The organism is Mucilaginibacter aurantiaciroseus (genome assembly GCF_024055595.1).
In the GTDB taxonomy this organism is placed as follows: Bacteria; Bacteroidota; Bacteroidia; order Sphingobacteriales; family Sphingobacteriaceae; genus Mucilaginibacter; species Mucilaginibacter aurantiaciroseus.
Genome location: NZ_JAMXOF010000001.1, coordinates 1209150 through 1324492, shown reverse-complemented (window position 1 = coordinate 1324492; position 115343 = coordinate 1209150). Strand labels below are relative to the sequence as shown.

Genomic DNA, 115343 nt, shown 5'->3' with positions numbered 1-115343 from the left:
GGCCTTTTAAACCTGTTAAACCAATTATACCGCGGGCAACTCCCCAGGCAGTGCCGTAACCCCAGTGCAGTTCCTGCGATAACTTTTGCTCGTCTTCCTTAGTTGCCGGTTTAATGCCTGCTGTGTCTTCAGCTACCTTAACAGTTGCATTGCTGGGTTTGCGTTTAGTGATTTTCATTTCTATCATCTGTGACAGCGTCATGGCGGCGGTAGCGGCAATACCGGCCAGCAGGCCTTTACCTATGGCGGCACCTAATGCGCCTAATGAATTATCTTCGTTTAGTTTCATGTTTAGTTAGTTTGTTAAGAGTATTAACAACTTTCTTTAATTATTGATTTATATTTTTTAACTTAAACTACACTTAATGGGTGATTTATATTTAGGAATGGTTATTGCACATCTATCATAAAAATAAATAAACTATGAACCTTAAACCAACGAGGGCCTTTGGCCAGGCAGCAGCACTTGGTGTACTTGCAGGCATGCGTACTTTTGCGGCACCTGTTGTGCTCAGTCATGTATACAGCCGGCATCCCTCAAAATATTTAAAAAAAACGCCCTATGCTTTTATGCAGAATATTACTACTTCAAAAGTTTTTAAGGTTTTGGGGGCAGGGGAGTTGGTAGGCGATAAAATGCAATTTGCGCCTAAACGCACAGCAGCGGGTGGCTTAATCGGCCGTTTTGCGTCAGGGGCATTATGTGGAGCAATTATTTTTAAAGCTAATCACAGGCAGCCTTTTATTGGTGCAATAATAGGCGGGGCAGCAGCAATTGGCTCGGCATTTGGCTGTATGTTTTTACGCTTAAGCCTTGGCAAACGCACAGGGATACCAGATATGGCAATTGGTGCTTTAGAGGATGCAATTGTAATAAGTGCGGGTACAGCATTGGCAAAACAACTATAACAATTTCATGTAAATTTCATCTTTTTTAATTATTGTGCTGTTTTGGCTGGCAATTTGATATTTTTGTTAAAAAAGTCAGGACAACTTTAAACAAATGAGCGCAGCTAACGATCAGCAAGATATAAAACGCGAAAAAATATTAGAGGCATCGCACCAGCGTTTTCTTCATTATGGCTATTCAAAAACCACTATGAACGAAATTGCAGGTGATCTTTCCATGTCTAAAGCATTGCTTTATTATTACTTCCCCGATAAGAGTGAATTGTACATGGCTGTTATGCGTAAATTGGCCTCAGACTACCTGAAACACCTGCAAGATAAGTTTGGCCATTTTGATGACCTGCGTGATGCGTTTCTTTTTCAGGTGAACACCCATCACGATTTTATCGTGAATAACTATAACTTCTTCGACTATTTCCGCCTGAACGAACAAAACCTTCCCGATACCATCTGGGAAACCGTAGGCCACATCAGGAATGCCGAAATAAAGCTTTTAGCTAACGCCATACAATCTGAAACCGAAAAAGGTAATATTGCACCTATAACTAACCCAATAGAAGTGGTGGAGGTGTTTTTAGATGCCTTACACGGCATTAAAGTAGGTGGTGCGCTTCCACAAAAAAAATTAAACTTTCCCCATCGCGAAGATTTAGAAGAGATCCACAACAAGCGCCTGTTGCTGATAGATATATTTGTTAAAGGCTTACGTTAGGCTTCCTTTAAACTTGTGTTTATTGCAATATTGCCAGCCAGTATTTTATGGATGGGGCAGGCATCTGCAATTCTTATTAAGCGCTTTTGCTGTTCATCGTTTAGTTCACCTTTAAAAGTTAGCTTACTTTCTACCATTATCCCGCTTTGACTTTTAAACAGATCAAGATCAACTGTTATCTCATCCACTACCCACATTTTACGGTTGATGTACATCCGCAAAGTTATTGCGGTACAACTGGCCAGGCTGGCAAGCAATAAATTATATGGCGACATACCAGTGTTTGTGCCCCCAATATCCACTGGCTCATCAGCAATTATCGTATGGTTATCGCTTGTAACAATAGTTTGGTATTGCGTATGAGCAATGCGGGCCTGCCCGCTAAGTACAAATTCGTTTTCGGCTTCCATACCAATAAACTTTATAATGATTTTACCTACTATCCTGGTTCAAATTAATTAATGACCAGTTGTCCTTTCTTGCACCTGCACCACCATTGTATTTAAGTTCGATAGTAAAATCGGTTCGTAAACTTTCACCGTCGTTGTCTTTAATTGTGTAAAAGGACTTTATCACGTAAACCGAGTCGGATTTTTTGGCAAATTTATAATCGGAATCTGAAAATTTAACATTTCTTGAAAGCGTTGTAGGTAGTATATATTGCTTGGCAACGTTATAAGCCAGGTCGCTGTCAGGTAAACCGCTAAAATTGTTTACAGTACCAGACAATGCGAATTTAGCCAGCAAAGCGGCAAAAATCAGTACAAAAACCAAAATTAACCATCCTGCCTTGGTAGCCGAGTTTTTCTTAACTACTTTGTCATTTAGGTAATTTTTAGCCATGAGATATTATATCGTATAAAAATATAAAAAATAATGAATCAATAAAAATCATAACAACGGCTTGCGCCAAAAAACTTATGTTCGCCGCCAGACCGTGAGGGCAGGGTAGTTTCATACCCAATGCTGCCTTCTGTTGTGCCACTGGTATTGCTGTAATTTAAACCTCCGGCAGGTACATCATGGCTTACGCCGAAGCGTACTTTTTCGCCACCTTCTTTATTAATAAACAGGTCAAAAATTAGCGATACCACAAATGCGCTTGGCCCGCCTGAGCCGCCGCTGCGGTACCACGCGCCTACATTTATACTGCGGCGTTTGTATTGCATACCCGCGCTGATAGATTGCGCCTGCGCCTGTTTATAAATTACTACTGATGGGATGATGTACGATTTATCATCATCGTCTATATTATCATCGCGTGTGAGGTTATATCTAAAACTGGCATGTAACGTTTCTCTCATTGGTAATTTTGATGGCGTACCGGTAAATGACTCGTTAGGGCGGTTAATGTGCTGTACTGCACCCCCTATGTTAAAGTTTTTTAATGTTAAATTGATGCCTGCGCCCGAATCAAAAAAGAACTTGTTATTAAACTCGGGCCTGTCTGCGCCGGTAGGTACACTTGGGTCGTAACCTAAGCGTGGGTCTATCTGGTCGCCAAAGGCAAGCTTGCTAAAATCCACCGAACGGTTGGTTATTCCCGCCTGTAAACCAAACGACAGTACAAAGTCTTCGGATCCTACACTGTATGAATATATCCCGGCGATATTGTTCTTATTCAGATAAGCCGAGCCTTCGCTGTTGCGGGTAAATATTAAACCCAGGCCCCCGCCAAACTCGGGTACTTTATAATCAATAGATGCCGACAAATAAGAGAGGCTGCCCGGTATGGATGTATATTGGTTACGGTAAATCAGGTTCATGCGCAGATCGCCCTGGAACTGGCCGTTCAAAGCCGGGTTAAGATAAATGGGCGAATTAAAAAATTGCGAGTACATATGATCTTGTGCCGATGCCGTAAAGCACAAAAGCAACGCCACTATTAAAAGTAAAAGGTAATATTTAGCCGTTCCCATCATGCTCACTTATCTAATTAAATGTATATAGCCGCTCCGTTTAGGCAGCGAACCGTTGTACGACATTCCTTTCCACTCGGTGCCGTTAATAAATGTGGCTGAAGCCTGCCATATATAAACACCCTGCTGCACAGGCGCACCTTTAAATGCGCCGTCCCAGCCTTCTACAGGTTGCCCGTTACCGCCCAGGGTAGTGGTTTGCCATATTAGCTGGCCCCAATTGTTAAATATTTGCAGCTGCCATTTGGCAATGCCCGATCCTTTAGCCGTAAACTTTTGCAGATCTGTTGCCCCATTACTTGGCTGGAATGCATTTGGGAGGTATAAGAAGCCGGGTATACCGGTAATTTCTACTTGATGTTTAATAGTGCTGGTACAACCTTTTTCATCAGTAATATTTAATGTTACATCAAATTTGCCTACGTCGCCATAAGTATGATTAACGTTGCGGCCGGTAGCTGTTTGTCCATCGCCGAAGGTCCAGTTCCATTGTACAGATTTGCTAAATTTAGTTGCATCCGTAAACGTAAAGCGGTAGTTAGGTATTGCAGTAGTAAAGCCCGGGCTTGCAGTAAAGTCTGCCTCGGGTTTAGGAAATACGGTAACCACATTTGTTTTGGTGATCACGTCAGAGCATCCTGTCGTAGTATTAATGGCGGTTAACGTAACTGTATAAGTGCCTGCCGCTACGTATTGATGTATGAATCCAGTAAAATCATGTCCTATAATACTTCCATCGCCAAAATCCCAATTGTAGGCTAAAGATATTGAAGGACTCGCAGCATCAGAAATTGTGGTGTTAGTGAAAGTAACATCTAAATTGCCACAACCACCACTCGGGGTATTCACCGTAAAATTAGGATGTGGTCTTTCGAAGACCTCTATTCTCCAATCGTTTGGATTTGTTGCCGGTGCGGGGCCGCAATTATTCTCTGCAAGCATTGATATGTAATATATGCCCGGCTTAGGGAATTTATAAGGGATAACACCATCTAAACCAACATCTATCGGAGGGAAAATATCGCCGTTCGTATTAGTTATTGTGAACCTGAATTTATCTCCGCCTGTTGAATTGTTATGCAGATTTACGTTTACCGGGAAACATTTGTTATTGTAATCGGTAACAAACATACCCGACTTAATATTTATTGGTGATGCCTTGATATCGATAGCGGGAGATTCGCCGGTATTACCACAAAAATCTATTACAATCAGCTTAACTTTATACGTTTTAGGGTTTATTGGTGCGGAAATGTTAAACTGTGCATGATAGGCCGAATCTGTCGTTAATCTTTCCTGCATTACATTTCCATTTTCGTCAAGCAATACGTATCTGAATTTTACATAGTTGGCCCTTGATGTATTTTCTAAGGTAAGTATAAAGTTACCACAGCCGGATGTGTTGTCAGGGAAAATACGTGGTGTTGGGGTGGCAGGATGTATGATTATTTTTTGTGTATGAGGTGGCTGGGCTGTACAGTTTATTGTAGTAGTTAATTTAACAATGTAAGTAATGTCTTTGCCGGATGGTTCTGGTGAAAATAGATGAGAGGGGCTCACGTCGTTACTAACCGGTGAACCGTCGCCAAAATCCCATGCGTAAACAACTCCGGGAAAATTTGGAGATGTATTGGTAAATTGTATAGTTGTTGGCCCGCAGTCTGTAACTTTAGTTTGTGTAAAGCTTGGCGGTACATCCGGCAGATCGGTAATAGTAACTAATGCAAATGGGCTATTACAAGGCAGCGCGCCGTTTATCGTCCAGCGGAAGATGTAATTAGTACCACCTATCAATCCGGTAACCCTTGTTTGTGGGTTTGATGGGTCGGCAATTACTACGCCCGGTATAGGTGGGCCTTCTAATGTCCAGGTACCGGTAAACGGCAACGGGCTATTAGCATGTAAATTTACAAAGGTTACATTACACGGTGTTTGAGGCGGGCCGGCATCGGGCATTACAGGCGGTTGGTTTACTGTAATAGTAGTTGCAGTTGATGCAAGCGGGGGCACACATAAACCGCTTTGCACTATAGCCCTGTATTGTGTGGTTCGCGTTAAATTTGAATAAGTTTGGGTAGACGCTGTGTTATTAGGATTAGTTGTTGTCCAGTTTACACCCCCATCTATCGACTGTTCCCATCTTAAAATATTACCCACATATCCCTGTAAAAGAACAGTACCACTGTTACTTCCTGCACATACAGCCGTTGCACCGGTAGTTATACCCGGCACGGTTTGCAAATCATCTGTTATCGTTACAAAAGCTTCATTTGACGGGCAGGTAGCGGCAGCTGTGATAGCCCAGCCGAAGGTATAGGTTTGGCCCGGTACTAACCCCCGCGCAGTTGTATTTGGTTTTGTATCATCATCAAATGTAACCCCTGTTTGAGGCGAGGTTAACCGCCATTTACCCATCCCGGGTGATGGGTCGTTAGCATTGAATTTGTAAAAAATTTGCGCACAAATACGGTCATCGGGGCCGGGCAATGATGGTTTTGGTAATGGTTTTACAGTTATAACCACTTGCTTGGATACACCCGGGCAAGTTCCGTTGTAGGGTGTAATTGTATAAGTAACCGTGCCAGGTAATGCAGAATTGTTAACCAATACATCTTGTATACTTGTCGCCGCAAAAGGTATTGTCTGGTCAATGTTCCCGGTAATGCTCGTATCAGCAGTACTTGTCCAGGTGTAAGTTGTACCCGGGATGCTACCGGAAAGTGAAATATTTGCAGGCTGGTTGCTGCAGATCTCGGTGCTAACTGCAGTTGCGGTAACTATTGACAGTGGCCCAACCGTAAGTGTTAACTGGAATGGCGTACCCGGGCAACCATTAAGCGTTGGCGTAATGGTGTACGTTACAACCGCGTTGGCATTGGTATTATTGGTAATAATGTCATTTATGGTAGCACCGCTGCCTGTTGCGTTAAAGCCGCTTGCTGTACCAGATGTTAAGGATGCCGCCCAGCTGAAAGTTGTTGCCGGGTTAGCCGACGTAATATTATAAGTGAATTGCGACCCGCTACAAACTGATTGTGTATTTACACTGGTTACTGTGGCTTTTTTAACAATGGTAATTAATACAGTACTTGTTATTTGATTACAAGGATTTGCAAGCGATGTAGTTGCAGTATAAGTTAATAGAACCTGCCCGGCATTTATATCGGCGATGGTTGGGGTGTAAGTTGTATTTGGTGAATTTGGTGCTGAGAAAACTCCCCCGGTCGGGCTTGTCCATTTAACAGCCGTTACCAGTCCGCCAACTCCAGGCGTGCCGTTTAAAATTACAGGGGTGCCCTCACAGATATTACTTTGAGGAGGCCCGGCCGATACAGTTGGCGCGGCAACAAAAGTTAGCTTTTGCGAATTGCTCGCCGGGGAGCCGCAACCATTGGTATGTGTTGCAGTAACCGTATATATATCGTAATCGTTAAAGGTGATGCTTGGATATTGGCTATTTGCTGTAGAGCCGTTTGCAAAAGCAAAAGTACCACCGGCTGCACTTGTAACTGTCCATACATAAGTTGTAGCTAAAGGCTGGGCAGTGCCGGTTAAAGTTGCTTTGGTAGAACCGGCTGTGGGGTCAAAACTTAAGGTTACGCCTTTACCGCATTGGTTGGCATCAGGTGATAAAACTGCCGTGGGGACATCGTTAACTACAACGGTTTGCGTAGGGCCGGTAACCGTGCCACAGCTAAGGGTAGTTATATCAAGCCTAAACTGGTAAACACCAATCTGGGTGAAATTAAAATTGGGTGTTTTAGCATTAGCAGCAAAGGTAACCCCGGTAGCGGGGCCACCAACCAGGTTCCAGGTGTATGTTGTGTTTGTATTACAAACTTCATCAACAACAGATGTATTAACAGGCGCTAACGGGCCTGTGGAAATGCAATAGGTTGCTGGTATGGTAAAATTTGGGATTGGCGATTTTTGGATACAAACCCGTTGAGTAAGGTCGCCGGCATCACAAAGGCCATTAGTGTTTTCAAAACGCAGGGTAACATCGTGGTTACCGCTTGTGGTAAACGTGTGTATGAATGGTTGGGCAAGCGGCCTGCCTGTAGCAATTACCACACCATCAACCAGCCAGGTATAAGTAGCAGCAATGTTCCTGCAATCGGTGGTGGTGCTGTTAGGGTCATCACCCGGGATAGAGCTATTTATAAATACCACCTGGCTTCCCAAACAACCTGCAACGGGCGCGGTAAACCTGTTTTGTGGCTGTGCCAAAACTTTAGCGTAAGTAGTTACCGGCTGAGTAATATTTTTACAAAACGGACTGGTAGGCTGAATATCTATCTGAAAAACGTTTTTTTGATTATTTGCCACGTTACCACATGACGATAACGTGTAAGCATGGCTAACTTTACCGTTAGCCGCAACAATATCACAAAGGGTGTAAGTACTGATAGTTTTATCACCCCATTTAATACTGTAGGTTAAACCCGGATAGTTTTTTTGAAGGCCATTGTTACCATTTATATCAACATTGTATTCAAGTGTACTACCGGCACCTAAACAAACACTGCCGTTCCCGGTAATGGTAAAGCTGTTATTGGCTACATTATTTATTAGTTGATACGATTTGGTACCAGCCAATCCTCCTAAAGAGATGGTTTTTATAGTGACCGTGTAATTAGCCAATTTAGCCGGAAAAGCTCCGTTAATTGGAATTGTACCTTCATTGGCCTGTGTTAACTCATTAAAAAATGTAGCGGTTGCAGGGTTACCGTTATCAGATGTATTTGTAAATGTGTATAATCTGTTATTTGTACCTACACAAGACCCGAAAACCTCTGGGTCTACAGCCGGATTTATCTGATTTGAGGAAGCACCTGCTTTTATACCTGTTGAAGCTGAAACATTGAACGGAGACGATGTGCCGACAACCGGCGACGGTAAGGTTGACCTTATTTGTACGCGATAGTTACCACTTGTTATTGCCGATGCCGGAACAATACCATTTACAAAAGTAGCGTAGAACCCTGTATAAGAACCAATTAATAATTCGCCTGCCCCAAAAGCGCCGGTTGGATTTGAAAGATAAAGATTGTATTGGTTAGCCGGATTACTAATACATGAGTTGGTTATGGTAAAGGGTACGCTTATACTCGACCCGCGCCCGTATGGCCCAGGGTCAACAGCACCCACAGTAATAGTTTGTGCCGAAGCGGTACCTATTACCAATAGATAAAATATAACAAGAAATAAACGTTTAGTAAAACTTTTACCCATCAATCACTATTCAAAACCAATTAATACAGACCACCCAAGTAACCGAAATATTGCAAATCTAAATGCTTCTATGCTTATAAACTCTCGTCTATTGCACCTTTATACGGATTAAAATCTGCCGTGTTACAACAGAATCGAACATAATGTAAACCGGAAATGGGGCTTACGAGTATTGTTTAACCAAAAAACAAATACGATATAAATATGGCCGCGATAACGCCTGCAAAATCGGCTAATAAGCCTGCCGGGATAGCGTATCGAGACCGCTTAATACCTACCGAACCAAAGTATAATGCTACGATGTAGAATGTAGTATCGGCAGAGCCATTAAATACAGATCCTAAGCGGCCTGCAAAGCTATCCGGCCCGTAAGTTTGCATTACGTTTATCATCATGGCTTTTGAGCCAGAACCACTTAATGGCTTCATATAAGCTACCGGCATGGCATCAACAAAACGTGTATCTAAATGGGCTTGCGTAGCGGCCCAGCGTACGCCACTGTTCAGGTACTCTAATGCACCACTGTTACGGAAAACGCTGATGGCAACTAACATGGCAACAAGGTAGGGTATTATCTTAACCGATACCTCAAAGCCGCCTTTGGCACCATCTATAAAACTTTCAAATACGTTTACCTTTTTATAAAGCGCCCCTAAAATAAAAACAGTAGGGATCAAAAAGATAAGCAGATTGCTGGATACTTTAGATACGGTTGTGATCTGTTCTTTATCCAGGTATTGGGTAAAGTACCAAACCAATGCAAGTATAAAAGCCGTCATCCCGCCAATCCAGGTTAATATCACCCTATCAAACAGATTAATTTTTTGTTTGATGGCCACGGCTATCATCCCTACAATGGTGGCTACGTAGGTAGCTATAATACAAGGAATCAAAACATCGGCAGGGTTTTTGGCATGAAGGATAAAACGCTGCGCAATAATGGTTACCGGCAACAATTGCAGGCCTGATGTATGTAGCACCAAAAACATGATCTGCGCGTTGGAGGCAGTTTCTTTATTGGGGTTAAGCTCTTGCAAACTGTTCATGGCCTTAAGGCCAAGCGGGGTAGCGGCATTATCCAGCCCTAATAGGTTGGCCGAAAAATTCATCATCATTTGCCCGGTTGCTGGGTGTTTTTTTGGCACTTCGGGGAACAGGCGGCTTAGGAAAGGCCCTACAATACGTGCCAGAAAATTCATGGCGCCTGCCTTTTCGCCAATGTTAAGGATGCCCAGCCACAACACCATATTACCGGCCAGGGGCAGGGCAATATCCATCACCGAAGCCTTTGAGCTATCGAACATGCCATCAACTAAAAGCTTAAAAGCTTCTGTATCACCCAGGAAAACCAGTTTGCAAAATGCAATTACAAATGCAATCAGGAAAAAGGCTATCCAGATGTAGTTTAAGGCCATAGAATGTAATTAACGGCATGAAGTTAATTTTTTTTGAATAACTTTCCACGTTCAAACCTATTTAAAAATCAAATATTTGCTTCGCGATGAAAGATACCGCCCTTACACTGAATAACGCTATTAATGATTTTTTATCCCATCGCGCAGCAGATGTGAATTGGGATAATGATGCGCCCGAAACTAAATGGACAACCAAAGAGATCATTGGCCACCTCATCGACAGCGCGCAAATCAACCTGCAACGTTTTGTAAGATGCACTTATGAAGAAGGTTTTAAGCTGATTTATTTTCAGGAAGAGTGGGTGCAGGCACAACATTATCGCATTGCGGATACAGAAAACCTGTTAAAACTTTGGGAATTGATAAACCGCCAGATCGTAAGGGTATTGGAAAATTACCCACCGGAACGCATCCATATAAAATGCGATAACGGCCGCCACGGGCCATCGTTCAATACCGTAGCATTTTTGGCTGAAGATTACGTCGCGCACATGCAGCATCATTTAAACCAACTGCATTAGTTATAAGCGGTGATACCTTTATCAGCCACTATCCTCAACGTGTATTCGCGGCGGGTAGGGTTGTAAGGCACGGCATCGTTTACCATAATGTAAATGGTGCCGAGGTCTTTCACTACAATGGTTTGTACATCGGGGGTGCTGCTTTCTTTATTGATATATTGCGATACCGAATTGTAAATCATGTTATACTGGCCCAACTCATTGGTTTCCATTTCGATATACATCCGTCTGCCATCCACACGTATGCTATTGGTAATATAAGTACCACCCGGAATCTTCAGTTCATATTTGCGGGTATTCTTTTTCTCGTCTTTTTTGGTAAGCGTATAGCCTTTTGCTACAAAAAAGGTATCGGCCTTGCTAATGATATTATATAGCAGGTAATTCAGGTCGTCGTATGAGATCAGGTTAGTCTGGGCGAAGCCTGCTGTTGCGAAGCAAAAGATTATAATGGATAACAATAGCTTTTTCATATTAGCACTTTATGTAATAAACGTGAATATATGGCTTTGGTATTTTAATATTCTGCCAAAAGCCTAACTTAGCATAATTATTAAATTACCATGCCTACTATAAAAATATCCCGCGTTAGCGGCGACTACGGCTTTGAAGCCACCGACGAATATGGCCATACCGTACGTATGGACAGCAGTGCCGAAAGTGGCGGCCAAAACTTTGGCGTACGCCCCATGCAAATGCTTTTAATGGGTTTGGGCGGATGCTCGGCCATTGATGTTATTGCTATCCTAAAAAAACAGCGCCAGGATGTTACCGATTATAAAATGGTGATTACCGGTGAACGCGAAGCAGGTAAAGAACCTTCGCTTTGGCAAAACATCACGCTTGAGTTTCATATTTATGGCGATGTGGATGAGGATAAGGCTAAAAAGGCTGTTGACTTATCGCTTAATAAATATTGCTCTGTAGCTGCTACGCTTTACAAGGCTGCAGCTGATATTCAATGGAAAGTAGTAATCCATCCGTCAGAATAACTATTTTAATACAGAAAGCGAGCGATACTTATACAAACGTAAACTATTCCCGGTACTGGATAAGATGCTTGTAGAACTGCTTGCATCCTTATCTCCAGATGACTGGAACAAACCCACTGTTTTACGCCTGTGTATGCTTAAGATTCTGCAGCGCTTTTTTTTGATGTTAACGTGCGCTGCATACTCCTTTTAAATGCCCACGAAGCGCCGCTACAACTTAATCTAATAAACAACTACTCAAAACCGGGGCACTAACTGTATTTAATACCATAGCGGTTATGGCTTAAATAAGCCCGCATTGTATCTTTTTGGGGTCACTTGTATATCTCCTGTAAACTTTATCGACGATCATCTTGACCTTTTTATTTAAACAGTCGAAGTTTCGGTATAATCAGCTATTACATAACATTTTATTCGTGTTTTATATAAATCAAGTTCATTTTTTAAATATAGCCTATAATACTAAAAGTACTTAGTGGCATTAATGTTGGTATGTGCCATGTGTTCGGTTATCCAGTTTAGCGGACATACAAATTTTAACAACATGAAAACAAATTTAAAAAAAGCATCCCTACTGCTTACAGGTTTACTTGCAGGTAGCTCTTTGTTCGCACAAACCGATTCGGTTAATACACAAAACTATGTAAAGCCATTTTCTGGCGGCCCTGTTAAAACGTGGTCTATTGGTATCCACGGTGGTTTGTTAACACCTTTCACGATTTTTGGCGCAAATGGCCGTCAGGATTTCCGCCAGCCACAATCTGAGTTTGGTTACGGTGGTTACATCAAGAAACAATTTACACCAACATTTGGCTTACAGGCAGATTTCCTTCGTGGTGAAGTTAGCGGTCAGCGTGGCCAGGACGGTGTAGGCACACCAACAAGCTTTAACACTAAAATGAATTGGTCTGGTGCTTTAAGCACAAATATTACTTTAGGTAATATCAGTTGGTTTCATGCTAAATCATCTATCCAGCCTTACTTAACTGCAGGTGCGGGTTATATGAATTATAAAACCACTACTACTAATGCTGCCGGTGTTACAACCGCATATACTAACGGCGCAGGCGAAAATTCAATCAATGAATTTTTTGTACCGGTAGGTTTAGGTTTCAAAATCAACTTAGGTAGCAACGTAAACTTAGATCTTGGTTACCAGGTTAACTTTGTACAATCAGATAACTTTGATGGTTACAATGCAGGTAATACTAATGACAGGTTCTCTTACGCTCACGCAGGTTTAGAGTTCTTATTAGGAAGTTCTAAAACACCTAACATGGCTACTTACAACCCGGTAAACTCAATGCGTACCGAGTATGTATGGCAAAATGCACAAACAAAAGCTTTATTACAAGCACAAATTGATGCAGAAAAAGCTAAAAACGATCAGTTACGTAATGACCTGAACACTACTAACGCTAACTTAGCTAAGTTAACTGTTGATAGCGATGGTGACGGTGTATTAGACATTAACGATAAATGCCCTAACACACCAGCAGGTACTAAGGTTGATGGTTCTGGTTGCCCATTGGCTAAACCGGTTGTTTACATCACCGAAGAAGACAAACGTGTTGTTAAAGACGCGATCAACAACCTTGAATTTGATTTGGGTAAATCAACTATCCGCAATAAATCATTCCCAAGTTTAGACCGTGTTGCACGCTTATTAACTGATAAAAACTTCAGCTTGAAATTAGCAGGCCACACAGATAACACTGGTTCTGATGCCTTAAACTTAAGGTTATCTAAAAACCGTGCAGAATCTATCAAAACTTATCTTGTAAGCAAAGGTGCTAACGCATCACGCATCGAGGCTACAGGTTACGGTAAAAGCCAGCCAATTGCTACTAACAAAACAGCAGCAGGCCGTCAGCAAAACCGTCGGGTAGAGTTCACTTTATACTAAGGGATAAATCCAAGACCACAAGAGTCGGGAATCAATACACCTTAAAGTAAAAAAGAGCCGCTCCATTTGGGGCGGCTCTTTTGTTGTTATATGCTGTTTAATTTACTTCTTGATTTTTGGCTCTTTCTAATTTGCCTCTCTCAATTATCCTACAGCAAAAAAATCTGCCAGGTTTCCAAAGTAGCTGTCGTTCCAGCCTTCGGTAATGTCGTTGTAATCATCATCAGGGATGTTGGTGTGCCTAAGTTCGATAGATGAGCCATGTTTATCCGGGTGGATCTTGATGGTAACTATAGATTCATCACTCTGCCCGTCGAAATACCATTGCTGTACTATTTTCTTTCCCTCTTCAAACGCAATGTTTTTACCTACAATGCTGCCTTCCCACAAGGAAAACTCAGAACCGGGCTCGGTAGACATTTCAGCTTTTTCGCCCGTCCATAATTCCATCGTTAGGGGGTTGGTAAGTGCCGTGTACACCTCCTCGGGTGTGGCCGGTAACAGGTAATATTTTTTTAGATCTTTCACCCGTGCAATTTAGCAGAAATATTTGAGAGCCTCACCTAATCTTTTTTAACCCCCCTTTTCCTTTGGAGCAAGTTGGAGATAGGCTAAACAGTACCGATCGGCAATACTTCTTTCCCGTAAACTTCATTCAGCACCCCTGCAATACCAGCATATATTGCAGATAATCCGCAGATAATACCTTCGTAACCCGCAAGGTGTTTAATACTCTCGTTGCCTGTAGCATCGCCCCAAACCAATAGGCCGAACAATATGGTTAACGATCCGAATATGAATTGCAGCGCGCGGTTTAATTTGAGTGTACCAAAGAACAAACAAAAGGTAAAGAAACCCCACATGGCTAAATAAGCACACATAGCACCTTCGCTTGCCTTTGGCGCCCAACCCAGTTTAGGCATTACTATTAGCCCAACCAGCGATAGCCAAAAGAAGCCGTATGATGTAAAAGCGGTAAGCCCGAATGTATTATTCTTTTTCGCTTCGATAACACCGGCAATAACCTGGGCCAATCCGCCATAAAAAATGCCCATGGCAAGTATCATGGCGTTCATTTCAAAAAAGCCGGCGTTGTGGATGTTTAACAAAACGGTTGTCATGCCGAAAGCACAAAGGCCGAGCGGTGCAGGGTTGGCAATGCCATCCTTTACAACCACCGGTGCTGGAGTGGTAGGTATCATAATAAAGTTTAAATTTGGTTTATAACATGCAATCTAATTTAAATAAAACGAATTAGCAATAGTTTTTAAACTCAAACACAGCTTGCGTGTTAAACTATCAGTTATGCAGAAATTAGTTTTGATACGCCACGGCGAGAGTATTTGGAACCTGGAGAACCGCTTTACAGGCTGGACAGACGTAGACCTGTCTGAAGAGGGCCTGCAGCAAGCCATCCGCGCCGGTAAGCTGCTTGCCGAAAATGGTTATACCTTTGATATTGGTTTTACCTCCGTTTTGAAACGTAGCATAAAAACCATGCATTTTGCGTTGGAGCAGATGGATTCGCTTTGGATCCCGGTGCATAAATCCTGGCGGTTGAACGAACGTTTTTACGGAGCGTTACAGGGTTTAAATAAAGCAGAAACCATTGAGAAATACGGCGAAGAGCAAGTACAAAAATGGCGCCGCGATCCGCACGAAAAGCCACCTGCTATAACCGAGCAGGACGAGCGTTTCCCCGGCCATTATTTAAGGTATAATGACCTTACTTATCGCGAACTTCCACTAACAGAAAATCTAAGCGAAACTATGAACAGGGCGTTACCATTCTGGCACGAGAGTATCGTACCCGCCATCCGCGAAAACAAAAAGGTGATCATTTGCGCGCATGGCAACAGCCTGCGTGCCCTTATCCAATACATCGAAAACTTAAGCGACGAAGATGTTGCCAAGTTGGATATACCCACCGCAACACCCTGGGTTTATGAGTTGGATGACAGGCTAAATTGTATTAGGCATTATTACCTCAAATAATACTATGTTATTGCGAAGAACGTAGCGACGTGGCTATCTCAAAGGACAAGCGGATATGTTGAGATTGTTACGCCATCGCTTGCAATGACATAGTTTGTTTACTGCCAACTCATCTCGAACCCCCAATCCTTGCCTTTATCCACTGCTGGTACACCTTTATCCAACCATACCGGCATTGGTGCGCCCTTCAGGAAATGGTCAAAAAATTGTGCTTCGCGGATGCTGATGTCTTTGCGGTTCTGGCGTTTTACCAGGTTGTGGGCTTCATCGTTATATTGAAGCAGCCAAACAGGCTTGCCTAACCTGCGTAGTGCGGTAAACATCTCTATACCCTGGTACCATGGCACGGCACCATCCGCATCATTACTCATAATTACCACCGGGGTTTTTACTTTTGGCAATTGAAACAGGGGAGAGTTCTCGATATATAAATTAGGTTTATCCCAAAGTGTGGCACCTATACGGCTTTGTGTTTTTTCGTACTGCGACTGTCGGTTGATGCCGCTTTCCCAACGGATACCACCATAGGCGGAGGTCATGTTAGCAACCGGCGCGCCCGCCCATGCAGCAGCGTACATGTTGGTTTGGGTAATTAGGTAAGCCACCTGGTAACCGCCCCAACTTTGGCCCTGGATACCAATATGCTGCCCATCAACCCAAGGGTTTTTCTTTAAAGCTTCCACGCCCGAGTTTACAAATTCAACGGCAGAAGCCCCCGGGTGGCCTGTTTCGTAACTAATGTCCGGCGCAAACACCAAATAGCCATTACTTACAAACCACGAAATTGGTAGGCGTGATGGTGTAGGGGAAGGGGGCAGGTAATTGTACAAACCGTCAGATAGTTTCTCGTAAAAATAAGCGATCATCGGGTATTTCTTTGTTGGATCAAAATCCTCGGGCTTGTACAGGATGCCTTTTGATTTATATCCTTTCGGGGTTGTCCACTGCACCAATTCGGCAGTGCCCCAGTTGTATTGAGGTTGTTGCGGATTGATAGCGCTAAGCTTGGTTTCCTTTATCAGATCAATTGATACATACAAGTCAGGCGATTTTGTATAGCTGTATTTGGTATAAATAAATTCATTTGTATCCCTTGCTTTTTGTAAACCGCTATAGCCCATTGGCGTCATAGTCACCTTTTTAGGCGCATAATCACTGGTTAATTCCTTTTTATAATATCCCCATTGTTTGTTTTCGTCGTTTTGTACGATCATCCAAAGTGTTTTTTTGGATGGAATGAATTTCTCCTCGGGGTCGGTAGCGTTATAACGGAACTCCAGTTTATACCTGCGGCCCATACCGTTTGTAAAATTGGTGAATTTACCTGTCTCCGGGTCAACCGCCCATATATCGTAACGGTCGTAGATCAGCACACGCTTATCACTCTCTTCCCAGCCGGCAATGCCGTATGGCAACGGGTCATCGGGTACGTCATTATCCTCGGCACCCATTTTTACGAGTGTACCTGCAGTTATATTGAGTTTTTTGCCGGTGGTGATGTTATAGCTATGCCAGTTCTGATCTTTTGAATCAAACCAAACCACGTAGTTACCACCTGTTGAAATACTGTAACGCGCTTTTAATCGGTCGTTTATACGTATGCGCTCACCTGTTTTGGTGTTGATAAGATATGCCGATTGTTGGGATCCACCTTCCCATTGTGCTTGTACACGTGCGCCTGTATCGGTTAAACCTAATACAAATGGCGCGTCGTTATTATCTGATATGGAGATCTCGCGAATGGAACGGTCGCCCAATTGAATTAACCTCTTTGACCCGTCTGCAGGGCGGATAACCGCCTGGTAGCTGCGTTTCAATTCACGCTGCAGGTTTTTAAGTTGTTGCGGCTGCAGGTAATCGTCTTTATAATTCCAGATATCTACACGGGCATTCTCAAAGTCTACCAAAGTAGTATCGGCAGGTTTTGGGATGGGGGCTGTGCCAAAGAATAAATTGTTACCGCTTTTACTGAAAGTTACTTTACCATCGCCACTAACCGCCCATTTTACAGGCATGCCATTCGATCCTGGTTCGGCAATAACGGTAGCGCTATCTTTAGATGCGGTGTAGTAATACAGCTTAAATGGTTTTGTCAATGCCTTCTCCGTATTCTTTTCGGCAGTAAATGCCAATTGTTTGCCTGCATCGTCAAACGTTATATTTTTATAATTACCGCGGCCGGTGCTTACTGCTTTAAGCAAATCCTTTTCTACATCGTAAACAAATAATCCCGATTTAACAGTTTTGTTCTTTTTTGGCGCATTTACAGAAAAAGCAAGCCATTTACCGTTTTTGGTCAGCTGGTAATCGTTCACATAATTAAAGCTGCGGGTTTTACCGTTTGCTAATTGCTGTATAGTGAGTTCGGCACCGTCTTTTGTTGGCGGGGCAATGGTTGTTGCAATGGCTTTTTTAGAAGTATCTGATGCTTCAGGTTTTTTCAATGTATCAGCGGGAGAGATGTAGGCTATAACAGATGCCTTATCTGCTACTTTAAATGAACCGATAGCCGGGATCTTTTTGATGAAGTTTTTACCGAGGGTGATGATGCCCAGGGTGTCTTTCGAAAATTCCGACTGCTTTTTCTTTTTGATCTTAGCCTGGCGGATGTCCTTATAAAACGGCCTGATGAGAAACAAAGCGTATTTAGAATCGTGCGTAAACCGCACCGTATCTGCCCTTGGGATGTTTATTTGGTTTTTACCTTTTGCATCCAATACAACAAGGTTTGCATCACCTTCCTGTGGTTTTACTACATAAACTATCCATTTGCCATCGTTGCTGATGCGTTCGTTAGCTATGTTTTGCCAGCCGTCGTAAACCGTTTGGTCAAGCGGCTTTTTAGAAACCCTTTGGGCAGTCGCATAAATGCTTAACAACAGTAAAACAGGCAGTAAAAATCTTTTCATAAAAGGGCAGTAAAGGTATGCAGCCCTAATATCTTAAATTTAATGCGTTGTGATGGAATTAAATGAAAAAGTTACAACCAATGCCGGTTTAATAATTACCGGTGGGTTGCAAACGGGTAGCAGTAAAATTGTGGAACAACTTGTTTAAAAACGACTTCAACTTATTGATAAAGCTTTGATGGGTTTGTAGAGGTTGCTTCATCATATCCTGTATATCAACATCATTGTTCGGGTTCTCTTCGCCTGCCATTTCTTCTAAAACAAACTGGCGCACACCTGCATCACGATTGATGATTTCGTCCATTTCGGTAAGGTCGCGTAGGGTTGCCTGTCCGTTACTGCGCTTTTTCCAAAGTATTTCAAAGCGCTCCTGCGAAAGGGTACGCCTGATGATGAATTTGTTGTTTTTGCTCATAACTTTGCAACTGGCATAGTATACCTCAAAGCAAATGCCACTAATTTAATTAACTAATTATTTGATATATAAAACAGGCAATTTGAATCAGTTTGATCGGTATTATTATATGAAGTGTTCGGAGGCGTGTAGTTAAGGCTTTAATGTATCGCCCTTAAAACCCTGTTCCACCTAACTTGGTTTAATGCACTTTGGGTGCTATCGATGCTCATCCAGGTTATCATGGCTTTGCCTACAATATGGTCTTCGGGCACAAAGCCCCAAAAGCGCGAATCTTCTGAATTGTGGCGATTATCGCCCATCATCCAATAGTAGTTCATTTTAAACGTGTATTTATCAGCTTTTATACCATTGATGATAACATCAGCGCCATTACGGGTAACTTTATTATGCTCGTAAACTTCTATAGAACGGCCATACAATACCAAGGTAGAATCGTTCAGCAGAATTGTGGTGCCGCGTTTAGGGATCAGCAGCGGGCCGAAGTTATCCTCGTTCCATTTAAATTTTTTGTTATGCGGGAAAATCTGCGGGCTGTATTCGCCTTTAGGCTCAATATTTTCTTTCACAGCTACGATGTTAGAATAACTTTTAAACTCACTTAAACTGGCAGGAGGGATGATCATTTCGTAGCTATTAGGTGCATACTGGTACCGCACATCAATTTTAAGGTTGCTGATCATCTCGGGGTTCAGATCGGCACCGGTGGTGGTCACCAAATACGATGCCTGAGCTTTCGGCGCATTTGCAACCTGTTTACCGTTCGCGTATACCTGTGCATCTTTAATTTCAATAATATCACCCGGTGTACCCACACAGCGTTTTATAAAATGGGTGCGCATATCTACAGGGCGGTCAACCGCTTCGGCAGGGTAATTAAACACAACAGCGTCGCCTTTTTGTACTTTGCCTAAGCCCGGCAGGCGGTAGTAGGGTAATTGCAAACCTTCCCAATAGGTTTTGATCTTGGCACCGGTAACGGTCGATTCTAAAAACGGAATTGATATTGGCGTAACAGGCATTCGCGGGCCATAAGCAATTTTACTAACAAATAAATAATCGCCGGTTAGCAGGCTTCCTTCCATTGATGCGGATGGGATAGCATACGCTGAAAACAATAAGCCACGGATAATAGTAGATACTATCAGCGCAAACAAAATAGCATCAAGCCATTCTCGTACGGCGCTTTTTTTGGGTTTGTTCTCTTCTTTCTTTTTACGTGATAAAAATTTCCAGTTCATATTCAGTTGAGATTTATTTGTTTAAATGTGCGTTTATGTTTGACTAAACGCAAACGCATTTGTTACAAAAAAATCAACATACTTGCTTAAATTTACCTAACCTTTTATACCAATTTTATGGCAAGTAACATATTATCTGCACAGCAGCTGAGCGATTATCATCGCGACGGTTATATTGTAGTAAAGAATTTTTGTTCGGCACAAGAAATTGAGCGGCTTTACAGCACGGCTTTAAATGACCATGCCATGCGTAAGAACGCGCTCGACCTTAACGACCAGAACGGCAAAAAGACCCGCCTGTCTTTATGGTTTACGCCCGGTAACGATGTGTTTGGCTATTTAACCCGGTGCGAAAAGATGATAAACCCGGTTGGGCAATTGCTTGATGGCGATGCGCCTGTTTGCCATTTTCACTCTAAATTAATGCAGAAAGAGCCCAAGGTTGGCGGCGCTTGGGAGTGGCACCAGGATTACGGCTATTGGTACAAAAACCAATTTATGTTCCCAAATCAATTGATGAGTGTTATGGTAGCACTTACTAAAGCCAACAAAGAGAACGGCTGCCTGCAGGTGATAAAAGGCTCGCACAAACTGGGCCGGGTAAACCACGGTTTCACCGGCGAGCAGGTTGGGGCAGATATGACTATGGTGAACAACGCCCTGCAAACTATGGAACTGGTGTATTGCGAAATTGAGCCGGGCGATGCCCTGTTCTTTCACAGTAACCTGCTGCACCGGTCGGAAGCTAATTTATCTGATAAACCGCGCTGGAGTATCATTTCCTGCTACTCGTTGCAAAGCAATTTGGCATATAACGAAACCTCAACCTCGTGGAAAACACCTGTGGATGTGGTGCCAAATAAAGCTATACTTGAATGGGATGCAGGCTCATTATCAAATAACGATTTCCTGGCTAAAGAAAACGACCCGGCCCTGAAAAAAACAGGGTGGGAGAAGTGACAGGATGTTTTTTCTCACTAATATTATTCCACCGTTATCTCATCCGCAAAAATATAAGAAGGGCTGCCTTTACTTTCATGCCATTCGGGTAAAGCGCCAAACTGTTTAGCTATTACTTTAATATACCGTGTTTTATTGTTGATGGGCGCGGTATATTCCTGGGTTTGCGGCTCAAGTTCTTTAACATCTATCTTGCTGTTTATTGTTGCAGCAAGCTTGTAATTCTTACCATCATCAGACAGCCAATATTCTACTTTCGACGGGAATATTATCCAGGAGCGGGTATCCTGTAAAGCGCCAAAACTAACCTGTTTAACCGGTTTTAACTGGCCCAAGTCGAGTATGGCTTCAAAGTCCTTACCCTGGTAGCCCTGCCAGTTGCCAAGGCGCCAGTTTGCCGTTCCGTGGACGCCGTTTATCAGTGTTTCATCGCCCTGTGCCGAATAATTTGGCAGGTATTTATTGATAAGCGACAGTTTTATGTCACCACGGATCTTAGTGAATTTGGCTACATTTACAAAACTGCTTTTGCCATTGCTGATAGCTATCGCTTTTACCACGGTATTCACCAATATGCTAATGGGTTTACTATACTGGGTAGACGAAGCGGTAGGCGTGCTGCCATCTAAAGTATAATAGACGTTTGCAGCGTTATTGGCACAGCCTATCTCAACACTAATAGCATTTTTAAATGTTTTGGTACCCGATGTGATGTATGGGTTAGGTACGATCATTTCATCTGTAATTTTAGAGGTTGGTTTCTCCAACTCCTGCATAAGCAGTTTATTGGCCAAAGATCCTGTAAAAACTTCAAAATCTCCGCCTTTGGCTAAATCCTCATAATTTAGGAACAGCTTATTGTAGGGCTTTTTATCGAAGTTCATACCCTGTATATAAAAGTTACCGCGACCAACGGTAGCACCCGGGTTGCTGATGAGGAACTTTTTACCATTTTCCAGGTTGATAACCATTTTGGCAAACTGCGGGGCGGTTATCTGGTATTGCTGCTGCCCCGGCGCGATGTTGTATAGACCAAGCGAGCTCATGACATACCAGGCCGACATCTGCCCGCAATCTTCATTACCCGATAAGCCATCGGGTTTAGCGCTGTATTGTTCCCGCAGGATCTTGTTCACATAATACTGCGTTTTATTGGGCGAGTTGGTAAAGTTGTATAAGTAAGCAATGTGATGGCTCGGTTCGTTACCATGGGCGTACTGGCCTATCAAACCGGTTACATCATCCTGCTGGCGGCCGCTTAGTTTGGCGTTTGTGCTGAATAGTTCGTCAAGTTTAGTTTCAAGGGCTTGCTTACCACCAAGGCTGTTCGCCAATCCCTCAACATCCTGGGGGACAAGAAAACTGTATTGCCAGGCGTTACCTTCGGTGTAGTTGTTGTTGATCTCGGTAGGTTCAAAGGGCGTGTACCAACCACCATTATCGCGGGCCTGCATAAAGCCATTTTTATTATTATATACGTTCTTCCAGTATTGGGCGCGTTTGATATACTCAGCATATTCCTGTGGCTTGTTCAGCATTTTAGCCATTTGGGCTATGCACCAGTCATCAATGGCATAATCCAAAGTCTTGGCTACCGACTCATGCTCTACATCGGCATTTACAGCCCCGGTAGCACGGTAATTATCTAACCCGAACTGGTTGCGGTTAACGGCAGCCTTCATAGCTTTAAAAGCTTCTTCAGCATCAAAATCGCGGATGCCTTTTGCATAAGCATCTACAATAACCGGTATAGAATGGTTGCCTACCATACAATAGGTTTCGGTAGTAGCCAGCGGCCAAATGGGTAGCAAGCCGCCCTGTTCATAAATAGCAAGGAAAGTTTTTATAAAGTCGAGCGTTCGTTTGCGGTCAATGATGTTGAGCAGCGGGTTTTCGGCACGGTAGGTATCCCACAAGGAGAATGCCGTGTAATAGACAAACCCTTTGGCGGTATGAATCTTTTGATCCATGCCGCGGTACTGGCCGTCCACATCACTATAGATACTTGGTGCAACCATACAATGGTATAAGGCCGAGTAAAACATGATCTGCTTTTGTTTGGCATAGTCAGGCAACTCAATTTTTTTGCCGTTTTTTCCGCGTGCCAACGGAGGGTTATAACCGTAAGGATTGTAAACTGAATTGGCTTCCTGTTGTTGCGAAAGGGCAGGGGCGCCACCTTCTACCTGGATCTTCGAAAGTTCTTCGTTCCAGGCCAGTTTTGTGCTTTTTACGGCCTTTTTAAAGTCGAAATCGGGCGTTTCAGAGTCGATATTTTTCAGTGCACCATCGGCACTTACCGATGAGATCCCCACTTTTGAAATGACTACCCCAGGGTCATCAAACTGGATATACATCTTCACATTTTTCCCCTTAACTTTCTTTTCCCCTTGTTGAACCTGGTCGTTCAGTGCCACACCGTAGCTTTTAAATGGCTTGGAGAATTTGGCGTAAAAGAACAAATATTGATCAGTCGCCCATGATTTTGAACGACGAAAGCCTCTGATCTCATGATCGTTAATAACTTCTATCCAGCTATCCAGCACCTCATCACGATGTTGCAGGTCTATAATGATATTGCCTTGTTTGGCATCCTTATAATCATATTTGTGAATACCAACACGGGTAGTTGCTGTAAGCTCCACACCAATGTTGAATTTATCAAGAAAAGTACTGTACAGGCCCGGAGAGGCCGTTTCGTTCTTTTTTTGGAAGCCTGATCGGTAATCGGTATTCTTTAACTGGGGTTCGCCGGTTGTGGGCATAAATAGTACATCGCAAAAGTCGGCTATGCCCGTACCACTCAGGTGAGTATGCGAAAATCCATACACAACCGTATCGGTATAATGGTAGCCAGAAGCACCATCCCAACCCTCTAAACGGGTATCCGGACTTAACTGCACCATGCCAAAAGGGGCAACCGCACCGGGATAAGTATGGCCGTGGCCGCCCGTACCTATAAAGGGGTCAACAAACTGGGTAAGATCCTTCTTTTTCTTTTGTGCTGATGCATTAAACACAGCAAACAGGGCAAGTACTATTACAACACCACGAACAATCAATCTCATTTACAAAGGGGATTTAACTTACCGCAAAATAGTAAGATTAGTATGTAAATGAAAGGGGAAATCGCGAGATTATTCCTCTATGCTAAACCTATCCGCATCCTTTAAAAATGGCAGGGCGCGGCGGGCTTTTTTTACTTCGTCGCCGATGATGGAGAAGGTGTAAACGTCCTCTTCGTCGCGTTTGTAGTAAACCACGTTGCCGTTGGGGTCGATACAGGTGGAGTCGCCGGAGTGATAAACCTCGTTACCATCATGGCCTACACGGTTAACGCCAATAACATAAGCCTGGTTCTCTACCGCGCGGGCAGGGATAAGCGTACGCCAGTGAAGTGCGCGTTTTTCGGGCCAGTTTGCTACGATCATTAGCAGGTCGTAATCTTCATCCACATTGCGTAACCATACTGGGAAGCGCAGATCGTAACATATTGCAGGACAGATTTTCCATCCCTTTAATTCAACAATAAGTTTTTTAGTGCCGGGGGTATAAACCGTATGTTCTTTACCTAAAGCGAAAAGGTGGCGTTTGTCGTAATATTCGTGGCTACCATCGGGGCGTACCCAAAGCAGGCGGTTGTAATACTTGTCGTCTTCTTTAATAATGATACTGCCGGTTACCACCGCATCGTACTTTTGAGCGGTTTTTTGCATCCACTGCATGGTTCTGCCATCCATGGTTTCTCCCAAAACTTCGGCATTCATGGTGAAGCCTGTATTGAACATCTCGGGCAAGATAATCAGGTTGGTTTTTTCGCGTATGCCGGATAATTTCAACGAAATATTTTGCAGGTTTTTATCTGTTTTTTCCCAAAATAAATATCCCTGGTATACCGTAATTTTCAGATTATCCATATGTGCTTGCTTTTTTTGAGGTAACAGCAAATAAATTAGTGTAAATATTGCTGAAGGGTTAAACCTTCATCAATCTATCAACGGCTTTATCCAAGGTTTCTTGCTTTTTAGCGAAACAAAATCTTAACACGTGCCTGTCGGTTCCCTTACGATAAAAGGCTGAAACAGGTATCGCTGCAACTCCAGTTTCTTTTGTTAAACGTATGGCAAAGTCGGTGTCTTTTTCATCTGTAATGGCATCATAAGTAACCGACTGAAAGTATGAACCCGAACAAGGCAGCAACTCAAACCGGCTTTGCTCCAAACCTTTACGGAAATGGTCGCGCTTCTCCTGGAAAAACTCCGGTAGGTTAAGGTAGGAGTTTTCGTCCTTTAAATATTCGGCAATGGCGTATTGTAACGGGGTATTTACGCTAAATACCAAAAACTGGTGTATTTTCCTAAACTCGGCCATTAAATAAGCGGGAGCGAGGCAATAACCCATTTTCCACCCTGTGGCATGAAATGTTTTTCCGAATGATGCCACGATCATGCTGCGTTGCTGCAACTCCGGGTAACGGGCCATGCTGTGATGTTCCTGTCCGTCAAAAACCAGGTGCTCATAAACTTCATCGCTCAGTATAAGTATATCCTGGTTTTTAACCAGTGCGCTTAACTCGTCAATATCCTCACGGCTCAAAATAGTAGCGGTAGGGTTATGTGGCGAATTAAGGATGATCATCTTCGTTTTATTGTTGATGAGCCTTTTTACCATATCCCACGCAATGCGGTAATCTGGCGGTTCCAACTCTAAAGATTTTACCACGCCGCCCATTAATTTAATAGCAGGGGCGTAGCAATCATAAGCAGGCTCAAACATGATCACCTCATCATTTGGGTGAATTACCGCGCTGATGGCTGTAAACACGGCTTGTGTACCTCCCGCGGTAATGGTTATTTCGCTTTCCGGGTTGTATTGTGCACCGTAAATTTTCTCTGTTTTAATAGCAATTTGCTCACGCAAGGCCATCACACCAGCCATTGGGGCGTATTGGTTTTGGCCATTTTGCATGGCCTTGTGTGCAAGCTCTATTAATTTGGGCGAGCAATCGTAATCCGGGAAACCTTGCGATAAATTTATTGCACCGTGTTCGGTAGCCAGGGCCGACATGGTGGTAAATATCGTAGTTCCGGTTTGGGGTAATTTCGAAATAACAGGTATCATTCAGTGGCTAAATTAACTAATTTACGGCACTATCCTTAAAATGTTTAAAAATGAACGACCTTAATTACTTGCCAACTTTCCAAAAAGCAACAACATTATTGGTGCGGTAACGCACTATAGTTATAATCGCCAACAGAGCGCAGACCCCCCGGCTATCTGTTTAAATTTTTGTTCATTTTTAATTTTAGCGAAATCGCTATCTTCCATCAGGTGGCTGTAGTTAATATAGCCATAAAGTACAGCGTTATCCAGCATGCTTTATGCTTCAGGCTCTTTATTGATGAGCGAATAAAGGCAGCTTACGTTGTACCAGTTAGTGGTTAAGCTGATTGTATTTGGTCATCAACTCCGTCATTAGCTTTAGGGCTTCGGCATCGTCGCGCTTGTCGACAGCCTTTTAAAACAGTCCGCTTTGATCATTGGCGAATTTATCAAATGGGTTGGTAGATTCGATTTGGCAAACAGGTTGTATGCCGAAAAAAAGAAAAATTGCGAAGCTTAAAAGTTTAAGTTTTATATAGGGTGTTAGGATTGCAAATGTAAGCAGATAACGTATTTAAGACGGTTTTGCGTATCAAAACGTTGCACTTTTATGATTTTCTTTTTTGAGTTGATTAGCTAACTTAGTACCATGAATTTTCTGCGGATCTTACCTGTACTTGTATCAATTACCATTATCGCATCCTGCTCATCATCAATCAAAAACAATGTACCTGTAGTAGGCTTTGTTGATGCGTTTGAAGACGCCACCATATCACAAGCAAAAGATGGTTTTATTGAGGCCCTGAAAAAGAACGGCTTTAGCGAAGATCAAAAAACCGTAAAAATAGAATACCGAAACGCGCAAAATAGCATCCCAACGCTTACCCAAATCATTAATTATTTTGTATCAGAAAAGGTCGACTTATTGGCAACTTCAACCACGCTGGCAACCGTAGCGGCTATCCAAAAAACAAAAAACATCCCCATCTTCCAGATGGTATCGCCCACACCCGAAAGGATGAAGGTGGCCGATGCTATAGGGAAAGGCCCCGCTAACCTATATGGTACCATGGAAGAGTTGAATTATATAGACACCTCTTTCGCCATTATCCCCAAACTGCTAAAACCGAAAGGGGCGCAGTTGACTATCGGGATGATCTATAACCAATCCGAACCGCAGTCGGCCGATGCCTTGCAACGGATTCAGGAATTGGCAGCTAAATTAAATGTAAAGGTTATAGCCTTACCGCTAAATTCAACCACGGATGCCCAATTGGTGACGCAGGCATTATTAAATAAAGGTATCGACGCATTTTTTGCCATCCCGGATAATACCGTATTCTCTGCTTTTGAAACTATCCGTAAAAGCTGCGACCAAAATAATGTGCCTGTCTTCACCAGCGAAGCAGGGCTTGTACAGCGTGGCGCCGTAGCTGCCTTTGGTGCCGATATCTATCAATGGGGCTACCAATCGGGCCAGCAGGCTGCACAGTATCTTAAAACGCATAAAACAGACGGCCTGAAATTGGAAATGGTGAAAATTCGCAGGCGTGTTTACAACCCGGCTGTGGCCAAAAAATATAACATCCGTATCCCTGCCGATTTTGTAACTGTAAAATAATGGATTTTTACCTGACCGCTTTATTACAGGGACTTTGCTTCGCGGGGATAGCCTTCGGGATTTACATCTCCATGAAGATCTTCAACATCCCGGATATCACTACAGGTGGAAGTTACACCCTTGGCGGTGTAGTAACCGGTGCAATGCTTACGCAAAACCAACCGGGATACATTATTTTACCTGCTGTGCTTGTAGCAGGGGCATTGGCAGGCGCATTAACAGGCATTATCCACACCAAACTAAAAATTCATGCACTGCTGGCAGGCATTTTGATAACAACTGCACTTTACTCAGTAAACCTCACTATTCTTGGCCGTTCAAACATGCCACTGCTAAATTTGCCAACGTTATTTTCTGTAATTACCGTAATAAAAGACATCAATCAAAATTCATTACTGATTTTATTAGGCTTCGTATTGATCGTCACGCTTATTATTGGCTACCTCTTAAAAACAGATTTTGGTTTAGCTATGCGCGCTACAGGTAATAGCGAACCTATGATCCGCGCCCTTGGAGTAAACACCGACAGGATGAAAATTGCAGGTTTAGCACTCGCAAACGGATTAACTGCCTTAAGTGGATATCTCTTTGTTCAGCTACAGGGATTTGCAGATATTAGCATGGGCATAGGAATTATGATAGTGGGATTAGGCTCGGTTATTATCGGCGAAACGATTATTACCTGGCTGCGCATCACATCCGTTTGGCTGAGTTTAATTTTAGTGATGGGAGGAACGGTGATATTCCAGTTTGTGCTGGCCTTTACATTAAGTATCGGGGTTGATGCTAATTTGCTTCAATTGGTTACGGCCGTTTTTGTTTTGATCATCGTTGGCTTGCCAAGATTAACGGGGAGGACTGCATGATCCATTTAAACAACATCCATAAAACATTTAGTACTGGTAAGCCAAACGAAGTTATTGCCATTAACAATGTTAACCTTGAAATAAAAGCGGGCGAGTTTGTAGTAATCGTAGGTTCTAATGGTTCGGGCAAAACCACCTTGCTCAATTTAGTTGCGGGTAATATCCTGCCGGATGCAGGGACCATAACTATCGATAGCAACCCCGTTACCCGCCTGCCCGAACATAAGCGCAGCAAATGGATAGCCCGCATTTTTCAAAATCCGCTGTTAGGCACCGCCGGCGATTTGAGCATTATAGATAATTTCCGTTTAGCAGCCTTGCGTACACAAAATAAAGGACTAACCATTGGCAAAAACGACCAGTTTAAAGCTGTGGTACGCAATAAAATAACCACATTAGGTATGGGGCTGGAAGATAAGATAGAACAGCCCATCGGCACTTTATCAGGCGGGCAACGGCAGGCACTTACTTTGCTGATGAGCGTAATGGACACCTGCAAGATCCTGCTGCTTGATGAACCCACCGCCGCACTCGACCCACGCTCGGCAGAGAACGTTTTGCGCATTGCAAACAACTTAATTAAAGAGTATAACCTCACCGCTATACTGGTAACGCATAATTTAAAGGACGCCGGTAACTATGGTTCGCGCATTATACAGATGGGCGAGGGTGCTGTTTTGAAGGATGTAGCAGGTGCCGAAAAACAAAATTTGAAGCAGAATGAACTTTATGATTGGTTTGGCTAAATAAATGGCAAAAAAAGTGTACTGCCATCTGTACCATGAAGAACACAATATTTGAAAATATATTCGACGCTTACCAGCTTGTGAGCGGCGCAAAAATAAGAGCTAAAAATTTAGACGAAGTTTATGATTTAAGCAAATACGGTGAAAAAGCGCTAAACTGGATTTGTTGTTGTTGAGCTAACATCTAAAAAGCCTCCTAATACACCTTTAAAATAAAAAAGAAGGAGCAGAAAACCTCAATTCTCCTGCTCCTTTTTAAGCGGCCTCTTCTAAAGGACTTTTTAGTGACCTCCTAATTAGCTTCTTCTTTTTTGCGTTATGTTGCTTATTTCTTGTAACTGATCTTATAAATAGTCCCTTTAGAATCATCGGTTACGTAAAGTGAACCATCCGGGCCTTGCGCTAAGCCACATGGGCGACGAACTGCATTGCCTTTAGCCGTATTTTCTGCCGAGCCAGAGAAGCCATCGGCAAATACTTCCCATTTACCATCGGCCTTGCCATTTTTAAAGGGTTGGAAAACCACAAAATATCCCGCCTGCGGCTCAGGTGCGCGGTTCCATGAACCGTGAAAAGCTATAAAAGCGCCGTTCTTATACTTTTCTGGAAACTGGTCGCCGGTGTAAAACAACAACCCATCGGGTGCAAGGTGGGCCGGGTATGCGGCAGCCGGGCTAATATATTTATTAGTGGGGTCGCCATCTTTTTTGCCGTCGCCGCCGTACTCAGGGGATAAGATCTTTTTGTTTATGTCTTGGTTAAAATAAATGTAAGGCCAACCTGCGTTATCACCTTTTTTAATGGCATACATACACTCGGCAGGTAAATTAGCTGATTCTTTGGTAGTGAACATGTCCGGAAATATATCGTGCAGCGCATCACGGCCATGCTGCATTACAAATAGCTGGTTGTTCTGTTTGTTCCAATCTAACCCAACCACGTTGCGCAAGCCTGTTGCATATCTAACGCCATCTTTATAGGTTTGGTTTAGCTTATCAGCCTTAAACTGCCAGATGCCGCCTGCCGAATCAAGGATAGGACAACCCGGCTGACCCATCGAACCTTTCTCGCGGTCTTTAACCTGGCAGGAGTTTGAATATGCGCCGATGTTAACGTAAAGATTACCGGCATCGTCCAACACAATTGCTTTGGCTTCGTGCTCATTACGGCTGATCAGGCCTTTAACAACCGTTTCCGGCTTTGATTGATCAATAACTTCATTCTTATCATTCAGTTTATAACGGAATACGCCTTCATCTGATGAAGCATATAAGTAGCCGCTTTTAATGTAGATACCTGTCCCGCCAAAATCGCCAAAACTGTTTTTAACTTCCGCTTTGCCATTGTTTTCGTGCAGTACTAAAATGCCTTTACCATCTTTAGTTTTACCAAGTTTTACAAAAATATCGCCCTGCGGCGATACGGCAATGTGGCGTGTACCGCCAAGGTTTTTGGCAAGTACATTAGCACTAAATCCAGAAGGAAGGGTTAAGCCTGAACCTGCTTTGGCTAAAGTATCCGCTGTTGCGGCAGTATTATCTGCGCTGCTTTTTTTACTATTGCTATTACAGGCAGCAAATAATACCGACCCGGCTAATGCCGTAGCGGCTAATACAAAGTTGAATCTGTTTTTCATTTTGTGTGAGTGTTATCGATAATTTTTAATGCAGGGGTAAGATGTTATTATTGGAAAGCGAATTTAACTTAATATACCTTAAATACCGAAATCTGTTTTGCAGAAATGCAATATGGCCCTGCTAATTGGATTTTGTTATCACAATTCAAATATTTAAAACGGTACTATATTCTGTTAAATAATTTAATTTAGGTATAATATTTTGATTTGATATAGGTGGTAAATATTATCTGTAAACAAATTAAACTTTCATAATCAGTTGTCGTCATAGCTGTATAAATTTTAAGGGTATGAAAAAGTCAGTTATACTATCAGTAATATTATTAGGCGGCTTGGTTTACAATAGTGCCCAGGCGCAAATTTCAGTACATATCGGGTTCAATGTTCCTGTTCGCAGGGTTTATGCACCTGCACCGCCGCCACAACCCGTTATGGTTTATGATAACGACGATTTTGACGACAGCGACGACTATTATTACCTGCCCGAAGTGGAGGCTTACTATAGCATCCCGCGCCATTGCTACTATTACCAGGACGGCGGCCAATGGATATCTGCAGTTTACCTGCCCGGTGCATACCGTAACTACGATTGGCATACTTCACAACGTTATGAAATAAGAGGCCCCAGGCCATATATGCACCACGACCAATACCGTAACCAATGGGGTGGTAACTACAACCGCAACGATTGGAATTGGAACCGCAGGGATAATAATTATGCCGGCAGAAACAACAACAATAATGACTGGAACAGAAGTAATGATTGGAACCGGAGCAACAACCGCAACGACAGGCCGCAAGGCGGATTCAATCAACCCGGTCGCGACCGTGGTAACCAAGGTGGATGGGCACAACCCCAACAATCCAATCGTAGCGATGATAACAGAGGAGGCGGGCGTGGTAATCAAAGCAACTGGAGCCAAAGACCATTAGGAAACGACAGACTGCAAGGTGGTTTTAACCAGCCAACCCGCGACCGTGGTAACTGGGGCGGAAATGGTGGAGGCCAACAACAGCCTAAACAGCCAAACCGAAACGATAATAACGGCGGTGGCGGGCGTGGTCGTGATAATCAACCCTCACAATCAAACAGGAATGATAACAACGGCGGTGGACGTGGGGGAAACGACAATATACAAATTGCACAAAACAGAGGTGGCTTTGGTGGTGGATCTCAACGCCAGACGAGGTTCTAAAAATCACCTTCTCAACATTTATCAAATTAAAAGCCAACCCAATTTTACATCGGGATGGCTTTTAATTTTTAGAACGATATTAATAGTTACTTGCCGTGGTTAATATCTTTATAGCTTCGCCGCTTAAGTTGAGTTGCGCGGCTTTAGCCAGGTCGTTTGTTTGTTGCACGCTGGTCGCGCTGGCAATAGGCGCTGTTATGCCCGGCCTTGCCATTACCCATGCCAACGATACTGCCGCAGGTGTGGCATTATATTCTTCTGCAACTTTATCTAAAGCAGCCAAAATTTTATAGCCACGTCCGTTTAGGTATTTTTTGACACCACCGCCACGCTGGCTTTTGTTAAGATCGGCTTCTGACCTGTATTTGCCAGTAAGGAAACCGCTGGCTAAAGAGTAATAAGTGATTACCCCGATATTGCTTTCGCGGCAAAGGGATTCATACTTGTACTCGTAATCTTCGCGGTCGTATAAATTATACTCAGGCTGCAGGGTTTCATAGCGGGCAAAGCCATTTTCCTCGCTTACCTGTAAGGCTTCTTTAAACCTCTCAGCACCGTAATTGGATGCACCAAGGGCGCGTACTTTGCCTTGTTTAATTAAATCATCAAAGGTTTCTAATGATTCGGCAAGGGGCGTGTCCTGATCGTCGTCGTGCGATTGGTACAGGTCAACATAGTCGGTTTGTAAGCGATTTAATGACGCTTCAACGGCCTGCGTGATGTAAGCTTTTGATAATCCTTTTTTATCATCGCCCATTGGTTTACCAACCTTGGTAGCCAGGATTATTTTATCGCGTTTACCGCCTTGCTTAAGCCATTTGCCGATGATGGTTTCAGATTCGCCGCCGGTATTGCCGGGCAACCATTTGCTGTAAACATCTGCAGTATCTACAAAATCGAAACCTGCGTCAACAAAGGCGTCCAGCAGTGTGAACGATGTTTTTTGGTCTGCCGTCCAGCCAAACACATTCCCACCAAAGCAGAACGGATAAACCTGTATTCCTGATTTTCCTAATTCGCGCTTTTCCATTAAGCAAAGAAATTATTGGCGGTTTGGATCTGTTCTGCCAGTTCATCAACCCAACCCGAAAGGTATGGCTCTGATCCGGCAAGGCGTTCCCAATGGCCTTCGCTATTGCGGCCAATGGTTAGCTGCAGACTTTCGTCCAGCGCGTTAAATTCATAAACGCCATTATTCTCTCTCACTATTCCGGTAACCGGGGTATCTGTTCCGGTAAGTACCGCTTCAAATTGCTGTTCCATAATGTTATTATTTCATTTCTAACAAGGGGATAGCCTTTGTGTTTCAATTGTACGGTCAATAACCAGTTAAACAGGTTCGGTAACGCAATTGTTAGAAGTGTTTTTTTTTCGTAAAACGAAAAACCGACCTCCATATTAAATACGTTAGTTATAAGTATAAACCCCTACAAACCAACGCTACCATGATACAAATAGGAAAAACACTTGCACTGGCTATCCGCCAAAAAAGAACTCAATTGCACTACTCACAAGAGTTTATGGCATTTAAGTTAAAGCAAACCCAAAATGCTTACTGCAAAGTGGAATTAGGGCAAACCAAAGTTACCCTTGTAAAACTGATAGATATTTGTGAGGTATTTGAAGTGGATATTAACGATTTTTTAAAGCCTGTGATCGAGCCGCAGTTAAGGGTAGCGTAGATTTTCCATACCGCAGGGAACGCCCAAATACAGTTTGCAGTTTTAATTTGCAGTTAGCGGCTTTTATAAACCACTATTACAATATCCCGAAAGCTATCGGGATACTAATTCTTTATCCACTAAAACTATTAGTATTTCCTAACTGTTAAGCATATAGTCAATTAGTTGAGTAATGAGTGTAAAATATTCCAGGTGGCGCAGGCTGTTTGGGGCATTCGCCTGTATTTGTAAATGTATATATGACTATCAACCGCCGCGTGGCCACAAACTTTCTACCGCATTAAACTTTTTGGTAAACCGGTTTAAGATTATTGCTGTGCCGCATGAGGGCAGATATGTTAGGCATGGAGCCATATCCGACTAAAATGGCGTACGCTACTCTTGCCATACAAAGGCACCATGAAACGTACAGCAACTATTGCCTTGGCGGCATCGGTAGTGAGTTTTTTATCGGTAGGCAAGCTGGGACGGTGTGGGACTAAACATAATTCCACTACATTTACAACGTGGAAAATATAGTACCCGACCCGCAGGTTTTAATTGATTGCGTAAACAGGCGCATGCCTTTTGGCAAGTATAAGGACACACTTATTTGCGATATGCCCATTAGCTACCTGGAATGGATGCACAATAAAGGAGGCTTCCCCGCAGGTAAACTGGGTATGTTGCTGAGTACTGTGTTTGAAATAAAAAGCAACGGGGTAGACCAATTACTGAGGCAGATAAAGTTTAAGTACGGTAAATAGTTCATGGTAGATAGATCATAGTTCATAGCAGCTACTATTAACCATTAACTTCCTTACCCTACAATGACCATCCGCCTACACCCCGTTTGCGTAAATAATATTAATCAGATCTAATGATAAAAATTATGAAAATTGCAATAATATATTTCGCATCGGTGATGTTGTTCTTTGGTTGCGCCAACGGGCAAACTGGCAACCGTAACGCTATGGCGCCGGTACCTAAACCCGCGGCAGGCGAAGCTGTGGCCACTTTTGGCGGCGGCTGTTTCTGGAGCATGAGCGAGGCCATGATCGAGCTGAAAGGCGTAAGCAAAGTGGTTTCCGGCTATGCAGGTGGCAAAACCAAGAACCCAACCTACGAGGAAGTGAGCGACCGCACTACCGGCCATGCCGAAGTTACCCAGATCTATTACAACCCCAAAGAGATCAGCTTTGCTACGCTGGCCGAGGCTTTCTTTTTTGCGCACGACCCAACCACGCTAAACCGCCAGGGGCCTGACGTAGGTACAGATTACCGCTCAATTGCATTCTATCGTACCCCGGAAGAAAAAGAAACCCTGATAAGCGTTATTAAAAAAGTGAACGATACCAAACATTACACTAACCCGATAGTGACGCAGGTAGTGCCATTTAGCGCGTTTTATGCTGCGGAGAATTACCACCAGGGCTACTACCGAACCAATGGCGATAACCCATATATCAGCAGCGTATCCGAACCTAAAGTGATGAAGTTCCGCAAGGCGATGAAGGCAAAATTGAAGCCGGAGTTTTTGAAATAATTTTTAACGCCAAACTAACCGCCATGTCATCCTATACAAACATAGGATGACATAGGTTTATATGTGGAATTTTCAACCATTCACCACTCTCTGCTCACCACTCACCAAGCATTACTCCCCAACCTTTTGCTGGTCTGGCGTTTCATTAGGGCCGGGGATGTTCACATTATCATTACCGTCGGCAGTACCTTCCTGGTAACTTTGCTGCGATTCGTTGCGGTTTGCCTCGGTGTCATTCTCGGGCGTTTTTTGGTCGCTTTCTGAACCTTCCTTTCCCTCATTAGACTGCCCGTTTGGCGCTGCGCCGCTGGCTGCAGTATAGTTAGATTGGCCTAATTGGTTTGGGTCTTTAAAGTTGTTGTTCTCCGGGTGCTCTTCAGATGGCTCTGTCCGGCGGAAGTACTCGTTGCTGTAACCTGCGTTTTGCGATGGGTTGTTCTTATCATCGCCTGATGGGGTATTGGCATTCTTGCCAAAGCGTTGTCCGCCTGCGCCATTAGCCTCCATACCTGGTTCCTCACCGCTTTTTTCCTCGCTGCCAAACATAAATGCGGTGCGGCGCAGGTCTTTTTCTTCTAAATTATCATCGTCTTTTACCTCGTAAGCATGTGGTTTATTTTGCTCGTTGTTATCGTTATAAGTTTCCATTTTGTTTATAGATTGATTTATATTATAAAGGATCGGATTTTCTAATTGTTTGCATCTTTTAATTGGAAGTTAATAAAATATTATGCGTGCATAGCATTAGGCTTCGATCAAAATGCCTAATTTTACCGCAACCAATTATACACCATGAATAAAGTTGTGAGCGGCGCCGACGAGGCCATACGCGATATTGAAGACGGCAGTATGCTGATGCTTGGCGGTTTCGGCATGTGCGGCCTTCCCGAAAAATGCATCCTTGCCCTTGTTAAAAAGGGGGTTAAAAACCTTACCTGTATCTCTAACAATGCCGGGGTTGATGATTTTGGCATCGGCTTGTTGCTGCATCAGCACCAGGTTAAAAAAATGATCTCCTCATATGTAGGCGAAAACGCCGAATTTGAACGCCAGCTGCTAAGCGGCGAACTGGAAGTGGAACTCATCCCGCAGGGTACATTAGCTACCCGATGCATGGCGGCAGGTTATGGTATGCCCGCCATATTTACGCCAGCAGGCATCGGTACCGAAGTTGCTATTGGCAAAGAAGTACGGAATTTTAACGGTAAAGATTACCTGATGGAAATGGCCTTTGATGCCGATTTTGCCATTGTAAAAGCATGGAAAGGGGATAGGCTGGGTAACCTGGTTTACCGCTCAACCGCCCGTAATTTTAACCCGGTTATGGCTATGGCAGGCAAAGTAACCATTGCCGAAGTGGAAGAACTGGTAGAACCCGGCGAACTCGACCCGGATAACATCCATACCCCCGGCATCTACGTGCACCGCATTTTCCAGGGAGAGAATTATGAGAAAAGGATAGAACAAAGGACGGTAAGAAAGAAGCCCCTCTAAATCTCCCCGTTAGGGAGACTTTATTAAGAGATTTTATAAGCCCCCCTTTCGGGGAGGGCTGGTTGGGGCTAATTAATTTAAGATAAAAAACATGTTAGATAAAGAAGGAATCGCTAAAAGAATAGCTAAAGAAATAAAAGATGGTTACTACGTTAACCTGGGTATCGGCATCCCAACGCTGGTGGCTAACTATATTCCAGATGATGTGGACGTGATCCTGCAATCGGAGAACGGCTTGCTGGGTATGGGGCCGTTCCCGTTCGAGGGGGAGGAAGACCCGGATACCATTAACGCGGGCAAACAAACCATTACTAAACTGGCTGGCTCGGCGGTGTTCGATTCGGCCATGAGTTTTGGGATGATAAGGGCTAAAAAGGTTAATTTGACCATCCTCGGCGCTATGGAAGTATCCGAGAACGGCGATATAGCCAACTGGAAGATCCCGGGTAAAATGGTAAAAGGCATGGGCGGCGCTATGGACCTGGTGGCTTCCGCAGAAAACATTATTGTTGCCATGCAGCACGTAAACAAAGCCGGCGAATCTAAGCTGTTGCCCAATTGCACCCTGCCGCTAACCGGCATCAACTGCGTTAAAAAAATAGTAACCGAACTGGCCGTGCTTGATGTGTTACCCGAGGGAGGATTTAGACTATTAGAACGTGCCCCTGGCGTTACGGTTGAAGAAATTATAAAAGCTACAGCAGGCAAGTTAATTATTGATGGCGATGTGCCGGAGATGATTGTCTGAAGTCGAATTAAAGAATTTATTGAATTAAAAGAATGCCCGGAGAATTACAGTATTCTGTAAATTGTTCATTTCTATAAATTCTGGTTCATACAATTCCACTATATTTACCGCTATGAACCACCTGATAGCACCTTCTATATTATCTGCCGATTTTGCAAACCTGCAGCGCGATGTTGAAATGATCAATAACAGCGAGGCCGACTGGTTTCATGTGGATGTGATGGATGGGATGTTTGTGCCCAATATCTCCTTTGGTTTCCCGGTGGTAAAGGCCACCAAACAGCACGCCACCAAACCGCTGGATGTGCACCTGATGATTGTAGACCCAGACCGTTACTTAAAAGATTTTGCCGATGCAGGTGCCGACAGCATTACCGTACATTACGAGGCCTGCCCGCATTTGCACCGCACCGTGCAGGCCATAAAACAATTGGGCTGCAGGGCAGGGGTGGCCATAAACCCGGCTACGCCAACCGCTTTACTAAAGGATATTATTGCCGATCTTGACCTGGTTTTGGTGATGTCGGTAAATCCCGGCTTTGGCGGGCAAAAATTCATTGAGCATACCTACACCAAGGTTGCGGAAGTTAAAGCCATGTGCGCTTACACCAATCCAAACCTTTTTATAGAAGTTGATGGCGGGGTAGGGAACCAGAATATCGCGAAGCTAATCGAGGCCGGTGCAAACGTTTTTGTGGCAGGTAATTCGGTGTTCTCGGCAGCAGATCAGCCGAAGGCTATATCAATGCTAAAACATCCATAATTATCAATCTGATAATTTATTTCTCCTATTAAAACCTTTTTGTTATTTTAAAGTCCTTTTTTATAAAATTATAAAAAATAGTCTATAAAAGTTGTCGAATTTATTATCTTCGGCCTTCCTAAATATAAAGTTGATAATTAGTTATTAGTCAAATATATAGTTTAATCATTATTATGAAATACAATTTCGGTGCCGGCCCCGGCATACTACCTCACGAAGTTTTAAAACAGGCTGCAGAAGCAGTAATTGATTTTAACAGAACCGGTTTATCCCTGCTTGAGATTTCGCACCGTTCGCCCGAGTTTGAAGCCGTATTAGATGAGGCCGTTAGCCTGGTAAAAGAACTGTTCGGCGTGCCGGAGGGTTACTCTGTTTTATTTTTACAAGGTGGTGCAAGTACACAGTTTGCATTAGCCCCTTACAACCTTTTACCGGAGGGTGGCAAAGCCGCTTATCTGGAGAGTGGTGTGTGGGCAAACAAGGCTTTAAAAGAAGCGAAATTCTTTGGCGATGTTGAGGTTGTTGCCACTTCAAAAGAAAGCAACTTTACTTATATCCCTAAAGATTATACCATCCCTGCGGATGCGGCTTATTTCCACATAACCTCAAACAATACCATTTATGGTACGCAGATGCAGGAATTCCCTAAATCGCCAATTCCGTTGGTTTGCGATATGTCGTCAGATATATTCAGCCGCACGGTTAACGTTGCCGATTTTGGTTTGATATATGCGGGCGCGCAAAAAAACATGGGCCCGGCAGGTGTTACTTTGGTTATTGTTAAAGATGACCTATTAGGTAAAACCGGACGTAAAATACCGGCTATGCTTAACTACCAGGTACAGATAGAAGGTGGATCTATGTATAACACGCCTCCTTGTTTTGCTATTTACGTATCTATGCTTACCCTTAAATGGTTAAAAGCTAAAGGTGGTGTACCAGCTATCGAAGTTGAGAATAACGAGAAAGCAAAGGCATTGTACGCGGAAATTGACATCAACCCTTTATTTAAAGCTGTTGCTAAAGATGAAGACCGTTCACGCATGAACGTTTGCTTTGTTGCCGAAAACCCCGAGCACGAAAAACCATTCCTTAAACTTTGCGACGAAAAAGGCATTGTTGGCTTAAAAGGGCATAGGAGTGTAGGCGGTTTCCGCGCGTCAATTTACAATGCATTGCCATTAAGCAGCGTTAATGTGCTGATTGATACTATGCAGGAATTTGCTGAGAAAAATAAATAGGTTGGTTTATTGGTTCGCTGGTTCATTTGTTTATTAGTAACAAAACGCACCAATGAACTAATGAGCAAATAAACTAATGAACAAACAAAATCATGATCAAAATATTAGCTAACGACGGTATCGACCCAATAGGTAAAAAAATGTTGGAAGATGCCGGTTTTTTTGTAGAAACAAATAATATCCCGCAAGATGAGTTGCCTGTGCGTTTACAGGAGTTTGATGCCATAACCGTACGCAGTGCTACTAAAGTGCGCGCTGCTTTAATTGATGCCTGCCCTAACCTTAAGCTTATTGGCCGTGGTGGTGTTGGTGTTGATAATATAGATGTAGATTACGCTAAAAGCAAAGGCATCGGCGTGTATAACACACCTGCTTCATCATCATTATCTGTTGCTGAACTGGTATTTGCGCAACTGTTTACAGGCGTACGTTTCCTGCATGACAGTAACCGCAAAATGCAGGTTGATGGCGGTACCAAATTTAACGACCTTAAAAAAGCTTATGCTAAAGGTGTTGAGCTGCGTGGCAAAACATTAGGTATTGTAGGCTTTGGCCGCATTGGCCGCGAGGTTGCCAAAATAGCCATTGGTGTTGGTATGGATGTTATCGCTTATGATCTTTTCCCTTTTAACCCCGGGGTTGAAATTGTGTTAGGTAGCGGTGGTACAAAGGTTAACGTAAATGTTAAAACCTCTACCCTTGATGAGATTATTAAAACTGCTGATTTTATTACCCTGCACACACCTTTTATCGACAAAGCCTTAATTGGTGCCGAAGAATTAGCGCAGATGAAAAAAGGTGTTCAGCTGATCAACATCTCCCGTGGTGGGTTGATCGATGAACTTGCTTTGATAGAAGCCCTAAACAGCGGCCAGGTATCATACGCGGCATTAGATGTGTTTGATAACGAGCCAACCCCTCGTGCTGAGATCCTTTCTCATCCAAAAATTTCATTAACACCGCACATCGGCGCCGCCACAAACGAAGCCCAGGAGCGGATAGGTGTTGAACTGGCAAGTTTGATAATTGGCCACTTTAATAAGTAACATTGTCATCCTCAGCTTGTAGAAGGATTTAAAATGGAAGGCCCCTTGCGAATAGCAAGGGCCTTTTTTGTTTACACGTTTATGCCCTTGCGAGAAGCGTAGCGACGTGGCAATCTCAAAGGTCATGCGAATATGTTGAGATTGCCACGTTATCGCTCGCAATGAAATTTTTAAACAGGCTATAAAATTTCGGGGGTGAACAAGCGGTCGATATTCTTAAAGTTGACATTCCAGGTTGCCGAGTTTTTTGCAAGATAATCGGCTTTTGCTTTTTTATCCTAAGCGAAGCCGATAGTTGTATTCAATAAAAATATTACGGCAAGTAAAATTTTGCTTCTCATTTAAAATGGATATTTTTATGAAAGACAACCAACCTATTAAAAAGGTTGCATAGGTAGTTCATTATTTTATTAACAGGTTAAAGCTATCCTAAAATGAGAATAATAACACTACCCAAACCCAGCGATTATCCCGAATACGCCAACATGTATATGAAACTGATCCCAACGGACGGCTTGCTTTTAAAATATCTGCAAAACAACTTTTACCGGGTAAAGGAGCTTATTTATTCCCTGCCGGAGAGTACTTTGTTGCGCCGGTATGCACCGGGCAAATGGAGTATTAAAGAGGTGTTGGTGCATATTATCGATGATGAACGGATCTTCGCTTATCGTGCCCTGCGCTTTGCCCGTAACGAGCAGCAAAACCTGATAGGGTTCGATCAGGATAGCTACGCCAAATACTCGGGCGCCGATGCCCGAGACCTGGATAATATATTTGAAGAATATGAAGCAGTAAGGCGAGCCACCATCGCTTTATTCAACGGCCTGCCCGAAGAATCATTCGATAGGATGGGGCATGGCACCGGCACGGCTAATGATGCCACGGTGCGTGCACTGGCTTACCATATAGCGGGGCACGAAATGCACCATTACAATTTAATAAGGGCTAAGTATTTGACGTTATAGTTTATCTTTCAATATCAAGAATCTTTTCTTCTTTATTCATATCCAAAAGATCAGCCACAGTTAGGGTATCCTCTGTTATAGAATAGGCTTTATCTTTCAAATCGTTAATGCTTGTTGCCTTATCTGTTTGATAAGTATTGGCAAATAAAAATACACTATCACCCTTTACTCTATTTACTTTTGCTAAAGTGAACGCCTTATCCTTTAGCTTTATATGAATGATATCATCCTTTTTCAGTGAAGAGATCATTTGTGACACCATTTTAGCCGTTTGCCTTTCTGAAATATTAACTGCGATCGCAATTACAATAATCACACCTATGCCGGAAAATGTCCAAATAGGGATCTTGGTATCAGATTTAAAATTATCATAACTTAGTTTAAGGGCAGGTGTCATGTTTTTCAATGCCAAAACCTGTTGGCAATGGGTGCATTGCGATACGCCTGTTTTGCCTATCGGAAAAAAGGGAATCCAGAAAATATGCGCCCATTTCTGAAAAATGTGCATTTGCATACTATTAAGTGTTCTGCAATTTGGGCAAGGTTCTGCTATGTATTCTGTTTTAACAGCTTTAGATCTGGTGCCGTAGATGATCATGGTGTATTAATGTAATGGTTAAGTTTTCAGTTAAAATACTTAAAAATTAATACCTCAAAAACTCATTTTCCTTTTTTGAGATAGCCATAGATATCATACGATGAAAAAATTGCGCTACAACTCGTAAGAAACCGCTTTTTCCGGTATTGTTACCTTGTAACCATCTTCTTCTAAAGAATCAGCCATGGCCTGCATGCTGGTAGCCTCCCCGTGCACTAAATAAACGCCTTTAAGCTTGTTTGGGTCTTGCGACTTGATGTTGTTTACCAGATCTTCATGATCGCCGTGGGCGCTTAAAACATCGGTTTGTTTGATGGTGGCGTAAACGGATAGGTCGCGGTCTTTGATGTGGACGATAGGGTCGCCGCGTAATAAGCGGAAACCCAGCGTACCTTTGGCACAATAGCCTATAAAAAGGATAGTGCAGTAGTAGTTTTGAATGTTATAAAAAAGGTGATCCTGGATGCGGCCACCCTCCAGCATCCCTGCTGATGAAATAATGATGCACGGCTCGTAATAATTGGACACCTGGCGGCTGTCTTTAAGCGTTTCTACATAGGTGAGGTGTTCAAATTCAAACTCGTCGCCTTGCTTGTTGTAAAACTCCTTCGCTTCGGCATTAACCAAGTCGTGGTGCTTGCGGTAAAGGCTGGTTGCGCGGGCAGCCATGGGGCTATCCACAAAAACCTTTATAGGAGGGAGCAAACCCGCATTAAAGATCTTATTTAATGCAAATACCAGTGACTGCGTGCGGCCAATACTAAACGCGGGGATAATTAACCGCCCTTGTTCAACCACACAAACTTTCTCTATTGTTTCTATCAGCGTTTCCTGTACCGATTTGCCTTTGGTATGCATCCTGCCACCATAAGTGGATTCAGACACAATGTAATCCACAGGAGGCAGCGGATCAGGATCGTTTAATACCGGATAATTTTTACGGCCAATATCGCCGGTAAAGGCAATGGATTTTTCTTCTCCGTTATCATTTATCTTCAATATCGCCGCGGCAGCACCAAGTAAGTGCCCTGCCGGGATAAAAGTTAACTCGATATCGCCCGTTATGCGGAATGGCTTATTATAAGATATCGTAACAAAGCGCTCTACCGTATCCATTACATGCTTATGTAAGTATAATGGCTGCGGGCCGCCGCTACTATGTTTATGCTTGCGGCCACGGCTGCGGCCTTTTTGCGCCTTAGCTAAAAATATATTTACCGAATCTAACAACAGCAGTTCGGTCAGGTCAGCAGTGGGAGGAGTGCACAAGATTTGCCCGTTAAAACCAAGGCGTACTAAAGTAGGCAGGTTACCAGAGTGGTCGATGTGTGCATGGGTAAGGATCACCACGTCGATTTCTTCGGGGCGGAAACCAAAATCTTCATTCACCATTACATTATGGTTTTTCTCGTAATCCAGCCCGCAATCTATAAGAATCTTATATTGACCCACTTGCAGCAGGTGCATGCTGCCGGTAACCTGGCGGGCAGCGCCGTGTATAGTTAATTTCATTTATGTAGTTCGCAAGCCGTTAACAAGGGTGTTGGCCTAATGCAATAATAGCGATTTAATGTCGGTTTTGGGACGGAAAAAAGTGGTAAAAGAGGTGTCCCATTCCGTCCCGTTCATAAACGAGTGGGACACCTATTGTTAAAATTATAAAATATTAATAAACAATTAGTTATATAGTGCTATCTAAATTTTTTATTGATATAAATTATAATATTTAAAAAGTGCAATATCCTTATTAACAATTAATTAAATATACATCCCGCATTCTGTAATAAATAGTGGGACACCCGGTAAATTAACTCTGTGCGGTTTCGAATTGTAGCTGGCTAAGGTAACGGTACAATCCCTGTTCGTTTGCTATCAGTTCCTGGTGGTTACCGGTTTCAATGATGTTACCTTTCTCCAGTACGATGATCTTATCTGCCTCGCGGATGGTTGATAAACGGTGGGCTATGATGATGGATGTGCGGCCTTTCATCAGTACTTCCAAAGCCTCCTGTACCAAACGTTCAGATTCCGAATCAAGGGAAGAGGTAGCCTCATCCAATATCAATATAGCAGGGTTTTTAAGCAGCGCACGTGCAATAGCGATCCGCTGACGCTGGCCTCCTGATAACTTTACACCACGTTCACCAACAATAGTATCATAACCTTCGGGGAAAGAACTGATGAATTGATCTGCATTGGCCTTTTTAGCTGCCGCGATGATCTCGTCTTTATCTGAACCCAGTTTACCGTAGGCGATGTTCTCTAAAATAGTGCCGCCAAACAGCAATACATCCTGAGGAACAATAGCTATCTGATTGCGGATGTCGGTTAAAGCATATTCATCGACATCCAATCCGTCGAAATAAATGCTCCCGCTCTGCGGATGGTAAAATTGCAGGATAAGCGCTGCCATGGTAGATTTACCCGACCCGCTTGGCCCAACGATGGCCACTTTTTGACCTGCATTCGCTGTAAATGAAATATCTTTTAATACAGTTAACTCCGAACGCGACGGATATGCAAACACGACATTGTTAAACGCCATGTTACCGCTAATTTTTTGCTTAATAACGTTATCCTCTGCATTGATAGATACATCTTCGCCCTTTTCATCAAGGATCTCTAAAACACGTTCGCTGGCACCAACAGCTTTTTGCAGGTTAGCGTAAAGCTCCGGGAAACTACCCATAGCAGCGCCTACAAAAATGGAATATAATATAAAGGTTGTTAAGCTACCAACCGAAAGCTCATGCTGGTGAACCAATATGGAACCGTACCAAATTACGCCCACAATGGATCCGAATAAACAGAATACGATGAAAGATGCAAAAATCCCGCGGAAAACAGCGCCCTTCACAGCTATTTTAACCACCTCACGCAGGTTCTTATTGTAGCGGCCGGCTTCAAAGGCTTCGTTCACAAACGCCTTTACATTAGCTATACCTTGTAGTGTTTCTTCGATAATTGTATTTGATTCTGCCAGTTTATCTTGTGCCTGCCTTGACAAGTTACGGATGAATTTACCGAAGAATACTGCAACTACAACCAATACCGGCAGCATCAGTAATAAAGCTAACGTTAGTTTAAATGATACGATGGTAAGCAGGGTAATACCGCCAACCAATAAAACCAGTTGCCTTATCATTTCTGCAAAGGTAGTGGTCATGGTATCCTGTATCTGCGATAGATCGGCAGAGATGCGGCTATTTAGTTCGCCAACCCTGCGGTTAGCGAAAAAATTCATAGGTAGGGTAATCAGCCTAAAATAGGTATCGCGGCGGATATCGGCAAGTGCCTTCTCGGCAACCTGCACAAACCAAACCACCCTAAAAAATGATATAAAGGCTTGTATAAATAGTATCCCAAAGGCCAATAGCCCAATGGCATTTATGGTAGGTGGTAAAAAAGCGTATTTTTGTTTGCCTTGCGCGGCATCTATCAATGCACCTAACAGCGAAGGGAATGCCAAGCCGGTTAAACTCGACAGGAATAAAAAGACCATACCGGCTATGAATTTGCTTTTGTATGGTTTTATGTAGGATATTAGTTTGCTGATGCGCCTAACGCTATCCAGGTTTAATTTTGCTTTGGGTAATTCTGCTTCTGCTTTGCTGCCACTGTTCAGTCTGCCTCGTGCCATTTATATTTTTGGGTTATCAACCTGTAAAACTAAGTGTTTAAAGTTTGTATTTAATGCCGGTGTGTAAAATTGACGTTAGGATGAGTGGAATTTACATTTTTAGATTTTTTGCGTGCACGTTATTTTACTTAATGTAAAATATTTTTTTTGCGTTTTAGATAATATTGACCCGCTTAATTATAAATTACCCTATGTATGTTGCATTTGTTTAACACCAAACGTTATTATTATGAACATAAAGCCATTTCCAAAGTCAGTAAGTGACTTTTTGCTAATCGGAATGCTCATCGTTTCTTTTATGTTGCTGCTTTCGCAGCATATAAAATTGCCAAAATTTGTAAGAAATTCGTAAACAGGGGTGGGTATTGGTATGGAAATAATTGGGTTAACCAGGCTAATCACTTTCAGGCAAAAAGTATGCGGTGCTACTGAAAATCAATAATTACGCTATCGCCAAGGTTTAGGCCTAACAAACCGCTGGCATTGCCTTTATTTATGGCAATTTCGAGGTGGTCGCTAATACCGAAAAGACAAAGTTTTTCGCCTTCGGGCACTTCATTGTAGTGCCAGCTCAACTGACTTATGGTTTCGTTACGTTTAAAGTAGAGCACAAAACGGCGGCCTTGCTGCACGCGGTTAAAAAACTCTTTGGTAACGTTGGTTATCACGTTCTGGAACGAATCGATATAGATTACCGCGCCCTTGATCAGGTTCTTTTCGATAACAGGTTGCAGGGTCATTTTATTTTCTACGCTGGTAACCGGCAGGCCAATTTCGGCAAGGGTACCGCCGTTGGCTAAATGGCATGCAGCCTTCACAAAAATATCCGCCAGCGGGAAATGCAGGAACTTCAGATCCTGGATAATATTTATTTCCACAACTTCATCCGGCTCCATGTTAAACATTAACGAAAATATGCCATTATCGGCCCCAACAAAGTAGTGATTTTTGTAACGTACGGCAAGGTAGCGGGTTTGCGTATTGTACACAGTATCAATACCTATTAGATGTACGGTATTGTCTGGGAAATAGTAAAAACTATTTTTTAAAATAAAGGCGGCCTGCTGCACATTAAAGGCGGCAACATTGTTAGTAATATCTACAATATTTACTGTTGGGAGCAATTTATAAATACTACCTTTAAGGGCAGCCTGATAAATATCTTTATCCCCCAAATCAGTAGTTAAAGTTATAATTGCCATTAATTTTGTAAATATTTATTGCTAATCTTGTAGAGTATTAAAGGTGCAAATATTCAATTTTTAATTCATAAAAATTCGTAAACTGTCAAAAATCAATTCCTATTGAACGAGCTAAAGTTAACAATTGAGCAGATAAACCCCGCCGTATTATGGGGCCCGAATAACGACCATTTCGAGATCATAAAAAAGCAATTCCCTAAGCTTAAAATAGTTGCGCGTGGCAGCGATGTTAAAGTTTTGGGTGATGAACACGAACTAAGCGTTTTCCAAGAGAAGTTTGACCACCTGGTACAGCATGTAGAAAAATTTGAGGGACTTACCGTAATTGATGTGGAGCGCATATTGGGAAGCAAGCCTACAGCCAAACCCGCAGCAGCCGGCGAAAGCACTCCCGACAAATTTGCAAGCGGCGAAGTACTGGTTTTTGGCCCCAATGGTATTATGGTAAGGGCGCGCACGCCAAACCAACACCGCATGGTGGATAGCCTTGCCAAAAACGACATCCTTTTTGCTATAGGCCCTGCCGGTACGGGTAAAACCTATACCGCGGTTGCACTGGCAGTAAGGGCATTAAAAAACAAAGAGATCAAACGTATCATCCTTACCCGCCCCGCAGTTGAGGCAGGGGAGAACCTGGGTTTTTTGCCCGGCGATCTAAAGGAAAAGATCGACCCATATTTGCGCCCCTTGTATGATGCGCTTGATGATATGATCCCGGCCGAGAAGTTGAAGCTTTACCTGGAGAACCGCACCATCGAGATCGCCCCGCTGGCATTTATGCGCGGCCGTACACTTGATAATTGTTTTGTTATTTTGGATGAGGCGCAGAATGCTACAGACATGCAGCTAAAAATGTTTCTGACACGTATGGGTCCATCAGCCAAATTCATCGTAACGGGTGACGTAACACAAATTGATTTACCAAAGAAACAGCAATCGGGCTTATATACGGCCCTGCGCATATTAACTGACATAAGTGGTATCGAAATTGTTTACCTGAGCGGAGAAGATGTTGTACGCCACAAACTGGTAAAACGCATTTTGGAAGCTTACGGGGATATACAATAGTTGATTTGAAATAATAGATGTGAGATTTGAAATAGAAAATCACATCTGTAAATAAGAATTTGATGTGGATTTGGATAAGGGGTTCTGTCTCATATCTCATATCTCACATCTCACATCTAATCCACACATGGACGCAATAAAAGAAACACATTTTAATTTTGACGGACAAACCAATTATTATAAAGGTAAGGTTCGCGATGTTTATACAATAAAGGATAAATACCTGGCCATGGTGGTTACCGATCGCATCTCCGCGTTCGACGTGGTACTGCCCGAGGCTATACCTTATAAGGGGCAGGTACTAAACCAGATAGCCGCCAAGTTTTTACAGGCAACTTCAGATATAGTTCCTAACTGGGTTATCAACGTGCCTGACCCATCTGTTACCATAGGCCGTATTTGCGAGCCTTTTAAGGTAGAGATGGTGATTCGAGGGTATCTTGCTGGGCATGCCGCACGCGAGTACGCAGCAGGTCGAAAAGAGGTTTGTGGCGTTGCCCTTGCCGATGGTTTAAAGGAGAACGATAAATTACCTGTGCCCATCATTACCCCATCTACAAAAGCATCGGTAGGCCATGACGAGGATATCTCTCGTGAAGAGATCCTGAAACAAGGTATTGTAGACGAAGCTGATTATATTCAGTTAGAAAATTATACGCGCCAACTATTTCGTCGCGGTACCGAGATCGCTGCTAAGCAAGGGCTGATCTTGGTTGATACCAAGTACGAATTTGGCAAGGTAGGAGACACTATTTACCTGATAGATGAAATCCACACACCTGATTCGTCAAGGTACTTCTACAGTGAGGGATATGCTGAAAGGCAGGAGAGCGGCGAAGCTCAAAAACAACTTTCAAAAGAGTTTGTAAGAAAGTGGCTTATTGATAATGGTTTCCAAGGCAAGGACGGGCAAACAGTGCCTGTGATGACCCCGGAAATCGTAAGTTCGATATCTGAACGTTACATTGAACTATATGAACAAATTACCGGCGAAACCTTTGTTAAACCGGAGATCGCAGATGTGGTTAAACGGGTAGAAAACGCGATTAATAGAGCATTAGCCTATATGTAAGTTCTTTATTAAAAGATAAATTAATTATATCTTAGCTTTTTAATTATTACAAAATGAAATTTACGGTTGACAAGCACGAGAAGTATATTCTTATTAAGCTTAACGAATCAAAATTAAATTCTTTGATCACACCACAGCTAAAATCCGAGTTGATACTGATCAATACCGAAGGACAAAGGAATATCATCCTTGATCTTTCGCAGGTTAAATTTGCAGATTCATCGGGCTTAAGCAGTTTGTTGGTGGGGCATCGCTTATGTAAAAACCTAATCGGTTCATTCATCCTTTGCGGGCTCAATGAGGCAGTTTCACGCTTAATAACCATCTCACAATTAGATAATGTTCTTTCTATAGTACCTACCTGCGAAGAAGGCATCGACCTTATCTTCATGGAAGAAATAGAAAAAGAACTGAAAAGAGAAATTAGATAATAACCTGTCCTCCCGGTATGAAATTTGAAGTCACAATACTGGGAAGCAGCTCTGCAACCCCCATTTTTAACCGGAACCCTACAGCACAGGTACTTAACATAAATGAAAAGCTTTATTTGGTTGACTGTGCCGAAGGTACCCAGCAGCAAATGCTGCGTTTTGATGTTAAAGCAAGCCGCATAGATTACATTTTTATTAGTCATCTACACGGCGACCATTACCTTGGCCTGGTTGGCCTTCTCTCGTCCATGCACCTTAACGGTCGTAAAAAAGAACTTAGGTTATTTTGCCCCGCGCCTTTAAAAGAGATCATCGATCTACAATTAAAGTATTCTGAAACAACACTGCATTATCCTATTGAGTACGTATTTACCGATGCTACACAAAAAGGTATCATATTAGAGAACCAAGATGTTTTTGTAGAGACTATTCCGCTCAATCATCGGATCCCTTGTACGGGTTTTTTGTTCCGCCAGAAGAAGCGTTTGCGTAAATTGATCAAAGAGAAGATCGAAAATCTTGATGTGCCGGTATCTGAGTATAGTTATCTGAAAAAAGGCGGTGATTACAGAGCACCGAACGGAATAATCTACAAAAACGAAACACTTACAACTTCGCCACAAGAGCCTAAATCATACGCCTACGTATCTGATACATTATATACCGAAAAATACCTGCAACAGATAAACTCGGCCACATTGCTGTACCACGAGGCTACATTTTTACATGACATGCTGGATAGGGCCAACCAAACGCACCACACAACCGCGTTACAGGCAGGGGAGGTAGCAGTAAGGGTTAATGCTGAAAAGCTGGTTATAGGCCATTTCTCGGCCCGCTACAAAACACTTAACGAATTGCTTGACGAAGCCCAAAGCGTTTTCCCCAACACAGAACTTGCTGTAGAGGGAAAAACGTTTGTTATAAGTGAATAATTAATTACTTAAGAAAGCAATTGAGCTTCAGCAAGCTTCGTACCTTCGATACGTACTTTGATCTTCGCAAAAGCGGTTTCACGTGTGGTAGACACATCGTCGCAGAACGGAGAAAATCCGCAATCATCTGTTGTGCCCAACTGGCTTAACGGTATATATTCCGCGGCTTCAATAATCCTGTCTTTTACTTGTTCACTGGTTTCAACTACCGGGTTCAGCACATCAATTACACCCACGAAAACAGTTTGGTTAGGTTTAAGATATTGTTTGATGATCTTCAAAACCTTAACCCTGTCCGGTTCGCTTGCCAATTGCAAATAAAAGCTGCCAACATTTAAATCAAATAAAGAGGGTAAAAAATCCGCGTAATCAATATCGGCGCTATGTGTCGAATCATGATCGCCACCCGGGCATACATGTACCCCAAGCTTTTGTTGATCTTGTTGACTAAAGCGATCAAATACCTGATTATTAACAGCTATAAAATGCTTTAAAACACCGCCTGAAGGGTCAAGCTTTAACGACAAGCGTCCTTCAGTAAAATCCATTTGTACTTTGTAAGCACCCTTCTCCAAACATAAGCGGATGTCTTTCTCACATTCGTTTAGCAGGTCATCTATAAACTCGGCCTGGGTATAACCCTCTATGCCATCTTGAGGATAGATCAAACTAAGGGCTGACGCCGAAATGATGGCTTGCTTTACGGGCAACTGTGTTTGTTGCTGCGCAGCGTTAAGATATTCTACAGCATACTTGCCGTACTTGAACGGGCCGCTGCTTAACAATGGCAGTTGCCTGTGATGCCCATCTTTAAAATCTATCCTCATCCCTTCGGGGGATAAATTTGTAAGCCCTTCAAGAGGGTAGGTGGCAAAGCTCGATTTGGTTTGTTCGCCATCGCTAATAACGGGCGAGCCGGTATCTTCAAGGGCTTTTATAGTTTCTTTTATAGCTTTGTCGTATAGTTTTTGTAAATCGGCCCTGTTAGTATTTGGCGAAATAATAGCAGCTATTAATTCAGGAGATCTTGGAATGCTCCCTATTGGTTCTGAAAGAATTTTCATTTTGATAATTGGATTTTAGGTGATCGTTAAAACAAAACTGGTTTCAGAACGGAAGGTAGATTGTGAGATTTCATCCGAAACAGAAACACCGGTTTTAATTTCCTAAGATAATTAAAATCGGCGTTCGCACTAATTTTATTTAAAGCTATCCTAAAAACTTAGTCCCCCTTTTTACCAAATACAGAGAAGTGTATGTAACGGCTTGGGTGTGCTTTAATATCAATAAACAAGTTGTTAAGGTTACCCGATGCTGTGTTTAAGTTATCGTACATCTTAGTATCGTTCATCAGTAAACCTAATGATCCCTGTCCGCTGTTTATTTTATCGATAGTGGTTTGCAGGCCACCCATGGCCTTGTTAGCATTGTCTAAAGTCCCTTTAATATTAGATTTAGCCAAATCGGTGCTAAACTTTTCAAAGTTGGCAGATATACCGTTTAGGTTACCTGTGCTGGTTTTTAAATTACTTGATGCAGCATCGGCGTTAGCCATAATACTGTTGATATGTGTGCTTTGCGCTCCTACAATGGCATCTATCTTTTTGGTAGTGCTTTCTAAAGTTTGCAGTGAATTGGCAATGCTTGCAAAACTCCTGTCTACATTGGCTTGGAAACGTGGGTTCATTATTTTATTGATCGAACTCAGGGCCGAATCTACTTTGGTTATTAAAACCTCGGCCTTTTTCTGGATAGGCTGTAAGCTTTCAGCAAGGCTGCCTTGTATATCGGCACGCAGTGTATCCTGGTCTTGCGCATATTTCATGCTGGCGCCCAGTTGAAAAACAATAGCTTTACCACCCAAAAGGTCTGTGCTTTCTAATTTAGCCAGGGTATTATCGGGTACGTTGTATTGTTTGTCTACTTTAAATTCAACAATGGTGCGGCCATCTCCTTGTAATGCCATTTTAGATACACGGCCAATTTGGAAACCGTTTACCAGTACCGGTTTTGAGATGGTTAATCCCTCTACACTGCGGTAAATGGCATAAAATTTATTGGCCGATGAGAAAACATCATTTCCGCGGAGAAAGCTGTATCCCAATATTAACACGGTGATGGCAACAGCTGTAAGTGCCCCAATTTTTGTTTCGTTAGATATTTTCATAAAGGTGTGTAGATGTATGTATATTTTCTTTGTTTTAGTTTGCTGTAACTTGTTCCATTTGCACTTTATACTTATTAATTGCCCGTACTATCGAATTAACTATCTCTGTTTGCCCTTCTTCGGAGTTTAAATACTCTTCATCTTCGGGGTTATTAATGTAGCCTGTTTCAAACAGTACAGACGGCATTGCACTGTGGCAAAGCACGTATAGGCCCTGTTCGCGCAACCCTTCGCTTCGTCTTCCGTTTGTCCCAACAATCTCATCATTAATTAAGTTTGCAATTTTTATACTTTGTTTACGAAATTTACGCATATAGGCATCGGTAAGTATAACAACTATAGGGTCGTTAGGGTCTAAAGCGCCACCTTCAATGCCAGATTCATCTTCAACTTGGTTATTTTTAATTGCATTTTGTTCTTCACGCGACCGATGCAAACCGTAAACCAACATTAAAACCCCTTTACCGGAACGATCTGGCACCCGTACCGACTTATAAACTGCCTTACCACGCTTTGTACTCACACGCTCACGAACCACCCTGTCTGACAAGGAATTACAGTGAATGGAAATAAATAAATTCCCCTTGTTTTGATTGGCTATTTCGGCACGCCTTTCAAAGGAAACATCCTCTTGGGTTGTGCGGGTTAAAACGGCTTTTACACCCTCAACATCTTTTTCAATTGCCTTCTGCAATTTTAGTGCGATGGCAAGCGTTACATTCCTTTCGTTAGAAAAAGAGCCGCCTGCACCGGGCGAGTAATGGCCGGGTGCAGGATTGGTTGGCTTTACACCATGGCCTGCATCAATGATAACTGTTTTAAGTTTAAAACTGTTTACAACGGTGTCTTTTTTTACGAGATATGTTGGAGTGAACGAAAATAATGAGAAGCAAGTTAATATCGTGGCAAAGCCACAAATCGTTCTTTTCAACCTGTTCAATATTTTATTTTTCATTAGCTTTGAACGCTATTAACTGTACCTGCAAAAATACTATTCATAATCAACTTTGAAATTAGTTAAGCCTTTTTTTACAATTTTAATAATATTAACGGTTAACATAGTAGCCTCTGCAAAAACGGGGTTCCACTACATAACTGTTAAAGATACCATTATAAAAGCCGATTCTACAAAGGCCCGCAAAGTCATCCAGCCTAAATCGACAATAAAAGCAAATAACACCAAAACAAAAGGCCGTAATTTTACCGCTCCCAATACTACAACATTAAACACTCAAAGAGATACCACACCAAGCGCGGGTGGGCTAAAATCAATTTTAAAAGCCACTGCCGAAGATTCGTCCTTTATTGATAACGATTCCAAGATCAAATACTTATATGGCCGTGCACGTGTAACCTATGAAGACTTTGAGCTTGATGCCGAATACATCCGCGTTGATGAAAACAAGCACCAGATATTTGCACGTGGCGCAATCGACCCCAAAACAAAACGATACGTAGGTCGGCCTTTATCTAAATCAGGTAAAGAAAAGCCGGTAGCATCAGATTCTTTATTATTTGATTATAAAACTAAAAAGGGAAAGATCTGGAACCCAGCATCAGAGCAGGAGGGTAACTTTATATCCGGCGGCCAGGCAAAACGCTTAAACGAAACCGAGGTAGCTTACCGTAATGTAATATTCAGCACATGTGATCTGCCGTATCCCGAAACTCACTTTGGTATTGTTATTACAAAGGGTATCGGACAAAAAAACCGGATCATATCCGGCCCGGCATATTTAGAAATCGCGGGGGTACCATTGCCTTTAGGTATACCGTTCGGCTTTTTCCCCAAGCCGGACTCGCGTACATCCGGCCTTATATTGCCAACATTTGGTGAGGATCAAAAACTTGGTTTTTATCTGCGTAACATTGGTTACTACCTTGCGTTGAGCGATTATATCGACCTTACTACTATGGCTACCTTGTATTCAAAAGGATCTTACGAGATAAATACAAACGCGCGTTATCTAAAAAAATATAAATACGGAGGTAGTTTAACTTTAAGCTATGGCTCGCATAATTACGGCCTTGCCGGAGACCCGGCCATTAAAGATTTTAATATAGCCTGGACACACTCGCAAGACCCTAACGCTAACCCGGGTACAACCTTTAGTGCATTGGTTAACGCAGGTACATCAAGCTTCTACAGAAACAGCCCGGGCCAAAACAACTATAACTTAACACAGTTAACACAAAACAACTTACGTTCAGCTATATCATATGGTAAAACATGGGCGGGCACACCTTTCAACTTAAATGTTAGCTTAGGCCACAGCCAGGACCTTACCTCAAAAACGGTAACGCTGGAATTGCCTACTTTTAGTTTTAACATGGCTACATTAAGCCCTTTTGATTCTAAAAATCGTGTGGGCGAGCAAAAATGGTATCAGCGCATTACCGTTGGTTATAGCTTGGTAGGTACAAATAAATTGAATGCCATACCGGAGTCCGAATTATTTAAATCGAGTACTTTTACCAAGCGTTTGCAAAACGGTGTACAACATACTATCCCTGTTGCCTTTAATGCCACGTTTCTTAAATATTTTCAGTTTAATACGGGTATTAACTATTCCGAACGCTGGTATATGCAAAGCATCCGCAGGAGGTTTGACAGAGGTACTGTAGCAGGCCAGATATTACCGGTTACCGATACTGTACAAGGCTTTACCCGTAACTATCAATATAGCTTAAATGCAGGTGTGTCTACCAAGGTATATGGTACTATACCGTTTAGAAAAGGTAATTTAATGGCAATAAGGCACGTAACCACCCCATCTATCAGTTTTAACTATCAACCCGATTTTGGTGAACCAAGTTATGGTTATTACCGAACCGCAGTAAGCGCGGCAACTGTTCCCTACCCATACTATGCGCAACGTTACTCTATATATGAGCAATCGGTTTACGGAGGGCCGCCAATAGGTAAACAGGCAGGGATAGGTTTTTCGTTAGATAATACTATTGAGGCCAAGGTGAAACCAAAAAGCACCGACACATCGGGCGTGGCCAGGAAAATCCCGATCCTACAAGGCTTATCTTTTTCTACGTTTTATAACTTCGCGGCCGATTCACTTAAACTTGCCAATATCAATTTCTCGGGCCACACGGCAATATTAAATCAAAAGATCAATATCAACTTTAGCGGTTCGTTTGACCCCTACACTACACAGGTTCGCGATTCTATTTCCAACAACCAAGTTCAGAAATATATTAGGCGCGTAAACCGCTTCAGCTGGCAGGATGGTAAATTTCCTTTGCTGCAAAGCTTTAGTTTATCAATGAGCGGGGCCCTAAACCCGGCTACATTCAGGCCTAAAACTGTGCAGCCTGTCGGTAATACTTTGGCCACTATGGATCCTAACCAAGCTCAACGGCTTGCCATGATCAATAGCGACCCCGGCGCATATATTGATTTTAATATCCCCTGGAATATTTCTATAAACTACAGCTATTCATATTCCAACCAGGTTATAAACAGCTCTGTAAGTAATACCATAATGGTAAGTGGCGATTTAAGTCTTACCCAAAAATGGAAAATACAATACAACAGCAGTTACGATATTAAGGCAAAGCAGCTAAGTAGCGCTACCTCATTTGCGATCTATCGCGATCTGCATTGCTGGGATCTGTCTGTTCAATGGCTACCATTCGGCTTTTATAAATCATACAACGTAACCCTAAAAGTTAAGGCATCAATTTTGCAGGACCTGAAACTGAGTAAACGAAGCGATTACACCAACAATCAAAACTTTAACTAAATATGCTGGCAGAGATCATAACCATTGGCGACGAGATACTAATTGGACAAATAGTAGACACCAATTCGGCATGGATGGCTCAAAAACTAAATGAAGAGGGTATAAGAGTTAAACAGATCTCATCTATCTCAGACGATAAGCAACATATTCTTAAAGCCCTTGCCGAAGCCGCACAACGTGCAGATATTATATTGGTAACCGGTGGCCTTGGCCCCACAAAGGATGACATTACCAAATTAACGATAGCAGAATATTTTGGTGTTGGCCTTGTTTTAAATAACGAGGCTTTACAAAACGTTGAAAGTATTTTTAAAAAGTATAACCGACCGCTACTTGAGGTTAATCGCAAACAAGCAGAGGTACCCCAAAATTGCGAGATTATATTGAATAACAACGGTACTGCACCGGGTATGTGGTTTAATGTAGATGGGAAGATATATGTATCGATGCCCGGCGTGCCTTTCGAGATGAAATACATGATGGAGGAAGCTGTGATACCCAAGCTAAAGCAAACATTAAAGTTGCCGGTCATCATTCACAAAACCATATTGACGGTAGGTGAGGGGGAGTCATTCCTTGCTGAAAAGATAGCCGATATAGAGAACGATCTTCCATCAAACATAAAGCTTGCCTATCTACCAAAAATGGGGCAGGTGCGTTTGAGGTTAAGTGCCTATGGCGATGGCGAGGCATTACTAAAAAATAAGTTAGAGGAATTTGTAGCGAGGATAGTTGAACGGGTTGGCATTAATGTAGTTGCCCAGGAAGATATCCCGCTGGAAAAAGTGATCCTGAATTATATGGCAGAGCGAGGGCTTACGCTATCTGTAGCCGAAAGCTGTACCGGTGGTTATGTATCACACCTGATAACAAAGCACGAGGGATCATCACAGGTATTTTTGGGAGGGGCGATAACCTATTCAAACGGCCTGAAGGAAAATATTTTGGCTGTAAAAAGCGAAACACTTTATCAGTTTGGAGCTGTAAGCGAACAAACGGTTACTGAAATGGCCGAAGGTGCTTTGCGGCGGTTTAAGTCGGATTTTTCGGTAGCAATAACCGGCATTGCAGGACCGGGGGGCGGCAGCGACGATAAGCCCGTGGGCACTGTATGGATAGCGGCGGCAAAAACCGGCAAAACCGTAGTAAAGAAATTCACATTCGGTAACAAGCGCGCGCAAAACATCGAAAGGAGTGCTGTAGCAGCCTTTTTTATGTTGATTACTTTACTTAAAGAAAATTAGCGGACCCGGTTTAATTCTATATTTTTGAACTAAGAACTATTGTTTCGTTATGGCCAAATACCAATTATTACTGCCAAAAATGGGGGAGAGCGTTGCGGAAGCAACGATAATCAAGTGGACAAAAAAACCGGGCGATTATATAGAAGCAGATGAGGCAGTTATGGAAATTGCTACCGACAAAGTAGATTCGGAAGTCCCGTCACCAGTTTCAGGAAAATTAATTGAACAGCTTTTTAAGGAGGATGAGGTTGTACAGGTAGGTTCTGTAATAGCCATCATAGAAACTGACGAAGTCGACAGCATTGATGCACCGCCACCTATTCCGCAACCCGAAAAAGAAGCTGCACCAGAACCTGAGCATAAAATTACCCAAACGCCCGAACCTACACCGCGGCCAGTTGCAGAACAATCACCACAATTTTTAACGCAGCCAACTCCTCAGCCCGTAGCTGAAGAACCTGCAACTGCACCAGGTGTTGATATTCCCGGCATCAATCAAATTGAACAAAGAGAAAATACACCTGTTGACGGCGTAAATTATAGTAACCGCTTTTACTCGCCATTGGTAAAAAATATAGCCAACCAGGAAAGTATTAGCAATAACGAACTTGACCAGATTCCCGGTACAGGCGCCGAAGGTCGTTTAACAAAAGACGACCTGCTGGAGTATATCCAAAAACGTGGTTCAAGGGTTTCTACACCACAACCAGGCTATACCCTACCGCAAGTTGCTCAACAACCAAGCGTACCTGCACAGCCAGTACCTGAGCCGGCATACTTTGCACCAACACCACAGGTAGAAACACCTAAACCGGCATCGCAGCCAAAACCCTCACATGAACAAAATGCTGCACCACAGACCGAAGCCCCTAAAGCCGCTTCGCAACCTGCTGCAACATCAGTATCAGGAGGGCAGGAGATTATAGAAATGGACCGCATGCGCAAGCTTATTGCTGAACATATGGTTTACAGTAAGCATACATCGCCACATGTAACCTCGTTTGTTGAGGCCGATGTTACCGAACTTGTGCTATGGCGAGAGAAAATTAAAAACTCATTCGAGAAACGTGAAGGCGAAAAAATAACCTTCACCCCGATATTTATTGAGGCGGTTGTAAAAGCAATAAAAGATTTCCCGATGATCAACGTATCTGTTAACGGTACCCAGATCATCAAGAAAAAGGATATCAACATCAGTATGGCAACTGCTTTGCCAAGTGGAAACTTAATTGTACCGGTTATTAAAAAAGCAGATGAGTTAAGCCTGATAGGCATAACCAAAGCTGTTAACAACTTGGCGAACCGTGCCCGTAACAATAAACTACAGCCCGATGATGTACGCGATGGTACGTTTACCATCACTAACGTAGGTTCGTTTGGTAACGTAATGGGTACACCCATTATTAACCAGCCACAGGTAGCCATATTAGCAGTTGGCGCCATTAAAAAGAAACCAGCCGTTATAGAAACACCAAAAGGTGATGCAATAGCAATCAGGCACATGATGTTCTTGTCATTATCGTATGACCACCGCGTTGTTGATGGTGCGCTGGGCGGACAATTTGTAAGCAGGGTAGCCCATTACCTGGAAAACTGGGACACTAACAGGATTTTATAGTTACAGAAATATATAGTTAATTTAATTTGTGAGTTCTACAAAAACAAAGGCTTCTATTACGGAAGCCTTTGTTTTTTATTGTTATTCGGTAACCGTGCTTATATGTAAGGTTTTTTCATGCTTATCAAAATCCCTGGTAAGCATTTCATAGATTATTTTTAGCCACAATATTAAGCAAGGGAAGGCCATCAAAGCGTAGGGTATTATATAATTGACCCGTATATATCTCGGCATTACATCCGAAGTTGAAAAGCTTGAAAAGACAACCGCAAATACAATAAGTAAACGTTCGAAACTGGTAATTGGCCTGTCTAAATTAACGAACCAGATACCTACACCTATAAATGCAATAATATAGGTTGGCGGCTCGGACCCGGTACTAAATATTACCGTAAATATTAATGTAGATGCCAGTAGCAGTAGTTGATATTTGGAGTTGCGCCAATGTTTTATACGCAGCATTGATGCACCAAACAGCAGTATACCTGGCACCAATGTAAATAAGTTAGCCAAGTTTTTAACCATAAATATTTTAGTGACCATCCCCATTACGCTTACATTACCTCTGGTAGAAACTAGGTTGGCGGTGTTTTTTGCAAGCAGGTCTGGATACCAGTCGCTATAGGTTTTTAAAATATAATGTGGGGATGACACCAGCATTGGCAATGCAAATAACACTACCGACCAAAATATAAGGCTCAAAATAAATTTAACCTTATTATCTGCGAAGAAGAAGAACGCCAAACCAACAATGCCGTATAATTTAATTGCAGTACCCAGAATGATCATCAGAGCAGCCCAAAAATCCTGCTTATTCCTAATAAATATAAAGCTAAAAATTACCAGCGCTGCAATTAGAGGGTTTACCTGAACGTTACCCGACGAGCCCATCATACTATTTATATTAAGTAACAGTATAACCAGCTTTTGCGAATTATTTAAAGGCAGTTTCGATACAGCATAATACAGTATAAAAGTTAAAAACATCACCCAAAGTATTACGCCAATTTGGTTTGGCAATACGGCAAAAGGAGCTATAACCAATCCAAATACCGGCCCGTAATGGTTAAGGTCGAAATAGTATTGTGGTTCGGGGCCAAACAAGCTTTGCTCATGTATAAGATTTAAAAAGTTATGCTTATAAATAATATAATTATTATGCGTGGTAAGCTTGTTCTCGGGATGTATAATAATATCTTTCGCTACAGCAAAAAAACTTAAGCCAAACCAAAGCGTAAGTATAAAACGTTTATCGAACAGGATGCTTTTTAGCTTTTGCATAACAGGGTTTAAGATTTTTGCAATGATACGTAATGACAGGTAAATACAGAAATGAGAAACTCTAAACAAAAAAGAGATTGCCCGGCATTACCGATCCAATCTCTTTGTAATATTATGTGTGCAAGTTTCTATGCTTCGGCTGTTTATAGCTTTTCTGCAGCTAAGGTAACACCGGTTAACTGATCGGCAAAGGCCACGAAAGCTTTTGTATCTGCTATGCGCTGCTGGTTATCAATAAGCTTTTGCAGGTTTATTTTACCTATCACAAACTTATAGCTGCCCGAGTAAAAACGTTCGTGGATGTGCTCAAATTCTAAAGCTTCAACCAAACCTTCATCCTCGTAACGCAGATATATATTAACTTCTACATTGTTGGTGAATTGCAGATTATTTACACCCTTAGCTTTTTTGTATTCGTATTGATAATCGTAACGTAAGGCTGCTATATCTGATAGTACCGCAGAACCGGTTGGATGGCCGCCTGCACCTTTACCAAAAAAGAATTGTTGATCGGCAAAGGCTGCCTGTACGGTTACACCATTATATTCATACTCCACGTTATATAAAAACTCGGTTTCATTCACAAACTTAGGTAAAACAAAAAGAGTAACGTGCTTATCGTCAAGTTCCTTAGCAACCGGTACCAGCTTTATTTTTAATTTCTTCTCGCGGGCGTATTGCAGATCATTTGGTGACAAGTTTTTGATGCCTATGTTCAATACATCCTCAGGGTTGATCACAACACCATAGGCATGTGCTGCCGCGATGATCAGTTTATACTTGGCATCGTAGCCGCCAACATCCATTGTCGGGTCGGTTTCGGCAAAGCCAAGGATCTGTGCTTGTTTAAGTGCAGTATCGTAATCAAGGTTTTCTAAATAACCTTTAGAAAGAATGTAATTTGATGACCCATTAAAGATACCGCTGATAGAGTGGAGCAATTCATTGTCATAATATTCCTCCAGATTACGGATGATAGGGATACTGCCACAAACCGCGCCTTCGTATAATAAAGAAGTTCCGTGGATCTGTTGAAGTTCTATCAACTCATTCAGGTAAGTAGCAATCATTTTTTTACTGGCCGATACTACGTTTTTGCCGGTGCTTAACGCACGTGATACAATTTCGAAAGCAGCTTCGGTATCATTTATCAGTTCAATCACGGTATTTATTTCCGGGTTGTTCAGAATCTCGTCACGATCGGTTGTGAAAAGTTCTTTCGGTAACGAACGTTCTTTGCCCGGGTTTTTAATGGCAATTTTAACGATTTCGATGTTCAGATCTTTTGTTTTGATGATATCGTACAATCCCTGGCCCACAATTCCAAATCCGAAGAGGCCTATATTCAGTTTCTTGCTCATTAAGCTATTTTTTGTAATTCTATTATTTTTCCTTTTACATCGGTTTTAAAAAACGATGTGATGATGTTTGTTAAGTCTTTTGTTTCAATTAAAAATCCATCGTGTCCATAAAACGAATCCAATTCGGCAAAGACCGATTTTGGGATATGCCTAAACAGGTATTGCTGCTCTTCGATAGGAAATAACACATCCGATTTGATGCCGATAACCAATGTACGTGCTTTTATCAAACTCAATGCTTTATCAACCCCATGCCTGCCTCGGCCTATGTTATGTGAATCCATCGCCTTAGATAGATACCAGTAACTGTAGGCGTTAAAACGGTTTACTAATTTTTCGCCCTGGTAACCTTGGTAAGTTGATGCTTTAAAGTTATCAGTAGTATCATCGCCATCTTCCTGCTGTGTGATGCCGTAAGTTTTATAACTACGGTAAGATAGAAGCGCTATGCTTCGCGCCGCTTTTAAACCTTTACTGCCACCATCTGGTGCGCCGGCGTAAAAGGTACGATCGGCAATGATAGCCAAACGTTGCGACTCATTAAAGGCAATGCCCCATGGTGAATGATTCGCATTCGTTGCTATCAATATCAGGTTTTTGATGCGTTCTGGCTCAATAATACTCCACTCTATAGCCTGCTGGCCACCTAATGATCCACCTAATAAAATTTCTATATGATCGATATCTAAATGATCAGCCAATAATGTATGCGCCTTTACAATATCACGAATGGTAAACTCCGGGAAAGCCAGGTAATATGGCTGACCTGTATTCGGATTAGTATCAAGAGGGCTAACTGTACCATAAGGCGAGCCTAACACATTAGCACAAACAATAAAATGTTCGTCGGGATTAAAGTGGTCTTCGGGGCCGAAAAGTCCTTCCCACCAGTCAAAAACATCAGAATTTGCAGTGAGGGCATGGCATACCCACACCACATTATCCCGGTTTTTATTAAGGCTTCCATAGGTAGTAAAGCCAATTGTAAGTCCTTGCAGTTTCTGGCCGGATTCCAGTTCAAACGTTCCGGTATATGTAAAACTTTGTGTGCTCATTTGTTATTATTCGTTATTGGGGAGCAGTTGGCTAAAACAACCGCCCCCATAATAACATCACTTAAAAAACTAAAAAATTCTTATGCTAATTCAAGCTGCTGTATTTTGGCAAATGCCTGTTCAAAATCAGCTTTAATATCATCTATATGTTCAATACCAACCGCCACGCGTAATACGCCCGGCAGTACTCCCGCAGAGATCTGCTCAATGTCTGATAATTGCTGATGCGTAGTAGCCGATGGTTGTATAATTAATGTTTTTGCATCGCCAACATTGGCTAAATGGCTAACTAATTGAAGATTGTCAATCAAGTTATTCGCCAATTCCTTGTCTCCTTTTATCTTGAACGACAATACCGCGCCAAAGCCATTTTTTAGATATTTTTTGGCAAGCGTGTGATATTCAGAAGATTCTAACCCCGGATAATTAACCGATTCTACCTGCGGGTGTTTTTCCAGCCACTTGGCCAATTCAAGCGTATTATCTACATGGCGCTGTACTCGCAGGGATAAGGTTTCCAATCCCTGGATATTTAGCCATGAATTGAATGGTGATTGCGAAGGGCCGAAATCCCTCAAACCCTCCACACGGGCACGAATAATAAAGTTAATGTTGCCAAACGGACCGTTAACACCAAATACATCATTAAATACTAATCCATGGTAACCTTCGCTTGGCTCGGTAAATTGCGTGAATTTGCCGTTACCCCAATTATAAGTACCGCCATCAACAATAACACCGCCAACGCTTGTTCCATGTCCGTTTATCCATTTGGTAGTAGATTCCACAACCACATGCGCGCCATGTTGTAATGGGCGGAACAGGTACCCACCTGCCCCGAAGGTATTATCAACTATCAACGGCAGATCGTGCTTTTTGGCTAATGCCGCCAATTTTTCAAAATCGGGAATACTGAATCCGGGGTTACCAATAGTTTCTGTATAAATAGCTTTGGTTTTATTATCGATGTGTTTTTCGATATTTTCGGCTGTATCGTCTTGGGCAAAACGTACTTCGATCCCCAAACGTTTAAAAGCTACTTTGAATTGATTGTATGTACCGCCATATAAAAAAGGAGAAGTAACAAAGTTATCACCGGCCTGTAAAATATTATTTAAAGCTATGAACTGCGCCGCTTGGCCTGATGCTGTTGCTAAAGCCGCTATACCACCTTCAAGAGCAGCAATGCGCTTTTCAAAAACATCGGTAGTGGGGTTCATTAAACGGGTGTAGATGTTGCCAAATTCCTTTAGCGCGAAAAGATTTGCGCCATGCTCGGCATTTTTAAATACGTATGAAGATGTTTGAAATAATGGTACTGCACGGGCACCTGTGGTAGCATCAACTTCCTGACCGGCATGTAGTTGAAGTGTTTCAAATTTTAAGTTAGACATGTTCTGTAGATTAAGAGTTTTTAATTGGAAATGTTAAGATTACGGCAGGATAGAACTATCCCATTCGGCAGATCACGTATTTTTCAGGAAAATAGAAAAGGGAACGTGTTAGCGAATTAACAGCAGCAACAACACATAATAATACAGCCTTGAGATTGGTTGTATACTAAAGTTAGGGCCGATAGGGCCTGAAATGTATTTTTTTGTAGGTAAGTTAAACTTTTCATGATTAAAAATTTATATCCCCCGGTTAACTATTCTCCGGGACAGGAATTGGCACCTTCTACACCGTGTAGGGTTGCCAGCGGTTCTCTGAGCCTGATCTCTCGCCGCTTCTTTATAAACCAAAATTCGTGTAAGGGAAAATTGATCGTAGTATTGCTATCAAATAATGTTTCAAATATAGGGTAATAGGAATTTATAATCCAAATTAAATTTTAATTTTATTGTAAATAATGCTTAAAATAGGCAAATTAAAATCATTTTATGAAACTCTCTTTCAGCATTGCACTCATTTTAATCAGTTATAATATAAATGGTTTTGCCCAAAAAGCTATCGTAAATGGCATATCCATCAACGGTGTAACTCTTTGTAAAACAAAAATTAAAGATTTAAAAGAGAAATATATCGATGTTAAAGAACTTGCGATTGGAGAAATGGATTTGCAAAAGAATTGCTTTGGGCAAGATTCGAGATTTATTGCCGGGAAAGGGTTCAGTTTTGAAAAACTGCCGGAGATGATATTTCAAACAAGCCAAACTTCAGGACTCGTTAGTAAAATACGTTTAACTAAGCTATATACCGGAGTTTTGCCAGATGGTAAAACTATTGATATGAGTAAATTGGTTTTAGGGGATGTTATTAAATTATACCCGCAGTTTAAAAACAAATGGAAATCGAGAGATTGTTCGGGCTATTGGAATTTTTCTAACGATACTATATCATTTTACGTAAAGATTGATAAGGCAAAACAACCGCAATTCCCTATTGATAAGGCTTATTATATGAATAAGCCTATTGAAGGTATCGATATTATATCATCATGTTACGATCAGGAGAATAACAAGGATTTTGATGTATCGGTAATTCCTGCCGACCCAATATTTTATGTCGACAGCGTGAAAGTGCTTAAAGCCGACCTTATGAAATATAACCCTGATGATATAGTTATGTTGACAGTTTACAAAGATGCCAACGCTATTGAGCTTGGCGGGCCTGAAGCAAAATACGGACTAATCTACATTGAGACTAAACAGTTTGCCAAAAAGCGTTATTGGAATTTTTTTAGCTCAAAATCTGCAGAGTATACAAAGGTCGTTCCTTCTGCAACAGAGGATGCAAACGTGCAATATATTTTAAACAAACGGGTTTTAACAAAAAGCTACGAGGGCGACCTGGCTTCGATCAACGATAAAACATTTAAAGAGATCCGAATAATTAGTAAAAATGATTTGTTTAAAAACTTTGGTGTTAAAGACAAAGCCTACGGTATTATCATCATTTCCGACGCACCACCGAACCTTAAAAACGGGAAAGATTAATTCTAAACAATTATGCCATAGCCTGCGCCAGATCAGCTATCAAATCATCAATATGTTCCAACCCAACAGAAACCCGCAATAAATTAAATGGCGTTTTTGTGTCGGGTCCTTCCACGCTGGCACGGTGCTCTATCAAACTTTCAACACCGCCCAGGCTGGTTGCCTGGGTAAATATTTTGAGAGCATTAACTACTTTTTTCGCTTCCGCTTCGCCGCCTTTTAGGGTAAATGACATCATGGCACCTGGAAGATTCATCTGAGTTTTAGCAATATCATATTGCGGATGCGACGGCAAGCCGGGATACATTACCTGCTCTACATTTGGATGTTTCTCTAAAAAAGCGGCCAGAAGTTGTGCATTGTGCACGTGGCCATTAACACGGTAAGGCAGGGTTTTAATACTACGCACCAGGTAGTAACAATCCATAGGAGAGGGCACCGCGCCGCCCATGGTTTGTACATTGCGGATCTTTTCCCACCATTCGTTTTTCTCAGCGGTAATTAATGCGCCGCCCATCAGATCGCTGTGGCCGCCAAAGTATTTGGTGGATGAATGCATCACCAAATCGGCACCCAAAGCAAGCGGATTTTGACAAATAGGTGTGGCAAAGGTATTATCACACACAACTTTTATATTGTGCTGACGGGCTATCGCCACTACCTTTTTAATGTTGGTAATTTTTAATAATGGGTTAGATGGCGTTTCTATCCATATCACTACGGTGTTGGGTTTAATATGTGCCTGTAAAACATCACTATCATTCACATCTACAAAATCAAACTCCAATATCCCCGCAAAAAGTGCCTTTAGCTGGTTACGCAAGCCATGATACATATCATCCGGCGCAATGATATGCGTGCCCGGCTCCAATGATTGGAAAACCGACATGCCTGCTGCGTTACCAGATGAAAAAGCCGCAGCCTCAACACCGCCCTCTAATTGTGCCAACACATTTTCTAACGAAGTTCGGTTAGGGTTGGCGGAACGGCTGTATTGATAGCCCGCAGCAAATCCGCCATCCGCATCGCGCTCAAACGTAGTTGACATAACAATGGGTTGTACAACTGCTTTTGTTGAGGCATCGGTATGGTTACCTGCATGGATGGCGATGGTTTCTATTTTCATGATGGTGCTAAATAACAGCAATTATTTGAATATTTAATAAAATAATTAAGTGTATCTAACATGTTTTTACTTTAAAATAAACTCATTTATTACATGAATTAAATTGAAAAAAAATATAGGCTGCTTTTAATTTCGCTAATAATAACATCACTAATATCATCCTGCTCAAAGGACAGTTCTTTTCCAGATAACAATAAGTTAAATGACAGTTTTAATGCATAGGCTTTATTTAAAGCCCGGATCAGCAACTCCTACACTGTAATGCACTTTGCTAAAGAGTCGATTCTTAACTACGAGACCAGAATGACTTTGGTTAATGGTCGTGTAACAGCCAGGGTTCTATATTATCATGAAACCGTTATACAAATATTAGGTAATACTACCAGAGTTACTAAACAATGGGAGGACGATACAAGCAACTTGGGTTCTCATGATAATGGGGCTGATGCTATCACAATTGACAAAGTATATAACCTTGCAAAAATATCATGGCCTAATTTAGAAGCCAAAACCAACGAGATTTTATGAGAAACTAATAACGATTGCATGATATCAACTGCGGTTTCACTGCCAAAAGATTACCAATGTGCAATGACTGGGATTTATATTATATCAATTAATTCTATGTAACCACACTGTCATAGTTAAGTGTTCAAACACTCATTATACTGATACTTCCGTTTTAGAATTAATTCAAATTGTTACATTTGCTTAAATTTTTTTATGATGGAAGTATCAGATAATTTTCTGGTTTTGCTGAATAACCCTCAGCTTTTACCGGCACTAAAACAGATTGCTGAGAAGGTACTCCATAATCAGCGCATCACATTTGAAGAAGGCGTTCTGCTTTACGAAAAGGCCGAACTTGGTTATCTGGGAGTACTTGCCAACTACATACGCGAACAAAAACACGGTGATAAAACATACTTTAACCGCAATTTCCACATAGAGCCAACCAACCTTTGTGTTTACGATTGTAAATTCTGTTCTTACTCGCGCCTCATAAAACAACGTTCCGACGGATGGGAGTACACGATGGAAGAAATGCTGGATATTGTTAAAAAATACGATGAGCAGCCGGTTACAGAAGTGCACATTGTAGGTGGTGTTTTACCGCAGTATGATGTTGCTTTTTATTCGGAATTATTTAGCAGGATAAAAGCACACAGGCCTGATCTGCACATTAAAGCATTAACACCTGTTGAGTATCATTACATCTTTAAAAAAGCTAAGATAGAATATGCTACAGGCATGAAACTGATGAAAGATGCTGGTTTGGAATCTATGCCGGGCGGAGGGGCGGAAATCTTCCATCCTGAAGTGCGCGATCTGATAGCCAAAGATAAATGTACCGGCGACCAATGGTTGGCTATCCACGAAGAGTGGCACAAATTGGGTATGCGCTCAAACGCTACTATGCTTTATGGCCATATCGAAAAATTTTATCATAGGGTTGACCACATGGAGCAACTACGCCAACTGCAGGATAAAACAAGCGGTTTCCAAACGTTTATTCCGTTGAAGTTCCGTAACCAGGATAACCAAATGAGTAATGTGCCGGAATCGACTGTAGTTGAAGATTTACGTAATTATGCTATCGCACGTATCTACCTGGATAATTTTGACCATATAAAAGCTTACTGGGCCATGATCAGCCGTACCACCGCGCAACTATCACTTAACTTTGGGGTGGATGATATCGACGGTACGCTTGATGATACTACGAAGATATACTCGATGGCTGGCGCAGAAGAGCAAAAACCGGCCATGAGTACCGAAGAATTAGTAGAGCTGATCAAAAATGCAGGACGCTACCCAATAGAGCGCGATACGCTTTATAACCTGGTGACCGATTACAATGATTACCATTTTCCTGATGAAGTAAAACCGCGCTTTTACAAATTGCCGGTTATAAATTAGTTTATTGGTTTATTAATTAATTAATTAATTGGTGTTAACCGATTGACCGATGGTTAATAATGAACATACGGACCAATGAACAAATGAACTATTGAACAAATGAATAAAGTAGAAAAGACATTATATATAGTACGCCACGGGCAAACGGATCTTAATAAGCAAGGCATTGTACAGGGCCGCGGCCGCGATACCGATTTAAACGACGAAGGCCGCTACCAGGCCGACCTTTTTTACCAGGCTTACAAGGAAGTACCTTTCGATAAGATCTACATATCCGAACTAAAGCGCACTCAGCAAAGCATCCAGCAGTTTATAGACCTTGGCTTGCCATACGAAAGGCTGGAAGGTTTGGATGAGCTTGCCTGGGGCATCCACGAAGGACAACCCGCCACGCCCGAAACCAAAGCCGCGTTTTTAGACCTGATGCGCAATTGGTTAGAGGGTAATCTCGATACTAAGTTTAAAGGTGGCGAAAGCCCTAATGAAGTAAAGGCAAGGCAACTACAGGCGCTCGATATTATGATGAGTCACCCTGAAGAGAAAAATGTATTGGTATGTATGCACGGCCGTGCATTACGTTTGCTGATGTGTATTTTAACAGATCTGCCGCTTACGCAGATGGATACCTTTCCGCACCAAAACCTTGTGCTTTACAAGGTAACTTATGATGGCAGTCGTTTCCGCATTGTGGAAGCCAATAACGCATTGCATTTGAAAAATTCATAGAGAACGATAAGTGAAAAAGATAAGAATATCTGCCGTTAGTTATACTAATACCAAACCCTTTTTATACGGCCTACAACATTTCGATATTAAAGATAAGATAGACCTAAGTCTTGATATGCCATCAGACTGTGCCCAAAAACTAATAGATGATAAGGTTGATATAGGTTTAATACCTGTGGCCGCTACTTTAAGCCTGCCCAAATGGGAGATTATATCTAACTATTGTATTGGCGCTGTTGGCGCAGTAAACTCCGTATTTGTATTCAGTAATTGCGATATAAAGGATGTGAAGCACCTACAACTCGACCCGGAATCGCGCAGCTCAAATAACTTGGCAAAGGTACTATTAAAAAACTTTTGGAAAATACAGCCCGAGTTGATTACAGGTGCCTATGACTATTCCACTTCGCAAGATGAGCAAACTGCCTTTGTACAAATTGGCGACCGTACATTCGGTAAAAAAGATCAGTACAAATATGTTTATGACCTTTCTGAAGAATGGCAAAAATTTACCGGGCTACCGTTTGTATTTGCCGCGTGGATAGCTAATAAACCCGTCTCCGAGGAGTTCATTAAAGAATTTAACCAGGCGCTTCGCCATGGCCTTGCCCACAGGCACGAGCTTTTAAAAACCCTGCCTCAACGCGCAGATTTTGACCTGGAAGATTACTTGATGCACAAACTCGATTTTGATTTAACCGAGGATAAGAAGAAGGCGTTGTATCTGTTTTTGGATTATATAAAAGCGTTGTAAATTACATTTGTCATGGTGGCCTGTCGAACTACTTACTTATAGTATAATTCTTCGACAGTCTCATAATGACATTTTTTTATCTAAAATCCTGTCCTATTAAAACCTTATTATGTTAATAGCCTTGCATATAGCATAATATAACACAATATGGATCCTCAAAAACTTAACGGACAAATTTTATTAGTAACAGGCGCTGATAGTGTTATCAGTAAAGGCGTAGCAATAGCCATTGCCAAAGCAGGGGCAATGATATTAATAAACTACGTGCACAATGCAAATGCATTTAATAAGGTTGTTGCCGAAATAAATACCGTAGGCGGAGAATCATTTGCCTATAAAGCTGATGCGAGTGAGGAAGAAAAGGTATAAGCTATGTTTGCCGCCATCATCAAAAATATGGCGCGCTAGATATACTGGTTAATAATGTGGGCCTACAAAAAAATTCCAAATTTGTAGACATGACCCTGGACGAGTGGAATACAGTCATCAACATTAATTTTACCGGGCAATTCCTTTGCTCGCGTGAAGATGCTGCACTGTTTATAAAGAGGGGAGTGGTAGAAGGCGTTAGTAGGGCTGCAGGTAAGATCATCTGTATGAGCAGCGTGCACGAGGTGATTCCATGGGCGGGGCATGTAAATTACGCGGCCAGCAAGGGCGGCATCAATATGTTCATGAAAAGCATTGCGCAGGAATTAGCGCCACATAAGATCCGCGTAACAGGCATTGGGCCGGGTGCTATACTAACTCTAATTAATAAAGAAGCCTAAGAAACGCCGGAGGCTTAGAACATGCTTTCAACTTTTATTACATACAATCGCATCGGCCAGCCTGGTGATATTGGGAAATTAGCTGTTTTTTTAGCTTCTGACGATGCGGATTATATAACCGGTACTACCATTTTTGCAGATGGGGTATGACGCTATATCCCGGATTTGCCGATAACGGATAGCAAATAAATTGTATAGAAATGCATAAATGTCATTTTAAAGTCACAAATAATAAATTGGTTTACATTAATTTAACTTAGTGTACTTTATACAATAAGCTATTGGGCCTTTTGTTGACATATTTTTAAATGTACACTATGTAATATTATGATTTTTTAAATTGCAATCAAAAACCCTCATTAATTATTAAATATTCATAAAAATTAGCAATAATTATGAATATTATCAACATGAATGTACATTTGTTATATAATTAAAAAACAACAAGACCATGAAAAAATTATTTATATCTACCGCTATCGCAGCATTGTTCACAGTAAATGTTTTTGCTGCTAACATACTTACTAATGCAGAAGGTGATGCTGATGCAGTATCATACGCAGTTTCTTCGAAATTCAACAGCGATTTTGTAAGGGCTGAAAATGTAACCTGGAAGGTTAATTCAAAATTCCAGAAAGCAACCTTTACACTTGATGGTGTAAAAAAATCAGCTTTCTACAATCTTAAAGGTGAATTGATTGGTATTACCGAAAATGTACAATTTAAAGAATTGCCTGCAAAAGCTAAAAAAGAGATCGCAGCTAAATACGAAGGTTATTTCGCAAACGAAGTTATCAAATTAGATAACGACGATAATGGCTTCGATTCAGTTGCGTATTTTGTTGATCTAAAAAACGACAAAGAAGAAGTTTTGTTAAGAGTTACACCAAGTGCCGGTGTTTACTTCTTTCAGCAAGTAAAATAATAACCGAAAACTTATATCGTAATGAAAGTCATTGGTTTACACCAATGGCTTTTTTGTTTTTAAATTTATATTAACTTAATAATAAATTTATTTGGTTATATAATAATTTTATATATTTGGTAAGGATAGTTGTACATTCTATATTGATTATTAAACCATTTTTATAATTCAGTTGAATTACCTACTGATCTCAACACACAATTATTAATACAATTATTTATTATTATGAAAACTGGAAAAGTAAAATGGTTTAACACACAAAAAGGATACGGATTTATTATTACCGATGATGGTAAAGACTTGTTTGTACACTTTAAAGATGTACAAGGCGGCGTAAACGCAATTAAAGACAACGATAACGTTGAATACGAAGAAGAAGAAGGACGTAAAGGATTACAGGCAGTAAACGTAAAAAAAGTTTAATTAGCTGCTATAAATTATATAGCCCCTGTTTTAATAAGCAGGGGCTTTTTTATGCATTTAAATTTGTTTTTTGCATTCATTTTATACCTTAGCCAAACCAATTATTACAACCCTGATCTATGACCGACACTGCTTCAGCAAAAGTTTCGCGGAATGTTATATTCCTTGTACTTGTGGCCTCCCTAGGCTATTTCGTTGACATATACGATCTTTTAGTTTTCTCAATAGTACGCAAGGCCAGCTTACATGATATTGGCGTAGCCGATGCCGATATATTATCTAAAGGGCAGTTTATTATTAACGTGCAAATGTTTGGCTTGTTACTTGGCGGTTTACTGTGGGGCGTTATAGGCGATAAGCTTGGCCGTATTAAAGTGTTATTTGGGTCGATACTGTTATACTCCATAGCTAACTTTGCAAATGCCTTTGTAACCGATGTTAATACTTATGCAATAATACGATTTATAGCAGGTGTAGGCCTTGCTGGGGAGCTCGGGGCCGGCATCACGCTGGTAACCGAAACTTTGAGTAAAGAGAAACGCGGCTATGGCACCATGATCGTTGCAGTAATTGGCCTTTTTGGCGCTGCGGCAGCATACGAAGCTGCAAAATTTGGCTGGCAACATGCTTACATGGTAGGTGGCGGCCTGGGTATAATATTACTGCTATTACGTGTAGGTACGTTCGAGTCGGGTATGTATAATAAGGTTAAGGACAGCGGTGTATCAAAAGGCAACTTTTTTATGCTATTTACCAATGCAGTAAGATTTAAGAAATATTTGTATTGCATACTAATTGGCGCGCCTCTTTGGTACGTAGTAGGAGTTCTTGTAACCCTATCGCCCGAATTTGGTAAGGCCTTGGGCTCAACCGTACCGCTTATCGCAGGCGAGGGGGTGCTTTATACTTATATCGGTATTTCCATAGGCGATATATTTGCGGGCCTACTGGCACAGGTTACTAAATCGCGTAAGTTAACCATGGCTGTATTCCTACTATTGTCTTTGGTAAGCGCATTTAGTTATTTAAGTTCAAAAGGCATCACGCACGATAAGTTTGTTTGGACCTGTTTTGCCATGGGTTGCACCGTTGGTTATTGGGCAACCTTTGTAACCATAGCCGCCGAGCAATTTGGTACAAACATCCGCTCAACCGTTACCACTACAGTTCCAAACTTTGTACGCGGTTCGCTGATTCCTATCAATATTGCATTTAATGCTTTTGTGGTGCATTATGGTATGGTTACAAGTGGTTATATTATGATGGTGATACTTACCGTCATCTCATTATTTTCGCTTAGCCAGCTAAAAGAAACCTTTGGTAAGGATTTGAATTATATTGAGGAAGAAGCGGGAATTAGTTAATGCTTTAATTAGTGATTTAGTGAGTAAATGAATTAGTGATTAAAAATTGCCAACCCCAACCAATAGTTTGTTTATTTTTGTAGCATATTAATTACTAATTCACTAATTCAGTCATTCACTAATTAATGATTACGAAGGAACAAATAGCCGCAAATTATAAAGAGATACAGGACGAGATATGCGCAGCACTTGAAGCCACTGATGGCAAAAGCACGTTTGAAGAAGAGTTGTGGGAACGCGAAGGAGGAGGCGGAGGACGTACCCGGATCATCCAGAACGGTAGTATATTTGAAAAAGGCGGCGTAAATTTTTCGGCTGTGCATGGTCAGTTGCCGCACACCGTAAAAAAAGCACTTAACGTGGAGCAGGATGACTTTTTCGCTACCGGTATCTCTATCGTTATCCACCCAAATCATCCTTGGGTGCCAATTATCCACATGAACATCAGGTACTTCGAGATGCCTTCGTCATTTAATAATGATACACCACCGGTACGCTGGTTTGGTGGCGGTATTGATCTTACGCCTCATTACGTGGTTGAAGATGACTCACGTTTTTTCCACCAGCAATTAAAATTCGTTTGTGACCAGTTTAATACCGATTTTTATGAGCGTTTTAAGACTTGGGCCGATAATTACTTCTACATAAAACACCGTGATGAGACCCGTGGCATTGGCGGTATTTTTTATGACCGCTTAACCGCTACGGATGACATTACCTGGGAAACCGTTTTTGAGTTCTCCAAAGCTTTAGGCCGGTCTTTTATCCCAACCTACACAGAATTGGTAAACCGCAGCCGCGATAAGCAGTTTACAGATGATCAGCAGCAGTGGCAGTATCAGCGCCGCAGCCGTTACACCGAGTTTAATTTGGTTTACGATGCAGGCACCAAGTTCGGACTGGAAACTAATGGGCGTATCGAATCGATACTGATGAGTTTGCCGCCCACGGCCAAATGGGTTTATAACTACCAGGCACAGCCGGGCAGCGAGGAAGAGAAAACTTTATCGTTGTTAAAAAAAGGTGTTAACTGGGTTTAGATATGTAAACGGATTTTTCCTGCTATGTTTTTCCTGATTTGCGCTTTGTGCATTTCGTATACAAGATACATTCGGGGGCAAATGGTAATACAGCGAGGGCATATACAATGGTAAAGCAGGGCAGCCATCCAAATACTTCACCCTAAAACGAAATTACAATGCAGCGCATTATAACGCGCTTTTTATCGAAAAGGGGCATGAGCCATTAGCCTAAGAGCGCGGTGACTAAATACAAAAAAAAATACCTGCCTGGAAACCCAAACCTTTATTGCAAAGCTTTCTAAGTTACTTAATGTCACTATAAAATATCGTTATCGCATCAGTAACGACACCTTAACTTTTAACGGCGTTCTACCCAATGGAACAGTTGTTAAAGAATACAGGAAAAGGTAAACTAAGGGTTCGTATTCCACATTGTAACTTTGCTGTGGGTATACGTTAAAAAACGTGGAAAACAAGTATAAATGTTAGTAAAAAACACAGCATTTTGAGTATATTTTCTTAAATTCGCATGTTACTTATAATAACTTTTTATACACGCACTGTTAAGATTTTCCACTAAGAAAAACCAATGGCTGAAGAAACCGAAAACGAGAATTCGCACCAAGAAGACAGAATAATTTCGATAAATATTGATGAAGAGATGCGGGCCGCTTACATTGATTATTCAATGTCGGTTATTGTATCAAGGGCACTGCCCGATGTACGCGACGGTTTAAAACCCGTTCACAGGCGTGTATTGTACGGGATGCTTGACTTAGGTTTGGCAAATAACAAACCTTACAAAAAATCGGCCCGTATTGTGGGCGAGGTACTGGGTAAATATCATCCCCATGGCGATACATCGGTATACGATGCCATGGTACGTATGGCGCAGGACTGGAGCTTACGTTACCCATTTGTTGAAGGACAAGGTAACTATGGTTCAATCGATGGTGACCAACCCGCAGCAATGCGTTATACTGAGGCTAAACTGCAAAAAATTGCTGAAGAGATGCTGGCCGATATTAATAAGGATACTATCGATTTCCAGCTTAACTTTGACGACTCGTTACAAGAGCCAACCGTATTGCCTGCAAAATTCCCTAACCTGTTGGTTAACGGTGCATCAGGTATCGCGGTAGGTATGGCAACCAACATGGCACCACACAACTTAACTGAGATCGTTAATGCTACAATCGCATTAATTGATAATCGCCAAATAGACATAGTAGAGTTAATGACCTATGTTAAAGGTCCCGATTTTCCTACAGGTGGTATCATCTACGGTTACGAAGGCCCGCGCCAGGCTTTGGAAACAGGCCGTGGCCGTATTGTAATACGTTCAAGGGCTGAGATCGAAACCTACGGCAGTGACCGCGAGCGTATTATTGTTAGCGAGATACCCTACCAGGTAAATAAGGCGCTGATGATTGAGCGTACTGCCGAATTAGTTAACGATAAAAAAATTGAAGGTATATCTGCTATTCGCGATGAAAGTAACCGCGAAGGTATCCGTGTGGTTTATGAGATAAAACGCGACTCAAACGCGGCTATCGTGTTAAACAATCTTTATAAATACACCGCGCTGCAAACATCGTTCAGTGTAAATAACATTGCGTTGGTACATGGTCGCCCAATGCTACTTAACCTGAGGGATCTTATCCATCACTTTGTTGAGCACAGACATGAGGTGGTTATCCGCCGTACCAAATACGAACTGGCAGAGGCTGAGAAACGCGCGCACATCTTAGAAGGTTTATTGATAGCGCTCGATAATATCGAGGAAGTTATTAAGCTGATCCGCGCGTCATCAACACCAGACGAAGCAAGAGAAGGTCTAATTAGCCAGTTTGGTTTGAGCGACATCCAGGCACGTGCTATATTGGATATGACCTTAAGGCGCTTAACCGGACTGGAGCGCGATAAGATCCGTGATGAGTTTGACGGTTTAATGAAAACTATTGATTATTTAAAATCTATCCTTGCTGATGAAGGCTTGCGAATGCAGATTATCAAAGATGAGTTGATCGATATAAGAGAGAAATATGGTGATGAGCGTAAAACAGAAATGGTACATTCATCGGCAGAAATGCAAACCGAAGACTTTATTGAGGATGAAGATGTAGTAATCACCATCTCTCGCGAAGGTTACATCAAACGTACTTCACTTACCGAATATCGCCGCCAGGGCAGGGGTGGTAAAGGAGCTATAGGCAGCAACAGCCGTGATGCGGATTTTATTGAGCACTTATTAATAGCGAGTAATCACAACTACATGCTGTTCTTTACGGAGAGCGGGCAATGTTTCTGGTTACGTGTATTTGAGATACCGGAAGGTACGCGTACTTCTAAGGGCCGCGCCATACAAAACATCATCAATATCCCTAAAGAGGAAAATATTAAAGCTTACATCAAGCTTAAATCGCTTAAGGATAAAGAATACCTGGAGAACAACTTTATTATTATGTGTACCCGTAGAGGTGTTATTAAAAAAACATCTTTAGAGGCATACTCTCGCCCGCGTGCAAACGGTATCAACGCAATTAATATTAACGAAGGTGATTCTTTACTGGAAGCAACATTAACAACCGGCAGCAGCGAAATTGTTATGGCACTACAATCTGGCCGTGCAATCCGCTTCAACGAAAGTACCGTTAGGCCAATGGGCCGTACCGCTACAGGTGTGCGGGGTATCAGTTTGGATAGTGAGAAAGACGAAGTTATTGGTATGATAGCCATTGATGATAAAGAAACAACTGTACTGGTTGTATCTGAAAAAGGATATGGTAAACGTACCGATATTGAAGATTACCGTGTTACTAACCGTGGTGGTAAAGGTGTTAAAACCTTAAACATTACTGAAAAAACCGGAAACCTTGTTGCCATTAAAGGTGTTACTGATAAAGAAGATCTGATGATTATCAACAAATCTGGTATCATTATCCGCATGGCCATAGCAGAATTACGTACTATGGGCCGTGCTACTCAAGGGGTAAGGTTAATTACCCTAAAGGGTAACGATGCAATTGCATCGGTTGCAAAAGTTGAGCACGAAGAGGATGAAGAAGTGATTGAAAGTGCTGAATTAGCAGATGGCGCAGAGCCAACCGGTGAAGCGAAAAGTACTATTACTGACACCGACGAAAGCAAAGGGGAGAAGCCCGCTGCCGAAGACGATAAAACTGAATAATTAATGCAAAGCGGAAAAATCAGTTTATTGATTTTAGCGTTGTTTACTACATCTTTCGCTTTTGGCCAGTCCGAAGCGTTAAAGATTGTGGTAAACAACCTTGCTTTTTATAAGCAAAAGGGTGATCTTAAATATTTAAGTAACGCCAAAAAATCTGCCGATAGTTTAGTGTTAACCCGTAAAGATTCTGCCGATTTGGAAAAAAATGTTTACCGCATTATTGTAAACTCCAGTATCCTTTACACTGATTCGCTTAATAAGCTAAACCAGCCGGAAACATTCCTGCCTCAAACAGTTGCTCTACTTGATAAGTTTCAGGAAAAAGGCAAGATCTATAAATATCAGCCGGAGTTAGATTATGCAAAACGTTGCTTGGCAAATGTTTATATCCGCAAAGGTTTTGCCTTTTCCAAAAGTGGCGATTTCAAAAACGCAGTGGATGTTTTTCAAAAGGCTAAAAGGTATGCACCCGCCCATAAACAAATAAATGCATATATAGCTTATGCCAGTAATAAACTGGGCAACCTGCAGGAAGCTGCCAACTACTATTCAAACTTAATAAATACTGATAGCACAAAACTTGAGTATCTGGAAACCGCATCAACCATTTATAAGTCATTGGGCGATACCGCAAAGGCTTTACAAATTGTAAAAAAGGGAAGGCGACTATTACCTCAAAACAAGCAACTATTGCAGGACGAAGCTAACATCTACAATAACAAAAGGGACTACAAATCGTTAGAACCTTTAATAATACCATTGATAGATAACAACGCTAATAATCCCGAAATAACTTTTGTAGCCGCAAACTGCTATGATAATTTAAACCAATATGATAAGGCGGAGTCTTTATATCTGCGCGCTATTGAATTAAATTGGGGTGCTTATGAGCCAGTGTTTAATTTAGGATTACTTTACTTTAAGAAGAGCACACTTAAGGGTAATAATGATGATAAAAACATTACAAGTGCTATATTGTGGCTCGAAAAAGCGAATGAAATGGTTCCAAAGGATAAAAAATGTCTGGAGTTACTGCAGTTAGCCTATACAAAAACAGGTAATCAAAACCAGTTGGATAGGGTTAATAACCGATTAGAACAATTAAACTAATACACTATATGTTATGGCTGAATCAGTTAATAGCTATAATTAACATTACCAATTTAAAACACTGTAGAATGAAAATTAAATTTCTAATGCTTGGCCTTTTGAGCCTTATTACCGCAACAACTTTTGCACAAAAAGGAGAGTTGAACACCGCACAAACAGAATATGAAAAATTTGAAGCTTTAAGGCAAGCACAGCCCGCCATGGCTATACCAAGTTTAAAAAAGGCGAAAGAATCTATCGATAAAGCATCTGCAAATGAAAAAACAGCAGCATTGCCACAAACCTATGCTGTAAAAGCTAATATTTATGGTACACTAGCCGAATTGGATTCGGTTGTTACAACATCTTTACCATTGTTTACAACTGCTGCTGAGGCAGCAGCCAAAGCCAAAGAATTAGATACGAAAGGCGAAAACAAAAAACTTATTGATAATGCCAACCTCGTTTTAGCACGTTACCAGTTAAACAAAGGCGTAAAAGAATACGAAACCGGCAAATATAACCTTGCTTACAAATCATTTGATTTTTACCGCACCGTAATGCCCGAAGATACAAACGCTATACTTTACACAGGTTTAGCAGCATTAAATGCAAAAAACTATCCGGCAGCTATTACTAATTACAATAAACTGGTGACTACAAAATATTCTAAAGTAGAAACTGCTTATAGCGAACTTGCAGGCATATATTTAGAAAGCAAAGATACCGTTGGGGCTGTAAAAGCCGTTGGCGAAGGCTTGGCAAAATACCCTAATAATGCTGCGCTTAGAAGAACCGAAATTGAGATAAGCCTGCAACAAGGCAAACAAAAAGAAGTGCTTGATAAAATTTTAAGCGCACAGGCAAATGAACCCAAAAACAAAAGCCTTTATTATTATGCAGGTTTAGTTTATTCTAATTTAGGAGATGCTGCGGGCCAAAAAGTTGCCAAAGCACCTGTTACAGGCAAAGCAGCTTTACAAGCTACCAGAGACCAAAACTTTGCGAAAGCGACCGAGATGTACATGAAGGCGCTAGAGATTGATCCAAATTATTTTGAAGCTAACTTGAATATGGGTTACATCATTATATCGCCGGCTATTGATATTTACAATAACGCTAACAAATTGCCAACCAACCAGCAAAAAGCATATGATGCAGCCATGGCAAAAGCAAACGCACAATTTGACTTGGCTAAACCATATTTGTTAAAAGCGGTAGGATTACAACCAACTTCTTACGATGCATTAAATAACTTGCGTACTTATTACCAGGGTAAAAAAGATAGTGTTAATTCTGCTAAAGTTACAGCACAGATAAACGCATTACAAAAGAAATAAGCCCCCGACATAGAAGCCTTAATTTAAGCCCGTATATTTTTACGGGCTTAAATTAAATACTTTTACTTAACATAATATTAATTATTAGATTTAATATCCAAGTATACTAACGTTACTGTTAATACAGTATTGCTTTGCCCAACCATGTCTGAAGGTGTTGGCGATTTTGTCAAAGCGGTTGCAAAGACCAAGGAAAAAACGGTGATGAAATAGAAACAGAATTTTTCACCCATATACGCGGCACATCTATAATTAAACGTTTTATAGAGCCCGCCGAGATTGCCAGTATGGTTATTTACATAGCAACCCCGCTTTCATTAGCAACAAATGGGGCTACTTTGTATGCCGATGATGGTTTTATCAAAATAGCGTTCTAATAAATAAAGATGTAACAAAACAAGAAAAGCTTGGCTACATAATTAAGCGAGTTTTCTTTGTAGATATAAAGAACCAATTACATTGATTTCTTAGTAGTATCTTTTATAGTAGTGTCTTTCTTAACTGTATCTGGTGTAGTTGTCTCAGGTGCTACGGCTGCGGCAGAATCTGTGCTTGTGCTATCGCTACCGCTGGTTTTTTTCTCAGAGCTGCAACCTGCTGCAATTGAACTAATCATTGTCGTGCCTGAGGCGAAACTTAAAATTTGCTTTTTCATAATAGATATAATGTTAAAGCAACGTGATTAAATAATTCGTCAGTTTATAATCTATTGAAGATCAAGTTTGTTTAATAAAATTGATCTTATTATGCAAAGGTTGCGCCAAATGGCAAGGTTTCAGGTACTTTAAATGTCAAAATAATACATAGTTAACTCAATACTTTTAACGATATTTTTCTGATATTTAACGGTAATGGTTATATCAGAAAATGCCTTTAAATGGATCATGCGCCTCTATCCTCCCCTTTTATTTCAGCGGATTTGGGTGGTTGGTTTTGATAAAGGCTTTAAGGGCGTAAGAGTTAAAGTTTTTAAGAGTTTATTTAACAAAAATTATAACGGATCGATATTTGGCGGGACAATTTTTGCCGCGGCTGATCCTTTTTACCCGGTACTGTTTGACAGAATTCTGCAAGCGCAGGGTAGCAGGTTTCGGATCTGGTCTAAATCCTCTAGGATAGATTTTTTAAAGCCCGCCCTCTCCTCTTTATCGTTTCATATAATATTAACCGATGCTGATATTGAACAGGCCTTACACGCGTTAAATACAACTGGGAAATATGAAAATGCTTTCCCGGTAGAGATATATAACACCGGTAATGAAGTTTGCGCACAATTAATGAACGAGGTTTACATACGCGACCTTAATTTCACACTAGACGACACCGAATAAGATGCCCGTATTTATGAACGATGAGGCCTTCATCAAAAAAGGCTACCAAATATCAACAGATAAAACATTACTGGATTTTGACGCGATATTTAATTATCTTGAAGGTCAATCATATTGGGCAAAAGGGATGCCACCTGAGAAATTTAAAAAAGCCATAACGCATTCATTATGCTTTGGGATATATAGAAACGGCATACAAGCCGGTTTTGCGCGTGTAGTGACCGATATGGCAACATTTGGTTACCTATGTGATGTGTTTGTACTACCGGCATATCAAGGAGTTGGTTTATCAAAATGGCTAATGCAAACCATTATGGCTCATCCTGATTTGCAGGGCTTGCGCCGGTGGTCGTTAGCTACACTTGATGCACACGGCTTGTATAAACAGTTTGGTTTTACGCCTATTACCAACACCGAAAGATGGATGCAGATTTTAACGCCTTATATAGCAGATTAAAGGGTATTTGATATGAATTTAAAGCGACAGATTTTTGAGGGCGAAGGCGTATCACTTGATTTTAAAAAAACCATTACCAGCTGCGAAAAAATTGCCAAAACAATGGTATCGTTCGCTAACAACGTTGGTGGCAGGTTGCTTATCGGCGTGCTCGATGATGGTACTATTATAGGCTTAAAGGCTGAGGATGAAGAACGTTATATGATTACTAAAGCAGCACACTTTTTTGCACGCCCTGCTTTGGAACCTTTATTTGAAGAAGTATATTTTGATGGGAAACTGATACTTGTAGTAGATATTCCTGAAAGCCCAGATAAACCACACTACTCACTTGCCGAAGATGGCAAATGGTGGGTTTACATCCGTGTTAAAGATAAAAGCGTATTGGCCAGCAAAGTAGTGGTTGATGTGTTAAAGCGTTCTGCTGATGTTAACGGTGTACTGATAGAATACTCATCTAAAGAAAAAGCCCTTTTAGAACACCTTGATAAAGAAGAACGCATCACTGTAAAGGAGTTTTGTATTTTGCTAAATATAGGCAGGAGACGCGCGCAACGCATCCTTGTCGACCTGGTTTTAAGCGGCATACTTCGCGTTCACACAACCGAAAAAGAAGAGTTTTACACAGCTTCCTGATTTACGGGGCTATTCGCTACTTTTGCTCACCGCAAATAAATGAAAGCCCTCTACCAAAAATATCAATTTTACTATCGCGACAGCTTAAAACTGGCTATACCTATTGTGTTATCTCAAATTGGGCATACGCTGGTACATTTTTCAGATACCATCATTATCGGGCAATTTGCAGGCACAATCGCTTTGGCAGCTGTTTCTTTATCCATCAGCTTGTTTATAGTTCCTTTTGTAATGGCATTAGGTATAAGCTATGGCATCACGCCATTAATTGCACAACACAATGGCCGGAAGAATTATAGCGAATGCGGCAGACTACTCAGCAACAGTTTGATGCTAAACGTTATTACTGGCATAGTCCTTTTTCTAATATTTTATCTGGGAGTAGCGTTTTTTATCGGTAAGCTTCACCAATCGCCGGATGTAGTGGTACAGGCAAAGCCATTTTTGATATTGCTTTTATCATCGTTAATGCCCATAATGGTGTTTAATACCTTTAAGCAATTTGCCGAAGGTTTAGGTTTAACCCGGCAGGCCATGTATATTACCATTATCGGTAATGTGATCAATATTGTGGTTGGGATAGTTTTGGTAAAAGGCATGTTTGGGATTGTACCAATGGGCATCAAAGGTGTTGGCTACAGTACGCTTATTGACCGTTGCCTGATGGCTATTGCTATGTGCATCTACGTTTTTAGGTCGCCAAATTTCAAGAGATATTTAAGCGATTTTGCTTTTAAGAATATTGACAAAAATAGAATAAAGCAGTTGTTAAAAATAGGTATGCCGGTTGCTATGCAATCGACATTTGAAGTAAGTGCATTTGGTGGGGCATCTATTATTATTGGCACCATCGGATCTGTACCGCAGGCTGCGCACCAAATAGCGTTAAATTTGTCCAACATGACTTATATGATGGCCGCAGGTGTTTCATCAGCCTCGGCCATACGATCCGGTAATTACTTTGGCTCGGGTGATCATTATAAGCTTAGACTTTCGGCCATATCCAACTACCATATCATAATTGTGTTTATGTGTTGTATGGCTATCATATTTACGATGTTAAACCAGGTTTTACCCTTGATGTACACCTCGGATAAAAGCGTGATACACATTGCAGAACAGCTACTTATAGTTGCAGCTTTCTTCCAGTTATTTGATGGTACGCAAGTTGTTGGCTTAGGCATATTGCGCGGTATGGGGGATGTTAAGATCCCAACCTTTTTGACGTTTTTATCTTACTGGGTAATTGGTTTACCGGTAGGTTACCTATTAGGGATTGTACTTGGCATTGGCGTTGTCGGCGTTTGGTTTGGTTTAGTTGCCGGGCTGGCATCTGCCTCGTTAATGTTGTTCCTTAGATTTCAAAAGATAAGCAAGAACAACAACCTTATCATCGTTAACGACCTAAAAGTATAGATCATTGGCTACGCAATAGGTATTGCAATGCGCATCCACAATATCTTTTATCTGCGGCGAATAACCTCCACCCATGCTAACCTGCACCGGTATGCTTCTCAACTTGCATTGCTCAAACACAAACCTATCGCGCTGTTTGCAAGCTTCTTTAGATAGGGCAAGCTTACCCAGTTTATCGGTTTCCAAAACATCTACTCCGGCTAAATAAAATATAAAATCGGGGTTATGGGAATTGATTAGTCTTGGTAAAGTATTATACAATAGTTTTAAATAATCGTTATCTCCTATCCCATCATCCAACGGGATATCAAGATCAGACCGCTCTTTTCTAAATGGGAAATTCTTATCGCCATGCATAGAAAACGTGAATACCCGTGATTCATTTTCAAAGATCTGAGCGGTTCCGTTACCTTGATGTACATCTAAATCAACAATTAAAATGCTTTTAGCTAAATTTTCATTTAATAGGTAGTTAGCCCCTATCGCCTGATCGTTCAGCATACAAAAACCTTCACCCCAATTGGTACCGGCATGGTGGGTACCACCGGCTACGTTAAACGCTACGCCATACTCAAAAGCATAGTGACAGCCATCGATAGTGCCTTGTGCAATCCGGAGTTCACGCTCTACCAATTGCGCAGATAAAGGGAAACCAATGCGCCTTTGTTCTTTTGGTGGTAAAGTTAGATCACGGAGTTGACACCAGTAATCTTTATCATGAGTTAACAGGATTGTTTCCTCTTCAACAGCTTTTGGTGAAAATAAATTGTCTTGAGTGATTATTCCCTCGTGCAGCAGTTGCCCTGGTATCAATTCATATTTAAGCATCGGGAACCGGTGCCCTGTCGGCAGCGGGTGTGCATATATCGGATCGTAAGAAATCTTGAGCATTTGTGCTATTTGGCAAATATCTCGCCGACATGCTTTTCGATATTCTCGCAGATATTCTCCAGCGGCAAGTCGTTAGCATCATAACCAAACGGGTCTTCTATCTCCTCAGCAATCAGCTCGATACTGGCGAATACAAAAAGGATAAACCCGATGATTGGCATAATAAAATACTTTAGGTCAAACGCCCAGGTTAAGGGCAAAGTCATGATATAAGTGAAGATAAACTTTTTAATGAATACACTATAAGAGAACGGAATTGGTGTTTTTCGGATACGCTCGCAACCGCCACAAATATCTGTAAATGAAGTTATTTCAGTAGTTATACTAACCAATTGCTCCGGGTTTATCTGGCCTTCTTTATTTAACCGGTAAACCTGTTTGATTATGGCTGATGCTATTTGGTTGGGCACATGTTTGCGGCCATCGGTAACTAATATGGTTTGATCGCCGGGCACGTATTCATCACGCAAATGCTCTTTAAGCGAACGCGCATAAAGCGGGATGGCATAGTTGAAAAAGGCTGCATCTTTATCACTGACCAAATGTTTTAATTTTATAGCCAGGTTGCGGCTATTGTTGGTAAGGCTGCCCCAGATCTTGCGGCCTTCCCACCATCTATCGTATGCCGAATTGATACGGAATGCCAGCAATAATGAAAACACAAACCCGATTGTCTGGTGCACATAGATCACTTTACGCAGGATGCTGGTCTCTTCAAGTTTCCATACATCAATCAGTAAAAAAGTAACTACACCGGCATATAGGCTAACACATAGCATCAGTGGAAACAATTCGCGTAATGTATCAGCTTTGTTAAACCTGAAGATAAGGGAGAACCATTGTTTAGGGTTATAATATATCATACAATGTTATTTAACGGCGTCAATCGCCTCAAAAAGACTTTCAGACGCCTTAAAAACGTCCACAAATGAATTATAAAGCGGGACTGGGCTTAAACGGATCACATCCGGCTCGCGCCAGTCACCAATTACACCATTTTCTGCGAGGTAATTGAAAATTGCTTTGGCATCGCGTTTACAAATTACAGAAAGCTGGCAACCGCGCTGACTTTTATCCGTTGGGGTGATGATCTGGTAAACTTCTTCACCAACCTTTTTATTCACTTCACCTATCAGGTACTCTAGGTAACTGGTAAGCGTTTCGCTTTTTGCGCGTAAGGCTTGCAAGCCCCCCGCTTTTTCAAAAATATCCAGCGATGCACGGTGCAGGGCCATTAGTAAGATGGGGCCGGTACTTACGTTCCACCCCTCTGCCCCGTTTTCTGCCTCGAAGCCCCGAGCCATTAAAAATTGTTTATCCTTACGGTAGCCCCACCATCCGGCAAAGCGGTTGAGGGTATTATCATCGAAATGCTTTTCATGAACAAATATCCCACTGATACCACCAGGGCCAGAGTTCATATACTTGTATGAACACCAGCAGGCAAAGTCGGCATCCCAGTCGTGCAGTTTTAGGGGGACATTACCTGCAGCGTGCGCCAAATCAAAACCGACTATAGCCCCCGCCTCATGACCGGCTTTGCTTATAGCTTCCAAATCGAAGAACTGGCCGGTATAGTAATTTATGCCGCTGAACATTACCAGCGCCAATTCATCAGCGTTATCGGCGATCTGGTGCAGGATATCTTCGGTTCGTAATGAGGTTTCCCCTGCGCGTGGAGTAACCTCAACAATTGCATCTTTAGGATCGAATCCGTGGAAACGCACCTGGCTTTCTATGGCATATTGATCTGACGGGAACGCCACTGCTTCCATCAGTATTTTATATCGTTTACTTTTTGGCTTATAGAAACTTACCATAAGTAAGTGAAGATTCACTGTAAGTGAATTCATCACCGTAATTTCCGTTTCCTTGGCGCCTAAAATATTGGCTAATGGCAGAAGTAACGCCTTATGATATTTGAGCCAGGGTTCATCCCCCATAAACCAGCCTTCTACCGCGTTATCTTCCCATGCGTTCAGCTGATCCTGGATATATTTTTTTGCTAAGCGCGGTTGAAGCCCTAAAGAGTTCCCGCAAAGGTAAACAGCCGGTTTGCCGTTATGTTTAGGGATCAAAAACTCTTCGCGAAAGCTTTTTAAAGCATCCTGCTCATCCAGTTTTTGGGCAAATTGTAAAGTGTCCTGGTAAATCATCAGCCAATATTACAAAAAAGCTATTTCTTAAAACCAATTATATTAAATAACAAGGCCACAAATAAATATTTGCGGCCTTGAATAAAGATTGATTCCCTTTAAAAAGTTATAATTCTATCTTCCCGTGTTTGCCTTCGTCGTACTGCTTGCCGGTTAGCCTTGCTTTTAGCATATTGAATAAGACAACCATACTACTGCTGCTGCTATCCCAGTATTCAGCGTCTGTAGGTGCTATTTTTAGCAAGGTAAGTTTAGGATCATCTAATCCTTCGGGAAAGAATGCCTCAATAAAAGGGTTCCATAATTCTTTCATTTTTGCTTTATCATCAACCAGTGATGCTTCGGCTACAATACTAAGGTAGGTATGCGCTTTAACATCAGAATAGGTTAATGAAACAGTGTTCTCAACCGAGATCTCACTTACCTTTGGCGAATATTCATTGGTAAAGAACCAGATGTTGCCTTCATCATCAATATTGGCAGTGCCCATTGGCCTGCTGTTAAAACCTTTTTCTTCATTATAGGTGGTAAGCATCGCTGTTCTTACCTCGTTCACTTTGTCCTGTAAATATTTCAGGCTTTCTGTTTTTGACCAATCGTTGCTCATCGTATGTCTTTAGTGTTGATTTCGTATGAACTTTAAACCAACAAAAAAATTATTTGTTGGGCTTGCTCACATAAATATTTCCTTTCACATAAAAACGGTACGGCAGCAGCGCGTCATTACCGGCATAACCAACGCCAATGCGCGAGCCTGTAACAACCTCTTCCTCCGAAATGGTTAACCCCCTGTCCTCGATCCAGATCACATCACTTTGCAGGCTAACCGAGTTTATTTTACGGGAGATGCCCAAAGCTTTAGCAACCGAACCCGGGCCTTTGGTGATGTTAGGCTTTACGGTTTCCATATTTCGTCTCAACATCATAACATCCAACCCGTCAGTAGGTTGTATAGCCCTAATTAAAATAGCGTGGGGATGCCCTTCTTCTGATACTACCACATTAAACATCTCGTGAATACCGTAGCATAGATACACGTACGATACCCCGCCCTGCAAGTACATGGTTTGGGTACGCGGGGTTAAACGCCCGCCGTATGAATGCGCAGCCTTATCGTTAACCCCTGCGTAAGCTTCTGTTTCAACAATGTATCCGCCGGTAAGGACGCCATCGATATTGGTGAAAAGGTATTTGCCTATCAGGTCGCGACTTAGCGCAACTACGTCTGGGTTATGGTAATAGCTTTCGGGTAATTTCATCCGAACAATTAGTGAATTAGTGATTTCCTCGTTACTTAAAAATCCTTATGCGAGTTTTATGTTTATTTCAGGATATCGGCCAGCAGGGCGTTTATTTCATCTGCCTTATCAAACACCATAATGTGCGTACCGCCTTTGATAACCGCTGTTGGGTTTTTAATGTTTTGGTGAGGAAAAACAAGGTCTTTGTCGCCGATGATATGATACAGATTTGCAACCTCAACATCATTTCTCCAATACAGCACTGCCCGCATCGCCCATTTCATAAACACAGGCGACGAGTTACGCAACATACTTTTGAATAGCGCCAAGTCATTATTATTCATCTTACCAAACATTCCCTTTATTAAGAACCCTAAATGTGTCATCAATTTACCGGGTATGGCTTTGTAAACCGGCAGGCTACTGAAGAACTTAAAGTACCATGGCGCTTCGCTATCCGTTTTAATACTTGATATTAGTATTACCTTATTAAGCTTTACCTGTTTGGCAATCTCAACCGAGATCATCCCGCCAAGGGAAACGCCAATTATTATTGAATTTTCTTCGATACCATATTGATTGATAATACTTTGTGCATAAGTGATTAAAGTATCATCCGGCTTTGGGACAAACCAGTCAACCAAAATAACTTCATACGCTTCCGGTAATATAATGTCCTTAAACAAACGGCTATCAGCCCCAAGTCCGGCTATCAAATAAACCTTATGCATTGAATTTTATCAAGCTGATAACCTCGTTAAGATACTTAGCATCTGTTTCATCAAACTCATTTAGTGCTGAGCTGTCCACATCCAGCACGCCAATCACTTCTCCTCGATGGATAAGCGGCAGTACCATCTCTGAACGGGATAATGAACTACAGGCGATATGCCCCGGGAATTCTTCCACATCGGGCACGATCAGCGTTTCGGCTTTGGCCCATGAGGTACCACAAACGCCACGGCCTTTGGCTATGCGCGTACAAGCTACGGGGCCCTGGAAGGGGCCTAAAACCAATTCATCCTGCTTCACCAAGTAAAAACCAACCCAAAACCATTTAAACTGTTCTTTTAACGCTGCCGCGATGTTTGCCAGGTTTGCCACCAGGTCAGTTTCACCTTCCAGTAATGCCGCTATCTGCGGGATAAGCGTTTGGTACTGCTCTTCTTTATTTGCTGATACTGTGATTTGTAAGTCCTCTGCCATAAAGCAAATGTAATATGCCTGTGTTGAAAGTAAATAAGCTAAATCTCATATTTAATATTTTATTTTCGCAACAAGATGATTGTAAGCCTCACTATAATACGTTACCGCAAAGCTTTTGTGCCATTTGCCCTGTTGGCCATGGCCGTACACCGCCTGCCCATGATGCTGCAGAATGGCTGCAGTTTTTGGAAGTTGTTGGGCAGCGGCCGCAACGGCACTTTCGATTTGCAACCCGACTGGCAGCAATGGGGACTTTTAGCAGTATGGAATGAACGGGAAGATTATGAACGCTTTGCCAAAACATCCTTCGTAAGCAAATGGTGGAAAATTCTCGGCACCGAAAGCTGGACACTTTTATGCAAACCGGTGGTAAGCCACGGCAAATGGGACGGCAAAGAACCCTTTGGCAAACCCGATGGCAAAGTCGAAGGCGGGCCAATGGCGGTACTTACCCGCGCTACCGTTAAAATGAGCAGGCTGAAAAACTTCTGGTCGCATGTGGATGAGGTGGCCAACCTGATGGTTGACGCGCCGGGATACATCACGTCATTTGGTGTGGGTGAAGCACCAATTTACCGCCAGGCTACCATTTCGGTTTGGAAAAGTATGGAGCACATGAAGGCCTTTGCTTACGGCAGTAAACAGCATGCTGAAGTAATCAAAAAAACGCGCAGCGAGGGCTGGTACAGCGAAGAACTTTTCGCCCGTTTCCGCATCATTGAAACCACCGGAACTGTTTATGGAAAAAACCCTTTGGACGGGTTGTTAAAACAAGATTTTACAACATGAGAATAATAGCAGAATTACCACACCCCGATTTTAAAATATCTATCCTTAGCATGAACCAAAAGTTTATTGTAAAGATAGAAAAAGGCACACTTGAGCAGACCTACAAGATCCCCGATATGGATTTGACAGAGGGCGTTAACAGCGTTTTTGAATTGCTTGATGAACCCTTTTTGAATACCGTTTCGGCACGCTTTGTAGAAATGGGCAAAGACTTTAGGGAAAGTTACTACAGGTATAACTATTAGTAGATATAGAATTAGTAAGTATCTGTAGAATAGATATTTATATTTCACAAATTTCAATCACAGAATTTTATTTTGCAGTGGTTTTAGTATAAATCGAATATTTCAAATTTATTCGACTATTTATTACGCGAATATATAACATATATAACTTATTTAAAATACTGAAAATAAATAAGTTATTTTAATTAAAAGCACATCTACCAAATTATATTTGGTAGGCTTTTAAAGCCTATTTTGGTAATTATACACGCCAATAACCCTTTTGCAAATACAATTTGGCAATACAAGTTGAATGATATTTAATCAATAAAAAAGCTGCTTTTTGTGACCCTTTTATTGGGCATTTTCAATGAGTTCATCAACCAACACGGGCACCCCTATCGTGGCTTTATAAGGCATCTCTACAATTCGTTTATTGCTTACTGTTGGGATGTTTGGGTCGATGATATATTTGGTTACATCGTGCGAAACGTAGTTGATCAATCCCGCTGCCGGGTACACTGCAAGTGATGTACCCACCAGAATAAATAGCTCGGCTTCTGAACAAATTTTTGCGGCTGTTTCAATCATTGGTACAGCCTCGCCAAACCATACTACGTGCGCACGTAATTGTGAACCTAACTCACACTTCTTCCCCATCTTCAATTCCCAGCCATTTATCGGATAAGTCAGGTTAGCATTCACACTCGATTGCGACCTTGTAATAATGCCGTGCAGGTGCACCACATTAGTTGAGCCCGCCCGTTCGTGAAGGTCGTCAATATTTTGGGTAATAATGGTGACATGATATTGCGCTTCCAATTTTGCCAGCGCATAATGAGCGGCGTTAGGTTCGGCTTCTAAAACGGATCTGCGGCGTTGATTATAAAAATCCTGAACCAACGCGGGGTCTCGCTCCCAGGCCTCGGGCGTGGCTACGTCCTCAATGTTATATCCCTCCCAAAGCCCATCGCTATCCCTGAAGGTTTTTAAGCCGCTCTCAGCGCTTATTCCCGCGCCGGTGAGCACTACTATTCTTTTCATAATTAATGGTTATTAAGGCGCGAATTATCGCGCCTCTACAATAAATAAACATGTAGATACGCAATACTTCGCGTATCTGTCCGTGCACACTAACAAAAAAAGCGGTTAACCAAAGGCCAACCGCTTACTAAATAATATTATCAGCTTACAAAGCCAGTTGCCTTTTGCCTTGTAAAGCAGTGAATTTGCTTTTTGCCAGCTCGAACCCGCCGAACAGGATTGCGCCATAAACGGCATCACCTATCAGCATGTTGGTTTCAAACGGATAGACGGCTTTAACTAACAGCGTACCATAGTTAGCCCAAGTATTTGGCATGCCGTAAACAAACGGCAGGTCCATTATAAACCAGTGGATCAAAACAGCAACTACAGATGCTGCCGCTACGTTTAGCACTGTCACTTTTTTTATGAAGGTACCTACAAATGTCATCAGCATAAAACAGCCGTACATAAATAACGAACTGGTGTAAAACGTAAACTTACCCGCGTAAATGTAGTTGATAACCATATCGCTTATTACAAGCGCCAGCAACGGCACCAGGTAAGCCTTCCATTTATCGGCAAAGTAAGCACCGCCAAATAAGGCAACTGCACCCACAGGTGTAAAATTGCTTAAGGCAGGTACTTGCGTATTTACAATGCGCATGGCTATGGCAGCAAGCACCATTACTATAAGTACGGTTGTACGGGTATTCGTTTTTTGTAAAGACATATTCGGGTTATCTACCGCAAATTTATTGATAATACACTATAAAATAAAATGCTATTTATTAACGAAAACTATCGCGCCCGGGTTGATACCTGTGGCAATGTCATACTCGTATTTACCTGTTTTATCGTATGCGAATAGCTTACCATTGCTGCTAAAATCTTTTGCATCGGTCACAAAAACCTCGCCTGTCGTAGGGTCAACAGCTAAAGAATAAGGTGCATTAAGAGTTGTACCGCCTATAGTAAAGTTATCATTTATAACCAATTGGGTTTTTAAGTTGTAAACTTTAATCTTACCGGCATCAGAATAATAATACGCTATATCTCCACTCACAAAAAACGGAGTGCCGTAACCTGCATCGATATCTTTTGTGGTTTTAACCACATCTGCGTTATTGTCGATAATTGTGATCTTAGGAACAGATGGATACGTACCGTAAGCTATAACATATACATCGCCAAAGGCATCTGCAGATATAGTTGTTGGGTTTAACGCTACCTCAATTTTCTTGATTTCTGTTAAGGTATTCAGGTCAATAACAGAAACGGTTTTATCTGGCGTTGAACTTAATCCACCTGAGTTGGCAACATATAATTTACCATTAGAAATAACCATCTGCTCGGGGTTACGGCCTACTTTGATGTATTTTTCGATAGTTAACGTAGCGGTATCTAACACAGCTACCGTACCGTCGTAAGAAGATATAAAAGCTTTGTTCTTGTTAAACACTACGTAGCGCGGCTGGCGGTCGGTAGCGCCATCAACCATTTTTATTTGCTTGATAGATTTTGCGGTTTTAGCGTTTACAATTTCTAATGTACTCGAGTAATTCACAGTGATGTACATTTTAGAGCCGTAAATTTTAGCATCCTGCCCGGTATCACCAAGTCCGCGACCATTAGCTGCTGTAAAAATATCGGCGGTTGCAGTTTTGGTAGTGTAGTTATAAAAGCTAAGCGAACTGTTGTTGTGAGTGATATTGCCCTGGTTCACTATATAAATGCCTGCGCGCTGTTCTGAGGCAGGCAGTTCTGGTGTTTGTGTGATCTTGTCTTTATTACAAGCCGACAATACAGATGCAAATGCCGCGGCAATCATTAATGTTTTGATTTGAAATTGTTTCATGATGATATATTAAATTGTTATTTGAATAGATAAACGATAAGAGCGGCCCGGCATGGGGAAGCTCCTGATGATAGCATAATTTGTATTAAAAAGATTATTTACCTCGAACGAGGTTTGCAAAGGCATTTTACCGCTAATGAATTTATAAATAGCCGATGCATCTGTTACTGAATAACCGGGCACGAGGTATTCCGGCAAATTGTTGCCCGTATAATACCTGCCCGATGACATGATATGATTAAAGTAAACACCTGCATCTTTATAATTTACCCCGGCGTTTATTGCAAGCGTATGCTTTGGCGTATATGGGATCTGCTCCAGGTATTTGGAACTTGTAGGGTCGCTAACATCAATAGCCTGCTGATAAGTGTAATTGGTATTGAGCGAAGCGCTCCAACCATTATGCTGTTTTGTTTGTGTTTTAAAACCAAGATCGATTCCCTTAATATCAACTTTACCCAAATTACTGAACGAGAATATTGCCGGGTTGCTGTTTGGGACAGCCAGAATCTTGTTCTTAACATAGTTGTAATAAGCATCGGCAGTAATAGCTATGTATTCAAATATGCCATCTACGTTTTTAGAATATGTAGCTCCCAAATCATACTGATATACAAATTCGGGTTTTATAACCCGCTCTACAAACGCATAATAATACAACTCATCTAAAGTCGGCGCGCGGAAAACGTTTTTGTAAAATGCCCGTATTTTAAGATTCGGAATGGAGAAAGGCTGCACCGTTGCCATCAGTGTTGGCGACAAAACCGACTTTTGCTGAAAGGCCGTACCCTTTTGCACTGTTTCGTGAATATTGGTTTGCAGCAGATTTCCCTGTAGTTGCAACTTACCCAATTTTAGGCTACTGGCAATAACGTTTAAAAGCGTAAACCTTGCAGGGTAAGCGTACTTATCAATATCAGCATCTACTTTAGTATAGGATGCATCGATAGCGTAGGAGATATCCCAATTATTGGTTAAATGATATGAGAGGGCTACCGATTGATAAGCTTCGCGTTGTTTGTAATTTTCAAGAATAAATCCCTGGATATTATTGTAAGGCGAATCGAGGTAACGGGTTTTTAGTTGGGAGAGTTTGCTGTAAAGTAATAGCGAAAATCCGTTTTTAAATAGGCGTTCGTATCCTGTTTGTACAAATACATCGTCATTATTCAGTTGCTGCCCATGTCCTTCGGTATAAGATACTACCGCCCCCGGCAATCCACGTTTAGCGTTATAGTAATTTATGTGAATATTAAATTTACTGCTATCATTTTTATTATAGTACAACGCGGCATCTGTTTGTATTGATTCCACATCGCCGTGATGCCGGGTAGAAAGAGTGTCCGAACCATCATTATCTACCTCATATTTATACCGGCCGTTGGCTTTTATATAATTGCCGTTTATAACAAATTGCCAGTTATTATTAACCCGCTGTTGCCATTGCAGGTAAGGATTTATCAACCCAAAACTCCCCACCTTTGCCCCCACCTGGATCTGGTATGTTTTTTTGGCCGTCAAAGTTGGGCGGATAGTTTTAATGCTCAACACGCTTGCAGACGCGAAAGACCGTGCTGGTTGCAACAGGTCACCGGGTTGGCCATTATACAGGGTGATCTCCTGAACATTATTGAGGTTGAATTTACTCAGATCTATTTGTCCGCTTTGGGCATCATTCAGCTGCACACCGTCGTATAACACAGCGGTATGGTTTGTGCCCAGGCTCCGTACCGATATGGTTTTTAATCCACCAATGCCGCCGTAATCTTTAATGTTAACGCCTGCAAAATTGCGCACGGCATCGGCCACATTAAAAGCACTGTAATGTGCAAAATCTTTTTGGGTGATTTGTTGTGCCGGTATTAACGTTTGTAGCCTGAGTGCAGTCGATGCCTTTATCGGTACCTCTTTGAGATGTTTTGTAGTATCGCGCTGCGCGAAAACAACAGTTGAAGTTAATAGGAAAACGCCCGCAATACAAAACGTCTTGCTTATAAAAGGGGGTTTTGCTAACCTGAAAATACTATCGTAACCGTGCCTCATGCTGATGTTAAAACATCATAGCGTACAAAAATGGAAAATACAAGAATGGAAATACACCGCCTTATGAAGAGCATTCACATCCAAGCCTCAATCCCCGAAAGCTATGAATAATATAATGCTGAGGCAGGTATTCTGACTTGCTCCCCTTTGCCCTGCCTTCCCATCCCGAAATACTCGGCACAGTGGCAATTTTGAACGGACATTGGTTAACGGAGCTTACAGCTGCGGGACAGTTACAGATTTACACTGTATTCCCTTTTAATCCTGCTGTGAATTTGCTTCGCGGCAGGAACCTAAAGCAATGCAAATGTAGCATTAGAAATGCTAACGGCAAATGCAATTATCAGCACCGGTTAAATTAATTTCAATTAACGAAAACCCGCTGTAATTTAAGGTGTTTAATAAATACAAACGCAACATACCATGACATCATTAGCATTGCAAAACAGATACCGTGGCCCGGCCGAAAGCCAGGAACCAAGTTTAAACCTTTCTACCGCCGAGCGTACCATTTCTATCGCAAGTGGTATCAAACTGGCATTATCCGGTTTTAGAGGATTATTCAAAAGCCCTTTCACCAGCATTATCAAGCTTGGCGCGGGTGGATACCTGCTCAACCGCGGACTTACGGGCCATTGTGAATTATATTCGCGAATGGGCCGTAACAGTACCGAGCCGGTTAACATAAACATCCGTTCATCATACTATATTGACAAACCACGCCAGGAAGTTTATGACTTTTGGCGCAACCTGGATAACCTGCCCCTTTTCATGAAACACCTCGAGAGTGTGGAGGTCATAGATAATATACGCTCACATTGGGTGTTAAAAATACCTATCGGAACAGTCAAAGTAAGTTGGGATGCCGAGATTGTTCGTGATGAGCCGGGTTACAGCATCGGCTGGAGTTCGATACCCGGGTCATTGATTGATAACGCTGGTAAAGTACGTTTCCAGGATAGCATTAATGGTAGCGGCACCTTGGTAGATATCATCATCAGCTACCGCCCTCCTGCCGGTGGTTTTGGAGGTGGCATCGCCCATATCTTAAACCCGCTATTTAAAAACATGGTCGATAAGGATGTACGCAACTTTAAACAGTATATGGATATCGATGGCGGCATCGCTTCAGATACATCACAAGTAAATGATAACTACTATGCAGAACCAATAGCAATTGTATTTGAAGAAAAAATGGTTGAAGATAGTTTGCTCGGAGATGATACCTCCCGCTTCCGTTTACATATTAAGCCTATTGATAGCAGGCAAACACTGGGTGCCGAGAGTTAGATGTGTAAGAGACGCTTGTCATGGTGAGCCAGTCGAACCATTAGCGAATTGTACAATCCTTCGACAAGCTCAAGATGACAATGTTATAAACAAAAAAAGCCTTCTGAATAAACAGAAGACCTTTTAATATAAATATGCGCTGATTATTTTACAGCGTCAATGATAGCTTTGAATGCATCAGGGTGGTTCATCGCTAAATCAGCTAATACCTTACGGTTTAAACCAATTTCTTTAGCGGCTAACTTACCTATTAATTGAGAGTAAGAAATGCCGTGCTGGCGTGCACCTGCGTTGATACGTTGGATCCATAAGGCCCTAAACTCGCGTTTTTTGGTCTTACGGTCACGGTATGCATACTGTAAACCTTTTTCTACTGTATTTTTAGCAACGGTGTAAACCTTGCTTCTTGAACCCCAATAACCTTTGGCGAGGTTCATGATCCTTTTCCGGCGTCTTCTCGACGCGACTGCGTTAACTGAACGTGGCATGTTGTGTTGTTTTTGGTAGTGAGTGTCCTTTTCAGGAGCTTCTGTACTCTAATACCTGGTTAAAAAATTTGTTTGATTACTTGCCTATGCAAAGCATACGTTTTACGTTGCCTAAGTCAGCTTTAGATACCAGGCTGGTGTGACTAAGGTTACGCTTACGTTTAGTCGACATCTTTGTTAAGATGTGGCTTTTGAATGCGTTTTTTCTGGCAATTTTACCGGTTCCAGTAAGCCTAAAGCGCTTTTTTGCACTGGAATTGGTTTTCATTTTTGGCATAACTCTATTTATTTGTTTTTAGATGATTTACGTTATCTCAACGTTTTATTTTAATTGCAACTGCATACCAACGCACCTGCCTTAATTGTTACTTTTTCTGCGCTTTTGAAGCAACCGTTAAAAACATACGTTTACCTTCCAGCTTTGGTAATTGCTCTACTTTACCTAAATCTTCTAATGCTTGTGCAAAACGTAGCAATAATATCTCGCCTTGTTCTTTGTATACAATTGCACGGCCTTTAAAGTGTACGTAAGCCCTTACTTTTTCGCCGGCTTCCAAAAACTTTTGCGCATGCTTTAATTTAAATTCAAAGTCATGGTCATCAGTATTCGGCCCGAAACGGATCTCTTTAATAACGGTTTGCTTGGCGTTGCTTTTTATCTCTTTTAGTTTCTTCTTTTGCTCGTAAACGAATTTATTGTAATCGGTTACTTTACAAACGGGAGGTACTGCGTTTGGAGATATCTCAACCAGGTCAAGTTCTTGTTCCTGAGCGATGGCAAGTGCATCTCTTAACGAGAATATACCCTGCTCAACGTTGTCACCTACAAGGCGCACTTCTTGTGCCCTAATAAACTGGTTGATATTATGTTCGGCTTCTTTTTTCTTAAATGGAAGCCTTGGTCCTCTGTTGAAAGGTTTGTTTAAAGCCAAGTTATACTGTTATTTCTTTAATTATTTGTTGTTTAAAATCCTCAATGCTCATGCTACCCAAATCACCTGTGCCGTGTTTGCGGACAGAAACCAACCCTTCGGTTGCCTCTTTTTCGCCTACAATAAGCATATAAGGGATTTTTTTAACTTCAGCGTCGCGTATTTTACGCCCGATTTTCTCATCTCTAAAGTCAATCAGCCCGCAAATATCGGAATCTTTTAACTCATCTGAAAGTTTTTTTGCATATTCTTCATATTTTTCAGATATGGGCAGGATAATAAATTGCTCTGGCGACAACCAAAGCGGGAAATTACCGGCACAATGCTCAATTAATACGGCAACAAAACGTTCCAACGAGCCAAACGGTGCACGGTGAATCATTACCGGGCGGTGTTTTTGGTTATCGCTCCCTGTATATTCCAGCTCGAATCGCTCCGGTAAATTGTAATCTACCTGGATAGTTCCTAACTGCCATTTACGGCCAAGCGCATCCTTCACCATAAAATCAAGCTTGGGGCCATAGAAAGCCGCTTCTCCATATTCAACTACAGTAGTTAGGTTTTTCTCGGCAGCAGCCTCAATGATAGCACTTTCGGCCAAAGCCCAGTTCTCGTCGGTACCAATATATTTGGTTTTGTTGTTCGGGTCGCGTAGCGATACCTGTGCGGTATAGCTGTCAAAACCTAAAGCAGCGAATACATAAAGCACCAGGTCAATAACCTTTTTAAATTCTTCTTTTACCTGGTCGGGACGGCAGAACAAGTGCGCGTCATCCTGTGTAAAACCACGTACACGGGTTAAGCCGTGCAACTCGCCGCTTTGCTCGTAACGGTAAACAGTACCAAACTCTGCCAAACGAACAGGAAGGTCTTTGTAGGAGCGCGGTTTAGTTTTATAGATCTCGCAGTGGTGCGGGCAGTTCATCGGTTTTAAGAAAAACTCCTCTCCCTCCTGCGGGGTTTTTATCGGCTGGAACGCATCGGCACCATATTTTTCGTAGTGACCAGATGTTACATAAAGGTTTTTGTGACCGATATGCGGTGTAATTACCTGCTCGTAACCGGACTTAGCCTGTGCTTTTTGCAGAAAGTTAGTCAGGCGTTCGCGCAAAGCAGTACCTTTAGGCAACCACAATGGCAGGCCCATACCTACTTTTTCGCTAAAAGCAAACAGTTCCAATTCCTTACCTAATTTACGGTGGTCGCGTTTTTTGGCTTCCTCTATCAGGTACAGGTAATCAGTCAACTCACTCGCCTTAGGGAAAGTAACCCCATAGATACGTGTAAGCTGTTTGCGGCTTTCATCGCCACGCCAGTATGCACCGGCAACGCTCATTAGCTTTACTGCTTTGATGCTACCTGTGTTAGGGATGTGCGGGCCACGGCACAAGTCGGTAAAGTTACCTTGTGTGTAAAAAGTAATGGCGCCATCCGGCAGGTCCTTCAAAAGGTCAAGCTTGTACTCATCCCCTTTCTCGGTAAAGTATTCAATAGCATCAGCTTTACTAACCGGTTTGCGAATGTATTCGCTTTTGGTTTTAGCAAGCTCGATAACTTTGTCTTCAATTTTCTTGAAATCATCTGATGAGAATGGCTCGTCGCCAAAGTCAACATCATAATAAAAACCGGTTTCGATAGCCGGGCCGATACCAAATTTGGTACCAGGGTATAAAACCTCTAAAGCTTCGGCCAGTAAGTGGGCGGATGAGTGCCAATAGGTTGCTTTACCTTTTGCATCGTTCCAGGTTAAGAGCTTAACTGCCGAATTTTCTTCGATAGGGCGGCTTGCATCCCAAATCTCGCCGTTTATTTCGGCAGCCAATACGTTACGTGCTAAACCTTCGGAGATAGACAAGGCTATCTGCATAGAAGTAATCCCTTTGTCGTATTCACGAACGGAACCATCAGGAAGTGTAATACTAATCATCTACAACTATGATTTAAATTTTTAATAAATAAGTGAATTATAACCAATCGCATACTAACGCGATCTATACTTAGCGCAAAAATAGGATTTTATTTATACAGCGAAAGTAAATGTTTAAATAAGCGGATTACACATTCCCCCACCCATGTGCAAGCACATCGGCTATGTGGATGGTTTTGATGGGCAAGCTGTTTTTATCGATATAACCTTGCAGGTGCAGCAGGCAGGAAGCGTCGGTAGAGATGATATATTCGGCATTGGCGGCAAGGGCGTTATCAACCTTTTGCTGTGCCATGGCAGTGGCTATGCCATCAAACTTAACGGCAAACGTGCCGCCAAAACCGCAGCAGGTTTCGTTATCTTTCAGGTCGACGAGTTCCAGGCCTAATACTTTAGAAAGCAGCTGGCGTGGCTCGTCTTTAATTTTGCATTCGCGCAGGCCGGCGCAGCTATCGTGATAAACGGCGCGGCCTTCCAGTTCGGCACCAAAATAATCCACGTTCATGATGTTCACCAAAAAATCGCTTAGCTCGTAAATGTTACTTTGGATGTTGCGGCATTTATTATGTAACGCGGTATTGGTAAATAGGTCGTTATAATAATTACGAACCATACCGGTGCAGGATGCTGATGGCGAAACAATAATGCTATCCTCGCGAAAATCATTCAGAAATTTGCTGCCCACAGCTTTGGCATCGTCCCAAAAACCGGCATTGAATGCGGGTTGACCGCAGCAGGTTTGTTTGGGATTGTAGTTTACCTTACAACCGGCCTTTTCCAGCACTTTAACGGTATTAAATGCAGTGGCCGGATACAACTGATCTATAAAACACGGGATAAATAACTCAATTGTCATTAGTAAGGGTAAAAGTTAACGGGTGCTAAATTCGGCATTTTTCTTCGCTTTGTTCTCGGCTGTTAATAATGAAAACAGCAAAAACAAACCTACAACAAAGAATATGCCTAATACCAGTGTGGAGTTACGCATGTTGCCCGTCCACTCCTCAATAAAGCCAAAACTTAATAAACCGCCTACAATGGCAAGCTTTTCGGTAACGTCGTAAAAGCTAAAGAACGATGCGGTGTCAGTGATATCTTGCGGTAAATATTTAGAGTAGGTAGAACGTGATAACGACTGGATCCCTCCCATTACCAAGCCTACAAATATGGCTACAATATAAAAATGCGTTGCTGTTTTGGTGAAGTATGCAGCAATACAAATGCCTATCCATAGTAATACCACAAATATCAGCACCCGTACGTTACCGTATTTATCAGATAGGCGCGACATTATCGTAGCACCCGCAATGGCAACCACTTGTATGATGAGGATAATCTTGATCAAATCTTCAGTTGGCATGCCTAATATTTTGGCGGCAAAGCTGGTAGCAACCAACATAATGGTTTGTACGCCCATGGAGTAAAAAAAGAATGCCGACAAAAACCATTTAAGTAGTGGCATGCTTTTTATTTTAATCCAAACGCTGCCTAATTCTATAAAGCCGCCTTTGATAATATTTTTGTGGTGCGATTGTGCATTTGGGCTGCCCTTAGGCAATATGTTGAATGGAATTAAAGCGAAACCCATCCACCAAATGCCTACTAACAGGAATGACAAGCGTGAAGCCGAGCCTTTTGTTAACCCAAAAGTATCGGGCATTAATATAAATACGAAGCAAATAAGCTGGAGCAAAACGCTGCCTATATAGCCGTAAGTGAAACCTTTTGCGCTCACTTTATCCTGCATATCAAGGGTAGCAATCTCTGGCAGATAAGAGTTATAGAATACAAAACCACCGGCATAACCTATGGCCGCTATAGCGAAGGCGACAATGCCCCACTGAATATTTTGCTCATTCACAAAAAACAAACTGCAACAGGCAAGCGAGCCTATTGCGGTAAAGAATTGCATAAACACTTTTTTATTACCGCGGTAATCGGCAATGGAACTTAATATTGGAAGTAAAAGCACCATTATCAGGTAAGCGGCAGCAAGGGCATAATCTTGCAGGGCAGTATTAATAACGCTGAAGCCAAAAAAATTTACCCGGTTACCGTTTGCCGCGTTGGCGGTAATAGCCACATAATAGGCCGGGAAAACGGTTGTGGTGATCACCAGGTTGTAAGCCGAGTTTGCCCAATCGAACATAGCCCATGCCCGGATGGTTCTTTCGTTATTCTTTTCTTCCATTGCAGATAAAAGTATGCAATTTTTGGAGTTTAAGAAATGTTTGAAAAAATCGACGTTTTCCTTACCCCAAAGCAAACTCAACCGCTGCTGCCGAATGGATCTGCGTAGTATCAAATTGCATTACATTGGTATCTTCGGGTTTTATCAGCAAAGGTATTTCGGTACAACCTAAAATAATGGCTTGCGCGCCGTTTTGTACTAAGTCTTCCATAATTTTCAGGTAACGGGCTTTCGTTTCGGACAGTAAAATACCTTTGCCCAATTCGTCCATAAGCGTTTGGTGGATGTAATCGCGGTCGGCCTGGTTGGGTGTTATGGCTTCGATGCCCGCGGAAGTAAGCTTATCGGTAAAAAAAGTTTTCTCCATGGTGAACTTGGTGCCTAACAAAGCTACCTTGGTTAAGCCGTGCTGGTTTATAACTTTAGCAGTTGCTATCGCGATATTGATGACAGGTAGGCCAATGCCCTGTTCGGCTTCTTCGGCAACCAAATGCAACGTATTGGCACAAAGGATAATGGCTTCGGCACCAGCGTTTTTTAATCCGATTCCCGCGTCGATGATCATTTGAGTTGTTTTATCCCAATTGTTTTCAGCATGGTTTTTAACGATATCGGCGTAATTAAAAGAATGCAACAATAATTGCGCGGCATTTACGCCACCCAGTTTATCGTTAATGCCCTGGTTAATAAAGCGGTAATAATCTATGGTAGATACCCAACTGGTACCGCCGATAAGTCCTAAAGTTTTCATGTGGTAAAACTATCATAAATCATACAGGTTACCTATAAAGCCCAACAAAATCGACATTTTTTACATTATGCTTACGCGGGCTTTAAATGTTTCGCAATCGTTACCCTACAAAGCCTTAGCATTTCGTACCTTAGCAACAAACATCAATAAATGTCAAAAAAGAATAAACACAACTCTACCATAGACCAGGTGCTAACGCAAATGGTACTGGATATATTTGAACAAAACGGCAATACGCCGCTAAACCACAAACAAGTTTCTGCCAAGCTAAACGTACGCGACCCCGATGCCCGCGGCGTAATCCTTGACATACTAAAGAACGAAGCCTTTAAAGGCGTAATGAAAGAAGTAACGCCCGGCAAATTCCAACTGCTCGAGCTTAAAACTTTTGTTGAAGGCAAGGTTGACCTCACCAACGATGGCTCGGCCTTTATTGTTACCGACGACCCATCTGAAACCGATATTTTTGTAGCACCCCGTAAACTGCGCAACGCCCTTAACGGCGACCGTGTAAAGGTTTACGTGTACGCCAAAAGCCGAGGCAAACACCAGGAAGGCGAGATCATAGAGATATTGCAGCGTAACAAAATGGAGTTTACCGGTGTGGTGAAATTATCTGAGCGTTTCGCGTTCTTTATCCCCGATGATCGCAAGATGATGCACGATATTTTTATACCCATCAGCGATCTTAACGGTGCCAAGAATGGTATTAAAGCCGTAGCCGAAATTACCGACTGGCCTGCAAGTGCTAAAAACCCGATAGGCCGTATCAAACATATTTTGGGCGAACAGGGCGAGAACGATACCGAAATGAACGCCATCCTGGCCGATTACGGGTTCCCCCTGTCCTTCCCTGCCGAGGTTGAACGCGATGCCGAAGAGATCCCAAGCGAAATAAGCGCCGAAGAGGTTGCCAAGCGACGCGATTTTCGTGATGTGCTTACCTTTACCATCGACCCATTTGACGCCAAGGATTTTGATGATGCGCTATCGTTCAAAAAACTGGATAATGGAAATTACGAGGTTGGTGTACACATTGCTGATGTGTCACACTATATAATTCCTGACTCGGCTTTGGATAAGGAAGCTTACGAACGTGGCACGTCAGTTTATCTGGTGGACAGGGTGATCCCGATGCTTCCGGAGCGGTTGTCTAATGGACTTTGTTCGCTTCGCCCGCATGAGGATAAGCTTTGCTTTGCCGCTGTATTTGAGCTGGATGAGGATGCCAATATCCAGACAGAATGGTACGGCAAAACCGTCATTCACTCCGACAGGCGCTTTACCTACGAAGAAGTACAGGACGTTATCGAAACAAAAACCGGTGATTACGTTGAGGAAATAGAAAAACTAAACGCCTTGGCCTACAAGCTTCGCGACCGCAAGTTTAAAGCAGGCGCCATCAGCTTTGAAACCACCGAGGTTAAATTTAAGCTGGATGAAACCGGCAAACCTACCGGCGTTTATGTAAAAGAACGTAAAGATGCCCACAAACTGATTGAAGACTTTATGCTTTTAGCTAACCGCAAGGTAGCCGAGCATGTTAGCAAAATGGGCAAAGGCAAGCATAAATATACCTTTGTATACCGCGTGCACGATACGCCAAAGCCCGATGCGCTGGCCAACTTCGCGCAATTTGCGGCAAGGTTTGGATATAAGATCAATACCAAGTCTGATAAGGAAACCGCCAAGTCCCTCAATTTTTTAATGGAGGATGTGGAAGGTAAAAAAGAACAGAACGTGCTTACCCAGCTGGCTATCCGCTCGATGGCTAAAGCTATCTACACCACCAAAAGCAGCAGTCACTATGGTTTAGCATTTGACCATTACACGCATTTTACCTCGCCTATCCGTAGGTACCCGGATGTGATGGTGCACCGCTTGTTACAACATTACCTAAACGGCGGCCAAAGCGCCAACGCCGACCATTACGAAGAGCTTTGTAAGCACAGTTCGCAAATGGAGAAAAAGGCTGCGGATGCAGAGCGCTCATCTGTTAAATACAAACAGGCCGAGTACCTGAAAGACCAGGTGGGCAACATATTTACCGGCATTATCTCGGGCGTTACCGAATGGGGAATGTATGTAGAGATCGTACAGAACAAATGTGAGGGTATGATTCGCCTGCGCGATATAAGCGACGATTTTTATACTTTGGATGAGAAGAACTATGCCATCATTGGCCAGCGTAAAAAGAAGGTTTACCAGCTTGGCGATGAGGTGCAAATAAGAGTGAAGAACGTAGACCTTACCAAGAAACAAATAGACTTTTCATTAGTAAATAATTAATATGTGATTAGTGCGGGATATGAGTGTGAAGCGCGTTTACTATGCTCTTCACTCCTCGCCTCCGGCACTTTAACACACTCAAAAACATGAGAAAACTTGAAGACCTGCAGTCGCTGATTGCAAGCTCCGTAGACAAACTGAAATACCCCGAATACCCGGCCGAATTATACGAACCTATAAAGTACATATTGGCTTTGGGGGGTAAACGCATGCGCCCTGCCCTGCTCCTGATGGCTTGCGATTTGTTTGGCGGTGATGTAGAAGCTGCACTTCCCCCTGCACTGGCTATCGAGGTATTCCACAACTTCACGCTGATGCATGACGATATTATGGATAATGCCCCCAAAAGGCGTGGCAAAACCACCGTTCACGAAAAGTGGAACAATAACGTGGCTATCTTGTCGGGCGATGTGATGCTGATAGAGGGTTATAAGCTGATGATGCAGGTGCGCGACAACCTCCTGCGCAAGGTGCTCGATATCTTTAACGACACCGCAATCGGCGTTTGCGAAGGCCAGCAACTGGATATGACCTTCGAGACCAGCAACAACATCACCATTAAGGAATACATCAACATGATCCGCCTGAAAACGGCTGTGGTGCTTGGCGGCGCTTTAAAGATAGGCGCGCTTATCGGCGAAGCTGATGAGAAAGACGCTAATTTACTTTCGGAGTTTGGCATTAACCTGGGCATAGCTTTCCAGCTACAGGATGATATTTTGGACGTTTACGGTAACCCCGAAAAATTCGGCAAACAGGTTGGCGGGGATATCATCTCCAACAAAAAAACCTACCTGCTCATCAAAGCCCTGGAACTGGTTAAAGATACCAATGCCGAGAAACTGGCCCGCTGGATCACCTTTCCAACTTTCGATGCCCCTGAAAAGGTTAAGGCTGTTACCGAGATTTATAACAGCGTAAACATCCGTCAGTTTGCCGAAGCCGAAATGCAGGCCTACGCCGAAAAAGCTTTTGAAGCATTAGACCAGATAACCCTGCCCGAAGAAAATAAACAATATCTGCGCGATTTTGCAGACGGGTTGTTGGTAAGGGAATATTAAATTTGATATATGAAAAAACTATTACGAATATCGCTTAGATTAGGATAATTAAAAATCATGATACGCAAAACCTACCTCCTCGCATCACTTTTACTTACGTGCTTTTTCGCAACAAAAGCCCAAACCTCCGGTGGCAAGCTTAAACCTGAGCAGGCTATAATGGATGTGCGCCATTACACCATCGCGCTAAATATGGATTTCGCTACCAAATCGGTAAGCGGTTCTACCGTTATCGATGTTATTATGGCGCAGCCGACTAAAGTGTTGATATTGGATTTGATGGATTCCCTGCATGTTAGCGCGGTATTAGTAAACGGCAAAAGCGCGCCATTCAATCATAAAAACGGATTGATCACCATTAATCTTGCAAAACAACTGGCCACAGGCAAAGCCAGCATAAAAGTAGTTTATGCCGGCCAGCCACGCATCGCCAAAAACCCACCTTGGGACGATGGCTTTACCTGGACACAGGATTCTACCGGCCACAAATGGCTGGCAGTAACAGCGGAGGGTACCGGTGGTAAGATCTTTTACCCCTGTAAAGACCACCCGAGCGATGAGCCCAACGAGGGTGCCGATATGTTTATTACTGTGCCAAAGGATTTGGTTGTTGCAGGCCCCGGCTTGTTAAAAGGTGTGAGCAAAAAAGGTACTACAGCAACTTACCATTGGCAAACTAAATACAGCATCAATAACTATAGTATTGTATTTAACGCGGGCGATTACGAGGTGGTAAAAGGTAGTTACAAGTCGGTTTTAGGTAATGTTGTATCGGTGCAGTTCTATGTATTAAAATACCATGCCGCGCAGGCACCACATTTTATTGATATGGTGATCAAAGCCGCGCAATCAAAAGAAAGGTACTTTGGCGAATACCCATGGCCTAAAGAGAAACTGGGCATTGCCGAAACCCCTCACCTGGGTATGGAGCACCAAAGCATGAACGCTTACGGTAACAAATTCAGGTATAGCAAAGTTGGCGGGCAGGATTTCGACTGGCTGATGTTCCACGAGTTTGGGCACGAATGGTGGGGCAACAAGGTAACCGCCCGCGATTGGGCTGATTACTGGATCCATGAAGGTATTGATACTTATGCCGATGCATTACCCTATCTTGATCTGGAAGGTAAAGCTTCTTACATCAAACACTTTAAACAATCTGCTTTTGGTATTGCAAACAAACAGCCTATTGTGTTAGGTAAAGATATTGACGAAGCATCAGCCTATAACAATGATATATATGTAAAGGGTGCCTACTTTATGCACACATTGCATTACGTAATGGGCGATAGCCTTTTCTTCCAAACCTTAAAAGGCTTTGCAACTGATTCCAGGTTCACTTACGACCATCAGAATGTTACCGACGACGCCGAGCAATACTTTAGTAACGCCTACGGCAAATCACTAAAACCTTTATTCGATTTTTATCTGCGTACCACTAACAAACTGGAAGTTAGCGTAAAAGCAAGGCCAAGAGATAAATACCTCATCACGTTGCTAAATATTGACACCGAGTTGCCTGTTGATATTACTACCGATGCAGGTACAAAGCGAATGACGCTAACCCCAAAAGGGATAACCATTGAAAGTAAAATCACCCCGGTTATTGATGCCGATGGCTGGTATTTGAAAAAAGTTATATTGGAGTAGGTATGTTCCGAAACGTAATTGCAAGGTAAGTAGCAATCTCTTTGCTTTACAAATCGGCTCTGCCTATTATGTAGAGATTGCTTCGTATCTTTACATGACGGGTTATGAATTTTACCCAATAAAAAGCCCTTATCAATTTGATAAGGGCTTTTTATATTATATGGCTTCTGCTTAATTATTCTGCAGCTGCTTATTCAGCATCAGGTGCTGAATCTTTTTTTACTTTTGGTGCTACTGCTTTCTTAGCTTTTGGAGCTTCTTTAGCTACATCTTCAACTGCAGCCTCTTTCGCTTTTGGCTCAACTTTAACAGCTAGTGCCGGTGCTACATCTTCTGCAACAGGTGCTACTTCAAAAGGGATAACAGAAACGTATGAACGGTTGTCTGCTTTCTTTTTGAATACCACGTTACCTGCTTTTAAAGCAAATAATGTATGGTCTTTACCGATACCTACGTTAAGGCCCGGGTTATGTTTGGTACCACGTTGGCGAACGATGATGTTACCTGCAATTGCTGGCTGACCACCGAAAATTTTGATACCTAAACGCTTGCTATGTGATTCGCGGCCGTTTCTTGAACTACCGGCCCCTTTTTTATGTGCCATTTCTTAATTTCTTTTGTGACCCTGTGACTGAGTCGGTTAAAATTTAATTATAATGTTATACCGGTGATCTCGATCTTGGTAAATTGCTGACGGTGACCATTTTTCTTCTGGTAGCCTTTTCTGCGTTTCTTTTTGAAGATAATTACTTTATCACCCTTTAAATGAGACACGATCTTAGCTGATACTTTAGCGCTTTTCAAATCAGAACCTAATTTGAAGCTACCTTCGTTTTCTGCTAACAACACATTGTCAAATTCAATATTAGCGCCCTCATCCCCTTGTAAACGGTGTACAAAGATCTGCTGGTCTTTCACAACTTTAAACTGTTGCCCGGCTATACTTACTATTGCGTACATTGTTGATTAATTATTGTTTTAAATTTTGAGGTGCAAATATATGGATTAACAAATTAATATGCAAGGTACTATTTGCTTTTTCTTTGGCGTGCTTCTGCTTCAGATAATACATTTTGAATTTCTTTTATCAACCTTTCATTCGCATCCTTTAGCTTATCGTGCCCATTAAAGGATGCATCGTACATCACCTTCTTAGTTTTGCGCAGGTAATTAAACTGTATTACATACCTTGGTACATGCCCCTTTACATCGGGGTTAAGCTCGTTTACCGGAAAATCCCAGAAACCCAGGTCGGCAGCTTTGCGATGCAGGTATAAAAGGTCGTCTTTGCTTAATTTAAGCTTTACCTTCACCAATGAATCGCGCCTGTTAACAAACTGGTACTCCCCCGTTTTTGAATCGAAAACGTTATTTAGCGTATCGCCATAACCATACTCGAAACGTACGGATTGAAACTCAGAGAATTTATAAGGCGCGTTTTTGATCATCATACCGTAGTAGTAAAAACAATAAAGTAAAAACGGCACGATGATACTTGCAACGAGGAATATTTTTTTAGGCTTAGTAACCATTATAAGTATTTATTGAATTATTGATTTAGAGATTAAACTTAGTTATTCGAAATTCATTATTTAATTTTCGATATTTCATTTCCACCGCTCAGTTCCCCTTCCCATTTGCTTACCACCGCGGTTGCCATAGCGTTACCCAAAACGTTTGTAGCAGAGCGGCCCATATCAAGTAGTGGATCAATACCGATTAAAAGCGCAAGGCCTGCCTCGGGAATATTGAACATGGAAATAGTACCGGCAATAACAACAAGCGATGCGCGGGGCACACCGGCAATACCCTTACTGGTAATCATCAGCACCAGCAGCATAGATAATTGTTGCTCAAACGATAGATGAATATTATAGGATTGCGCAAGGAATAGGGACGCGAAGGTCATGTACATCATAGACCCATCGAGGTTAAACGAATAACCTAAAGGCAGCACAAAGCTTACAATTTTGTTATTACAGCCAAAGCGCTCCAGCTCCAACAATACTTTTGGATAGGCGGCCTCACTGGTAGAGGTACTGAACGCGATAAGCATCGCATCCTTAATACGGCCTACTAAACTAAATGCTCTTCCCTGCAATACTACCGATGCTGCAAGGATAATCACCAGCCATAATACCAACAAGGAAAAATAAAACTCACCTATGAATATAGCATAGGTGGACAGGATACCTAACCCCTGCTTCGCGATTATTGCTGTAATAGCACCAAATACGGCTAATGGTGCAAGCTGCATTACATAGCCGGTTATCTTTAATATAACATGTGCAATAGCATCCATGGCTTTGATAACCACTTCGCCTTTTTCGCCGATGGCGGCAGTACCAACACCAAAAAATAGCGAGAAGATCACAATCTGCAAAATCTCGTTATTAGCCATCGCCTCTATAAAACTCTTAGGGAATACGTGCCCTATAAAATCGCGCAGTGAAAGTGCGGTCTTTTGTATTCCTGTAGATAAGTGGCTATCCGGTAGTGGCAAGTGCATAGCCTCGCCGGGCTTAAAAAAGTTAACCAATAGCATACCCAAAGCCAGGGACACCAGCGTTGCGCTTAAAAACCAAAGCAATGTTTTACCACCAATACGGCCAACTGCGCTAATATCGCCTACTTTAGCCACACCAACTACCAGGGTTGTAAATACCAATGGCGCTACAATCATTTTTATTAGTCTTAGAAAGATGTCGCTTAACACCGTAAAACCGACCAACTTGTCTTCGCGGCTAATATCGGCAGCTTTGCGTAGATTTAGCTGAGCGTAACGGTCACCTTTAAGGGATTTGTAAACGGCAGTTGTGGTATCTTTGCTCACCTCTAATTGCTGGTCTATTGTTTTTATATTTACCTCGGCGGCGCTTATTTTGGTATTAATATTGTTTATAACCGTAGCATTGTAAATGTATCCGGCTATAACGCCTAATACTAAGGCCACAAAAATGTACAGGGTTAATTTGCTTTTCTGCATACGTTAATTTGGTGCCGTAAAACTACAAAAATTAAAACTATTAGCCTCACCACAACCCCTCTCCGAGAGAGAGGGGCTTTGAAAACTTTATATATGAGTATTACTGTCTACGGGTTACAACAAATAAAGAAGGAAGTTCAGCATTTATCGCAAGAGCAGCTTGCCGAACTATGCCTGCGACTGGTACGTTATAAAAAAGAAAATAAGGAATTGTTAGCTTACCTCCTTTTTGAAGCTAACAACGAAAATAATTTCGTAGAAAGCATAAAAGCCGAGGCAGGGTTTATGTTTAGTCAGCTGCCTGCCCAAAGTTACTTTACCGCAAAAGGCCTGCGCAAGATATTGAAGATGCTTACCAAATACACCAAATTCATCGGCTCGAAACCCTCGGAGATTGAGTTATTAATTAACTTTTGCCAGAATTTCCTGCAATATGTAATTCGCCAAACATCCTATAAACCTATTAGGTTAATACTAATAAGGCAAATTGAGAAGGTAAAAACATCCATCAGCAAATTACATGAAGATCTACAATTTGATTACAGCCAGGACTATAACAAACTTTTAGAAGATGCGGAAGGCAAATTGCCATGGTTTAATAAAAAAAGTTACTTGTTGTAACAATAATGGTGTTAATTTGTCCAACTAAAAATTAACTAATCAGGTGGCCGACAGAGAAGACGCTTTCAGGAAAATATACGAAGCCAATTCGAAGAAAATTTACCATTTGTGCTATGGTTATACCGGCGATGATGATGCTGCTAACGACCTACTGCAGGAAACCTTTTTAAAGGTTTGGCAAAATCTGCACAAGTTTCGTAACCAGGCGCTCATCTCTACCTGGATTTATCGCATAGCGGTAAACACATGCCTAACTTATTTACGATCAGAAAAACGACAAGCCAAAGATGAGCTGACACCCGCAATTGCCGAAAATAAACCAGAAGTGTTTTCGGAAAAGAACGAGCAAGTTACTTTGCTGTACAAGTGTATCTCCAAACTGGAAGAGTCGGAAAGAATTATCATAACATTGGTGCTTGATGAAGTGCCGTACCCCGAAATTGCAGAAGTTTCGGGTATATCAGAGGGAAATTTGAGGGTGAAGATCTATCGCATTAAACAAAAATTGACAGAGTTATACAATCAGCATGAAAGACTTTGATCATTTAATGTCAGTTTGGCAGGCGCAGCCAAAAAAAGAGCATTTATCTGTTGATGAAGTGCTTAAGCAGGTGAAGAACGGCGTGCGCGGTTTAACAAACCGTATATATTGGAGTATTGTGGCCATGGTTATAATAATTGCATTTGCATTTATTATAACATTGTTTGGCGCGTTTAACTCTTGGGTTACCACTGTGGGTATTATTATTGTGTTGGTTACTATGCTGATGTACCTGACATTAATTATAAGGCACTACCACATCCTAAGCAAGCGTGATGCAACTCTTAATCCTACCGAATATCTCCACAGTTTAAAAGAATATCAGCGTAACCGCAGCAAAGTTATTGGCTGGTTCTATTACATCTACACATTACTTATAAGCGGAGGCCTTGCTCTCTATTTTGTAGAGGTATTGCAAAACGCCTCAGCTACTTTTAAAGGAGTTACTTATGGTTCTATTATTATATGGTTTTTGTTTACAACATTCTATCTAAAACCAAAGATGTTTAAAAACGAGGAAGAGAAACTAAACCTGATGATAGACCGCCTTGTTCGCCTGCAGGAACAATTTGATTAATTAATGACCCATCCTACCCAAATAAAATCGGTAAGCATTAACGATGCCGCTACCCTGCTTGAGCTAAGCCGAAAAACATTTTTCGACGCATTTCTGCACCGCAATAATGCGGCAGATATGGCTGCCTACGCCGAAACTGCGTTTACCCTGCCAAAATTTGAAACTGAATTAAGTAATCCAAATTCTCAATTCTACTTTGCTTGGGTTGATAATGCAATTGTGGGGTATCTCAAATTCAATCATAACTTTGCCCAAACCGAATTTCAAGACCCTGAAGCGCTGGAGATAGAGCGCATTTATGTGCTAAGTGATTTTCAAGGCCAGCAAATTGGGAAACTATTGATAGAATTTGCCATCCAAACCGCTATAGATCACAGCCTAAAATACATCTGGCTTGGCGTTTGGGAACACAATACTAAAGCCATCAGCTTTTATAAAAACAAAGGCTTTGAGCAATTCGGCAACCACCTGTTTATGTTAGGGAATGATGAGCAGACGGATATTCTGATGAAGCTTGACCTTTATTAAAGAGCCTTTTCTTTACGCGTAATTGCAAGGTACGAAGCAATCTCTTTGCTATACATAGCGGCTTTACCTATGTAGATATTGCTTCATACCTCCCAATGACGCGGGTTTTAATTAGCATTTTTATACACCTTCTAAAACGGATTAAACGTCCTTGCTCCAATCTCCATCCCGGCTGCACGGCAAACTGTTTTATCGCCAAACCTAAAATTGATATCATCCATAGCCTTGTAAAGTTTTATTCGCTCCTCGTTATCTTCAAACAGGTTTATCTGGTAGCTACCGGTGCAGAGGTTGCTTAGCTTAACACCTATCAGTCGGATGGGCCGGTGCTGGTTCCAAGCTTTGTAAAGCAGGTTTTTAATACCGGGGATAAGGATATGCTCGGCAGCGGTAAGGGCGATCTTAGTTTGTTGGGTATGTGTTTCAAAGTTGGCGTAACGGATTTTAATAGCCAGGCAAGATGATACCTTATTCTCGCGGCGTAGTTTTCCGGCCAGTTCCTCCGTCATGCTTACCAGTACGTTTTCTAATGTACGCTTGTCATTAACGTCATTATGGAAAGTGGTTTCGGTCGAGATCGATTTACGGTCGCTGTGCGGGATAATCTCGCTGTAGTCTATTCCGTTAGCTTTGTTGTAAATATATAAACCCATTTTACCGAATACCGCTTCGAGAAATTTCAGGTTAACCCGCTGCAGGTCGCCAATTTTTTCGATGCCGTACTGGTAAAGCTTTTGGCAGGCACTTTCACCAAGTCCGGGGATCTTACAAATATTTAGCGGGGCTAAAAAAGCTTTCTCCTCGCCATGTTTTATCCAAAGCTGCCCGTTTGGCTTCGCTTGGTTGGTTGCCATTTTAGCTATTGTTTTGCCCGACGCCATACCGAAAGAAATAGGCAGCCCTGTTTCGCGGATAACCTTTTGCCTTAACTCGCAGGCCAACTTGAACGGGTCATGAAAACGCTCCATCCCGCTCAGGTCTATATAGAACTCATCTACCGACGATTTTTGGTAAAGCGGCACCATATCATGGATGATTTGCGTAACCTCTCGCGAAGCCTCCGAATAACGCCCATGCGTGCCATGGATCACTATAGCTTGCGGGCAAAGCTTTAACGCCTGCCTTGTAGGCATAGCCGAATGCACTCCAAACTTACGCGCCTCGTAACTGCATGAAGCCACCACACCTCTATCTGCCGAGCCGCCTATAATAACGGGCTTGCCGATGAGTGAAGGATTGAATTTTCGCTCTACAGATACGAAGAATGAATCGAGGTCGATATGTACAATATGCCGCTTAGCATCCATGCACAAATATGAAAATATAATTTGAATTGCTAAAATAATTAGTAAAATTTGTATCGATATATGACCAGCTATACCGACTATTTTTTTCTCCTCTCACCACCCGAACCCGTTAAAGAACTTATCAGCAAATACAAAAAAGCATCGGCAATGCACG

The 115343-nt window shown here is 42.0% G+C and carries 109 protein-coding genes, 1 pseudogene and 2 riboswitches (2 of these 112 cut by a window edge); of the genes and pseudogenes, 55 read left to right on the top strand and 55 right to left on the bottom strand.

Features of this window, described 5'->3' with window-relative positions:
* Positions 1 to 289 carry the 5' portion of a hypothetical protein gene (locus tag NAF17_RS06170; RefSeq protein WP_252757102.1) on the bottom strand. The gene continues 248 nt to the left of window position 1, outside the view, so only the first 289 of its 537 coding nucleotides appear in the window; its start codon is at positions 287 to 289; its stop codon lies off the left edge, out of view.
* 134 nt (positions 290 to 423) lie between these two features.
* Here NAF17_RS06170 and NAF17_RS06165 point away from each other — a divergent pair, with 134 nt between their 5' ends.
* Together NAF17_RS06165 and NAF17_RS06160 are read left to right on the top strand one after the other, a co-directional pair.
* Positions 424 to 909 (top strand): DUF4126 family protein, encoded by a 486-nt coding sequence (locus NAF17_RS06165; RefSeq protein WP_252757101.1) that lies wholly within the window; start codon positions 424 to 426, stop codon positions 907 to 909.
* A 94-nt stretch (positions 910 to 1003) separates the two neighbouring features.
* Positions 1004 to 1621 carry a TetR/AcrR family transcriptional regulator gene (locus NAF17_RS06160; RefSeq protein ID WP_252757100.1) on the top strand — a complete coding sequence of 206 codons (618 nt, stop codon included), beginning with the start codon at positions 1004 to 1006 and terminating at the stop codon, positions 1619 to 1621.
* Here the strand turns inward: NAF17_RS06160 and NAF17_RS06155 are convergent.
* The 5 genes from NAF17_RS06155 to NAF17_RS06135 all read right to left on the bottom strand — a co-directional run bounded on the left by NAF17_RS06155 (position 1618) and on the right by NAF17_RS06135 (position 10190).
* On the bottom strand, positions 1618 to 2031 hold the full coding sequence (locus tag NAF17_RS06155) for an OsmC family protein (RefSeq protein WP_252757099.1): 414 nt from the start codon (positions 2029 to 2031) through the stop codon (positions 1618 to 1620). The two genes, NAF17_RS06160 and NAF17_RS06155, sit on opposite strands and share 4 nt — an antisense overlap.
* Before the next feature lie 22 nt (positions 2032 to 2053).
* Positions 2054 to 2464 (bottom strand): hypothetical protein, encoded by a 411-nt coding sequence (locus NAF17_RS06150; protein ID WP_252757098.1) that lies wholly within the window; start codon positions 2462 to 2464, stop codon positions 2054 to 2056.
* A 38-nt stretch (positions 2465 to 2502) separates the two neighbouring features.
* Entirely contained in the window at positions 2503 to 3543 is a 1041-nt protein-coding gene (locus NAF17_RS06145) for a PorP/SprF family type IX secretion system membrane protein (protein WP_252757097.1), read from the bottom strand.
* A 6-nt stretch (positions 3544 to 3549) separates the two neighbouring features.
* On the bottom strand, positions 3550 to 8775 hold the full coding sequence (locus NAF17_RS06140) for a PKD domain-containing protein (RefSeq protein ID WP_252757096.1): 5226 nt from the start codon (positions 8773 to 8775) through the stop codon (positions 3550 to 3552).
* A 176-nt stretch (positions 8776 to 8951) separates the two neighbouring features.
* Positions 8952 to 10190 carry a nucleoside recognition domain-containing protein gene (locus NAF17_RS06135; protein WP_252757095.1) on the bottom strand — a complete coding sequence of 413 codons (1239 nt, stop codon included), beginning with the start codon at positions 10188 to 10190 and terminating at the stop codon, positions 8952 to 8954.
* Between the two features lie 86 nt (positions 10191 to 10276).
* Between NAF17_RS06135 and NAF17_RS06130 the strand changes: the two genes are divergently transcribed.
* Entirely contained in the window at positions 10277 to 10711 is a 435-nt protein-coding gene (locus NAF17_RS06130) for a DinB family protein (protein WP_252757094.1), read from the top strand.
* On the opposite strand, the gene NAF17_RS06125 is transcribed toward NAF17_RS06130, so the two are convergent.
* On the bottom strand, positions 10708 to 11184 hold the full coding sequence (locus NAF17_RS06125) for a hypothetical protein (protein ID WP_252757093.1): 477 nt from the start codon (positions 11182 to 11184) through the stop codon (positions 10708 to 10710). The two genes, NAF17_RS06130 and NAF17_RS06125, sit on opposite strands and share 4 nt — an antisense overlap.
* 90 nt (positions 11185 to 11274) lie before the next feature.
* Between NAF17_RS06125 and NAF17_RS06120 the strand changes: the two genes are divergently transcribed.
* Together NAF17_RS06120 and NAF17_RS06115 are read left to right on the top strand one after the other, a co-directional pair.
* Positions 11275 to 11703, top strand: coding sequence for an OsmC family protein (locus tag NAF17_RS06120; RefSeq protein WP_252757092.1), 429 nt, complete (start codon positions 11275 to 11277; stop codon positions 11701 to 11703).
* A gap of 544 nt (positions 11704 to 12247) precedes the next feature.
* Positions 12248 to 13609 (top strand): OmpA family protein, encoded by a 1362-nt coding sequence (locus tag NAF17_RS06115; protein ID WP_252757091.1) that lies wholly within the window; start codon positions 12248 to 12250, stop codon positions 13607 to 13609.
* Positions 13610 to 13753: 144 nt separating this feature from the next.
* Here NAF17_RS06115 and NAF17_RS06110 read toward each other — a convergent pair whose 3' ends face one another.
* Positions 13754 to 14137, bottom strand: coding sequence for an SRPBCC domain-containing protein (locus NAF17_RS06110; protein ID WP_252757090.1), 384 nt, complete (start codon positions 14135 to 14137; stop codon positions 13754 to 13756).
* An 83-nt stretch (positions 14138 to 14220) separates the two neighbouring features.
* The gene (locus NAF17_RS06105; RefSeq protein WP_252757089.1) at positions 14221 to 14811 is read right to left on the bottom strand and encodes an acetate uptake transporter; all 591 of its coding nucleotides are present in this window, start codon (positions 14809 to 14811) and stop codon (positions 14221 to 14223) included.
* A gap of 103 nt (positions 14812 to 14914) precedes the next feature.
* On the opposite strand from NAF17_RS06105, the gene gpmA reads away from it, so the two are divergent.
* A complete protein-coding gene (gpmA, locus tag NAF17_RS06100) occupies positions 14915 to 15604 on the top strand; it encodes a 2,3-diphosphoglycerate-dependent phosphoglycerate mutase (RefSeq protein ID WP_252757088.1) in 690 nt (229 codons plus the stop codon).
* Between the two features lie 98 nt (positions 15605 to 15702).
* Here gpmA and NAF17_RS06095 read toward each other — a convergent pair whose 3' ends face one another.
* The 3 genes from NAF17_RS06095 to lepB all read right to left on the bottom strand — a co-directional run bounded on the left by NAF17_RS06095 (position 15703) and on the right by lepB (position 20169).
* On the bottom strand, positions 15703 to 18513 hold the full coding sequence (locus NAF17_RS06095) for an alpha/beta hydrolase family protein (RefSeq protein ID WP_252757087.1): 2811 nt from the start codon (positions 18511 to 18513) through the stop codon (positions 15703 to 15705).
* 88 nt (positions 18514 to 18601) lie between these two features.
* Positions 18602 to 18928 carry a hypothetical protein gene (locus NAF17_RS06090; protein WP_252757086.1) on the bottom strand — a complete coding sequence of 109 codons (327 nt, stop codon included), beginning with the start codon at positions 18926 to 18928 and terminating at the stop codon, positions 18602 to 18604.
* Positions 18929 to 19068: 140 nt separating this feature from the next.
* The gene (lepB, locus tag NAF17_RS06085) at positions 19069 to 20169 is read right to left on the bottom strand and encodes a signal peptidase I (protein ID WP_252757085.1); all 1101 of its coding nucleotides are present in this window, start codon (positions 20167 to 20169) and stop codon (positions 19069 to 19071) included.
* A 117-nt stretch (positions 20170 to 20286) separates the two neighbouring features.
* On the opposite strand from lepB, the gene NAF17_RS06080 reads away from it, so the two are divergent.
* Positions 20287 to 21129: a phytanoyl-CoA dioxygenase family protein gene (locus tag NAF17_RS06080; RefSeq protein ID WP_252757084.1), complete on the top strand. Its 843-nt coding sequence runs from the start codon at positions 20287 to 20289 to the stop codon at positions 21127 to 21129.
* A 23-nt stretch (positions 21130 to 21152) separates the two neighbouring features.
* On the opposite strand, the gene NAF17_RS06075 is transcribed toward NAF17_RS06080, so the two are convergent.
* From NAF17_RS06075 to NAF17_RS06065, 3 genes are all read right to left on the bottom strand, one after another.
* Positions 21153 to 24197, bottom strand: a complete 3045-nt coding sequence (locus NAF17_RS06075; RefSeq protein ID WP_252757083.1) for a GH92 family glycosyl hydrolase — start codon at positions 24195 to 24197, stop codon at positions 21153 to 21155.
* Between the two features lie 69 nt (positions 24198 to 24266).
* Positions 24267 to 25046: an amidohydrolase gene (locus NAF17_RS06070; protein WP_252757082.1), complete on the bottom strand. Its 780-nt coding sequence runs from the start codon at positions 25044 to 25046 to the stop codon at positions 24267 to 24269.
* Between the two features lie 58 nt (positions 25047 to 25104).
* Positions 25105 to 26250 (bottom strand): methionine aminotransferase, encoded by a 1146-nt coding sequence (locus NAF17_RS06065; RefSeq protein WP_252757081.1) that lies wholly within the window; start codon positions 26248 to 26250, stop codon positions 25105 to 25107.
* A 631-nt stretch (positions 26251 to 26881) separates the two neighbouring features.
* Here NAF17_RS06065 and NAF17_RS06060 point away from each other — a divergent pair.
* From NAF17_RS06060 to NAF17_RS06050, 3 genes are read left to right on the top strand one after another with little or no spacing between them, the layout of a single operon-like run.
* Positions 26882 to 27853, top strand: coding sequence for an ABC transporter substrate-binding protein (locus NAF17_RS06060; RefSeq protein WP_252757080.1), 972 nt, complete (start codon positions 26882 to 26884; stop codon positions 27851 to 27853).
* A complete protein-coding gene (locus NAF17_RS06055; protein WP_252757079.1) occupies positions 27853 to 28719 on the top strand; it encodes an ABC transporter permease in 867 nt (288 codons plus the stop codon). The genes NAF17_RS06060 and NAF17_RS06055 overlap by 1 nt, the downstream gene beginning before the upstream one ends.
* The gene (locus NAF17_RS06050) at positions 28716 to 29465 is read left to right on the top strand and encodes an ABC transporter ATP-binding protein (RefSeq protein WP_252757078.1); all 750 of its coding nucleotides are present in this window, start codon (positions 28716 to 28718) and stop codon (positions 29463 to 29465) included. Before NAF17_RS06055 ends, NAF17_RS06050 begins: the two co-directional genes overlap by 4 nt.
* Before the next feature lie 325 nt (positions 29466 to 29790).
* Here the strand turns inward: NAF17_RS06050 and NAF17_RS06045 are convergent, their stop codons facing one another.
* Entirely contained in the window at positions 29791 to 31101 is a 1311-nt protein-coding gene (locus tag NAF17_RS06045) for a PQQ-dependent sugar dehydrogenase (RefSeq protein ID WP_252757077.1), read from the bottom strand.
* Between the two features lie 290 nt (positions 31102 to 31391).
* On the opposite strand from NAF17_RS06045, the gene NAF17_RS06040 reads away from it, so the two are divergent.
* Entirely contained in the window at positions 31392 to 32297 is a 906-nt protein-coding gene (locus tag NAF17_RS06040; RefSeq protein WP_252757076.1) for a hypothetical protein, read from the top strand.
* A gap of 79 nt (positions 32298 to 32376) precedes the next feature.
* On the opposite strand, the gene NAF17_RS06035 is transcribed toward NAF17_RS06040, so the two are convergent.
* Positions 32377 to 33327, bottom strand: coding sequence for an aldo/keto reductase (locus NAF17_RS06035; protein WP_252757075.1), 951 nt, complete (start codon positions 33325 to 33327; stop codon positions 32377 to 32379).
* Positions 33327 to 33560, bottom strand: coding sequence for a hypothetical protein (locus NAF17_RS06030; RefSeq protein ID WP_252757074.1), 234 nt, complete (start codon positions 33558 to 33560; stop codon positions 33327 to 33329). Before NAF17_RS06030 ends, NAF17_RS06035 begins: the two co-directional genes overlap by 1 nt.
* A gap of 182 nt (positions 33561 to 33742) precedes the next feature.
* On the opposite strand from NAF17_RS06030, the gene NAF17_RS06025 reads away from it, so the two are divergent.
* The 3 genes from NAF17_RS06025 (at position 33743) to msrA (ending at position 35504) form a co-directional block, all read left to right on the top strand.
* Positions 33743 to 33979 (top strand): helix-turn-helix domain-containing protein, encoded by a 237-nt coding sequence (locus tag NAF17_RS06025; RefSeq protein WP_252757073.1) that lies wholly within the window; start codon positions 33743 to 33745, stop codon positions 33977 to 33979.
* 506 nt (positions 33980 to 34485) lie between these two features.
* The gene (locus NAF17_RS06020; protein WP_252757072.1) at positions 34486 to 34725 is read left to right on the top strand and encodes a DUF3820 family protein; all 240 of its coding nucleotides are present in this window, start codon (positions 34486 to 34488) and stop codon (positions 34723 to 34725) included.
* Positions 34726 to 34850: 125 nt separating this feature from the next.
* Positions 34851 to 35504 carry a peptide-methionine (S)-S-oxide reductase MsrA gene (gene msrA / locus NAF17_RS06015; protein WP_252757071.1) on the top strand — a complete coding sequence of 218 codons (654 nt, stop codon included), beginning with the start codon at positions 34851 to 34853 and terminating at the stop codon, positions 35502 to 35504.
* 111 nt (positions 35505 to 35615) lie between these two features.
* Here msrA and NAF17_RS06010 read toward each other — a convergent pair whose 3' ends face one another.
* The gene (locus NAF17_RS06010; RefSeq protein ID WP_252757070.1) at positions 35616 to 36152 is read right to left on the bottom strand and encodes a hypothetical protein; all 537 of its coding nucleotides are present in this window, start codon (positions 36150 to 36152) and stop codon (positions 35616 to 35618) included.
* 144 nt (positions 36153 to 36296) lie between these two features.
* On the opposite strand from NAF17_RS06010, the gene NAF17_RS06005 reads away from it, so the two are divergent.
* The 6 genes from NAF17_RS06005 to NAF17_RS05980 all read left to right on the top strand — a co-directional run bounded on the left by NAF17_RS06005 (position 36297) and on the right by NAF17_RS05980 (position 41764).
* Positions 36297 to 36998, top strand: coding sequence for a CoA transferase subunit A (locus NAF17_RS06005; RefSeq protein ID WP_252757069.1), 702 nt, complete (start codon positions 36297 to 36299; stop codon positions 36996 to 36998).
* A 91-nt stretch (positions 36999 to 37089) separates the two neighbouring features.
* Positions 37090 to 37746, top strand: a complete 657-nt coding sequence (locus tag NAF17_RS06000; RefSeq protein WP_252757068.1) for a 3-oxoacid CoA-transferase subunit B — start codon at positions 37090 to 37092, stop codon at positions 37744 to 37746.
* 112 nt (positions 37747 to 37858) lie between these two features.
* Positions 37859 to 38509: a ribulose-phosphate 3-epimerase gene (gene rpe / locus NAF17_RS05995; protein ID WP_252757067.1), complete on the top strand. Its 651-nt coding sequence runs from the start codon at positions 37859 to 37861 to the stop codon at positions 38507 to 38509.
* 173 nt (positions 38510 to 38682) lie between these two features.
* The gene (serC, locus tag NAF17_RS05990; protein WP_252757066.1) at positions 38683 to 39750 is read left to right on the top strand and encodes a 3-phosphoserine/phosphohydroxythreonine transaminase; all 1068 of its coding nucleotides are present in this window, start codon (positions 38683 to 38685) and stop codon (positions 39748 to 39750) included.
* 92 nt (positions 39751 to 39842) lie between these two features.
* The gene (locus tag NAF17_RS05985; RefSeq protein WP_252757065.1) at positions 39843 to 40796 is read left to right on the top strand and encodes a D-2-hydroxyacid dehydrogenase; all 954 of its coding nucleotides are present in this window, start codon (positions 39843 to 39845) and stop codon (positions 40794 to 40796) included.
* Between the two features lie 434 nt (positions 40797 to 41230).
* Positions 41231 to 41764 carry a DinB family protein gene (locus NAF17_RS05980; protein ID WP_252757064.1) on the top strand — a complete coding sequence of 178 codons (534 nt, stop codon included), beginning with the start codon at positions 41231 to 41233 and terminating at the stop codon, positions 41762 to 41764.
* 1 nt (position 41765) lies between these two features.
* Here the strand turns inward: NAF17_RS05980 and NAF17_RS05975 are convergent, their stop codons facing one another.
* The 4 genes from NAF17_RS05975 to NAF17_RS05960 all read right to left on the bottom strand — a co-directional run bounded on the left by NAF17_RS05975 (position 41766) and on the right by NAF17_RS05960 (position 47204).
* Positions 41766 to 42362: a hypothetical protein gene (locus tag NAF17_RS05975; protein WP_252757063.1), complete on the bottom strand. Its 597-nt coding sequence runs from the start codon at positions 42360 to 42362 to the stop codon at positions 41766 to 41768.
* Positions 42363 to 42476: 114 nt separating this feature from the next.
* Positions 42477 to 43874: an MBL fold metallo-hydrolase gene (locus tag NAF17_RS05970; RefSeq protein ID WP_252757062.1), complete on the bottom strand. Its 1398-nt coding sequence runs from the start codon at positions 43872 to 43874 to the stop codon at positions 42477 to 42479.
* A 295-nt stretch (positions 43875 to 44169) separates the two neighbouring features.
* Positions 44170 to 46002, bottom strand: a complete 1833-nt coding sequence (locus NAF17_RS05965) for an ABC transporter ATP-binding protein (protein WP_252757061.1) — start codon at positions 46000 to 46002, stop codon at positions 44170 to 44172.
* A 425-nt stretch (positions 46003 to 46427) separates the two neighbouring features.
* Positions 46428 to 47204, bottom strand: coding sequence for an SAM hydrolase/SAM-dependent halogenase family protein (locus NAF17_RS05960; protein WP_252757060.1), 777 nt, complete (start codon positions 47202 to 47204; stop codon positions 46428 to 46430).
* Between the two features lie 102 nt (positions 47205 to 47306).
* Here NAF17_RS05960 and NAF17_RS05955 point away from each other — a divergent pair, with 102 nt between their 5' ends.
* The 4 genes from NAF17_RS05955 to NAF17_RS05940 all read left to right on the top strand — a co-directional run bounded on the left by NAF17_RS05955 (position 47307) and on the right by NAF17_RS05940 (position 50710).
* On the top strand, positions 47307 to 48272 hold the full coding sequence (locus tag NAF17_RS05955) for a PhoH family protein (protein WP_252757059.1): 966 nt from the start codon (positions 47307 to 47309) through the stop codon (positions 48270 to 48272).
* A 127-nt stretch (positions 48273 to 48399) separates the two neighbouring features.
* Complete coding sequence (locus tag NAF17_RS05950) at positions 48400 to 49344, top strand: phosphoribosylaminoimidazolesuccinocarboxamide synthase (RefSeq protein WP_252757058.1); 945 nt, start codon at positions 48400 to 48402, stop codon at positions 49342 to 49344.
* A gap of 53 nt (positions 49345 to 49397) precedes the next feature.
* Positions 49398 to 49775 (top strand): STAS domain-containing protein, encoded by a 378-nt coding sequence (locus NAF17_RS05945; protein ID WP_252757057.1) that lies wholly within the window; start codon positions 49398 to 49400, stop codon positions 49773 to 49775.
* A 17-nt stretch (positions 49776 to 49792) separates the two neighbouring features.
* Positions 49793 to 50710: a ribonuclease Z gene (locus NAF17_RS05940; protein ID WP_252757056.1), complete on the top strand. Its 918-nt coding sequence runs from the start codon at positions 49793 to 49795 to the stop codon at positions 50708 to 50710.
* Positions 50711 to 50718: 8 nt separating this feature from the next.
* On the opposite strand, the gene NAF17_RS05935 is transcribed toward NAF17_RS05940, so the two are convergent.
* From NAF17_RS05935 to NAF17_RS05925, 3 genes are all read right to left on the bottom strand, one after another.
* On the bottom strand, positions 50719 to 51774 hold the full coding sequence (locus NAF17_RS05935) for a cobalamin-independent methionine synthase II family protein (protein WP_252757055.1): 1056 nt from the start codon (positions 51772 to 51774) through the stop codon (positions 50719 to 50721).
* A gap of 158 nt (positions 51775 to 51932) precedes the next feature.
* Positions 51933 to 52877, bottom strand: coding sequence for an MlaD family protein (locus NAF17_RS05930; RefSeq protein ID WP_252757054.1), 945 nt, complete (start codon positions 52875 to 52877; stop codon positions 51933 to 51935).
* Between the two features lie 34 nt (positions 52878 to 52911).
* Positions 52912 to 53832: an N-acetylmuramoyl-L-alanine amidase family protein gene (locus NAF17_RS05925; RefSeq protein WP_252757053.1), complete on the bottom strand. Its 921-nt coding sequence runs from the start codon at positions 53830 to 53832 to the stop codon at positions 52912 to 52914.
* Positions 53833 to 53884: 52 nt separating this feature from the next.
* Between NAF17_RS05925 and NAF17_RS05920 the strand changes: the two genes are divergently transcribed.
* From NAF17_RS05920 to NAF17_RS05910, 3 genes are read left to right on the top strand one after another with little or no spacing between them, the layout of a single operon-like run.
* Positions 53885 to 56635 (top strand): putative LPS assembly protein LptD, encoded by a 2751-nt coding sequence (locus NAF17_RS05920; protein WP_252757052.1) that lies wholly within the window; start codon positions 53885 to 53887, stop codon positions 56633 to 56635.
* 2 nt (positions 56636 to 56637) lie between these two features.
* The gene (locus tag NAF17_RS05915) at positions 56638 to 57879 is read left to right on the top strand and encodes a competence/damage-inducible protein A (RefSeq protein ID WP_252757051.1); all 1242 of its coding nucleotides are present in this window, start codon (positions 56638 to 56640) and stop codon (positions 57877 to 57879) included.
* Between the two features lie 49 nt (positions 57880 to 57928).
* Positions 57929 to 59497: a 2-oxo acid dehydrogenase subunit E2 gene (locus NAF17_RS05910; protein ID WP_252757050.1), complete on the top strand. Its 1569-nt coding sequence runs from the start codon at positions 57929 to 57931 to the stop codon at positions 59495 to 59497.
* An 81-nt stretch (positions 59498 to 59578) separates the two neighbouring features.
* Here NAF17_RS05910 and NAF17_RS05905 read toward each other — a convergent pair whose 3' ends face one another.
* The 4 genes from NAF17_RS05905 to NAF17_RS05890 all read right to left on the bottom strand — a co-directional run bounded on the left by NAF17_RS05905 (position 59579) and on the right by NAF17_RS05890 (position 64588).
* Entirely contained in the window at positions 59579 to 60778 is a 1200-nt protein-coding gene (locus NAF17_RS05905; protein WP_252757049.1) for a glycosyltransferase family 87 protein, read from the bottom strand.
* Between the two features lie 143 nt (positions 60779 to 60921).
* Complete coding sequence (locus NAF17_RS05900; protein WP_252757048.1) at positions 60922 to 62139, bottom strand: homoserine dehydrogenase; 1218 nt, start codon at positions 62137 to 62139, stop codon at positions 60922 to 60924.
* Positions 62139 to 63194 (bottom strand): homoserine O-acetyltransferase family protein, encoded by a 1056-nt coding sequence (locus tag NAF17_RS05895; protein ID WP_252757047.1) that lies wholly within the window; start codon positions 63192 to 63194, stop codon positions 62139 to 62141. Before NAF17_RS05895 ends, NAF17_RS05900 begins: the two co-directional genes overlap by 1 nt.
* Before the next feature lie 80 nt (positions 63195 to 63274).
* Positions 63275 to 64588 (bottom strand): O-acetylhomoserine aminocarboxypropyltransferase/cysteine synthase family protein, encoded by a 1314-nt coding sequence (locus NAF17_RS05890; RefSeq protein WP_252757046.1) that lies wholly within the window; start codon positions 64586 to 64588, stop codon positions 63275 to 63277.
* Between the two features lie 234 nt (positions 64589 to 64822).
* A riboswitch (SAM riboswitch) is annotated at positions 64823 to 64934 on the bottom strand.
* 140 nt (positions 64935 to 65074) lie between these two features.
* On the opposite strand from NAF17_RS05890, the gene NAF17_RS05885 reads away from it, so the two are divergent.
* Positions 65075 to 66130, top strand: a complete 1056-nt coding sequence (locus NAF17_RS05885) for a hypothetical protein (protein WP_252757045.1) — start codon at positions 65075 to 65077, stop codon at positions 66128 to 66130.
* A gap of 10 nt (positions 66131 to 66140) precedes the next feature.
* Here the strand turns inward: NAF17_RS05885 and NAF17_RS05880 are convergent, their stop codons facing one another.
* Entirely contained in the window at positions 66141 to 67256 is a 1116-nt protein-coding gene (locus tag NAF17_RS05880) for a trans-sulfuration enzyme family protein (RefSeq protein ID WP_252757044.1), read from the bottom strand.
* A 726-nt stretch (positions 67257 to 67982) separates the two neighbouring features.
* Between NAF17_RS05880 and mqnE the strand changes: the two genes are divergently transcribed.
* The 12 genes and pseudogenes from mqnE to NAF17_RS05820 all read left to right on the top strand — a co-directional run bounded on the left by mqnE (position 67983) and on the right by NAF17_RS05820 (position 80779).
* The gene (gene mqnE / locus NAF17_RS05875; RefSeq protein WP_252757480.1) at positions 67983 to 69176 is read left to right on the top strand and encodes an aminofutalosine synthase MqnE; all 1194 of its coding nucleotides are present in this window, start codon (positions 67983 to 67985) and stop codon (positions 69174 to 69176) included.
* A 99-nt stretch (positions 69177 to 69275) separates the two neighbouring features.
* Positions 69276 to 69902, top strand: coding sequence for a histidine phosphatase family protein (locus NAF17_RS05870; RefSeq protein WP_252757043.1), 627 nt, complete (start codon positions 69276 to 69278; stop codon positions 69900 to 69902).
* A 10-nt stretch (positions 69903 to 69912) separates the two neighbouring features.
* Positions 69913 to 70656 (top strand): menaquinone biosynthetic enzyme MqnA/MqnD family protein, encoded by a 744-nt coding sequence (locus NAF17_RS05865; protein WP_252757042.1) that lies wholly within the window; start codon positions 69913 to 69915, stop codon positions 70654 to 70656.
* Between the two features lie 147 nt (positions 70657 to 70803).
* Positions 70804 to 71025, top strand: a complete 222-nt coding sequence (locus NAF17_RS05860; RefSeq protein WP_252757041.1) for an SDR family NAD(P)-dependent oxidoreductase — start codon at positions 70804 to 70806, stop codon at positions 71023 to 71025.
* 56 nt (positions 71026 to 71081) lie between these two features.
* Positions 71082 to 71576 (top strand): annotated as a pseudogene (locus tag NAF17_RS05855) (SDR family oxidoreductase).
* A 301-nt stretch (positions 71577 to 71877) separates the two neighbouring features.
* Positions 71878 to 72351 carry a hypothetical protein gene (locus NAF17_RS05850; RefSeq protein WP_252757040.1) on the top strand — a complete coding sequence of 158 codons (474 nt, stop codon included), beginning with the start codon at positions 71878 to 71880 and terminating at the stop codon, positions 72349 to 72351.
* Between the two features lie 225 nt (positions 72352 to 72576).
* Positions 72577 to 72774 carry a cold-shock protein gene (locus NAF17_RS05845; protein WP_067061679.1) on the top strand — a complete coding sequence of 66 codons (198 nt, stop codon included), beginning with the start codon at positions 72577 to 72579 and terminating at the stop codon, positions 72772 to 72774.
* Between the two features lie 119 nt (positions 72775 to 72893).
* The gene (locus tag NAF17_RS05840; RefSeq protein ID WP_252757039.1) at positions 72894 to 74138 is read left to right on the top strand and encodes an MFS transporter; all 1245 of its coding nucleotides are present in this window, start codon (positions 72894 to 72896) and stop codon (positions 74136 to 74138) included.
* 125 nt (positions 74139 to 74263) lie between these two features.
* On the top strand, positions 74264 to 75178 hold the full coding sequence (gene hemF / locus NAF17_RS05835) for an oxygen-dependent coproporphyrinogen oxidase (RefSeq protein ID WP_252757038.1): 915 nt from the start codon (positions 74264 to 74266) through the stop codon (positions 75176 to 75178).
* Positions 75179 to 75749: 571 nt separating this feature from the next.
* Positions 75750 to 78350 carry a DNA gyrase subunit A gene (gene gyrA / locus NAF17_RS05830; protein ID WP_252757037.1) on the top strand — a complete coding sequence of 867 codons (2601 nt, stop codon included), beginning with the start codon at positions 75750 to 75752 and terminating at the stop codon, positions 78348 to 78350.
* Between the two features lie 3 nt (positions 78351 to 78353).
* A complete protein-coding gene (locus tag NAF17_RS05825) occupies positions 78354 to 79460 on the top strand; it encodes a tetratricopeptide repeat protein (RefSeq protein ID WP_252757036.1) in 1107 nt (368 codons plus the stop codon).
* A gap of 68 nt (positions 79461 to 79528) precedes the next feature.
* Positions 79529 to 80779, top strand: coding sequence for a tetratricopeptide repeat protein (locus tag NAF17_RS05820; RefSeq protein WP_252757035.1), 1251 nt, complete (start codon positions 79529 to 79531; stop codon positions 80777 to 80779).
* Between the two features lie 454 nt (positions 80780 to 81233).
* Here the strand turns inward: NAF17_RS05820 and NAF17_RS05815 are convergent, their stop codons facing one another.
* Positions 81234 to 81434 (bottom strand): hypothetical protein, encoded by a 201-nt coding sequence (locus NAF17_RS05815; RefSeq protein ID WP_252757034.1) that lies wholly within the window; start codon positions 81432 to 81434, stop codon positions 81234 to 81236.
* A 196-nt stretch (positions 81435 to 81630) separates the two neighbouring features.
* Here NAF17_RS05815 and NAF17_RS05810 point away from each other — a divergent pair, with 196 nt between their 5' ends.
* The 4 genes from NAF17_RS05810 to NAF17_RS05795 are packed head-to-tail and all read left to right on the top strand — an operon-like array spanning position 81631 to position 84619.
* Entirely contained in the window at positions 81631 to 82110 is a 480-nt protein-coding gene (locus NAF17_RS05810) for a DUF4442 domain-containing protein (protein ID WP_252757033.1), read from the top strand.
* Between the two features lies 1 nt (position 82111).
* On the top strand, positions 82112 to 82567 hold the full coding sequence (locus NAF17_RS05805; protein WP_252757032.1) for a GNAT family N-acetyltransferase: 456 nt from the start codon (positions 82112 to 82114) through the stop codon (positions 82565 to 82567).
* A gap of 12 nt (positions 82568 to 82579) precedes the next feature.
* Positions 82580 to 83203 (top strand): AlbA family DNA-binding domain-containing protein, encoded by a 624-nt coding sequence (locus NAF17_RS05800; RefSeq protein WP_252757031.1) that lies wholly within the window; start codon positions 82580 to 82582, stop codon positions 83201 to 83203.
* A 39-nt stretch (positions 83204 to 83242) separates the two neighbouring features.
* Entirely contained in the window at positions 83243 to 84619 is a 1377-nt protein-coding gene (locus tag NAF17_RS05795) for an MATE family efflux transporter (RefSeq protein ID WP_252757030.1), read from the top strand.
* Here the strand turns inward: NAF17_RS05795 and NAF17_RS05790 are convergent.
* The 7 genes from NAF17_RS05790 to msrC all read right to left on the bottom strand — a co-directional run bounded on the left by NAF17_RS05790 (position 84608) and on the right by msrC (position 90113).
* A complete protein-coding gene (locus NAF17_RS05790; RefSeq protein WP_252757029.1) occupies positions 84608 to 85510 on the bottom strand; it encodes a histone deacetylase family protein in 903 nt (300 codons plus the stop codon). The two genes, NAF17_RS05795 and NAF17_RS05790, sit on opposite strands and share 12 nt — an antisense overlap.
* Before the next feature lie 5 nt (positions 85511 to 85515).
* Positions 85516 to 86373, bottom strand: coding sequence for a bestrophin family protein (locus tag NAF17_RS05785; RefSeq protein WP_252757028.1), 858 nt, complete (start codon positions 86371 to 86373; stop codon positions 85516 to 85518).
* 6 nt (positions 86374 to 86379) lie between these two features.
* Positions 86380 to 87666, bottom strand: coding sequence for a kynureninase (kynU, locus tag NAF17_RS05780; protein WP_252757027.1), 1287 nt, complete (start codon positions 87664 to 87666; stop codon positions 86380 to 86382).
* A gap of 106 nt (positions 87667 to 87772) precedes the next feature.
* On the bottom strand, positions 87773 to 88273 hold the full coding sequence (locus tag NAF17_RS05775; protein ID WP_252757026.1) for a pyridoxamine 5'-phosphate oxidase family protein: 501 nt from the start codon (positions 88271 to 88273) through the stop codon (positions 87773 to 87775).
* A gap of 49 nt (positions 88274 to 88322) precedes the next feature.
* A complete protein-coding gene (locus tag NAF17_RS05770) occupies positions 88323 to 88925 on the bottom strand; it encodes a DNA-3-methyladenine glycosylase (protein WP_252757025.1) in 603 nt (200 codons plus the stop codon).
* A 62-nt stretch (positions 88926 to 88987) separates the two neighbouring features.
* On the bottom strand, positions 88988 to 89638 hold the full coding sequence (locus NAF17_RS05765; protein WP_252757024.1) for an alpha/beta fold hydrolase: 651 nt from the start codon (positions 89636 to 89638) through the stop codon (positions 88988 to 88990).
* Positions 89631 to 90113 carry a free L-methionine (R)-S-oxide reductase MsrC gene (gene msrC, locus NAF17_RS05760; protein WP_252757023.1) on the bottom strand — a complete coding sequence of 161 codons (483 nt, stop codon included), beginning with the start codon at positions 90111 to 90113 and terminating at the stop codon, positions 89631 to 89633. The genes NAF17_RS05765 and msrC overlap by 8 nt, the downstream gene beginning before the upstream one ends.
* A 75-nt stretch (positions 90114 to 90188) precedes the next feature.
* Between msrC and NAF17_RS05755 the strand changes: the two genes are divergently transcribed.
* Together NAF17_RS05755 and NAF17_RS05750 are read left to right on the top strand one after the other, a co-directional pair.
* Positions 90189 to 90902: a DUF3291 domain-containing protein gene (locus tag NAF17_RS05755; RefSeq protein ID WP_252757022.1), complete on the top strand. Its 714-nt coding sequence runs from the start codon at positions 90189 to 90191 to the stop codon at positions 90900 to 90902.
* A complete protein-coding gene (locus tag NAF17_RS05750; protein WP_252757021.1) occupies positions 90899 to 91147 on the top strand; it encodes a hypothetical protein in 249 nt (82 codons plus the stop codon). The genes NAF17_RS05755 and NAF17_RS05750 overlap by 4 nt, the downstream gene beginning before the upstream one ends.
* Before the next feature lie 333 nt (positions 91148 to 91480).
* On the opposite strand, the gene NAF17_RS05745 is transcribed toward NAF17_RS05750, so the two are convergent.
* The 4 genes from NAF17_RS05745 to NAF17_RS05730 form a co-directional block, all read right to left on the bottom strand.
* Positions 91481 to 92170: an SIR2 family NAD-dependent protein deacylase gene (locus NAF17_RS05745; protein WP_252757020.1), complete on the bottom strand. Its 690-nt coding sequence runs from the start codon at positions 92168 to 92170 to the stop codon at positions 91481 to 91483.
* Between the two features lie 145 nt (positions 92171 to 92315).
* Positions 92316 to 92882 carry a DUF6580 family putative transport protein gene (locus tag NAF17_RS05740; protein WP_252757019.1) on the bottom strand — a complete coding sequence of 189 codons (567 nt, stop codon included), beginning with the start codon at positions 92880 to 92882 and terminating at the stop codon, positions 92316 to 92318.
* A 51-nt stretch (positions 92883 to 92933) separates the two neighbouring features.
* Complete coding sequence (locus NAF17_RS05735) at positions 92934 to 94007, bottom strand: DUF5074 domain-containing protein (RefSeq protein WP_252757018.1); 1074 nt, start codon at positions 94005 to 94007, stop codon at positions 92934 to 92936.
* A gap of 9 nt (positions 94008 to 94016) precedes the next feature.
* On the bottom strand, positions 94017 to 96050 hold the full coding sequence (locus tag NAF17_RS05730; protein WP_252757017.1) for a TonB-dependent receptor plug domain-containing protein: 2034 nt from the start codon (positions 96048 to 96050) through the stop codon (positions 94017 to 94019).
* Between the two features lie 105 nt (positions 96051 to 96155).
* Positions 96156 to 96362, bottom strand: a riboswitch (cobalamin riboswitch).
* A gap of 111 nt (positions 96363 to 96473) precedes the next feature.
* Between NAF17_RS05730 and NAF17_RS05725 the strand changes: the two genes are divergently transcribed.
* Positions 96474 to 97340 carry an SRPBCC family protein gene (locus tag NAF17_RS05725; RefSeq protein WP_252757016.1) on the top strand — a complete coding sequence of 289 codons (867 nt, stop codon included), beginning with the start codon at positions 96474 to 96476 and terminating at the stop codon, positions 97338 to 97340.
* Positions 97341 to 97483: 143 nt separating this feature from the next.
* Here NAF17_RS05725 and rplT read toward each other — a convergent pair whose 3' ends face one another.
* The 7 genes from rplT to NAF17_RS05690 all read right to left on the bottom strand — a co-directional run bounded on the left by rplT (position 97484) and on the right by NAF17_RS05690 (position 103629).
* Entirely contained in the window at positions 97484 to 97828 is a 345-nt protein-coding gene (gene rplT, locus NAF17_RS05720; protein WP_067059791.1) for a 50S ribosomal protein L20, read from the bottom strand.
* 76 nt (positions 97829 to 97904) lie between these two features.
* Complete coding sequence (rpmI, locus tag NAF17_RS05715) at positions 97905 to 98105, bottom strand: 50S ribosomal protein L35 (protein WP_067059792.1); 201 nt, start codon at positions 98103 to 98105, stop codon at positions 97905 to 97907.
* An 88-nt stretch (positions 98106 to 98193) separates the two neighbouring features.
* Complete coding sequence (gene infC / locus NAF17_RS05710; RefSeq protein ID WP_134337813.1) at positions 98194 to 98760, bottom strand: translation initiation factor IF-3; 567 nt, start codon at positions 98758 to 98760, stop codon at positions 98194 to 98196.
* A 1-nt stretch (position 98761) separates the two neighbouring features.
* On the bottom strand, positions 98762 to 100687 hold the full coding sequence (thrS, locus tag NAF17_RS05705; RefSeq protein ID WP_252757015.1) for a threonine--tRNA ligase: 1926 nt from the start codon (positions 100685 to 100687) through the stop codon (positions 98762 to 98764).
* Positions 100688 to 100814: 127 nt separating this feature from the next.
* Positions 100815 to 101543, bottom strand: a complete 729-nt coding sequence (locus NAF17_RS05700) for a (Fe-S)-binding protein (RefSeq protein WP_252757014.1) — start codon at positions 101541 to 101543, stop codon at positions 100815 to 100817.
* 15 nt (positions 101544 to 101558) lie between these two features.
* Positions 101559 to 102878 (bottom strand): MFS transporter, encoded by a 1320-nt coding sequence (locus NAF17_RS05695; protein WP_252757013.1) that lies wholly within the window; start codon positions 102876 to 102878, stop codon positions 101559 to 101561.
* Between the two features lie 61 nt (positions 102879 to 102939).
* Positions 102940 to 103629 (bottom strand): aspartate/glutamate racemase family protein, encoded by a 690-nt coding sequence (locus NAF17_RS05690; RefSeq protein ID WP_252757012.1) that lies wholly within the window; start codon positions 103627 to 103629, stop codon positions 102940 to 102942.
* A gap of 150 nt (positions 103630 to 103779) precedes the next feature.
* On the opposite strand from NAF17_RS05690, the gene rnr reads away from it, so the two are divergent.
* The 3 genes from rnr to NAF17_RS05675 all read left to right on the top strand — a co-directional run bounded on the left by rnr (position 103780) and on the right by NAF17_RS05675 (position 108629).
* The gene (rnr, locus tag NAF17_RS05685; protein ID WP_252757011.1) at positions 103780 to 105918 is read left to right on the top strand and encodes a ribonuclease R; all 2139 of its coding nucleotides are present in this window, start codon (positions 103780 to 103782) and stop codon (positions 105916 to 105918) included.
* A gap of 86 nt (positions 105919 to 106004) precedes the next feature.
* Positions 106005 to 106979, top strand: coding sequence for a polyprenyl synthetase family protein (locus tag NAF17_RS05680; RefSeq protein WP_252757010.1), 975 nt, complete (start codon positions 106005 to 106007; stop codon positions 106977 to 106979).
* Positions 106980 to 107036: 57 nt separating this feature from the next.
* Entirely contained in the window at positions 107037 to 108629 is a 1593-nt protein-coding gene (locus NAF17_RS05675) for a M1 family metallopeptidase (RefSeq protein ID WP_252757009.1), read from the top strand.
* Positions 108630 to 108819: 190 nt separating this feature from the next.
* Here the strand turns inward: NAF17_RS05675 and rpmA are convergent, their stop codons facing one another.
* From rpmA to NAF17_RS05655, 4 genes are all read right to left on the bottom strand, one after another.
* Positions 108820 to 109233, bottom strand: a complete 414-nt coding sequence (gene rpmA / locus NAF17_RS05670) for a 50S ribosomal protein L27 (protein WP_252757008.1) — start codon at positions 109231 to 109233, stop codon at positions 108820 to 108822.
* Between the two features lie 47 nt (positions 109234 to 109280).
* On the bottom strand, positions 109281 to 109589 hold the full coding sequence (gene rplU / locus NAF17_RS05665) for a 50S ribosomal protein L21 (RefSeq protein ID WP_252757007.1): 309 nt from the start codon (positions 109587 to 109589) through the stop codon (positions 109281 to 109283).
* 68 nt (positions 109590 to 109657) lie between these two features.
* Complete coding sequence (locus NAF17_RS05660; protein ID WP_252757006.1) at positions 109658 to 110080, bottom strand: hypothetical protein; 423 nt, start codon at positions 110078 to 110080, stop codon at positions 109658 to 109660.
* Between the two features lie 137 nt (positions 110081 to 110217).
* On the bottom strand, positions 110218 to 111615 hold the full coding sequence (locus NAF17_RS05655; RefSeq protein WP_252757005.1) for a dicarboxylate/amino acid:cation symporter: 1398 nt from the start codon (positions 111613 to 111615) through the stop codon (positions 110218 to 110220).
* A gap of 93 nt (positions 111616 to 111708) precedes the next feature.
* Here NAF17_RS05655 and NAF17_RS05650 point away from each other — a divergent pair, with 93 nt between their 5' ends.
* From NAF17_RS05650 to NAF17_RS05635, 4 genes are read left to right on the top strand one after another with little or no spacing between them, the layout of a single operon-like run.
* Positions 111709 to 112236, top strand: a complete 528-nt coding sequence (locus NAF17_RS05650; RefSeq protein ID WP_252757004.1) for a hypothetical protein — start codon at positions 111709 to 111711, stop codon at positions 112234 to 112236.
* 43 nt (positions 112237 to 112279) lie between these two features.
* Positions 112280 to 112777: an RNA polymerase sigma factor gene (locus NAF17_RS05645; protein ID WP_252757003.1), complete on the top strand. Its 498-nt coding sequence runs from the start codon at positions 112280 to 112282 to the stop codon at positions 112775 to 112777.
* The gene (locus NAF17_RS05640; protein ID WP_252757002.1) at positions 112764 to 113354 is read left to right on the top strand and encodes a hypothetical protein; all 591 of its coding nucleotides are present in this window, start codon (positions 112764 to 112766) and stop codon (positions 113352 to 113354) included. The genes NAF17_RS05645 and NAF17_RS05640 overlap by 14 nt, the downstream gene beginning before the upstream one ends.
* Before the next feature lie 3 nt (positions 113355 to 113357).
* A complete protein-coding gene (locus tag NAF17_RS05635) occupies positions 113358 to 113882 on the top strand; it encodes a GNAT family N-acetyltransferase (protein WP_252757001.1) in 525 nt (174 codons plus the stop codon).
* A gap of 131 nt (positions 113883 to 114013) precedes the next feature.
* Here NAF17_RS05635 and dinB read toward each other — a convergent pair whose 3' ends face one another.
* On the bottom strand, positions 114014 to 115189 hold the full coding sequence (gene dinB, locus NAF17_RS05630) for a DNA polymerase IV (protein WP_252757000.1): 1176 nt from the start codon (positions 115187 to 115189) through the stop codon (positions 114014 to 114016).
* A 60-nt stretch (positions 115190 to 115249) separates the two neighbouring features.
* Between dinB and NAF17_RS05625 the strand changes: the two genes are divergently transcribed.
* Positions 115250 to 115343, top strand: the start of a protein-coding gene (locus tag NAF17_RS05625; protein ID WP_252756999.1) for a 2'-5' RNA ligase family protein. Its footprint extends 509 nt past the window's final position; 94 of the gene's 603 nt are visible here — the first part of the coding sequence; the start codon lies at positions 115250 to 115252; its stop codon lies beyond the right edge, outside the window.

Excerpts from the sequence above, each read along its gene's own strand:
- NAF17_RS06075 (WP_252757083.1), bottom strand. The coding sequence starts at position 24,197 with ATGAGATTGATTGTTCGTGGTGTTGTAATAGTACTTGCCCTGTTTGCT.
- NAF17_RS05890 (WP_252757046.1), bottom strand. The coding sequence starts at position 64,588 with ATGTCTAACTTAAAATTTGAAACACTTCAACTACATGCCGGTCAGGAA.
- NAF17_RS05985 (WP_252757065.1), top strand. The coding sequence starts at position 39,843 with ATGATCAAAATATTAGCTAACGACGGTATCGACCCAATAGGTAAAAAA.
- NAF17_RS05940 (WP_252757056.1), top strand. The coding sequence starts at position 49,793 with ATGAAATTTGAAGTCACAATACTGGGAAGCAGCTCTGCAACCCCCATT.
- NAF17_RS05815 (WP_252757034.1), bottom strand. The coding sequence starts at position 81,434 with ATGAAAAAGCAAATTTTAAGTTTCGCCTCAGGCACGACAATGATTAGT.
- NAF17_RS05900 (WP_252757048.1), bottom strand. The coding sequence starts at position 62,139 with ATGAGCAAGAAACTGAATATAGGCCTCTTCGGATTTGGAATTGTGGGC.
- NAF17_RS06030 (WP_252757074.1), bottom strand. The coding sequence starts at position 33,560 with ATGGAACAGCAATTTGAAGCGGTACTTACCGGAACAGATACCCCGGTT.
- NAF17_RS05915 (WP_252757051.1), top strand. The coding sequence starts at position 56,638 with ATGCTGGCAGAGATCATAACCATTGGCGACGAGATACTAATTGGACAA.
- NAF17_RS05970 (WP_252757062.1), bottom strand. The coding sequence starts at position 43,874 with ATGAAATTAACTATACACGGCGCTGCCCGCCAGGTTACCGGCAGCATG.
- NAF17_RS06140 (WP_252757096.1), bottom strand. The coding sequence starts at position 8,775 with ATGGGTAAAAGTTTTACTAAACGTTTATTTCTTGTTATATTTTATCTA.
- NAF17_RS05795 (WP_252757030.1), top strand. The coding sequence starts at position 83,243 with ATGAAAGCCCTCTACCAAAAATATCAATTTTACTATCGCGACAGCTTA.
- msrC (WP_252757023.1), bottom strand. The coding sequence starts at position 90,113 with ATGGCAGAGGACTTACAAATCACAGTATCAGCAAATAAAGAAGAGCAG.
- NAF17_RS06130 (WP_252757094.1), top strand. The coding sequence starts at position 10,277 with ATGAAAGATACCGCCCTTACACTGAATAACGCTATTAATGATTTTTTA.
- NAF17_RS06165 (WP_252757101.1), top strand. The coding sequence starts at position 424 with ATGAACCTTAAACCAACGAGGGCCTTTGGCCAGGCAGCAGCACTTGGT.
- NAF17_RS05655 (WP_252757005.1), bottom strand. The coding sequence starts at position 111,615 with ATGCAGAAAAGCAAATTAACCCTGTACATTTTTGTGGCCTTAGTATTA.
- NAF17_RS06060 (WP_252757080.1), top strand. The coding sequence starts at position 26,882 with ATGAATTTTCTGCGGATCTTACCTGTACTTGTATCAATTACCATTATC.
- NAF17_RS05880 (WP_252757044.1), bottom strand. The coding sequence starts at position 67,256 with ATGAAAATAGAAACCATCGCCATCCATGCAGGTAACCATACCGATGCC.
- NAF17_RS06065 (WP_252757081.1), bottom strand. The coding sequence starts at position 26,250 with ATGATACCTGTTATTTCGAAATTACCCCAAACCGGAACTACGATATTT.
- NAF17_RS06090 (WP_252757086.1), bottom strand. The coding sequence starts at position 18,928 with ATGAGCAAAAACAACAAATTCATCATCAGGCGTACCCTTTCGCAGGAG.
- NAF17_RS05850 (WP_252757040.1), top strand. The coding sequence starts at position 71,878 with ATGAAAAAATTATTTATATCTACCGCTATCGCAGCATTGTTCACAGTA.
- gpmA (WP_252757088.1), top strand. The coding sequence starts at position 14,915 with ATGCAGAAATTAGTTTTGATACGCCACGGCGAGAGTATTTGGAACCTG.
- dinB (WP_252757000.1), bottom strand. The coding sequence starts at position 115,189 with ATGGATGCTAAGCGGCATATTGTACATATCGACCTCGATTCATTCTTC.
- NAF17_RS05980 (WP_252757064.1), top strand. The coding sequence starts at position 41,231 with ATGAGAATAATAACACTACCCAAACCCAGCGATTATCCCGAATACGCC.
- NAF17_RS05800 (WP_252757031.1), top strand. The coding sequence starts at position 82,580 with ATGAATTTAAAGCGACAGATTTTTGAGGGCGAAGGCGTATCACTTGAT.
- NAF17_RS05700 (WP_252757014.1), bottom strand. The coding sequence starts at position 101,543 with ATGACAATTGAGTTATTTATCCCGTGTTTTATAGATCAGTTGTATCCG.
- NAF17_RS06155 (WP_252757099.1), bottom strand. The coding sequence starts at position 2,031 with ATGGAAGCCGAAAACGAATTTGTACTTAGCGGGCAGGCCCGCATTGCT.
- NAF17_RS05845 (WP_067061679.1), top strand. The coding sequence starts at position 72,577 with ATGAAAACTGGAAAAGTAAAATGGTTTAACACACAAAAAGGATACGGA.
- NAF17_RS05775 (WP_252757026.1), bottom strand. The coding sequence starts at position 88,273 with ATGAGCAACGATTGGTCAAAAACAGAAAGCCTGAAATATTTACAGGAC.
- NAF17_RS05675 (WP_252757009.1), top strand. The coding sequence starts at position 107,037 with ATGATACGCAAAACCTACCTCCTCGCATCACTTTTACTTACGTGCTTT.
- NAF17_RS05770 (WP_252757025.1), bottom strand. The coding sequence starts at position 88,925 with ATGAAATTACCCGAAAGCTATTACCATAACCCAGACGTAGTTGCGCTA.
- NAF17_RS06120 (WP_252757092.1), top strand. The coding sequence starts at position 11,275 with ATGCCTACTATAAAAATATCCCGCGTTAGCGGCGACTACGGCTTTGAA.
- NAF17_RS05755 (WP_252757022.1), top strand. The coding sequence starts at position 90,189 with ATGATTGTAAGCCTCACTATAATACGTTACCGCAAAGCTTTTGTGCCA.
- NAF17_RS05895 (WP_252757047.1), bottom strand. The coding sequence starts at position 63,194 with ATGAGCACACAAAGTTTTACATATACCGGAACGTTTGAACTGGAATCC.
- NAF17_RS05680 (WP_252757010.1), top strand. The coding sequence starts at position 106,005 with ATGAGAAAACTTGAAGACCTGCAGTCGCTGATTGCAAGCTCCGTAGAC.
- NAF17_RS05975 (WP_252757063.1), bottom strand. The coding sequence starts at position 42,362 with ATGATCATCTACGGCACCAGATCTAAAGCTGTTAAAACAGAATACATA.
- NAF17_RS06115 (WP_252757091.1), top strand. The coding sequence starts at position 12,248 with ATGAAAACAAATTTAAAAAAAGCATCCCTACTGCTTACAGGTTTACTT.
- NAF17_RS05725 (WP_252757016.1), top strand. The coding sequence starts at position 96,474 with ATGACATCATTAGCATTGCAAAACAGATACCGTGGCCCGGCCGAAAGC.
- NAF17_RS06010 (WP_252757070.1), bottom strand. The coding sequence starts at position 36,152 with ATGGAAACTTATAACGATAACAACGAGCAAAATAAACCACATGCTTAC.
- NAF17_RS05935 (WP_252757055.1), bottom strand. The coding sequence starts at position 51,774 with ATGAAAATTCTTTCAGAACCAATAGGGAGCATTCCAAGATCTCCTGAA.
- NAF17_RS05695 (WP_252757013.1), bottom strand. The coding sequence starts at position 102,878 with ATGGAAGAAAAGAATAACGAAAGAACCATCCGGGCATGGGCTATGTTC.
- NAF17_RS05840 (WP_252757039.1), top strand. The coding sequence starts at position 72,894 with ATGACCGACACTGCTTCAGCAAAAGTTTCGCGGAATGTTATATTCCTT.
- NAF17_RS05765 (WP_252757024.1), bottom strand. The coding sequence starts at position 89,638 with ATGCATAAGGTTTATTTGATAGCCGGACTTGGGGCTGATAGCCGTTTG.
- lepB (WP_252757085.1), bottom strand. The coding sequence starts at position 20,169 with ATGAACTGGAAATTTTTATCACGTAAAAAGAAAGAAGAGAACAAACCC.
- NAF17_RS05690 (WP_252757012.1), bottom strand. The coding sequence starts at position 103,629 with ATGAAAACTTTAGGACTTATCGGCGGTACCAGTTGGGTATCTACCATA.
- NAF17_RS06040 (WP_252757076.1), top strand. The coding sequence starts at position 31,392 with ATGAAAAAGTCAGTTATACTATCAGTAATATTATTAGGCGGCTTGGTT.
- NAF17_RS05910 (WP_252757050.1), top strand. The coding sequence starts at position 57,929 with ATGGCCAAATACCAATTATTACTGCCAAAAATGGGGGAGAGCGTTGCG.
- NAF17_RS05905 (WP_252757049.1), bottom strand. The coding sequence starts at position 60,778 with ATGCAAAAGCTAAAAAGCATCCTGTTCGATAAACGTTTTATACTTACG.
- serC (WP_252757066.1), top strand. The coding sequence starts at position 38,683 with ATGAAATACAATTTCGGTGCCGGCCCCGGCATACTACCTCACGAAGTT.
- NAF17_RS05860 (WP_252757041.1), top strand. The coding sequence starts at position 70,804 with ATGGATCCTCAAAAACTTAACGGACAAATTTTATTAGTAACAGGCGCT.
- gyrA (WP_252757037.1), top strand. The coding sequence starts at position 75,750 with ATGGCTGAAGAAACCGAAAACGAGAATTCGCACCAAGAAGACAGAATA.
- NAF17_RS06150 (WP_252757098.1), bottom strand. The coding sequence starts at position 2,464 with ATGGCTAAAAATTACCTAAATGACAAAGTAGTTAAGAAAAACTCGGCT.
- rplT (WP_067059791.1), bottom strand. The coding sequence starts at position 97,828 with ATGCCACGTTCAGTTAACGCAGTCGCGTCGAGAAGACGCCGGAAAAGG.
- NAF17_RS06050 (WP_252757078.1), top strand. The coding sequence starts at position 28,716 with ATGATCCATTTAAACAACATCCATAAAACATTTAGTACTGGTAAGCCA.
- NAF17_RS05870 (WP_252757043.1), top strand. The coding sequence starts at position 69,276 with ATGAATAAAGTAGAAAAGACATTATATATAGTACGCCACGGGCAAACG.
- NAF17_RS05965 (WP_252757061.1), bottom strand. The coding sequence starts at position 46,002 with ATGGCACGAGGCAGACTGAACAGTGGCAGCAAAGCAGAAGCAGAATTA.
- NAF17_RS05750 (WP_252757021.1), top strand. The coding sequence starts at position 90,899 with ATGAGAATAATAGCAGAATTACCACACCCCGATTTTAAAATATCTATC.
- NAF17_RS06000 (WP_252757068.1), top strand. The coding sequence starts at position 37,090 with ATGTTAGATAAAGAAGGAATCGCTAAAAGAATAGCTAAAGAAATAAAA.
- NAF17_RS06080 (WP_252757084.1), top strand. The coding sequence starts at position 20,287 with ATGGCAAGTAACATATTATCTGCACAGCAGCTGAGCGATTATCATCGC.
- NAF17_RS05810 (WP_252757033.1), top strand. The coding sequence starts at position 81,631 with ATGGTTATATCAGAAAATGCCTTTAAATGGATCATGCGCCTCTATCCT.
- NAF17_RS06095 (WP_252757087.1), bottom strand. The coding sequence starts at position 18,513 with ATGAAAAGATTTTTACTGCCTGTTTTACTGTTGTTAAGCATTTATGCG.
- hemF (WP_252757038.1), top strand. The coding sequence starts at position 74,264 with ATGATTACGAAGGAACAAATAGCCGCAAATTATAAAGAGATACAGGAC.
- NAF17_RS06160 (WP_252757100.1), top strand. The coding sequence starts at position 1,004 with ATGAGCGCAGCTAACGATCAGCAAGATATAAAACGCGAAAAAATATTA.
- NAF17_RS05785 (WP_252757028.1), bottom strand. The coding sequence starts at position 86,373 with ATGATATATTATAACCCTAAACAATGGTTCTCCCTTATCTTCAGGTTT.
- NAF17_RS05660 (WP_252757006.1), bottom strand. The coding sequence starts at position 110,080 with ATGATGATCAAAAACGCGCCTTATAAATTCTCTGAGTTTCAATCCGTA.
- NAF17_RS05730 (WP_252757017.1), bottom strand. The coding sequence starts at position 96,050 with ATGAGGCACGGTTACGATAGTATTTTCAGGTTAGCAAAACCCCCTTTT.
- NAF17_RS06135 (WP_252757095.1), bottom strand. The coding sequence starts at position 10,190 with ATGGCCTTAAACTACATCTGGATAGCCTTTTTCCTGATTGCATTTGTA.
- NAF17_RS05960 (WP_252757060.1), bottom strand. The coding sequence starts at position 47,204 with ATGGCAATTATAACTTTAACTACTGATTTGGGGGATAAAGATATTTAT.
- NAF17_RS06105 (WP_252757089.1), bottom strand. The coding sequence starts at position 14,811 with ATGATACCTACCACTCCAGCACCGGTGGTTGTAAAGGATGGCATTGCC.
- NAF17_RS05650 (WP_252757004.1), top strand. The coding sequence starts at position 111,709 with ATGAGTATTACTGTCTACGGGTTACAACAAATAAAGAAGGAAGTTCAG.
- NAF17_RS06055 (WP_252757079.1), top strand. The coding sequence starts at position 27,853 with ATGGATTTTTACCTGACCGCTTTATTACAGGGACTTTGCTTCGCGGGG.
- mqnE (WP_252757480.1), top strand. The coding sequence starts at position 67,983 with ATGGAAGTATCAGATAATTTTCTGGTTTTGCTGAATAACCCTCAGCTT.
- rpmI (WP_067059792.1), bottom strand. The coding sequence starts at position 98,105 with ATGCCAAAAATGAAAACCAATTCCAGTGCAAAAAAGCGCTTTAGGCTT.
- NAF17_RS06070 (WP_252757082.1), bottom strand. The coding sequence starts at position 25,046 with ATGGATAATCTGAAAATTACGGTATACCAGGGATATTTATTTTGGGAA.
- NAF17_RS06125 (WP_252757093.1), bottom strand. The coding sequence starts at position 11,184 with ATGAAAAAGCTATTGTTATCCATTATAATCTTTTGCTTCGCAACAGCA.
- NAF17_RS05820 (WP_252757035.1), top strand. The coding sequence starts at position 79,529 with ATGAAAATTAAATTTCTAATGCTTGGCCTTTTGAGCCTTATTACCGCA.
- rpmA (WP_252757008.1), bottom strand. The coding sequence starts at position 109,233 with ATGGCACATAAAAAAGGGGCCGGTAGTTCAAGAAACGGCCGCGAATCA.
- NAF17_RS05790 (WP_252757029.1), bottom strand. The coding sequence starts at position 85,510 with ATGCTCAAGATTTCTTACGATCCGATATATGCACACCCGCTGCCGACA.
- NAF17_RS05825 (WP_252757036.1), top strand. The coding sequence starts at position 78,354 with ATGCAAAGCGGAAAAATCAGTTTATTGATTTTAGCGTTGTTTACTACA.
- NAF17_RS06035 (WP_252757075.1), bottom strand. The coding sequence starts at position 33,327 with ATGGAAAAGCGCGAATTAGGAAAATCAGGAATACAGGTTTATCCGTTC.
- NAF17_RS05635 (WP_252757001.1), top strand. The coding sequence starts at position 113,358 with ATGACCCATCCTACCCAAATAAAATCGGTAAGCATTAACGATGCCGCT.
- rnr (WP_252757011.1), top strand. The coding sequence starts at position 103,780 with ATGTCAAAAAAGAATAAACACAACTCTACCATAGACCAGGTGCTAACG.
- kynU (WP_252757027.1), bottom strand. The coding sequence starts at position 87,666 with ATGATTTACCAGGACACTTTACAATTTGCCCAAAAACTGGATGAGCAG.
- NAF17_RS05925 (WP_252757053.1), bottom strand. The coding sequence starts at position 53,832 with ATGAAAAATAAAATATTGAACAGGTTGAAAAGAACGATTTGTGGCTTT.
- NAF17_RS05640 (WP_252757002.1), top strand. The coding sequence starts at position 112,764 with ATGAAAGACTTTGATCATTTAATGTCAGTTTGGCAGGCGCAGCCAAAA.
- msrA (WP_252757071.1), top strand. The coding sequence starts at position 34,851 with ATGAAAATTGCAATAATATATTTCGCATCGGTGATGTTGTTCTTTGGT.
- NAF17_RS05945 (WP_252757057.1), top strand. The coding sequence starts at position 49,398 with ATGAAATTTACGGTTGACAAGCACGAGAAGTATATTCTTATTAAGCTT.
- NAF17_RS05950 (WP_252757058.1), top strand. The coding sequence starts at position 48,400 with ATGGACGCAATAAAAGAAACACATTTTAATTTTGACGGACAAACCAAT.
- NAF17_RS06145 (WP_252757097.1), bottom strand. The coding sequence starts at position 3,543 with ATGATGGGAACGGCTAAATATTACCTTTTACTTTTAATAGTGGCGTTG.
- rpe (WP_252757067.1), top strand. The coding sequence starts at position 37,859 with ATGAACCACCTGATAGCACCTTCTATATTATCTGCCGATTTTGCAAAC.
- NAF17_RS06045 (WP_252757077.1), bottom strand. The coding sequence starts at position 31,101 with ATGAAAAACAGATTCAACTTTGTATTAGCCGCTACGGCATTAGCCGGG.
- NAF17_RS05805 (WP_252757032.1), top strand. The coding sequence starts at position 82,112 with ATGCCCGTATTTATGAACGATGAGGCCTTCATCAAAAAAGGCTACCAA.
- NAF17_RS05735 (WP_252757018.1), bottom strand. The coding sequence starts at position 94,007 with ATGAAACAATTTCAAATCAAAACATTAATGATTGCCGCGGCATTTGCA.
- NAF17_RS06005 (WP_252757069.1), top strand. The coding sequence starts at position 36,297 with ATGAATAAAGTTGTGAGCGGCGCCGACGAGGCCATACGCGATATTGAA.
- thrS (WP_252757015.1), bottom strand. The coding sequence starts at position 100,687 with ATGATTAGTATTACACTTCCTGATGGTTCCGTTCGTGAATACGACAAA.
- NAF17_RS05740 (WP_252757019.1), bottom strand. The coding sequence starts at position 92,882 with ATGTCTTTACAAAAAACGAATACCCGTACAACCGTACTTATAGTAATG.
- rplU (WP_252757007.1), bottom strand. The coding sequence starts at position 109,589 with ATGTACGCAATAGTAAGTATAGCCGGGCAACAGTTTAAAGTTGTGAAA.
- NAF17_RS05930 (WP_252757054.1), bottom strand. The coding sequence starts at position 52,877 with ATGAAAATATCTAACGAAACAAAAATTGGGGCACTTACAGCTGTTGCC.
- NAF17_RS06025 (WP_252757073.1), top strand. The coding sequence starts at position 33,743 with ATGATACAAATAGGAAAAACACTTGCACTGGCTATCCGCCAAAAAAGA.
- NAF17_RS05745 (WP_252757020.1), bottom strand. The coding sequence starts at position 92,170 with ATGAAAAGAATAGTAGTGCTCACCGGCGCGGGAATAAGCGCTGAGAGC.
- NAF17_RS05885 (WP_252757045.1), top strand. The coding sequence starts at position 65,075 with ATGAAACTCTCTTTCAGCATTGCACTCATTTTAATCAGTTATAATATA.